This window comes from Levilinea saccharolytica (assembly GCF_001306035.1).
In the GTDB taxonomy this organism is placed as follows: domain Bacteria; phylum Chloroflexota; class Anaerolineae; order Anaerolineales; family Anaerolineaceae; genus Levilinea; species Levilinea saccharolytica.
In genome coordinates this window covers 1-112,793 of sequence record NZ_LGCM01000003.1, presented here as the reverse complement: position 1 = coordinate 112,793, position 112,793 = coordinate 1, and the positions used below count along the sequence as shown (strand labels likewise).

Genomic DNA, 112,793 nt, shown 5'->3' with positions numbered 1-112,793 from the left:
GAAACAGTTCCCAGACCCCCAGCAGCAGGGTCAGCGCAAAAATGACCAACAAAAAAAGCGCTATCCAGCGCGTACTGCCCCGATCTTCGGTCAGGGTGTCATCCAGCCCCACCCCATCCACACCTCCCGCGTCCGCTTCGAGCCGGGGGGCTTCGGTCTGCTGTGCCTGCCAGGGGTGTCCATCCTGCATGCTAACCTCCGCGGCTCACGCGCTTTACAGACAAGATTGTAACATATCTGCCTCGGCCCCTGCGAGCGGTTTCTCTCATCAAACCCTTACTTGACAAAATCAATCCAAATACAGATAATAGAATCAGTACCGTTCCAACCGTCTACTGGGAGAGGGAATCGAATGACGACTGTAAAGCACATCCTGATGGAAAAAGGGCATGTGGTCTGGTCTGTTTCCCCACATGCCGCCGTCAAAGATGCACTCCACCTGCTGGCCGAAAAGAAAATCGGCGCGGTGCTGGTGGTGGAAGAGAGCAAGATTCTCGGCATCTTTTCAGAACGGGATTATGTCCGTTTGGTCGCCGATGCTGGCGCGCTCGCGCAAGACACCCCGGTTCACGAAGTCATGACCCACCCCATCTACTTTGTCACCCCCGACCAAAAATTGGAAGACTGCATGTCCCTGATGACCGCCAAACACATCCGCCACCTGCCGGTGATGGAGAACGGCAAGCTGGTCGGTTTGATCTCGATTGGGGACGTGGTCAAGTGGTTGATCGAAGACAAGGTCACCACCATCAAAGGCCTGGAAAATTACATTCTGGGCCGCGGCTTTTCGCAGTAACCCACGGAAGGCAGGGAATCATGACAACTGTTCGCCATTTAATCCGCAACAAGGGCCGGGTGTGGACCTTTGCGCCCGAAGAACCCGCTCTGCGCGCGCTGAAACTGATGGCTGAGAAGAAAATCGGCGCGGTTTTGATCATGGAAGCCGAGAAAGTGGTGGGGATCTTCTCCGAACGAGACTTCGCCCGCGCCGCCGCCGTCAACCCTTCCCTTTCTCCCAATACCCCGCTGCAGGAACTGATGACCCATGAAGTGTATTACGTCAGCCCGGATCAGACCGTGGATGAATGTATGGCGCTCATGACCGCCCGCCACATCCGCCACCTGCCCGTGGTGGAAGAACACCAGTTGGTCAGCGTCATCTCCATCGGCGACGTGGTGAAATCCGTCCTGGCCGAAAAAGAATCCGACATCAAAGGCTTAGAAGATTACATCTGGGTCAATCTGATCTGACCTTTCCCCCGTGCCGCACCGCGCAGCGCCCGCCCCTCCGGCGGGCGTTGTGGTTTTCGGAACCTCATTCGCCCACCACAATCTCCAGCACCTTCCCCACCGCCAGCGTGTCCACGCGCGTCAGCCCATTGCGGCGGGCCACGGCCTCGGCCTGCGTGCCAAAGCGCGCCGCCACCGCGGGTAGGGTGTCGCCGGGTTCCACCGTGTAGGTCAGCGTCTGCCCCGGGGTTAAATCTGGCAAAGCGGTGGGCAAAGCCCGCGCCTCCGGCGGGCGCAGATCCTCATAGCCCTTGGCGCGCATCCAGGCGCACACCACCGGCCCGCCGAACCGGTCGGGGCGGGGCGCGCCAAACTGTGCCGGGAGGCCGTCATAGCCGCGAAAGTAGCCCGCCTCTCCCGTCAGTTGGGCTTCGGCCGCCGCGGAAAGCTCGGCGTCGCCCACCGCCACGGCATGAATATGGATGGGCGAATCAGGTGAAAGCTCGCCGTAATCGCGCAGCCAGGCGGCAAAACCCGCCGCGCGCAGCGCCCGCAGCGCCGGCCCAATCTCATCCCACAGCACCACCCATTCCGGCAGGCGGATGACCGAAAGGTCCACCGCCCCGCCGCCCAAATGGGTGCCAAAACTGGCCGCGCCGTTATCGTGGTAGCTGCCCTGGGTGACGGCCGCGCCCGCCAGATCAATTTCACCCCCATACAGGCGCGCCGCGTGTTCCAACATGGCCTGCGTGCGGCGGTTGATCACCCACGACCCCAACTCCACGCGGGTGTAGTCCTCCGGCGGCGGCTGGCAGCCCGCGGGTTCAAACACCGTTGGCCAGGTCAGCTCGGCCGTGGGCGTCAGTGAAGGGGTCAGCGTGGGCTGTGGGGAAGGCGGGATACTGGGCACAGGGCTGGGCAGGACAGTGGGAGCGGCGGCAGCCGTAGGACTGGGCGTGGGCACAGGGCTGCACCCGGCCAGTAAACCCGCCGTCAGCGCCACAGCCATCCAAAACCCACCGTGTCCGTTCTTCGCCGGTCTCATCCCGTCCGCCGTCAGCGGGTCAGCTGCCGGTACTTCATGCGGTGGGGCTGATCCGCGGCCGTGCCCAAACGCGCCCGCCGGTCGGCCTCGTACTGGGTGAAATTGCCGTCGTAAAACACCACGCTGCGGTCGTCTTCAAAGGCCAGGATATGGGTGGCCACGCGGTCCAGGAACCAGCGGTCGTGGCTGACCACCACCGCGCAGCCGCCAAAATTCTCCAGGGCCTCTTCCAAAGCGCGGATGGTGTTCACATCCAGGTCGTTGGTGGGCTCGTCCAGCAGCAGCACATTGGCCCCCGCCAGCAGCACCCGCGCCAGGTGCACGCGGTTGCGCTCGCCTCCCGAAAGCATGCCCACCCGCTTTTGCTGGTCGCTGCCGGTGAAGTTGAAGCGCGACACATAGGCACGCGAATTCACCTGCCGGCCGCCCATCTGGATGGTTTCCTGCTCGTCGGTGATCATCTGCCACACGGTTTTTTCGGGATCCAAAACATCCCGACTCTGATCCACGTAAGCCAGCTTAACCGTCTCGCCGATGCGGATACTGCCGCTGTCGGGCTGCTCCTGTCCGGTGATCATGCGCAGCAGGGTGGTTTTGCCCGCCCCGTTGGGGCCGATCACGCCGATGATGCCGCCCGGCGGCAGATTGAAGGTCACGTTTTCCAAAACCACGCGGTTCAGATACCCCTTACTCACCCCCTGGGCCTCCACCACCACATTCCCCAGGCGCGGCCCCGGCGGAATGTAAATCTCCAGATCGCGGGACATCTTTTCGGTTTCCTGCGACAGCAGATTTTCATAAGCGCTGATGCGCGCCTTTGACTTGGCATGCCGCGCCCGCGGGGCCATGCGGATCCATTCTAGCTCGCGCTGCAAGGTGCGCTGGCGTTCGCTTTCGCCTTTTTCTTCCTGTTCTAGCCGCGTGCGTTTTTGCTCCAGCCAGGAGGAATAGTTGCCCTCCCAGGGGATGCCGTGCCCGCGGTCCAGCTCCAAAATCCAACCAGCCACGTTGTCCAAAAAATAGCGGTCGTGGGTCACGGCGATCACCGTGCCGGGGTACTGCTGTAAATGCCTTTCCAGCCAGGCCACCGATTCGGCGTCCAGATGGTTGGTGGGTTCGTCCAGCAGCAAAATATCTGGCTGCAGCAGCAGCAAGCGGCACAAGGCCACCCGCCGCCGCTCTCCGCCCGAAAGCACCCCCACCTGCATGTCCGGCGGCGGGCAGCGCAGCGCATCCATGGCCATTTCCAGGCGGGAATCCAGGTCCCAAGCGTTGAGTGTGTCCAGCTTTTCCTGCACATCCCCCTGTTTTTGAATCAGCTCGTCCATCTCCTCTGGCGAAAGCGGGTCGCCGAAGCGGGCATTGATGGCGTCAAACTCGTTCAGCAGGTCGCGAATGGGCTTGACCCCTTCTTCCACCACCTCCCGCACCGTGCGCTGGTCGTCCAGCAGCGGTTCCTGCTCCAAAAAGCCGATGGTGTACCCCGGCGAAACGGCGATCTGGCCGTTGAATTCCTTGTCCACCCCCGCCAAAATACGCAGCAGGGAGCTTTTGCCTGAGCCGTTCAGGCCGATCACCCCAATTTTTGCACCGTAATAATAGCCCAAATAAATGTCGCGCAGCACCGGCTTCTTGTCGTAAAACTTGCTGACGCCGATCATCGAATAGATCACTTTGGTGGTTTCGCCTGCCATCCCAGCTCCTCTCAGCCGCCTGCCAATTTCGCGTTGTAACCTTTTTCCTTTAATAAGGTTTGCAGCAGGGCACGGTGATCGCCCTGAATTTCAATCACGCCGTCTTTCACCGCGCCCCCCGTGCCGCAGCGCCGCTTCATTTCAGCCGCCAGCTCACGCAGGGCCTCCTCTCCCAACGGCAGGCCCGTCACCAGCGAGACGGTTTTGCCGCCCCGCCCCTTGCGCTCCAGCCGCAGCCGCACCACCCCATCCCCGGCGGCGGGGGCGGCTTTTTTGCGCGCGCAGATGCAGTCCGTTTGCGCACGGCCGCATTGGGGGCACATGCGCCCGCTTTCGGTGGTGTATACCGTTCGGCTGTATTTGGAGCGGTCCATAACGGTTTCCTTTGCGGGTGATTATAACAAAGCCAGCCCCGCGGCGCAAAAAAAGGCTGCCCAAAACCAGCCTGGGCAGCCCCGGTCAAAACTGCGGGCAAGCCTACGGCTTGGGCCCCTTGGGCTTCTCCGCGCCCACCGCGTAGATGCGCACATTCACGCGCAGCGGCGGGCGGTCTTCATAGGTCATCATGCGCAGCACGTCCGTCCAGGTTTTGCCGTCAAACTCCGGCTGCACCAGGGCGATCTCAGCGGCGGCGTCCATATCGTCCAGCGGGCTGACCTCCACCACATACCCGGCCCGGACTTTGGCGGGCTGCACCGCATAGCCCTGCCACTCGCCGGGGTTAAGGGTGGTATCAAAGTCGCTGAGCACCGGCAGGTCGGTGGTGGCATACACGCGCACATGCACCGCCAGCGGCGACTGCCCCTCCGGGATCATCAGCCGCAGCACGTCAATCCATTCGCCCGGATATTCCGGCTGAATGTGGATGCGCGCCACAATGTCACCCTTCACGCCGGGTTCCAGCGGGGTGACCTCTGCCACATACCCGCGCTGCTCCGCGGACATTCCCAGTTGAAAACCGTGCCAGATGCCCGGTTCCAGCACCGTGTCAAATTCGCTGGCCACCGGCCAACTGGCAGTATCGTACACGCGGATATTGACCCGCAGCGCGGCGCTGCCCTCAGGCAGCTGCACATGCAGCACATCCTTCCAGCGTTTGCCGTCGAATTCGGGGCGCACCAGGGCGGTCTGCACATAGTTGCCTTCGCCTGGTTTGGGCTTTTGCAGGGGAGTCACCTCCACCACATAGCCCCCCACCGCTTTGGAGGGGCGCACCACCCAGCTGTGGAATTCCCCTGGCATCAGGCGAGTGTTAAAGTTCATCAACAATGGAGGTGCCGTTTTCGCGCCCGCCGCAGTCTGGCTGTAGGTCAGCAGACTGCCCATCGCCAGCAGGATGCCTGCCAGCATGAAAATCACTTTGCGGTACATTCTGGCCTCCTTACTGAACCTGATCGGACTCATATCCGACCTTTACCACATATAAAATAGCACGAAAAATGGGCTTGGGTGAATCAATTTTCATTTTAGATCCAGCGACAGGTTCTTTTGGGGCTGAGTCTCTGCTGTCCTTGTGGTCGGTCAGCTTTCATTTTTTAACGCAAAAGGGGCTGTCTAAGGATGGATTTCAGACAGCCCCTGGTATATGAACTTATCGTTCAACCGCGCGGTTTACTTCAGTTCCCACACCGCCACGTTGCTGAATTTGCATTGAATCCCTGTGGGTGAACCGGTGAGCGTGGCCAGACCCACCTTACCGCTGTCAATATAGGGGTCGCGGAAGCGCACCGCCTCCACTTCGTTCACAAAGAAGATCATGTTCTGGCGCTCCACCACCAGCATGATCTCAGCCGAATCGCTGATTCGGCTCAGGCCGCCGTTGTATTTGCCGCCCTTCATTTCGATATTCTCGCTGCCGCGCTCGCGCAGGGTGTGCACCACCCCGTCCACCCCCAGGAAGGTGGTGTGCAGGTGGTCGTCATCCGTGTATCCATAACTGAACCCGCAGCCAGTGCGCTCAATTTTTTCAATCACCCCGGGGATCTTCCAGGTGACGGTAGCCTTCATTACAAAATTGGTCAGGTCGTGGTCCACCGCGTTCAGCGCGTCAATCTCATAGTTTTTATGGTCATACCAGTTCTTTTCCAGGTCCGGAAAGGAGTAATACACGCCTTCCGCTGAACGCAAATAATAGCGTTCCACCATGCGCTTGAGTTCCTGATACATCTCGTCCGCCGCCGCGGTGGCCTGCACGCTGCTGGTGTCTTCGGTGGGAGCGGCCTCGGTGGGCGGGGGCGCTTCGGTGGGCGCTGGGGCCTCGGTCGGCGGCGGGGCCTCCGTGGGCGCCGCGGGCGGCGGGTTCACCGCCTGCGTGGGGCTGGCGGGGGCCTGGCCCGCCTGCATCACCGCCAACGTGGCCTGCAGCGCCATCGCCTGGCGGGTGGATTCCAGCGCCAGGGCCTGCACGGTTTGTTCCATCGCCGGGTCGCTGCTCTGGCTGCTCACGCCGCACGCCAGGCTGACCAGTAACAAGATGCTCACACCCAACCAAATGCGCCACCGTGTCGCTTTCATCTTACCCCTCCCGTGACTGGATCGGATCCTGATTCCATTATACAGAGCTTTGTGAAAAAACCCACCCATTGACCAGGGTCGTTTGGCAGCCTTCACCCGTATAATCGGTAACAAAGTTGTTTCATTACCCTGGTAGATTGCCAGAGCTCAAGCGAGGAAACCATGCAGCATCCCCCCCTGTACGAAATCAAATCTCAAGATTTGCTCATCAGCACCGACCCTGCCCTCCTGCCTTTTGAAACCATCCTCAACTTCCTCAGCCAGGAATCCTATTGGGCCCAGGGACGCACCCCCGAAACCATGCGCACCGCCGTTGAAAATTCGCTCAATTTTGGCCTCTACCGCCAGGGCCAGCTTTTGGCCTACGCGCGCGTGGTCAGCGATTACTGCACCTTCGCCTGGCTGTGCGACGTGTTCGTGCTGCCGCAGGCTCGCGGCCAGCAGCTGGGCAAGCACCTGATTCAGGCCGTCACAGCCCACCCGGCGCTGAAGGTGAAGAACTTCCTCCTGGCCACCAGCGACGCCCACGGCCTCTACGAGCGCTACGGCGGCTTTGCCCCCCTGGACAAGCCCGAAAAGTGGATGATCAAACACGCCGCGGGGTGAGCGCGGCGCGGGTGTTTTCAGACTGAGTTGAGACTAATGCCCGCTGGAATAGGTGCGGTTGCCTTCCAAAATAAAGCGCAGCCGCACCAAATACTGTCCAATCGCCAGATTCACAGGCCGCCCCTCGGCGTTGAACGAAATGCGCGTGCGCAGCAGCACCGGCGTGCCCGAAGCCACATTGAGCAGCTTGGCCTCGCGCGGCTCAATCGCCACGGGGATGATGATATCCTCGGCCCGCGTGATGGTCATGCCAAACTGCTTGACCATCACGTAATAGGTGGACTGCTCCAAACCGGTCTCCTGAAACATGCCCCGCTGCAGACCGGCGAAATATTTCATGGGCGCATACCATTTTTCCAGCACCATCGGCTGGCCATCCACGTAGCGGATGCGTTCCATCATCGCCACCATCTCCCCCGGTGACAATTCCAACCCCGTCTGCGCCGCTTCCGGCGCAGCAATTTGCTTAAATTCCAGAATCTTGGTGCGCAGGGTCAAATTGCTGGACATGATCTCGCCCGTGAAGCTGTTTAACCCGTGCAGGGTGGACTCAAACTGGCGCGTGGACACGGTGGTACCCTTCGAGCGCCGCCGTTCCAGCAGACCCGCATACACCATATCGGCAATCGCCTGCCGGATGGTGGCCCGGCTGACATTGAAACGCCGCTGCAATTCCAATTCTGTGGGGATATAATCGCCGGGCTGATATTTGCCCGTTTCAATCTCTTTGCGCAAAATTTGCGCCACCTGATAATACAGGGGGATGGGGGTGTCGCGGTTGATCTCGGCGGATCCGGTGAAGTTGACCATGATTACCACCTTGCGGAACGCAGGAGCTTTTGCTGTGGGCGTACGGCCGCTTTAAGGCTGCCGCGGCACAAATTCATCACTCAAAAAGACCGAATCCACAATACCAACAATCACCGACATCACACACGCATCCGGGTTTTTCAGCACCTGCCGTGCCCCGTTGCCTTCGCGGTTAATCAGCACCGTGTCCCCAATTCCGGCCTGTGAGGCGTCCAGCGCGATGAAATCGCCTTCCGGTTCTTCGTCCCCATACGCCAAAGGCTGCACCACCAGCAGCCGCCGGTTTTTATAATCCGCATGGCTGATGGTGGTTACCACCGTACCGACAACTTTGGCCAGGATCATCGCGCCCCTCTCATGTCAGCGGGTTCCAGCCCGCCCGCACCCGCAGGTCAATCTCACCGTCCGGGCGCACGTTCAGCTCATCCACAATGCCCACCAGAGCCAGGTCCACCGGCACAAACTTGATCTCCGGCATGGCCAGAGAAGCCTCGCGCGAACGCACCATCACGCACAAATCCTCCGGCCCGGCCTGCACCACATCCACCGCCACCTGCAGCGTGCCCAGCGGTTTCAGATGCTTATCCAGCGGCTGAACAATGAGCAGTTTCAGCCCCTCGGTGCCGGGGTATTTCATCGTGCAAATGGCCGTGCCCTTGACGCGTCCGAATAACATGGCGGCCTACGCAATGCCCGTGCTTTTCAACACGCGGTTGATGATCGCGTCCAACAGGGCCGCATCCACCTGCCCGCCCAGGCGCGCCGTCACCGCACTGCGAATGCGCTGGCGCAGCTCTTCCGGGTTCACCTTGGCACCCGCCGTCACCGAGGGCAGCCCCGCCGGGGTGCGGTACAAGTCGCTGAAATCGGGCGGTGCGGTCATGCGCGGCGCGGCCGTCCCGCTGGGGGCGCTGCCGCTGGCCGGGGTCTTCGCCTTGGAAAGGTAGTGGCGAATGGGGGCGCTGGGCGGGGTATCCACCTTCTGGATCAGCTGCACCCCCAGGCGACGCGCTTTTTCATACGCCAGCTCGGTGAGCACCACATCTTCCGTCACCTCCAGCGACATGACCCCGCGCTTGGCCAGGTTCTCAATATCCACTTCCGTGAAAAACTCTTTTGGCATTGTCTGCCCTCCTGCCCAGCCTTATGCGCCTTCGCGGCCTTCCAGACTTTCCAACGCGCGAATGGCCGCATCGCGAGCGGTCACAATTTCGGCTTCGCTGCCCGACAGCCACATGCGCCCAAAGCGGCCCACCGAAGAAACATGCACGATCTTGATGCTGGCTTTCTTCTCGGCTTCGTTGCAGGCGTAGTTAATGTACGCCGCGGGGGCGCATTCCAACACCAGCATGGTCTCACCCGGCACCAACATGCTCCCGCGCCGGAAGCGGTTCAGAAGCTGCGACTGGTACGGGTCAATGCGCGTGATCACCTGGGTGGAAACCACCTGAGGCCGGATGCGGTCTTCGGCGCGCAGGCCCAGGCGCGAAAGCACCACATCGCCCGCTTCCAAAACCGCCGCCTGGTTGTGCGAATGCACTTCGAACATGCCAAATTCGCGTTCCACAATCTGCGCGCCCGGTTTGGCTTCGGTGGCCTTCACAGCGATATCCACCACGCGGAAAACTTCGTTGCCCGGCGCCATCTCCACATACAAGGCAGCCATGCCCTCGGTGGGCAGGTCGCCCTGCGTCACCGTGCCCACAAAGGCGGCATACTGCGCCTGCATACGGTCTAAGAAACAATAACACCGCAGTTGAAAGGAATCACCCATATCGTTTTCTCCTTGCCGTTCTCTTCCGGTCAGGCTGCCGGATCGTGCCAGGCCATTCCCAGAGGGGTCACAAACACCGGATGGCTGGGGATGGTGGTGCGCACGCCGGTGTACTGCTCCACCACCCGCGCCATGCCCTGAAAGGCGCTGCTGCCGCCCACCAGGGTGATCTGCTCCACCGCCCGGCCCTGAATGTGGCGCGCGGTGATGCTGGCCACCTTCTCCATCACCGGCCGCACCAACGGGAACAAGCGCGCATGCTGGCTGGGCTGGACCTTCAACGCCTCGGCTTCCTCAAAGGGAATGTTCAGCGATCCAGCGATCACCAGCGAAAAATGCGTGCCGCCCGTGGCCTCGTCGGCGGTGTACACCACCTGGCCGTCTTCAATCACCGCCACACCCGTGGTGCCGCCGCCCACATCCACAATCGCTCCGCGGCGCAGCTTCAGCACGTTGTTAGCGGCGCTGGGTTCGTCCACCAGACCGGTGCATTCCAGCCCGGCGGATTCCAGCACATGCCCTGTGGCGCGCACCTCGGCCGCAGGCACCCCAGGCGGGTAGCCCGTGGCGGCGTGGGTCAATTCTCGCCCCAGGCGCCGCTCCACGCGGGCTTTCATCCCGCGCAGCAGATCGGTGGCGCCGATAAAGTCCACCACCAGGCCGTCGCGCACCACCTGGGCAAACTGCCACTCCCCGGCCAGGGGGGTGCCGTCTTCATCCAGCACCACCAAAACCAGGTAAGCCGTCCCCAGGTCCACGCCCACCTTCAAGCGCCGCCCGCCGTCCAAATCCAAAGGGGGGGCGTTTTCCGAAAGGCTGCGGTGCAGGATGACAGTCTCCGCCTGGGTCAGGTAGGCTTCCAGGCTCAGGCCGGTACCCACCGGCGTCGCGTTCATGGCGCTCACACGCGCTGCCGCTTATTTCTTCTCAGTGCCGCGTCCGCCGATGGCTCCCTTGGAGCTCTGCGGCAGGATCATTTCCACATCCTGGTGGGGCCGCGGGATGACATGCACCGAAACCAGCTCACCCACGCGCTTGGCCGCCGCAGCGCCCGCGTCCGTGGCCGCTTTCACCGCGCCCACATCCCCGCGCACCATCACGGTCACAAAGCCGCCGCCCACGTATTCCGAGCCGATCAGCACCACATTGGCCGCCTTCACCATCGCATCCGCAGCCTCGATCGCTCCCACCAAACCGCGGGTCTCGACCATTCCTAAAGCAATCAACGAAGTATCCTGAGCCATTTTGTTTTCCTTTCCTTTTCTAAAGTCCTGACTTCTGGTTGATGAGCGTTTTTATGCCTTACTGCCCAAAATTTCGTTCAACACCTGCCGCACGGCCTGTTCCAGCTCATCCGGGCTGGGGCCGCTGGGTTTTTCTCCGGGCAGCAGGGCTTCCATCGGGGGCGTCACCATTTCATAGGCCAGACGCTTGATGTTCATCAGATGATAGGCGGTCACGTTGTCGCCGGTGATCGATCCGCCAATTCCGCCCGACCCCAGGGTCAGCGCCGGCATCAAACCAGTGGTAAAGCCGATCGCACCCAGCGTGCCCATGGTGTTGACCAAAATGCGGAAAACGGGTTTTTCCAGCCCAAAGGCCAGTATCACCTGTTCGTCGGTGGCATGGATGATCTGCGTGTGCCCGCGCCCGCCGGTTTCAATCAGGGCGATGGAAGTTTCACAGCCCTGTTCCCACCCATTCACATCGTACCAACCCAGCACCGTGGTCAGCTTTTCATGCGAAAGCGGCTCGCTGCGGCCCACGTTCTTCAGGCGCGTCACCAAAACGCGGGTGCCTTCCGGCACACGGAAGCCCGCGTAAGCCGCCAGGTACGGGGCGGGCTTGCCCACCGTGGCGGTGTTCATGCTGCCGTCCGGGTGGAACAACGCCTTGCGCAGCAGGTCGGTCTGGGCCTCATCCGTAAAGTAAGCCCCCTCGGCCTGCATCAACTGCGCCAGTTTCTGCGCGATGGGCTGATCTGCCACCACCGCCTGCTCCGTGGCGCAAATGGTGGAGCAGTCAAAGGCCTTGCTGGCGGTGATGTAGCGCGCCGCCTTTTCCACATCCGCCGAGCGGTCCACATACACAGGCACGTTCCCCGGCCCCACCCCATAGGCAGGCTTACCGGTGGAATGCGCCGCCCGCACCATGGGCGTGCCGCCGGTCGCCAAAATCAGCGCCGTGCGCTTGTTGGTCATCAGTTCCTGCGTGCCCTGCAGCGAGATCTGCGTCATGCAGCCGATCAGCCCGCGGGGGGCGCCCGCGCGCTCAGCCGCCTGCGCCATCACCTGGACGGCTTCCAGCGTACAGCGCGCCGCCGAAGGGTGCGGAGCCAGAAGGATAGCGTTGCGCGCCTTGACAGCGATTAAGATCTTATACAGCGCAGTGGACGTGGGGTTGGTAGAAGGAACCAGGGCTGCGATCACACCCATCGGCCAGGCAATTTCTACCACCCGCCGCGCCGGATCGTTACGCACCACCCCCACCGTGCGCAGATCGCGGATGCTTTCCCACACCACGCGCGAACCGAATTCGTTCTTGATCTTTTTATGCGCTGCCACACCGTAGCCGGTTTCTTCGTGGGCCATGCGCCCCAGGCGTTCAGCGGCCTGAAAGCCCGCTTCGGCCATCGCCGCGCACACCCGGTCTACGTCTTCCTGCGAAGCCTTCGCCCACACCTTCCAGGCGTCGAAAGCGGCGTTGACCAAATCCCGCGCTTCTTGTATGGATGCCAGATCTTTATCCAGGGCCATGATTTACCCTTCAGGACTTGCGAAAAACGACTTTACCGTCAACTTCCAATGAATCAATCACCGACATAATCACCGCGTCCACGGGGGTGTCTTTGGTCTGGGTGGTTTGACGGGCGCTGGAGCCTGCACAGGTCAGCACCAAATCACCCACCCCGGCGTCCACCGTGTCTACCGCCACGTAGGGTTTCCCCACCGCTTCGCCAAATTCATCCGTCTGCCGCACAATCAAGAGCTTCTTGCCGTGCAGCTTTTCATCTTTGATTGTGGATACCGTTGTGCCAATCACGCGGGCAATCAGCATGGTTGCACCTCCAGAGTTCTAGTAACTTTTACCAGCCGCCGGGGCCGCCGCCGGTTTTTCGGCTTCGCCAGCTCCGCCCGCCTGCACAATTTTCACACTGGCGCTGGCCCCAATTCGGGTGGCGCCCGCCTTCACCATCGCTTCGGCGTCCTGCGTGGTGCGAATGCCGCCGGAGGCTTTCACCCCCACATTCGGCCCCACCGCCTTGCGCATCAATTCAATATCATGCACGGTGGCCCCGCCGGTGGAGAAGCCGGTGGAAGTCTTCACGAAATCGGCCCCCGCTTCTTTGGAAAGCAGCGAGGCCAGCACTTTCTCTTCGTCATTCAGCAAACAGGTTTCCAAAATGACCTTCACCAAAGCCCCGCGCGCATGGGCGGTCTGCACCACCCCGCGGATATCCTTGGCCACCAGCTCCAAATCGCGTGCTTTGACCGCGCCGATGTTGATCACCATATCAATTTCGGTCGCGCCGTGATCCAACGCATTTTGGGTTTCAAAGGCCTTCACTTCCGGCGGGGTAGCCCCCAGGGGAAAGCCGATCACCGTGCACACCTTGACGCTCGTCCCGCGCAGCAGCTCGGCGCACAGCTTAACCCAGGTGGGGTTCACACACACCGAGGCAAAGCCGTGCTTGCGCGCCTCAAAGCACAGCTGACCGATCTGGTCGGGGGTCGCATCGGGCTTAAGCAGGGTGTGGTCAATCATCTTCGCCAGGCTCTGATCCTGGGGGATGATGCCCACGGTGGAGCTGAGGCGCTCAGCCCCCGCGCTGACCACATGCCCGGCTTTGTCAAAGCAGGTGCGCACGCAGATGCCGGCCGAGCAGTCCATCGTGCAGCAGCTGGCCCCTTCGGGCAGTGCGCCCTTCTGCTGGTTTTCGGCAATGGCCACCAGCACCTCGCGGGTGATGATTTCAACCAGGGTCTCAATCGTTTTTGGATCCGGATTCATCCAGGCAGCCCTCTCACTTAAAGTATTGCTTTTCCACAGCGATGATCTTGTTCACGCGTCCGGCGTGCCGTCCGCCGCCAAAATCTGTCGCCAGCCAAATTTTCAAAATGCGCCGGGCCAAATTGACCCCGATCAAACCCACCCCCAGGGTGAGCACATTGGCGTCATTGTGTTCGCGGCTGTTCACGGCGCTGGCGTCGTCATAGCACATCGCGGCGCGCACCCCCGGGACCTTATTGGCCACCATGCAGCTGCCAATCCCAGCCCCGTCAATCATCACCCCGCGCCAGGCCTTGCCCGTGCTCACCAGGCGCGCCACTTCGGCGGCAAAATCGGGGTAATCCACCGCGTCTTTGCCCTGGGTGCCCACGTCAATGACTTCATACCCCAGTTCCGCCAGGTCTTTTTTCAGCACATCCTTCAGGTCAACCCCCCCGTGGTCGGCCCCAATGGCCACCACGCTGCGCCCCACCGCGGGTTTGGCGCTGGGTTGTGGGACAGCCGCGGGCACAGCCCCCATATTCTGGGCGACCACCCGGCGGACAATTTCCTGAATTTCAGCTTCCGAAATGGGACACACGGCGGCTTTCCTGCACAGCGAAGGATGGGGTTGGCAAGGTAAAACGCGAGTCAGGGAAAACGGCAAAGCGAACAGCTTCGTACTTATGATAATACCTGCGTTTGCAAATGTCAAGCAAAAATTATTGCTTTCGTATGTACGTACATACGGACATTTTCAGTTGGAGAAAAAGCTGGCGGGAAACCCCGCCAGCTTTCCTTTTTCTCAAGTTGCTCTAGCGCTTCAACGCGTCCCAACCCGCATAGCGCGCCGTGTCGCCCAATTCGGCTTCGATGCGCAGCAGCTGATTGTACTTGGCCACGCGGTCCGAGCGCGCCGGGGCGCCGGTCTTGATCTGACCCATGTTCAGGGCCACGGCCAGGTCGGCGATGGTCGAATCTTCGGTCTCGCCCGAGCGGTGCGAGGTGACCGCCCGCCAGCCAGCCCGGTGGCAGGTTTCCACAGCCTCGATGGTCTCGGTCAGCGAGCCGATCTGGTTCAATTTGACCAGCAGCGCGTTGCAGGCTTTTTCGCGGATACCGCGGCGGACGCGTTCCGGGTTGGTCACCAGCAGGTCGTCGCCCACGATTTGGATCTTGCTGCCCAGTTCGGCGGTCATCAGTTTCCAGCTGTCCCAGTCGTCCTGGGCCAGGCCGTCTTCAATGGACACGATCGGGAATTGGGTGACCCAATTCTGCCAGAACGCCACCATCTCCTCGCCGGTCAGCATCTTGCCTTCCTTGCGCAGGTTATAGCGTTTGCTTTCTTCGTCATACAGTTCCGAGGCGGCCGGGTCAAGGGCAATGCACACCTGTTCGCCGGGTTTGTAGCCAGCTTTGACGATGGCTTCCAAAATCACTTCCACCGCTTCCACATTGGCCTTCAGGGCCGGGGCGTAACCGCCCTCATCGCCCACCAGGGTGGCATAGCCGCGGGCTTTCAATACGCCCTTGAGCGCGTGGTAAATTTCCGCGCCCCAGCGCACGCCTTCGGCGAAGGAGGTCGCGCCCAGCGGCATGACCATGAATTCCTGCGCGTCGGTAGACTGCCAGGCAGTGTGCGCGCCGCCGTTGAGGATGTTCATCATCGGGACAGGCAGCACATGCGCGTACACGCCGCCGATATAGCGGTAGAGGGGCAGGCCCAGGCAGGCCGCCGCCGCCTTGGCCACCGCCAGGCTGGTGCCCAAAATGGCGTTGGCGCCCATCTTCTCTTTGTTCTGGGTGCCGTCCAGCTCCAGCATGGTCATGTCAATGGCCATCTGATCCACGGCATCCATGCCGATGATGCCTTCGGCCAGGGTGGAATTGACATTTTCCACGGCCTTCAGTACACCCTTGCCCAGGTAACGGCCTTTGTCACCGTCGCGCAGTTCCAGGGCCTCATAAATGCCCGTGGACGCCCCCGAAGGCACGGCCGCCCGCCCCCAGCTGCCGTCCGCCAGGATGACTTCCACTTCCACGGTCGGATTGCCGCGGGAATCCAGAATTTCTTGTGCAATTACTGATTCAATGATTGTATCCATCGTTACCCTCTCTACGTTTTGTTCGCTGTTGCCAGCGATTGAATGCCAGAATCGTTACCCTAGTAGTATAAACCATTTTCCCAGGTTCGCCGAGTCTCACGCCCGGTAGGGAATGCCGGCCCGGTCGCAGGCCGCGCGGATGAAGGCCAGAAACAGCGGGTGCGGGCGGTTGGGGCGCGACAGAAATTCGGGGTGGAACTGCGTGGCCAGCATGAAGGGATGGTCGGCCAGTTCCACAATTTCCACCAGGCGCCCATCCGGCGACAGCCCCGAAAAGCGCATGCCCTTAGCCGCAAACGCTTCGCGGTAGGCGTTATTAAACTCAAAGCGGTGGCGGTGGCGTTCTTCCACCTGAGTCTCCTGGTAAGCGGCCGCCGCAATCGTCCCCGGCTGCAGCTCGCAGGGGTACAGCCCCAGGCGCATGGTGCCGCCCATATCGCTGATGGTGCGCTGATCGGGCATCAGATCAATCACCGGATGGGGCGTGGCGCGGTCAAACTCTGTGGAGTTGGCCTGGTCGCTGCCCAAAATCTCGCGCGCAAATTCGGTCACCATCAGCTGCATACCCAGGCACAGCCCAAAATAGGGCACCTGATGGGTGCGGGCGTAATGGGCCGCCTGAATTTTGCCCTCAATGCCGCGGCTGCCAAAGCCCCCCGGAACCAGAACCCCCGAAACGCTTTCCAGCACATCCCAGGAGCGCCCCTTCTCCAGGTCGGCGGAATGTACCCACTGTAAATCCAGCTCCACCCCCAGGTGCAGGGCGGCGTGCTTGAGCGCCTCGCGCACGCTGATGTAGGCGTCGTGCAGTTCCACATACTTACCCACCAGCGCCACCCGCACGCTGGGCTTTTCGCGCCGCACCTCATTCACCAGCCAGCGCCATTCGCTCCAATCCGGCCGGGCGCGCGCCGTCAGCCCCATGCGCTCCAGGATGTAATCGGCCATACCCTCGGCTTCGATCAGCAGGGGAACTTCATACAGCACTTCCGCCGTCACCATGGGGATCACCGCCCGTTTGTCCACGTCGCAGAACAGGGCCATCTTTTCGCGCAGGCTGGCATCCACAGGATGATCCGAGCGGGCCACGATCATATCCGGCGAAATACCGATGGAGCGCAGTTCGCGCACCGAGTGCTGCGTGGGCTTGGTTTTCAGCTCAGCCGTGGCGGCGATGTAGGGCAGCCAGGTGACGTGCACATAAAAAGTGTTGTCGCGCCCCAAATCGGTGCGCAGTTGGCGCAGCGCCTCCAGGAAGGGCAGCGATTCGATGTCGCCCACCGTGCCGCCCACCTCCACCAACACGATTTCGGCGTTGGTGGCTTTGGCCACCAGCCCAATGCGCCGCTTGATTTCGTTGGTGATGTGCGGGATCACCTGAATGGTGCCGCCCAGATAATCGCCTTTGCGCTCCTTGCCAATCACCTCAGCGTACACCTGTCCGGTGGTGATATTGCACACCCGGCTCAGGCGGATGTCAATGAAGCGCTCATAGTGGCCCAAATCCAGGTCGGTCTCAGCGCCGTCATCCAACACGAAGACTTCACCGTGCTGGTAGGGGCTCATCGTGCCCGGGTCCACATTGATGTAGGGGTCCAGCTTTTGCACGGCCACCTTGAAGCCGCGCTCCTTCAGGGCGCGTCCCAAAGCCGCCGCCGTAACCCCCTTGCCCACCGAGCTGACCACACCGCCCGTGAAAAAGATGTATTTCGTTGTCATCCCTCACACTCCTTTGCCGGCTCATCGCCCGCAGCACCGCCGTTTATAGGGCTAAAAAAGAAGCAGGGAGGGCCGTTTTACGGCACCTCCCCGCTGAGTGGTTCGGCGTTATTGTTTAAACCACATTGGATGTTCCAACGGTTCAACCATACGCGTCAACATCACCTATCAAACCGGCCTGATACCAGCGTTCCCTTTGTACCAGGCCGGCTGCAATGTGTTCAATTCAAAAAGAACAACGTTTTCGCTGAAACCCAGTGATTTCTTCCTGAAAGGCGTTCAGGTCGAAATTTTACGCTTTGCCCAGGAGAGACTTGGTGGTGTAGAACAGATCCACAACATCCAAACGAGCCAGATTTAGTCCTGGCGCGCTTTGCCGTCCAACGTGCGCGAAAGGATATCCATCTGTTCCTGCGTCACGTTCTTGCCCTTGCGCCCTTTTTCCTGGCGTTTCTGCTTGGCGCGTTCCATGGCTTCGCGGAAAGCATATTCCAGAGCCGTCGGGTCGCTTTCGGTGGGCTGCGGTTCTTCGATATTCAGATTAAATTCGGCATTTTCCGAATCGCGCTGCTTGCGGGCCTTCTTGGGGCGGCGCGCAGTCTGAGCGCCAGCCGCGGCGGCCGAAGCGCTGGCAAACCGTTCGCGCGACTGCGAAGCCGGGCGTGCCGGTTCGGGTTCGGGTTCGGGTTCGGGCTGCAGAGCTTTCATGGAAAGCTTAATCTGCTTCTTGCGGCGGTTGACTTCCAAGACCTCGGCGTCAATTTCGTCGCCCTCTTTGACCACATCCGAAGGCTCGCGCACGTAGCCGTGGGCCATTTCGCTGATGTGCACCAGACCCGGGCGTTCCGCGCCGATTTCCACAAACGCGCCGAACTTCTCCAGGCGCACCACCGTGCCGTGCACCGACATGCCCTTCTTGATCTCGCGCCATTCGAGATCCAGGGGCTTGATCATGGTCAATTCGATGTGATCATCCTTGACCTTGCGCACCCACACGTCCACCTGCTGCCCAACCTGGAGGATATCCTCCACGCGGTGCAGGGTGACGCCTTCGGGGGCTTCAATCTGCGAAATGTGAATCACAGCCGGCTGGCCAACGCCAATATCAATCAGCGCCCCCGCCAGGCTGACTTTTGCCACCGTTCCGGTGAAGTGCGTTTTCAGTTTCACTTCAGCCGTCTCGTTGGTCTCGTTCATACTTACATCCATAGCACCACTCTCCCTAGGTAAATTTCAGCAAAACGAGATTATACCCCCCCAAAGGGAAACTGTCAATTAACCGACGCAGATCGGCCAAAACTCATCCTTTCTCGCGCCGCAGACTTCCTTAAGACTCACCCACCGGCCCATCATCCAGGCGGTGGCCCACCCGAAAGCTGATCATGCCCACCAGCAGCGGCAGCCAAAAGGTCACCCCGCGGTAGCTGAGGGTGATGATGGTGGCGGCGTCCAGCGGCACCAGCAGGGTTTTCAGCACCAGCACCAGCACGCCTTCCACAATCCCAATGCCCGCCGGGGTGGGCGAAACAATCACGAACAGATAGCCGATGCCGAAGCTGCCGAAGATGGTCCCCGCCGTGAAAGGCACATCAAAGGCCAGGAACATCAGCGTCAGAATGGACAGGTGCAGGGCCTTGTTGCTGAGGGCCAGCAGCAGCGGGCGGACCAGCAGGCGCGGCTCACCGCGCAGGGCCTGAATGCCCTCGGCGATCTCATGCGCAAAGGTGTAAGCGCGGCTTTCTTCCACAAAAGGGCGCTTGCGGCTGAAGGGCCGCGCCGCGTAGTTCACCCCGCGCGCCGCCCAGGCCAACACCCGCGCCAGCGTGTCGGCGGATTTCATCCCCAAATACAGCAGGCCGGTCAGCCCCAGCGCCACCACCAACAGCACCAGCGAAGCCCCCACCTCCGACCATTCCAGATGGTTGCGCCGCGCCAAAACCGCCAGTCCCAGCGTCACCACCACCAGCAGGCCGGTGTATTCAAACAGCAGATTCAGCGCGTAGGCCGCCATCACCCGCCCGCGCGAATGGCCGCGCTTACCCGCGTCTGCCAAAAAGAGGGCGATGGCCGGAACCCCGCCCGAAGCCGGGGTGACCACATTCACGAAAAAAGCCGCGCTGGAAAGGTAAATCAGGCGGCGGTAGCTTTCGTCCAGGCCCACAATGCGGTAGACCGACTGGTAACTGGCGCTCAGATTTAACATCCAGGCTGCTTCCACCAGCGCCGCCAGGGCGACGTACCACCAGTAACCGGTGCGCAGGATGCGCCAGACTTCCTGCATTTCAGCGAAGTAGGTCAAAATGAACACCAGTCCCAGCAGCAGGAGCACGGCCATCAAGAATTTGCGCATACCCGCATTATACCGGAAAAGCCGCGCGCTTTGCCCGGCCCCCGTGCGCAGGGCTCACCCCAATCCTTTTTGATGCTTTTCTAACAATCCTCTGACATTCTTCTAATGACAGCCGTGTATATTAAGCACAGTTCAATCCTATTATTTTTTGAAAGGAGGTTCACGATGTCCAATCTAACCCGTTGGGAGCCAATGCACGAAATGATGTCTCTGAGAGAAGCCATGGATCGGCTGTTTGACGATGCCTTCACTCGGCCTGTCAGCATGCGTGATCTCTCCGCTATGCCCCTGATTGACCTGTCTGAGGATGATGATGAAATCACTGTAAAGGCTGTGCTGCCTGGGCTCAAGCCGGAGGATGTGCAGATTTCAGTCACCGCCGACGTGCTCACCATCAAAGGTGAGTTTAAGAATGAAGATGAGAGCAAGAACCGCAATTACCTCATTCGCGAACGGCGCTTCGGCAGCTTTGAACGCATGATGCAACTGCCCACGGAAGTGCAAACGGAAAAGGCGCATGCCGATTTTGCCGACGGCATTCTCACCATTCGCTTGCCCAAAGCCGAGGCGGTCAAGCCCAAATCCATCAGCATCAAAGTGAAGTAAGCCGCAGCTCCCAAAAAAACGCAATTCCCCTCTCTGGGATCAAGCAGAGAGGGGAATTTCTTTAACGCCCCCAAGGGTCACCCCCTGTCAACAGGCGCTCCACAGGCCCGCGGTAGGGTGCGTTCAGCTTCATCGAACGCACCGGAATACCAGGGGTTCTTTGATTCGCTTTCTTGGCGTCCTTCGCGCCTTGGCGGTAAAAAACGTGTCTTTGAACCGCGGAGACGCCAAGGACGCAAAGAGGGGCCGGGGAAATGCCCTGTTTCTTCGAACGCACCGCATGGCCCTGCCCCCCATGTCATCGCGACCACCAAAAACCGGTGGCCTGCCGCCGAACTTTGACGGCGCGGCGATCTCTCCCTCAAGGTAGAGATTGCTTCGACCCGGAAACCCGTCTGGTCTCACAATGACACCTGGACCGCACCCCGCCGGAGAAGACATGCGGTACAATCAAGCTTAAGCCAACCCCATACGCACCCCCAGGGAGGAAAACCATGAACCGTGCCATTTCGCATACCCCCGCAAGCCCCATGAAATCACACAAAGCATCCATTTTTCGCCGGATCCTCCTGGCGCTGACCGCCTGCGCCGGGCTGCTGGCCGCCTGCGCCCCCAGCACGGGAACACCGAGCGTGAGCCTGCCCCAGCCGGAGACCCTGGCGGCCCAGGCTGCCGATGCGGCCGCCGTGGAAGCTTACCGCCAACTGCAGGCCGCCATCGCGGACGGACTGGAACAAGCCCTGGCCGAAGCGAATGTTTTCCAGCAGGTGTCCTTTGGGGATGCGCAGCGCATTGAGGCCGCCTCCGCCCTGTTTGCGCAAAGCCTGAACAACCCAGAAAATCCAGAACAGCGCGTGCTCGATCCGCGCGCCTTCAGAGTCGGCTTGACTCCAGATGGGGCGGCATATTTAATGCTGACAGTGGACAGTCCTTGGGGCAAGGCGAATGAAGTGGCCATTGTCGACACTGGCAAAGATCGCGGTATGTTTGTAACTGTGCCCGGCTCTGGGGTAATTAACGGTAAATTGGTTTTTGATCAAGCGGGTGTTTATGCGGCTGCGACCGATGAACTTGGCCAAGTCAAGAAGGTGGTCGATGCGACTTATCAATGGGTCACGCCAGATCAAGCTGAAAAGCTGAACAGCGCGGGCGTTTGGGGCAGAGTGGTGGACGCTTACCTAGCAGGCAAAATCAGCTATCCAAAAGATTTAAGTCCTGAACAAAAAAATGAATTTGAACGCGCTTTGGTTGAAGCCGAAGCCAAATTGCCTGTGGCCGAACAAAAAAAATTGATCGAGGGCCGTTTTGACCGCAGCAAAAGCGGAGTTTATGAGGCAGTGATCAAGGCCGATGGCAACTTGGAGTATTTTGACGGCAGTTGGAAAACACTCGAGGCCATGCGCAACCAAAATGGAGAAATCATTCCCTGGGGAAAGAGCTACGACGTCGTTTCCGAAGAAGGTCGCGAGGGCATGCTCAAAGATCTTTTTGGAGGAGAAGAGGCTTGGATGGCTGAGATGGATAGAGATATAGCAACCCAAAAAGTAAATGCAGAAAATACTGCAAAAAGAAACAATTTCAGCGTGGACACTAGCAAGTTTAATAAACGCTTCGTGACTTTTTATTTTGATCCAGAAAATTTAAAAATTCATGAAGGAAAAAAAATTTCTTATGAAACTCTAGATGGTTTGACCGTGCTCAAAAATCCGCTGACTAATCGACTCTTGGTTAGCAAAATCACCGCTTTTATGAATCAAGCAATCTACATTCATGAGGGCCCCTACACCACCGGTTTTAGTTCATATGATGTTATAACTCGTAATTTTTTTGACCAAAAAGCAGGGTTTTTCACCATTAACTCCGAAGAATACTTAACAAAGTTCCCACTTAACAAAGTTGCCTTTGAACAGAGATGGGGCCAAGAAGAAAACTTCCCTGCTTTTGAGACAATGTGGGCCAGTCACCTGGAAGATTTTGAAGAAAAATTGCTCAAAGACCCAGATAAAATTCAAGATGGTTTATATAATATTTCTGACCTGCTATTTCCATATAGGAAGCAATCCAAGTAGCATTTCTTTTGGCAACGTGCTTAAATAACAGTGATGACGAAAACAAGCTGGTTTTCTTTTTTTCTGGTCGGTACACTACTTTTGAGTTATGGCGCCCTGTCCTATTTAAAACTGAAAAAAAATCAAGCCGCACCCCCAAACCCTATTGTTTCAGAAGGTCAGCAACTCAGCTCAAGTCTAAGTAGTCCAGAGCTGTTGTTGCGGGGCAAGATTGATCACTATGATCAGACTCAACAACTACCGGGGAAGGTACCCTTTCAAGCATTGAGGGTATACTCGCGCTGCGAGGGCGCGGCGATCTCATCCCTCAGGGTAGAGATTGCTTCGACCCGGAAATCCGTCTGGTCTCGCAAGGACACCCGGACAGGTGAGTTCAGCTTCATCGAACGCACCGGAATACCAGGGGTTCTTTGATTCGCTTTCTTGGCGTCCTTCGCGCCTTGGCGGTAAAAAACGTGTCTTTGAACCGCGGAGACACCAAGGGCGCAAAGAGGGGCCGGGGAAATGCCCTGTTTCTTCGAACGCACCGCATGGCCCTGCCCCCCATGTCATCGCGACCACCAAAAACCGGTAACCTGCCGCCGAACTTTGACGGCGCGGCGATCTCTCCCTCAAGGTAGAGATTGCTTCGACCCGGAAACCCGTCTGGTCTCACAATGACACCTGGACGGGTGCGTTCACATTCATCGAACGCACCTCCTTTTTGATGTTATCGCGATCTTCCAGCCAGGGGTAGAGATCGCCGCGGGCAGAAAAACCGCCGCCCTCGCGATGACAAATGAGTGGGCAAGGCGCGTCGTTTCATCGACCGCCCCTTGTTTCCGCCCGCCTAATATTCCTTTTCCAACACCACCTGCACGCTCAGCGCCTCCTGCCCGCGCACCAGGCGCACCTCCACCGTCTGCTCCGGCGCAAACGAATACAGCACATTCACAAAGGGATGGCTGCCGTCAATCGCCGTGCCGCCGATATGGGTGAGGATGTCGCCGGACTGAATGCCGGCCGCTGCTGCCGCGCTCCCCGAGCGCACCTGCGACACGTACACCCCCCACTGCACCGGAAGGTTGTAGCGCCGCGCCAGGTCAGGCGTGATGGGCTGGTAGCGGATGGAAAGGGTGGGCCGCGCCACCGCGCCGGTCTGCACGATCTGGCTGGCCACCGCCTGGGCCATATTGGAAGGGATCGAAAAGCCCAGCCCCTCCACAATATTGCCGCCCCCGCCCGTGCGCAGGATCAGCGTGTTAATCCCGATCACCTCACCGGCCAGGTTCACCAGCGGGCCGCCCGAATTGCCGGTGTTGATGGCCGCGTCCGTCTGGATCAGCCCTTCCATCAAATAACCCTGGCCGGTATCCAGGCTGCGGCCCGTGGCGCTGATCACCCCGGAGGTGACCGTGTTCTTAAAGTCGCCCAACGGCGAGCCGATGGCGATCACAGTCTCGCCGGGGCGCAGTCCGTCCGAATTGCCCAAAACCGCCACCGCGGGCATCTCCCCTTCAGCCTTCAGCACGGCCAAATCCGAAAACACATCCGACCCCACCAGCCGCGCGGCGCGTTCTTCCCCGTCGGCCAGCACAATCGAAAGCTGCTCGGTGTTCTCCACCACGTGATGATTGGTGAGCACATAGCCGTCCGCCGAAAGGATCACCCCGCTGCCGCTCACCGTGCCGCCGGAGACCCAGCCGAAGATGGTGGCCTGATCGGGGGCCTTGCCCACCACCGTCACCACCGCCGGGCCGACGGTATCCACCGCGCGGGTGATGGCCGTCTCAATTTGGGTGCTTTCCACCTGCAAAACCCCCGCGGGCTGGCCCGCCAGCGGGTTTACCGCAACCGCGGGCTGTTCCGCCGCGGGCGTGCGCAGGGCTGCGTACACCGCCAGCCCGCCTCCCAGCGCGCCCAGCAAAGCCGCCCCCACCGCCACCAGCGCCACAAACACCCCGTACAGAATCCGCCGCGCGTTCATCATCATTTTCCTAAGAGAATTTCAACCGCCCGATCCAGCTGCGGGTCGCGTTCCGCTTTCACATCTTCTTCGGTCAGCTCCACCACCACATCCGGCTCCAGCCCCACCTTGTGGATCTGCCGTCCGTTGGGGGTCAGCCAGCGCGCAATCGTAACCCGCACCGCCCCCTGGTTATTCTCCAGGGGGATCCAGTTCTGCACCGAGCCTTTGCCAAAGGTGGTCTGGCCCACCAGCTTGCCGCGGCCCAGGTCCTGAACGGCCCCCGCCACGATCTCCGAAGCCGAGGCGCTGCCGCCGTCCACCAACACCACCAGCGGGATTTCGGTGGCCGTGCCGCCGCGCGAAGTCTTGAATTCTTTGCGGGTGCCGTCCCCAAACTCTTCGTACATCACCACCTGCCGCCCAGGGATAAACTCCGACAGCAGGTCAATGGCCGTGTTCAAATAGCCGCCGCCGTTGCCGCGCAGATCCAAAATCAGGCCCTTGGGGTTCTGCGGCAGCAGTTCTTTCAGCGCGCTGCGCAGTTCGGGCATGGTCTTCTCGCCGAAGGTGAACACCTGCACATAGGCGATGTTGTCCTCCAGCATCTCGCCCTTGGCGCTGGGCATGTTGATCTTCGAACGGGTGATGGTGACGTCAAACGGTTCCGGCGTGCCTTCGCGCTGCACCGTCAGAGTCACATCCGTGCCCGCCGGGCCCAACACGCGCTGCAGCACCAAATCGCCGCTCACGCCGGTCATGTCCTCACCGTCCACCTTGACGATCACATCCTCCGGCTTCAAACCGGCTTTTTCCGCCGGGCTGCCGGGCATGGGGCTGATGATCTTCAGATACTCGCCGGTGATGTCCACCCACGCGCCGATGCCCTCATACTCGCCCTGCAAAGACACGTTGGTCTGTTCGAACTCCTGCGGATCCATGTACGAAGTGTGCGGATCGCCCAGGGCTTCCAACATGCCGCGGATCGCGCCGCGCATCATCAAGGTGTCGTCCACCGGCTGGTCCACGTATTGATCGTGCACCAGGTTCCACGTCTCCCAAAACGGGGCAAAGAGGGTTTCCAGCTCTTTGGGGGTGGCCCCGCTGCTGGCTGCGCCGGATTGGAAAAGTTCAAACGGGTTCCCCGCGGCGGCGTCGCTCTGCGCCTGCCGGTCGGGCATAGCCCAGCCGACGATCAACCCGCCGGAGAAAGCTCCCACCAATAAAATGAAGGCCGCTGCGACCATGATCAAGGTGGTCAGCGTCCGGTTTTTGGTCTGCTGGCCCGCTGTCCCGGCGGGTACGGGTTCGATGATTGTGGATCCCTGTTCCATGAGATTGCCTCCTATGGCCTTCCCGCCGCACGGCGGGGGTACCGATTTCACCAAAGCACTACTCCATGCGCCGCGGGATGTTCCGCGGTCATGCAATAGCTTATCACGATCGGGTTAAAAGTGGATGAAAGTTTTAGGATTTGTATCAGGTTTGTGGAAGGTTATCCGGCGGGTCTGCCCCCTCGCCTTCGGCTTTCCCCGCCTGCCGCAGCTCAGCCACGCGCCGCGCCAGCTCGGCTGCTTCTTCGTTATTTTTACGGTACGGGTCGCGCAGGGTGTGCAGGGTCTTGCCCAAGAACTGAAAGGGCGCGCGCGGGGTGCGCTGACCGCGCACCAAAGCCACCAGGTTTAAATTCAGCAGGATGATGAAAAGCACCACCAGCCCAATCACCACCCAGCCCAACGGCGTGATGCGCTCAAACATGTTTGCCCTCCCCGCTGCCCAGCAGGCCGTCCAGCACCTGCGGCAAATCTTCCACGCGCCGCACCCAATGCGGCGCGCTGCCGTTGGCCGCCTCGCCCACCCCCACCGCGGTCATGCCCAGCTCGCGCGCCGCCTCCAAATTGGCCGGGGTGTCGTCAATGAGGATGCACGTCTCCGGCGCGGGGCTGCCCGCCGTGCGCAGGCCCAAAGCAAAGGCCTCCGGCTGCGGTTTGCAGTAGGGCGCGATGGTGTTCACATCAATGATGCTCTCGAAGCAGTCTTCCACCCCCAAGACCCCCAAAACCCGCCGGGCGTGAGCCTCATCCGCGTTGGTAAAAATGATGCGGCGCTGCGGGTAGCGCAGCAGCACCCCGCGCAGGGCCGGGTTAGGCTGAATCAAATCGCGCAGGGGCACATCGTGAACAAAATCCAGATATTCCTGCCGCTCAATGTTTTCCTCAATCTCCAGCCCGCGCATGGTGGTGCCGTAGGTGCTGAAGTAATAGCTGCGCCGTGCGGGGATCTCCGCTGCGGGCAGGCCGCGGCGTTCGCCCAGGTAGCGGTCAATTCGCTGGGCAATCGCTTCCCACACGCCGCTTTCGGGCGGGTAGAGGGTGTTATCCACATCGTAGAAAAGGGTGTGAATCGGCATACGTCAAAGTATACCAGAATCCCGCGCTCAGCCCGCGGGCAGCACCACCGGCGGCAGCCCGCCCCCCAGCGCCAGCACTTGCAGCGGCACACGGTAGGCGCGAGTCAGCACATCCGCCTGCAGCACCTCGCCGGGGCGGCCCAAAGCGCACAGTTTGCCCTCGGCCAGCAGCGCCACTTTATCCGCGTAGCGGCTGACCAGATTCAAATCGTGTAGGGCCACCAGCACGGCCAGCTTCTCCTGGTGGGCCAGCTCGCGCACCAATTCCAGCAGGCTGAGCTGATACTGCAAATCCAGGTGGGCGGTGGGCTCATCCAAAAGCATCACCGGCGCCGACTGCGCCAGCGCCCGCGCCAGCAAAACGCGCTGCTGTTCGCCGCCCGATAGCTGGTTCACCGGCCGCCCGGCCAGGGCCTGCGTATCCGTGCGTTCCAGCGCCCAACGGGCGATGTCTTCATCTTTCGCGGTCAGCTGCCCCAGCCAATTCAAGTGCGGCGTGCGCCCCAAAAGCACCGTCTCCCACACGGTGAAAGCCGCTGGCAAATTCACCGCCTGGGGCACCACGGCAATGCGCCGCGCCCGTTCCACCTCGGAATACTGGCGCAGATCGCGCCCGTCCAGGCGCACGGCCCCGCCCCTCACCGGCAGCACCCCGCTCAGGGCGCGGATCAGGGTGGATTTGCCCGCCCCGTTGGGGCCGATCACCGCCAACACCTGCCCCGCCGCCAGGTGGAAACCCACCTGCTGAAGCACAGTTTTTTCTCCGTAGGATACGCTCAACCCTTCAACTGTCAGCATGGCCGCCTCCACCCGCTCACCAGGAAAATTGCTGCCGCGAGCGGCGCAGCAGCCACAAAAAGAACGGCGCCCCAGCCATCGCCGTCAAGATCCCCACCGGAATCTCCTGCGGGGCGATCACCGTACGCGCCAGCATGTCCGCCATCAGCAGCAGGCTGGCCCCGTTAATCACCGCCAGCGGGATCACCCGCCGGTAGTCTCCGCCCCACACCAACCGCACCACATGCGGCACAATCAGCCCCACAAAGCCGATGATGCCCGCGAAGGCCACTGCCGCCGCCGTGGTCATGGAGGCCGCCGCGATCACCAGAGCGCGCACGCGTTCCACCCGCAGGCCCAACTGGCGCGCCTGTTCGTCGCCGAACTGCATCACGTTCAGGCTGTGCCCCAAAAGGACCAGAGCGGTCAACCCAACGCCGATATACGGCAGCACCGCCGCCACCGGCTGCCAGCCGCTTTGGGTGGCGCCCCCCATCAGCCATACCAGCGCGCGCCGCACCTCGCCAGTGGAGCGCAGCATCCAAAACGAAGTCAGGGCCGTGGCAAAAGAACTGACCGCCACCCCCGCCAGGATCAGGTTGGAGGCCGGCAGGCTGTTCTGCACCTTGGCCAGGAACAGCACCACCGCCACCGTCACCAAAGCCCCGGCAAAGGCCGCCAGAGGGATCACCATCAACCCCCAAAAGGTGTAGGGCCAGCGCACGCTCATGGCCGCCACCGCCCCCAGCCCGGCCCCCGAAGCCACGCCGATCAAATAGGGGTCGGCCAGCGGGTTGCGGAACAGGCCCTGATAGGCCGCCCCGCTGCCCGCCAGGGCCGCCCCGGTCAGCAAGGCCAGCACAGCCCGCGGCAGGCGCAAAGTGAACAGAATGGTGTCCATCGGCTGCAGGGCGGCCGTCAACGGCTGCCCCCCCAGGCGGGCCTGGAACAGCGCGCCCATCACCGTCGGAGAGATAAAAACGCTGCCCACCGCCACACTCGCCGCCAGCAGTACCGCCAGCAGCGCCAGGCTGAACCCGTAGGGGTGGGCAGCGATCCACTTCATCTTATTTCACCAACTCGGGGTGAAAAATTTTCAGCATGGCTTCCAAACCGTCCACCAGGCGCGGCCCGGGGCGGCTGACCAGGTTGTCGTCAAAGGGCAGCACCTTTTGGGTCTGCACAGCCTTCAACCCATCCCAACCCGGGCGGGCTGCCACCTGCTCCGCCGTCACCCCCCACATGGAGTCGCCCATCAGGATGAAATCGGGGTCGGCCACAATCAAAGCCTCCTGGCTGATCTGCGCCCATTCGGCGTCCAGTTCCGCGCCCACGTTGCGCCCGCCCGCCATGCGGATGATCAAATCCACAAAGGTGCCGGGGCCGCTCGTCCAGGGCTTAGCCGGATTGGTGGAATCCAGTTCGTAAAACACGCTGGGTGTTTCCTTGGCCTGGGCTGCCGCCTCGGTGACAGCCTGCACGCGTGCCTTCAGGCTTTCGTTCAAAGCTGCGGCCTCGATCTCATGTCCGCTCAGCTGCCCCACCAGGGTCAAATTGGCATACAGCCCTTCAAAATCCTTAGGGTTGGACAGGTAATACACGGTCAGCCCCGCGTCTTCCATGGCCTTCACCTGCTCTGGCGTGTTGATTTCAGCGGCCAGCACCAGATCGGGCTTCAGCGCCACCATTTGTTCTACGTTGTAACCGCTGAACCCGCCCACCGAGGGCAAAGCCTGGGCGGCTTCGGGCGTATCCGAGAGATCGTCGCGCGCGATCACTTGCGCGCCGGCCCCCACCGCGAACAGAATTTCGGTGTTCGAAGGGGCCATCGAGATGATGCGCTGGGGGGTGCTTTCCAATGACACACTGCGCCCCAGCCCGTCGGTGAACACCAGCGCGGGCACAGCCGTGGGCGCCAGGGTCGGCACAGCGGTGGGAACAGCCGTCGGCGCGGGGGCGGGAGTGGCGGCGGGAGCGCACGCCGTCAAAAGCAGGGCGAAGATCGTCAGCCCCAGGAACATTTTCCAAGTTGATTTCATGTTAACTGCCTCTCTTGTTGGTTTCGGTTGATAATTGTTTCCGGCGATGTCAAAACAGAGTCAAAGGTATTGTTGCCGCGCCCGGAAAGCCTCTGCCAACAAAAACCCCCTACCGCAAGCGATAGGGGGTGATTTTCGGGCCAATCCAGCATCCACGGTTCTCACCTCCTTTGTGCGAGGTTGTGAAGAACGCGCCACAAGCGGTCGACCTGGCTGACCAGCCCCAAGGCTGGATCACAGTTGCGCAACAGCACCGGATTCACACCGGTTTCGCCATCCATCTGCCCCGCGCGGGGCAGAATACCTGTGGGCGAATATTCAGTTATACAGCATTGTACGCCGGCCGCAGTCCCCCGTCAATGGGCCGAAACGCACCCTTCCCCGCGCGCAAGCTCACCCCGTCTTGCGGCGGGCGGCCGTCTTGCGCGCCGGGCTGCTGCCCCCGTTGGGGGCCGCCCGGTAGGATGGCACATTCAAGACATAAATCTCACAAATGCGCCGGTCCAACATGCGGCTGCGCACCCGCGGGTCAATTTCGTCCAGCGGGGACGAGGTGGTGATCACCGTGGGCAGCTCGGCGTTGTAGCGGTAGTTGATCAGTTGATAGAGTTTCTCGCGCGCCCAGGGCGTGGCGCTCTGCGTGCCCAAATCGTCCAGGATCAGCAGCGAGGCCGTGCGCACATGGTCAAACAAACGGTCGTACGAAACCGAGCTGGTGGGGCTGAAGGTGGCGCGCAGGTGATCCAGCAGGTCGGGCACCACCACGAACATAGGCTCTTCCCCCAGGCCGAAGCGGTAGTTGCCGATGGAGGCCGCCAGGTGGGTTTTGCCGGTGGCGTAGGTGCCCATCAGCACCAACCATCCGCGCGGCGCTTCGGCATACACCTGGGCGGCGCGGAAGGCCTTTTCCAGGCTCTTCTGCTCCTCGCCGGGCAGCCGTTCGCTCTCGCGCATGCTGAAGCTGCCGAAAGTGCGGCTGGAATGCAGATGCAGGGTCGAAAGCTGCGGTTGGCTGCTGGTTTCGCGCACCGGTGAACGGAAATCGGGGGCCTGAATCTCCACCTTGGTCACCAGATCGGGGTCTTCCAGCCGCGAGCGGATGCGCCCGTCCATCTCCTCCAGGCGTAGATTGCTGGTCATCACCAACGGCAGGCGGTTCACATAGCGGTGGTTGATGATCTGAAACAGTTTTTCCTGCGCCCAGGGCGTGGCGTTTTGGGTGCCCAAATCGTCCAGCACCAGCAGGCGGATATTGCGAATCTCGTCAAAGCGCTCCTCAAAGCCCGATTCACGGTCGCCGTAGGAGAAGCGCAGCCAATCCAACAGATCGGGCACGGTCAGGAACAGGGTGGGAACCCCCAGCCGCACCACAAAATTGGCCACCGCCGCCGCCAGGTGGGTCTTGCCGCAGCCGTAGCCCCCCAACAGCAGCAGCCAGCCCTTCAGCGTCTGCGCGTACTGCTGCGAGAGTGTCAGGGCCATGTTCAGCGAGCGCACCTGATGTTCCCCCAGCCCCAACCGTCCCTGGGGGTTAAAGGCCTCAAAGGTCTGTTCTTTGAATGCGTCCAGATTGCTCAGGCGGAACAGGCGGTTTTGGCTGGCCTCCGCCACGGCCTGCTGACGGCAAACGCACACCTGCAGCCGCCCAAAATCGGGATCGGTGATCGGCAGCTCGCGCCGCACAAACCCCACCCCACCGCAGATGGGGCAGTTGGGGTCCCCTGGGAAGGGCGAAGAGGCCGCCGCGGGCGGATTAATGTTCGATGAAGTCGGAGTATTCGCCTTCGATGAATCGGCGGCGATCTTTTTCAGGGTCTCGTCGATCTTTTTCATCGCGTCCTTTCTCCTGCCAGGAGCGTAAAATCGCTTCCACATAGCGCAGGCTGCGCTTGTTGGCCTGCACGGCGATGCGCATGCCTTCCTCAATCCAGCCCTGCGGATAAAGCTGCTCCATGTCGCGCAGCGTGTCGGCCACCAGGGGGGTCAGCGGGCCAAACTCATCTTCATACCGCTTAAAGATGTTGGGGCGTTCCACCACCACCCCGGCGGTCTCATGCTGGCCCAGGTCGGGCTGCCAGGCGCCGGTTTGCAGCGCGCGCAAGGCCCCCCGTCCGCGGGGCGTGTTCAAGAAGTACAGCACCTCACCCGCCGGTTCCGTCAGCGGCGCCGCCAGCAGCGTGCCGCGCGCCACCGCCAGGGGCAGGCCTTCGTCCAGGATCTGTTCGGCGGCCTGGGGCGTTTCGGCCAGGGGCGCGCCGCTGCCCGGCTGCAAAAAATCTTCGCGCAGCAGGTAGCGCATTTTCTCCTGCTGCTGGTTCAGCAGCCAGAGGGCCGCCAGGGTCACTTTCAGTTCCGCCAGCGAATCGATGCTGGCCAGCAGCTCGCGGAAGAAATCCGCGGGCATCGGTGTGAGCTGGGCCTTCGTGCCCGAAAAACCCAAAAAAGGCTTAACCGCCATGCTCAGCGCGTCCCAGCGGTGGAGGCGTTCTCAAAGCGGGCCACGTTGTTCAGGAAGACCATCTCAATGCCCGAATGGGTGGGGCCGTTGCGGTGCTTGGCCACAATCAGCTCGGCCAGGTTGGAGCGCGGGTTGTCTTTTTCCAGCGCGTCAGGCCGGTGGATGAACATCACAATATCGGCGTCCTGCTCCAATGAGCCGGATTCGCGCAGGTCCGAAAGCACCGGGCGCTTATCCTGGCGCTGTTCCACCGCGCGCGAAAGCTGCGCCGCCGCCAGCACGGGCACTTCCAATTCGCGCGCCAGCACCTTCAGGTTGCGGGAGATGAAAGAAACTTCCTGCACGCGGTTATCGGTGGGCTTGTCGCTGCTCATCAGCTGCAAATAGTCCACAATCACCAGATCCAGGTGATATTCCAGATGCAGGCGGCGGCACTTGGTGCGCAGCTGCAAAGGGGTGATGGCCGGGGTGTCGTCCAAAAAGAGATGCGTATCTGAAAGCACGTCAATGGCGTGGGTGAACAGCGGCCATTCGTCCGGGTTCAGCTTGCCGGTGCGCAGACGCTGGGTGTCAATGCCCGTCTCCTGGGCGATGAGACGCTGCACCAATTGTTCATTGGACATTTCCAGCGAGAACATGGCCACGTGTTTCTTGTGCTTCTGGGCGGCGTTCTTGGCCACCGACAGCATGAAGCCGGTCTTACCCATGCCAGGGCGTCCGGCGATGATCAGCAAATCGCTCTTTTGCAGCCCGCCCAACAGTTTATCCAGATCAATCAGGCCGGTGGGCACGCCGTATAGTTCATCCCCGCGCTTGGAGAGATCTTCCACGCGGTCAAAGACCTCACTCAGCACCTGCTGAATGGGCTGCACATCGCGCTTGATGCGCCGCTCGCTGATGCCGAAGATGGTCTTTTCGGCCTCGCCCAGGATGGTATCCACGCTGCTGGCCTGATCGTGAGCCAGGCGCGCCAAATCGTTGGCCGCCACCAGCATACGGCGGCGCACCGAATTGCCCTCCACAATGCGCCCGTAGGCCTCAGCGTGCAAAGAGGTGGGCGTCTGGTTGATGAGCGACATGATGTACGCCGCCCCGCCCACATCGGACAGGCGGCTCTGCTGTTCCAGGTCTTCGCAGACGGTCAAAAAGTCAATCGGCGCGCGGCTCTCATGCAGACGGTTAAACGCCTCCCAGATCCAGCGGTTGCGCACAATGTAAAAATCTTCGGGCTTCAGGAACTGGGCGACGTCATAGAAGGCCTCGGGGTTAATTAAAACAGCCCCCAAGACCGCTTCTTCCGCTTCGCGGCTGTGCGGCTCGGCCTGAATATTGGCCAGTTCCACAGACTCCATCGGAGGTAATTCGTCCATGCCCGTCCCTGGGGTAAAAACTCGGCGCGCTTGGGTTCAGATCACAGCGCGCCGGCAGTTGCAGACAGTCGGGGCTGGTCTAACCGCCCCGGCGAGGATTCACATTAAGGTTCTGGATCTACGTCTGGTTTGGGCGCGTCCGGCGTATCTTCATCCCCAGCGCTGAGGTCGTCCAATTCCAGATTGGAGAGGAAATCTTCAAAGACCGAAAGGCGCTGTTCGCTGGGCTCTTCGCTGGCGGTTTCGGGTTCCTGAGAATCCAGCACCGGCTCGGTGATGTCGCGCTCCGGCAAGATTCCGGCGCTTTCCATCACATCCCGCGAGACCAAAATGGGCACATGCGCGCGCACGGCCAGGGCCATCGCATCCGAGGGGCGGGTGTCAATGTTGACTACCTCACCGCCGGCTTCCACCACCAGATTGCCGTAATACACGTCATCACGCAGCGAAATCACTTCCACGCGCAGCAGGCGCGCGTTGAGGGCGTTGAAAACGTTCTTGATCAGATCATGCGTCTGCGGGCGGGCTACCTCAATCTCCTGCAAGGCGATCGTGATGGCCTCCGCCTCATACGGCCCAATCCAGATGGGCAAGTAGCGCTCAGCGTTCAATTCCCGCAGCACCACAATACGCTGCTGGTTGGTCAGGCTGACCCGCACGCTGTCTATCACAACCTCTACCATTCTGGACATAACCGCCACCTCTTTCTTGGCTTCAAAATTGATTGGCCTGGCCTTATTCTAACACGCCCAAGAGGGCAATGCAATTTAAAACCGTCCAAAAATCTCTGTATTTCTTTAAGATTTCGTGTATAATAAGCGAACCTTGACCTCTTGTTTGTTCTTAAACCCCTACCCACATCGTTGCGACCATGCAGGGGGAAATGTTGGGGGGCAAACAGAGTACCCAAGCGGTAGAAACAACGTCGCGTCAATCTTGTTGTATATGGGTAGTGGCAAGCAGGATCATCAGCATAAACCAGGCTATTCCACGTTGCCTGGGTCTTTTTTCGCCCATTTTATTTCGCGCGCCTGCGCGCGTCTGTAGGCTTTGAAAGGATTGCATCGGAACGTCATGGTGACCAGGGGCAGAATTTTACTGATCGAAGGCAAGCGCTCGGACCATCCCTCCTTCTACACAGGGTTGTCCCGTAAGGGATTCCATGTGGAGCGGGCGTCCACCGGCAGCGACGCGCTGATCGCCTTGTCTTCCAGTAACCCGCAGCTCATCCTGTTGGATGCCGCCTCCCTGCGCAGCAGCGGACGGCGCATTTGCCAATCCCTCATCAAACAGGCCCCCGGCATTCCGATTGTGATCATCTTTGGCCCCGATACCCCTCCGGACGAAAAAACCGGCGCAAACGTCACCCTGCAGCTGCCCTTCACCCTGCAAAAACTGCTCAACCGCATCCGCGGCCTGATGCCCGTGGAAGAAAAAGACGCCATACAGGTGGGCGAGATGCAGTTGGATGTGGAACACCGCTGGGTGCGCGTGGGCTCCCGTCAGGTGCGGCTGACCCCGCGCCTAGTGGTGCTGCTGAAAATTCTCATGGACCGCGCCGGTGAGGTCATCGAGCGCAAAGAGCTGTTCAGTCAGGTGTGGGACACCGATTACACCGACGACACCCGCACCCTGGATGTGCACATCAGCTGGCTGCGCCAGGCGTTGGAAGAAGACCCGCGCAACCCGGAATACATCAAGACCGTGCGCGGGGTGGGTTACCGGCTGGATCTGAAAACCCACGCCGTGCTCCTGCCCGCCTCGAACCGCAGCGCCGCGGGCAGCAACGACACCCGCCCCACCCCCACCCTGTAATCCCCACCCACCCTCTCAGGCTGTTTCCTGCCGCCCGCTTGCATCAAGCCAGTTTTTGAAGGGTTATTTTTAATAGAGGTTTGGGTGAGTTTGTGGGGCGAAGCCCCACAAACTCACCCAAAAACCATACTCATTGTGGCAAAGAATACTCAGGATGCGATTGCCCTGGCTGTTTCCTGCCGCCCGCTTGACATCCCCGCCGGGTTGGGTATAATTTTCCTCATCAACTGTAAGACTTGCCCGGGACTGTGCGGCGAGGCCCTTTCAGAGAGCTGGCGGACGGTGTGAGCCAGCAGGCCCCCTTCCTGCGTTCCCCCCCGGCGCCCCCCTACACAGGGGGCTGGTCTTCCTTGCAGGGGCCGGCATTTTTGACCGGCCGTAAAAGGAACGGCGGCTCCGTTATCGCCAAATGAGGCTGCAACCGGCTTTGGCTCCGGCTTGCGGCAAAAGCAGGTGGCACCACGAGCTGGCCCCCCTCGTCCTGCAAACGGATAGGGGGGTTGTTGTTTCAGCCATCGAAAGGAGTTGTGCCATGTTAGACCTTGCCCTGATCCGTGAACAGCCGGATCTCCTGCGCCAGGCGCTGAAAGACCGCCAGATGGACCCCTCCGTTGTGGATGAGATCCAGGCTCTGGACGAAAAACGCCGCGCCTTGCTCAACGAAGTGGAACAGCTGAAGGCCCAGCGCAACAACGTCTCCCGCGAAATCTCGCGTATGAAAGACCCCGCCGAGCGCCAGGCCAAGATTGACGAAATGCGCGTGGTGGGCGACCGCATCACCGCCCTGGATGAGCAGGTGCGCCTGGTGGATAACGACCTGCGCAACCTGGTGGCCAGCATCCCCAACTACCCCGACCCGGCCACCCCCTACGGCACTGGCGAGCACGAAAACGTGGTGATGCGCCAGGAAGGTGAAATTCCCACCTTTGATTTTCAGCCCCAGCCGCATTGGGATCTGGGCCCGCGCCTGGGCATCCTCAACTTTGACCAGGGTGTCAAAATCACCGGCTCGCGCTTCTATGTCCTTTCGGGGGCAGGAGCGCGGCTGCAGCGCGCCCTCATCGCCTGGATGCTCGACCTGCACGCCCGCCAGGGCTACACCGAAAAATATACCCCCTTCATGGTGCGCGGCGAAACCCTGTTTGCCTCGGGCCAGCTGCCCAAATTTGTGGATAACCTCTACAAAGACCATGAAGAGGATCTGTGGATGGTGCCCACCGCTGAAGTGGCCCTCAACGGGCTGCACATGGGCGACATTTTAGAAGAAGCCGTGCTGCCGCTGCGCTACACCGCCTACACCCCCTGCTTCCGCCGCGAAAAAATGAGCGCCGGGCGCGATGTGCGCGGCATTAAGCGCGGCCACCAGTTTGACAAGGTGGAGATGTTCATCTTCTGCAAGCCGGAAGATTCCTACCGCGAGCTGGAAAAAATGCTAGCGGATGCCGAAGACACCTGCCGCGGGCTGGGACTCACCTACCGCGTGGTGCAGCTGTGCACCGGCGATCTGGGCTTTGGCGCGCGCATCACCTACGATCTGGAAGTGTGGGCCCCCGGCTGCGGCGAATGGCTGGAGGTTTCCTCGGTGTCGCTGGTGGGTGACTTTCAACCGCGCCGCGCCAACATCAAATTCCGCCCCAGCGAAGGCGGCAAGACCCAACTGGTACACACCCTCAACGGCTCCGGTTTGGGCATGCCCCGCACGCTGATCGCCGTTCTGGAAAACTACCAACAGGCCGACGGCTCCATCCGCGTTCCAGACGTTTTGAAGCCCTGGATGGGCGGCCTGGATGTGATCCTTCCGGACTAAAACCCTATGGCTCCGCTGACCCAAACCGCCCTCACCGTTGTCACCCTGGCCGTCATGCTGCTGGGTCTGGCCGGGTTAATCCTGGTCATCTTCCCCGGCCTGAACATCATCTGGCTGGCCGCCCTGGTCTACGGCCTGATCACCGGTTTTGATTGGGTCAGCGGAGTCTTATTTGCCTTTATCACCCTCATCATGCTGGTGGGCAACCTGGCCGATAACGTGCTGATGAGCACCGAGGCGCGCCAGACCGGCGCCAGCTGGCTGTCCATCGGCGTGGCCCTGGTGGCGGGGCTGTTGGGCAGCCTCTTTTTCCCGCCCTTCGGCGGGCTGATCGCCGCGCTGGTAGGGCTGTTCATCATTGAATACATCCGCATCCGCAGCTGGCGCCAGGCCGCCAACTCGATGCGCGGCATGGCTTTGGGCTGCGGTTGGGTGGTGGGCGTGCGCATTTTCTTCGGCCTGGTGATGATCTTCATCTGGGGCATGTGGGCCTTTATCCTGTAGGCGCTGAGGCGGCCGTGCCCATGCTGACCGCCAGCCGCAGCTTTCTTTACGGCTGGCGGTGGTATTAACCCATGAATGTTGTTGACCGCAGCAGGTTTATTCCTTTGCCAGCCGTTCAGCAGTGAAGTGATCGGTTACCAGGATATTAATCCAATGACCGCGTAACGCCCCCAAGATTCCAGCATATTTCCTTAAACCGCCTGCAACGCCAACAGCCCGGTTCACTTTACTTAATTGATCCAGGTTCATAGAAATCACCCTTCTTTCCAAGCCTGTCTCAACGGGTTCGCCGTGAATATTAAAGAAACGCACCAGAATATCCCCCACCGCATTTTTTTCACGCAGGTGATTAAGCTCCTGAGGTGAGAAAATATTGCCGCTTTGCGCCAATAAGGGCGACGGATCCAGAGCCCCAATACCGACCAGTGCTGTGGTTACCTGGTCAAACAAGCGCACAGCCTGTTGGGTCACCTCATCAGCCATAAGGACATCTCGGGCAGCTTCCGTAGCCAGGATCCCCGCAACAGGCAGATATACAGCATCCCCGTTAACCAGCTGCGCCATGCGGGATGTTAGTCGGGAAGCGTGCGCTGCCACAGCAGGATTGCCAACCCCGCCCAAAATTTGGACTACCTTTACACCCGGTTTTTTGGGTAGCGGGTGCAGTGCGTCCACCAAGGCTAACAAGGTTGCGCTCCAGGATGATATTCCAATAATTTCATTGGGCCGAATCGCTGATTCAAGATAAAAGGCGGCAGCTGTTCCCAGGTCGCGTTGGATCAGCTTTTCATCGTCATCCAGGCTGTCCACAACGATTGCATCTCGCAGGCCATATTTTTTTACCAGGGTCTCTTCCAATTCGGTGTACACCCCATCCGGCAGGTTTACGGAAATTCGAATAATGCCTTCCTCTTTTGACCGGTTTAATAAACGGGATACGGTTGCCTGCGAAAGGTCTAGCTGGTTGGCAATTTCTGATTGCCGCATATCCCATTCATAATACATCCGTGCGACGCGGGCGATCAGGCGTAGTTCATCAATATGAGGCATGGAAATTTTCCTTATGAATACACAGAAAAGAATGAATAAATATTCATGACATGTTGAAATATTCAATCATTTTATGTATTATAACCCTGTTGATTATAATCGCAACTGTGAATTTTTATTCAGGCAAATGACATGATCACCACTACTCATTCCACCAGTTATTTCCGAGAACTTCAGGCAAAATCCCTTTTGTACCGCATGACGCTGTTAAAGTTGATTCATGCTGCGAAAGCGGGACATACCGGGGGAAGCCTTTCCTGTGTAGACCTCTTAAACGTCCTTTACAATCACGTTATGGATATTACCCCTGAGAATTTCTCACAGAGGAACCGCGACCACTACGTTCACAGTAAAGGGCATGCCGTAGAAGCTTTATACGCTGTGCTGGCAGATAAAGGCTTCTTTCCCTGGAGTGACCTGGAAACAGTTGGAAAATACGGTTCCCATTTTGCAGGACACCCCACGCGAGATATTCCAGGCATTGAACAAAACACAGGGGCTCTAGGTCATGGGTTGGCCTTAACAGTCGGCATGGCTTTGGCGGCCAAAAAAGACGGCCTCGATCACCGCATGTTCACGATCATGGGGGACGGAGAACTGGCTGAAGGTTCTGTTTGGGAGGCCTCGATCAGCGCTGCGCATTACAAGTTGGATAATCTTGTCGCCATCATTGACCGAAACACACTGCAAATTAGCGGCCGAACAGAAGATGTGATGGCCTTGGAACCGCTAGAAGATAAATTCAAAGCATTTGGATATGCCGTCCGTCATGTGGATGGCAACGACATTGCCGCGCTGGTAGATCTGTTTGATCAACTGCCCTTCGAACCAGGCAAACCAAACCTGGTGCTGGCCCATACAACCAAGGGCAAAGGGGTTAGTTTCATCGAAGATAAGGCTCCCTGGCACCATAAGGTGCCCTCTGAAACAGAATATGAGATTGCCTTACGAGAATTAGGGTTGGCCGAAAAAGATTTGGAGGCGGTAGATGGACTCGAATAGTACCCCCATGGGGTTGGCCAATCTGGATATTTTTGCCAGCACCTTGATGGAGCTGGCCGCCAACGACCGTGATATTTTGGTGACCACCAGCGACTCGCGCGGTTCGGGTAAATTGGTACCTTTTGCAGACAAGTTCCCCGATCAACTGGTCGAAATCGGCATTGCAGAGCAGAACCTGGTGGGCATCTCAGCGGGTCTGGCTTCGATGGGCAAAAAGGTCTTTGCGGTTTCACCCGCTTGTTTTCTCACAGCTCGCGCCCTGGAACAGATCAAAAATGATGTGGCTTACTCGGATCACCCTGTCAAGGTGATTGGCATCAGCGCAGGGGTCAGTTACGGCTCGTTGGGGACGACCCATCATTCACTGCACGATTTTGCCGTGCTGCAGGCGATCAACAACATTGATATTATTGCTCCCGCCGACAACGTCGAAACCGCGCTGGCAGTGCGCGCGGCCGTTCATCACCCGCGCCCGGTTTATATTCGCTTTGGCAAGAAGGCCATGCCCATTCTGCATGACCCCCAGGTCCATTTTGAAATCGGCAAAGCTATTCAAATGACCCCCGTGCAGGATGAGTATGACATTGCCTTGCTCGCCATCGGCGAAGCCGTTGCCCCGGCGTATTTTGCCAGCCAGGTTCTGGCGGAACAGGGGTTGACAAGTTGTGTTCTGAGTGTACACAGTTTACGTCCTTTTGATGAGGCAGCTGTGGAACATGCGGTGACCCATTCCAAAGCTACCATCACCGTGGAAGAGCACAGCGTGAACGGTGGTTTAGGAAGCCGGGTAGCCGCCTTTTTGATGCAGGCGGGCATTTTCCACCCGATCCATATCGTGGGTATCCCCGATGAACATACTGTCATTGGCAGTCAGGGTGAAATATTTAACCACTACGGCATTTCCGCGCAGGGCCTGGCGAAGACAGCCCTGCAGCTTCTTCATAAGGAAGCAGTATGAACCAGCACTCCGGCTTATTTCTGGCAATTGATCAGAGCACAGCCTCCACAAAGGCGCTGCTCTTCTCTGCGAACGGCTCCCTGTTGGATCAAGAAATGCTCCCGCACCACCAAATTTATCCACGCCCAGGGTGGGTGGAACACGACGCCGAAGAAATTTTCCAAAACACACTGCGGGCAGCCTCCACATTGATTGGCCGCCATGCCGATCAACAGAATCACTTATTAGCGCTCAGTCTCACCAACCAGCGCGAAACCTTTGTAGTATTCGATCGTCAAACCGGGAAACCCCTGTGCAACGCCATCGTCTGGCAATGTCGGCGCGGAGATGAGGTGTGCCAGCGATTAATCAAAGCCGGTCAAGAGCCGCTTGTGCATGAACGGACGGGGTTAAAAATCGATACATACTTCCCAGCCAGCAAGCTGCGTTGGCTCTTAGACGCCCGTCCCGACTTGCAGGCCCGTTTGAAGGACAGCTCAGCCCTGTTTGGAACCATTGATACCTACCTGCTTTACCGTCTGACCAACGGTCAGGTTTACGCAACCGATCATACCAACGCATCGCGTACCCTGTTCTACGATATTGGAACGCTGGCCTGGAGTGAGGAGCTTTGCGGGGCGTTTGGAATTGAATTTGGCAGTCTGCCTGAGATTCGAGAAAGCTCCGATTGGTTTGGCGATACGGATCTGTCCGGCAGCTTGGGCCGCCGCATTCCCATTTATGGTGTCATGGGAGACTCGCAAGCCGCGCTGTTCGCCCAACGCTGTTTCTCACCGGGCAGCGCGAAAGTGACCTTTGGCACCGGCTCGTCTATTCTATTGAATATTGGTCACGAGCAGCGCCTTTCGGCGCACAGCACCCTGACGGCCCTGGGATGGGTTTGGCAGGGAAAACCAACCTACGCCTTTGAGGGGATTATCAACTTCACTGGCGCCACCATCACCTGGCTGCGTGATCAATTGCAGCTGATTGCTGACCCTGCCGAAACAGAAGCGCTGGCACAATCGGTATCCGATAGTGGCGGCGTTTATTTTATCCCAGCTTTCGTTGGTCTCAGCGCCCCCTATTGGCGCTCAGACGCTCGCGCGGCCATCCTGGGGATGACCCCTTCTACCACACGCGCTCATGTCGTGCGCGCCGCACTTGAATCGATCGGCTATATCGTTACCGATGTATTGAAGGCAATGGGCGATGACGCTGACCTCCAGCTTGGAGTGATTCACGCCGACGGCGGAGCGGTGCGCAACGCTTTCTTAATGCAATTTGTCGCCGACATGAATCAATTGAAAGTTAGGGCTTCTCAGACCCCAGAGCTTTCCGCACTCGGCGCAGTATTTAGCGGTTGTCTGGGGTTAAAAATCTACACCGCCCTGGAAGATTTGCAGAAACTTCCAGTTGGCTTTGTGGAATATTCGGCCTCCATGGACCCGGCCCGTGCAAACAACTTGTTTTCAGGGTGGCAATCCGCCGTCCAACAAGTTCTAAATACACCCAAATAAAGGATGAAGGCATGACACAAAAAATTGTCAAAATCATAATTGCCTTGGCAGCACTCATCTGCCTGGTGTTGGTGGGGCGCTTTGGGTTCACGGTGGTCAAAATCGCGGATGAGGAAAAAGCGGTCCAAAGCGAAGCCTTTGACCCGGTATCCTATGTGGACGGCATTTGGGCTTCCCAGATCCTGCCCGCTTTTGATGAAAAGGCCGTGGAGCTTTCCAATATACTCTCCGAGATCGAGGTAAATGAACAAGGAACTGCACCCAAAGATGATTTAGTCAAGATCGCCGAACATTACGGCCTGATCACCGTCGGCGAGGCCCATGTTTATATGGTGAAAGGCAGCGGCACGATTGTAAATGTCAACACCGAAACCAGCCTGGGAACAGTGGAAGTGAAATTGGACGGCTACGACGGCCCCATCAAGGTTCTGCTCTATGTGGGCACACGCATCCCCAGCGATGAAACCTCCATTCGAGACTCTGTCGGCTTCATCAGCTTTGGCGACTTCAAAGAACAAACGGAGTACGGCAAAGTGGGATCAGAGATCAACAAACGCGTCCTCACGGATGTGCTCGGCGGCCTGGATAAGAACAGCATGATGGGCAAAACCATCTCCTTTAAGGGCGCATTCAACATCCGTACATTCAATCTGATTCAAATTGACCTGAAAAACATTCGCATCGTGCCGGTTCAAATCGAGTTAGGAGAATAAGAATGCTCGAGCACTCACCATCTCTGGAAGTTGAATCGGTCGACGCACCCGAAGAAATTGTGCTGAGCGCTGAGAATATCACCAAGATATTCCCGGGGACGGTGGCGCTGGACGACGTTTCCTTCAAAGTGCGCAAAGGGAAAGTCAATGTTTTGATTGGGGAAAACGGGGCTGGCAAATCCACCCTGATGAAGATTTTAGCCGGTGTGGAACGGCCCACCAGCGGGAAAATTTTGCTCGACGAGCAGGAAATTCATTTGCATTCCCCCTTGGATGCGACTCGATTAGGGATTGGCATCATCTACCAGGAATTGAACCTGTGCGCCAATTTGAGCGTAACAGATAACATTTATCTGGCCCGTGAACTGATTAACAAAGGGCTGATCAACCAAAAATCGGAAAAACAACACGCCCAGGAATTAATCCAACGGCTTGAGCAAAACATTGACCCCAGTGAACTCGTTGGTGATTTGCGCATTGGCCAGCAGCAAATTGTGGAAATTGCCAAAGCTTTGGCCCAGGAAGTGCGCATTCTGATTATGGATGAGCCTACCTCAGCCTTAAGCGCAGCCGAAGTGGAAGTCTTGTTTCGAGTTATTCGTGAATTGAAATCGCGGGGGGTGGCGATCATTTACATCTCGCACAAACTCGAAGAGCTGCTGCAAATTGGCGATTACATCACTGTCTTGCGGGATGGGCGCAAAGTGGCTGAAGCTGAAGCCAGCAAAATCAACGTTTCCTGGCTCATTGAAAAAATGGTGGGGCGCAATCCGGCGGCTTTGTTCACACGAGCCGAGCGCAAATTAGGCGAAGTGCTGCTCAAAGTTGAAGACCTGACTCTTCCGCGCGCTGGGGGAGGATATGTGCTGGATCATGTGTCTTTTGAACTGCGCGAAGGCGAAATTTTGGGCTTTTATGGGTTGATGGGCGCTGGACGCTCCGATTTGGTGGACTGCCTGGCAGGTGCACGCCCAATGGCAACGGGAAAATTATGGCTGAACGGTGAGCCGGTCAATTCAAAAACCGTTTCAGAGCGCATTCAGAACGGGTTTGTGCTCATCCCAGAAGACCGCCAGCGCTATGGTTTGGTACAAACGCTTTCGGTTATAGACAACATGCTCCTGGCCAGTTTGAAAAATTACATTAAAGGGATCTTCCTGGCCCGCAAACAAGAAAAAGAGGCCTCTCAACGCCAGGTAAAAGAATTGTCCATTCGTGTGGCCAGCGTACAGCAGCCGATCACATCCTTGAGCGGCGGCAATCAGCAGAAAGTGGTGGTGGCCAAAGGCCTGCTGACTCATCCCAAGGTACTGCTGCTGGACGAACCCACCCGCGGGATCGATGTGGGCGCGAAATCGGAAATCTTTGAAATTATGAGCCGTCTGGCAGCCCAAAAATACGGGGTCATTTTCGTGTCGTCTGAGTTAAAAGAAATCCTCGCGATGTCCGACCGCATCCTGGTAATGTCTAAGGGAGCGATTACAGGTGAATTCTCTCATCAAGAGGCCACAGAAGAAAAATTGGTCAACGCGTCAGCAATCGGCCACGGCCCATCTTACAAAGCCAGCCAGCAGGGAGCAGGATAACAAAATGGAAGCTACTCACAGTAAAAAATCACGCAGCATTACAAAAACGGATGTGCAGCAGTTCCTGCTGCGGGGCAGGGCATTCATTGCGCTGATTCTCGTCCTGGTGGTCTTCACGGTGCTTTCTCCGCAGTTTTTAAGCGGCGACAACATTGTGATCATGTCGAAGCATGTAGCGATTAACGCACTGTTGGCCATCGGAATGACGTTTATCATTCTGACGGGTGGAATTGATCTGTCAGTCGGCTCCATTGTCGGCATGACCGCCATGATCGCCGGTGGGTTGATTAACGAAGGTCTGCGAATTCCGCAATTGGGTATCATCATCTACCCACATACCTGGACCATCATTCTGATCTCGCTGATTGTGGGCACGCTGATGGGCGCAGCCACCGGTTTGATCATCACTCGCTTCAATGTGGCGCCCTTTATTGCCACCCTGGGGACGATGTATGTGGCGCGCGGGATCGCCGGGCTTCGAAATAATGGGTACACCTTCCCCAACCTGGTGGGCCGGCCGGAATACGGAAACACCGGTTTTGAACTTTTAGGCTCAGGTAATTTCTTGGGCATCAATTATTCCATCTGGATGATGATCATTTTCGCCGCGGTGGCCTATATTGTGACCACACGCTTGCCGTTTGGCCGGCATGTGTATTCCATTGGCGGAAACGAACGGGCTGCCGAATTATCCGGCGTGCGCATCAACCGCACCAAGGTCATCGTCTACAGCATCAGCGGTTTCTGCTCAGCAATGGTTGGGTTGATCATTGCGTCGCAATTGGTGGCAGCGCACCCGGCTACCGGAGAAGCGTTTGAAATGAATGCCATCGCTGCGGTCGTTTTAGGGGGCACCTCCCTGGCCGGGGGGCGCGGCAGCATTGGCGGCTCCTTGATCGGCGCTTTTGTGATCGGTGTTTTGGGGGACGGCCTGGTGATGATGGGAGTTTCATCTTTCTGGCAAAAGGTGATCAAAGGTGCGGTGATTGTTTTAGCGGTAATTATTGACCAGGTTCAAGCGCGGATGCAGGAACGAATTGCCCTTCAAAAACAGCAAGAACTGAAATGATGATCTGAATTTTGCCAGTCAGGGTCTCTTTGAAAGGAGTGTCTATCGAAAAGCATGCTTGTGGTTCAAAAATCGTACCGCTGTTGGTCCCATATTTCTAACTCTCACACCTATTTGAGGAGAAGTCCATGTCACACAAAAAGCTAGTTGTTATCCTGAGTCTGCTCGCGATTTTTGGGATGATGTTGAGCGCCTGCCAGCCAGCCGCCACCGCGACCCCCCAGGCCGCTGCGCCTGCTGAACCGGCCAGCTCCGCCAAGAAGCTGATCTGCATCATCGTGCCACCTGTGGAAAACCCGTTCTTTGGCACCCAGCAGGAAATTGCCGCCAAGAAAGCGGAAGAACTGGGTTACGAAGCCCTCAAGCTCGTCCATGATGACGATGCCAACAAGCAGATGGAACTGATCGAAACCTGCATCGGCAAGGGTGCGGCGGCCATCATCCTCGATAACGCTGGCGCAGATGCCACCGTGGCCGCTGTGCAGAAGGCCAAAGATGCGGGCATCCCCACCTTCTTGATTGACCGTGAGATCACCAAAGAAGGCGTTGCGGTGGCCCAGATCGTGTCCAACAACTACCAGGGCGCCACCATTCTGGCCGAGTACTTTGCTGAACTGATGGGCGAGAAGGGCGAGTACATCGAACTGACCGGCAAGGACACCGACACCAACGCGCATGTTCGCTCCCAGGGCTACCACGACGTGCTTGATCAGATTTCTGGGATGAAGATGGTTGCCCAGCAGACCGCCAACTGGAGCCAGACCGAAGGCTACAGCGTGATGGAAAGCCTGCTCCAGGCTCACCCTGAGGTCAAGGGCGTCATCTGCGGGAACGATACCATGGCGCTGGGCGCGCAGGCCGCTTTGCTGGCCGCGGGCCGCAAGGATGTGATCGTGGTGGGCTTCGACGGTTCTGACGACGTCAACGAGTCCATCCTGAAGGGTGAAATTGACGCTGGCGCGCTCCAACCGGTGGCTGAACTGGCTACCCAGGCCGTAGTCCAGGCGGATGCTTACATCAAGACCGGCAGCACCGGCAAACCCGAAAAGCAGTCCATTGACATGGTTCTGCTGACCCCGGAAAACGCCTGCCAGTACACGGGCTTTGCCCCCAATGGGAAAACGGAAGCCTGCAAGCCCGCTGCTCCTGCGGCTGAGGCTGGCAAGAAGTTGATGTGCATCATCGTGCCGCCCGTGGAAAACCCATTCTTTGGCACCCAACAGGAAATCGCCGCCAAGAAAGCGGAAGAACTGGGTTACGAAGCCCTCAAGCTCGTCCATGATGACGATGCCAACAAACAGATGGAACTGATCGAAACCTGCATCGGCAAGGGTGCGGCGGCCATCATCCTCGATAACGCTGGCGCAGATGCCACCGTGGCCGCTGTGCAGAAGGCCAAAGATGCGGGCATCCCCACCTTCTTGATTGACCGTGAGATCACCAAAGAAGGCGTTGCGGTGGCCCAGATCGTGTCCAACAACTACCAGGGCGCCACCATTCTGGCCGAGTACTTTGCTGAACTGATGGGCGAGAAGGGCGAGTACATCGAACTGACCGGCAAGGACACCGACACCAACGCGCATGTTCGCTCCCAGGGCTACCACGACGTGCTTGATCAGATTTCTGGGATGAAGATGGTTGCCCAGCAGACCGCCAACTGGAGCCAGACCGAAGGCTACAGCGTGATGGAAAGCCTGCTCCAGGCTCACCCTGAGGTCAAGGGCGTCATCTGCGGGAACGATACCATGGCGCTGGGCGCGCAGGCCGCTTTGCTGGCCGCGGGCCGCAAGGATGTGATCGTGGTGGGCTTCGACGGTTCTGACGACGTCAACGAGTCCATCCTGAAGGGTGAAATTGACGCTGGCGCGCTCCAACCGGTGGCTGAACTGGCTACCCAGGCTGTGATCCAGGCGGATCTGTTCATTCGCACCGGCAGCACTGGCAAACCCGAAAAGCAAACCATTGACATGGTTCTGCTGACCCCGGAAAACGCCTGCCAGTACACGGGCTTTGCCCCCAATGGGAAAACCAGCTGCCCCTAATACCGAAACTTCTATTCACCCTATGATCTTCTAGGGAAATACAGCAAGGGGGGTGGCGAGCGGCTTTCACGCCGCCCGTCACCCCCGAGAGGCACCTGCTTCATGGAACCAGATTCGCAGCCAGGCCCATGAAGTGTAAGGTGCTCCGCAATTATAAATCTTTCTATATGGAAAGCGAAATTATGAAAAAAATCGGGATCATTAATGCACCCATCTCGTCCGTGATTGCTCATCTGGAGCATTCGGACATGCTGACGGTTGCGGACGCGGGGCTGCCGGTGCCTTCCTCCACGCAGCGCATTGATCTGACGCTGAAACCGGGCGTTCCTGGCTTTTTAGAGACCCTGGAAGTGGTTTTGTCCGAGATGTTTGTGGAAAAAGCCTATGTTTCCGAAGATATTTTGACCAAAAGCCCGCATATCTATGCCGGGATTCAGAAATTACTGGGGGATGTGCCTATTGAAACGCTGCCCCATGCAGAGTTTAAGGCACGCACCGGTTTAACGAAAGCCATCATCCGCACCGCTGAATTTACACCCTTTGCGAATGTCATTCTTGTGGCTGGCGCCTGGGGTTTCAAATTATAGAATTTTAGAAACACATCAAGATCCGCTGTCCAGCACTTGAGGAGAAGAATATGAAAACCACTCTGGGCGTAATTTTTGGTAACCGCGACTTTTTTCCTGATCACCTCGTCAGCGAAGCGCGCAAGGATATCCAGGCCCTGTTTCAAGAAATGAGCATTGAAGGCGTTATGCTGGGCGAAGACGAAACCAAGCTGGGTTCCGTGGAAACCTACGCCCACTCGAAGGCTTGTGCAGATCTGTTTAGAGCAAACCGCGAACGGATCGAGGGCATCCTGGTTGTGCTGCCAAATTTCGGAGATGAAAAGGGCGTTGCCGATACCATCAAACTCTCCGGGTTAAACGTCCCCATCTTGGTGCAGGCTTACCCGGATGACCTGGGCGCCTTTAACGTGGAGCGCCGTCGAGATGCTTTCTGCGGAAAAATCTCCGTGTGCAATAACTTGCGCCAGTACGGTTATGCCTTTAGCCTTACCAGCCTGCACACCAGCCGGCCTAACTCAGAGTCCTTTAAACAGGATTTGAAAAAGTTTGTGAGTATTTGCAAGGTGGTGAATGGGCTGCGTTCGGTGCGTTTGGGCGCCATTGGTGCCCGGCCGGGGTCTTTCCAAACCGTGCGGTACAGCGAAAAAATCTTGCAGGCCAGCGGAATCACGGTCACCACCATTGATCTTTCCGAAATTCTGGGCGACGCTGCCCGCCTGAAAGACGACTCGCCGCGCGTCAAAGCAAAATTGGAAACCATCCAATCCTATGCCAAACACAGCACCGTTCCAAGCCCCGCCATGCTGCGCATGGCAAAATTGGGGTTGGTGATTGACGATTGGATGCAGGCCAATGATCTTCAGGCCACCGCCCTGCAGTGTTGGACTTCGATGCAAAAGAACTACGGCGTCAATGCCTGCACCTTGATGAGCATGATGAGCAACCAGCTGCTGCCGTCGGCCTGCGAAGTAGACATCACCGGCGTGGTCTCAATGTATGCGCTGCAGCTGGCCTCGGGCTCTCCGGCGGCGTTGGTGGATTGGAACAACAACTATGCCGATGATCCCGACCGCTGCGTTTTCTTCCACTGCGGGAACTGGGCCAAATCTTTTGTTCCAGATCTTGAGATCAAGACCGCCCCAATCCTGGGCACGACTCTGGGTGAAGAAAACACCTTTGGGGCCATGTCTGGGCGGGCTGCTGCCGGAAATATGACGTATGCACGGGTCAGCACCGACGACAGCTATGGGATGGTTCGGGCGTATACCGGCCAAGGGGAGATCACCGACGACCCATTGGATACTTTTGGGCATCGTGCCGTCATCCACACACCCGATTTACAAAAGCTCCTGGCCTATCTGTGCCAAAACGGTTTTGAGCATCATGTAGCCATGACCATGGGCCATGTTTCGGACGCGTTAGATGAGGCCTTTACCACCTATATGGGCTGGGAAAATTACAAACATTCCTAAAACAGCTGACGGGCAGGCAGCGTTTTGAGACGGCGGAGCTTCTGGATGTGCAGTTTCCAGGAGTTCTGCCTTTTAATGGATTCAAGCAGGTGTATCGATGCGATTCCTGTCCATCAAACGAGCATCCGGCTGCGCCAGGTGCACCTCCGCGCCGGGTGAAGCCCATCCGAGTGGTATAATCAACCCGTTCTGCCCCCTCCCGCGCACAACCTCGGGAATCCCATTTTATTGAGAAGATAGCATGTTTCAAGATCGCGAATACTTTAACAGTTTGCGCAAAATCGCCGTGCCCATCATCATCCAGCAGTTCGTCTGGTCTGCCCTCAACCTGCTGGATGTGGTCATGATCGGTCAACTGGGCGACGCCTCGGTGGCGGGTGTGGGGTTGGCCAACCAGGTTTTCTTCCTTTTAACCTTCCTGCTCTTTGGAACCAGCTCCGGCGCAGCCGTCTTCACCGCCCAATACTGGGGCAAAGGCGATGTCACCTCCATCCGCAAAGTCCTCGGCCTGAGCCTGGGGGTCAGCTTTGTGGGCAGCCTGCTCTTCACCGTGGTGGCCGTGGCCATCCCCAACACCGTGTTGAGCATCTACTCGCGCGACCCCGAAGTCATCGCCATCGGCGGACGCTATTTGCGCATCGTGGCCATCAGCTACATCCCCACCGCCGTGACCTTTGCCTACGGCTCCGTCCTGCGCAGCATCGGCAACACCCGCCTGCCCATGATCACCACCGTCATCGCTCTGGTGATCAAAACTGCCATCAGCTACGTGCTCATCTTTGGCCATTTCGGCGCCCCGGTGATGGGGGTCGAAGGCGCGGCCATCGGCACAGCCGTGGCCCGCGTGCTGCAAATCTTTATCCTCATCATCCCCATCTACACCCAAAAACTGCCCATCGCCGCCAAACTGAAAGAGATGGGCGGCTTCAGCCCCGAATTTGTCAAAGCCTATATCAAGGTCGGCCTGCCCGTGATGGTGCAGGAGGTGCTCTGGTCGCTGGGCATGAGCACCTATAACCTGGTGTATGCCCACATCGGCACCCAATCCATCGCCGCCGTCAACATCGCCGGGACCATCGAAAACCTGGCCTTCGTCATCTTCATCGGCATTTCCGATGCCTGCGCGGTGATCATCGGCAACCAGATTGGGGCCAACAACGAGGCCAACGCCAAACGCTACGCCCGCTACAGCCTGACCCTGGTCACCCTGGGCGGCTTCCTCGTCGGCGTGCTCATCTGGCTGTCCTCCGGCCTGATCCTGGAGCTGTACGAGATCTCCCCCGAAGCCCACGATTTCGCCATTAAAGTGCTCACGGTGATGGCCTTCACCCTGTGGGTCAAGGTTTCCAATATGACCATCATCGTCGGCATCCTGCGCAGCGGCGGCGACACCCGCTACGCCCTCATCTTAGAAATGCTCACTATCTGGCTGGTGGGCGTGCCGCTGGCCCTGCTCGGCGCCTTTGTCTTCCACCTGCCGGTGTATTGGGTGGTCTTGATGGTGGCGGCTGAGGAATTGTGCAAATACATCATCGGTCTGCAGCGTTTTGCCACCGGCCGCTGGGTGAACAACCTGGTGCAGCACGCCGCCTGAGACGCTTCTCACCCCCAAGGAGACAGCCCATGCGCATCCCGCCTTTTAAACTGGAACGCTTTTTTGCCCTGTACGAGTTCAAGGTGGAAATCCTGCTCAGCTCATCAGATTGCGAAAGCCTGTCCATGTCGGAACTGATCGGCATGGCTGCGCCCGAAACGCGCCAGATGTGGGATACGCTGCGCCTGGGCTACACCGAATCGCCCGGCCACCCGGGGCTGCGCGCCGAAATCGCCCGCCAATATGCCGGCATCCCCGCCGATAACCTGGTGGTGATGGCCCCCGAAGAAGCCATTTTTATCGCCATGCACACCCTGCTGGAGCCGGGCGATGCCGTGGTGGCGGTTGCGCCGGCCTACCAGTCTTTGCAGGAGGTGGCCCGCGCCCTGGGCTGCCCGGTGACGCTGTGGCCGCTCACGCCCACCGCCTCCGGCTGGCAGTTAGACCTGAACGCCCTGGAACGCAGCCTGAGCCCGCGCACGCGCCTGCTGGTGCTGAATTTCCCCCACAACCCCACCGGCTTCTTGCCCACCCGCGCAGAATTTGAAGCCGTTCTGGCGCTGGCCGGCCGATACGGAATCACCGTGTTTTGTGATGAGATGTACCGCCTGTTGGAACATGACCCCGCCGCCCGGCTTCCGGCAGTGTGCGAGGTGTATGAGAAAGGCGTCTCGCTGGCGGGCCTGTCCAAATCCTTCGCCCTGCCCGGCCTGCGCATCGGCTGGCTGGCCGCCCAAGACCCCGCCCTGGCCCAGCGCTGGCTGGCGTTTAAGGACTACACCACCATTTGCAGCTCGGCCCCCAGCGAAATCTTAGCCATCACCGCCCTGCAGAACAGCGGCCCCATCCTCAGCCGCAACCGCAGCATCGTGCTGCACAACACCGCCCTGGCGGAGGAATTTTGCCGCGCGTACCCCCAGCTTTTCGAATGGATCCCGCCTCAGGCCGGTTCGATCGCCTTCCCGCGCTGGTGCGGGGCCGAAGCGGTGGAAGATTTTTGCCGGACGGTGCTGGAAGACCAGGGCGTCATGATCGTGCCGGGCAGCCTGTTTGATTACCCTGGCAATCATTTTCGGGTGGGGTTGGGCCGCCAAAATTTCGCCGAAGGCTTGGCGCGCCTGCGGCAGCAGTTGACGACCCGCCCGGCCTAGGCATTTCCTCGATCCGCCCGCCGTAGGGTGCCGTCTCTTATGCACAGGTTGGGTCTGTGGTTGCGGTGCGTTCAGTTCATCTGTTTCATTACCTCTAAAACAGCTCATTTTCAACGGCCCATTTAGGAAAGTGCAATCCATCGATGCGGCATACACCCTGAATCTGAGGCGCTGGAATCATTGCATAGGGGCTGGAATTTACAAAAGGATCGTAGATCTGCTGCCATGACACAACCTATCAATTTTTCCACCGCCTTTGTCCGTTCCCTCCCAGACACCCATGCATTGCTCCAAGCCGCCCATCTGGTTATCCATCCGAATGTCGTACGTATCGTCTTGCACGGTTCGCGCGGATTAGCAGGCCGCGCTCGCCCTGATTCAGATATAGACCTGAGTCTGATTGTGGATTTGCCGGCTAACTTAGAAGTTACGCAGTTTGAGCCGTTCTTGCGCGAGGTCTTTGAAACCACCTTTAACGCCTGGCATTCTGAAGTTGAGCCTGACCTGGCTGTGATCTTTGAAACACGCCCCTGCGGCTTGCTCTGTTTTACCAGGGAGAACTGGCAAGATGGGCTTTGTTGCATCGGTGGGCTGGATTGTTTTGGCTTATATAAAGTCCAAAAAGGATTTAACGGGCTCGTCACAAATGCCGGAATTCAGGTCAAAAGGATGTATCCTTGTCTGGAAATCTGGCGGCGAGCCATCGGCTGACCTTTTCACAAATACAACAAAAGAGGTCTTATGAATCCCACAACAAACAAAATGGCTCCTTGGATCTTGTTGCTTTCCCGAACCGTGCTGTTTGCTTTGTTCCAGGTGATGATTGCCGCGGCCCTGGCGCTGTCTGGATCGGCCGCCCCCTGGCGAGCATCTGCCGGATGGTGGATGATCAGCGCCTTGCTCACCAACCTGGTTTCTATCGCCTTGCTGACCTGGTGCTTTCGGCAGGAAAAGCAGCGTTTTTTCAATTACATCCCTCCCGTGCGGAAGACTTTTTGGAAAGATCTCGGGCTTACCCTGCTCTTGATGGCAGCACTGATGCCCCTGACGGTTTTACCCAATCAATGGCTGGCGACCTGGCTGTTTGGTTCGCCTGAAACCGCCAATGCCATCCTGTTTCAACCTTTGCCGCTGTGGGCCGGGTTGGTCAGCCTGCTTTTTCCGCTCACGATTGCCTTCGCTGAATTGCCTACCTACTTTGGCTATGTCATGCCACGCCTCGAAAAGCAGCTTGGCAGCGGCTGGGCAGCCTGGGCGCTGGCTTCTTTCTTTTTAGCGCTGCAGCACACCACACTGCCGCTGGTGTTGGATTGGCGCTTCATCGTCTGGCGCTTGGGCATGTTCTTGCCGTTAGCTTTCCTGATGGGATTGAGTCTGAAGCTTCGCCCGCAAATGTTTCCTTACCTGATGGTCTGCCATGCCCTGCTGGACCTGACCACCGTCGTCATGCTCTTAGCATTGTAATATTCAAAAAAACATGAGCGTGATTATCATCACGTTTATGCTCAACCGTATGCACGACCGTCTGCCAATGGATTAATACCCCGACCAAAATGCGGCGAAGGCTGGTTTCGACCTGTTCGCGTGCGAGATGCCCAAGCATGCTTGCCTGTATGGACATTGCAGGATGGCACAGGGTAAACCGCAGCCGTTGGCATCCTCATTGGCGGCGTGAGGGCGCTGTGGAGATCGAAGGCATCATGGCTCTTTTCCCTAAACAAACCCATCCAGCCAGGCAAGTGCTCTCCAGGGCGGGCTGCGCGCTGCTGCTGGTTTTACTTGTGATGATGCCCATTCTGCTGTTCCCGCCGCACCACAAACCGGAACCGACGGGGGTTTACACAGTCACCAGTATCCGCTACACCTACACCGATGAAAGCCGCGTGGAGACTTATACCGACACGGGTGAGAAGCGCAAGATCAACGTGACCTGCTGGCATCCCGATAAGACCGCAGGTGAAATCTACCCGCTGATTATGTTTTCACACGGCGGGCTGGGACTGGAGACCAGCAACGAGTCGCTCTATCTCGAACTGGCAAGTCACGGCTATGTGGTATGTTCCATCGGACACCCATATCATGCCTTCTGGATAAAAGGCGACGATGGGCGCATCACATTTGTGAGCATGGACTACTTTCGCGAAATCCAGCAGGAAAACGCCCGGCGCGACCGTCAGCAAAGTTTTCGCTTATACCAAAAATGGATGAAAACCCGCACAGACGACATCAACTTCGCGCTGGATACCATTTTGGCCAACGCAGCCGGCGGTGCGGAAGGCGTGTATGGCTTGGTGGATGGGGAACGAATCGGCGTCATGGGACATTCACTCGGCGGCTCGGCGGCGCTGGCGATTCCGCGGCAGCGAAACGACATAGACGCCGTGATTGCGCTCGAATCACCCTTTATGGACGATATCATCGGCGTTAAAGATGGCGAATTCGTTTGGCTCGACCAGCCCTATCCCGCACCTGTCTTGAACATCTACTCAGACAGTTCCTGGGGTCATCTCGCCGAATGGCCTCAATATGCCAGAAATTTTGAATTCCTCTCGGATGCATCCGAGGATGTGATCAACCTGTATTTCCCCGGCAGGGGGCATTTCTCCCTGACTGACCTTTCGCTTACCAGCCCGATACTCACAAAAATTCTGGAAGGTGGGCAAACAACGCGCGACGCAGCGAAGTATTTGCAGGAGATAAACCAGGCTTGTCTCGAATTTTTTGACCGTTATTTAAAAATCGCTGATTGAGCGATCGAATCTCTTCAGCTCGATCGTATGGATCGGGCTTAACAGTTTCATCTGGAGTCATTTGAGAGGCCTGGGGTAACCCATCCTCGCAGTCGGAAAAATGTAGGTCATCCCTAAATAGCCCATGGCTGGTTGGATCCGTGGAATTTATGGGGTTGTAGTTTCCTTACCCAAACCAATCCAAGACAGCGGGTTGCCCACACCGGGCACCAGCGTATCCGCCTGGGTGAAACACGCCCCGGCCGGGTCAAACCACCTCGCCCCATAGTGATACAGCCCCACCTGCTCCATCTGGCTGAGCTGCCCGGTGTATTGGTACACCGTGGGCATCTCCCCGCTGCGGGAACGCACCTCCCCAAAGGCCGTGTAACGCTGCACCCCGCTGGCCGCGCCCACACGGCGAGGTGAGGCCGATGGTTGGGGAGAAAGTTCGAAATATCGATTATGCATGTGGAATACGATCGAGATCCCGCCAGCTTAATAACATGCCTGCGCTGGTTTGCATCGTTTGATCACCCCCATAGACAACATATCCTCGATATTCACTTAAAGCCGCCAATGATTCCCAATAATGAAGATGGTCAAAATAACTGGTTGACATCGTTTTCCCCGATTTAATCTCAACCGCCGTGACCCTTTCGCCGTTCACCATCAAGCAATCAATTTCTTTGCCGTGATTATCTTGCCAATAATACGGCAGGCTGTTCTCGCCGCGGTTGAAACTGCGCTTGATGAATTCATTAAGAATCAAGTTTTCAAACAGTGAACCTTTAAGATAGTGAAAGTTGATGTGTTCCGATTCTCGGATCCCAAGTAGTGCGCAAGCGACCCCGGTATCATAAAAATACAGCTTGGGTGATTTCACCAGTCTTTTATTGAAATTCCGATGATAGGGCTGCAAGCGATACAGAATGTAAGAACTTTCCAGAATCGAGATCCATGACTTGGCTGTATTTGGACTGACGCCGGCGTCAGCCGCTAAACTAGCATAGTTCAGCGGCTGCCCAATGCGTCCTGCACACAGCTGCGTGAATTGAATAAAGGCGTTCGAGTCGCCGACATTTTTGATCAAACGAACATCTCGATCCACATAGGTTTGGATGTAAGATGGATAGAACTCTGTAGGGGAAATATCGCGGTCGTAAATCCGCGGATATTGGCCTTTAAAAATCATGCTCTCATATGGATCATTCAGGGGTTCCAGCTCTTCAAATGAGAACGGAAGTAAATGCAAAACGGCGGTACGGCCTGCCAGGGTCTGGCTTATTTTTTCCATTAACAAAAAATTGGACGATCCCGTCAGAATAAATTGAATCTGGCGGTTTTCATCTACGATTCGCTGTAGGTAAGAAAACAGTTCCGGTGTATTTTGAATTTCATCCATAATAGCCCCAGAAGGGTAATTGGATAGAAATCCGCGCGGGTCCGACAGCGCAATTTGGCGGATATCAGGCTCCTCCAGAGAAACGTAGGGCAAGTTCGGAAAAACGGCACGGACCAGCGTGGTCTTTCCAGACTGGCGTGGGCCGGTGAGCGTGATGACCTGGAACTTCTGCGCCAGGGAAGTTATTTTGGACGCCATTTTCCTTTCAATCATTGAACAAGCTCCGATAAGCAATGGATCAGGCGGCGTGATAAACGACATGATGATTATATCATTTCTGTACAATTATGCAATTAAAATGCATATTTGTACAACATTCTAATGATCCAGCAAAGGATGGCATTAGGTCTATTCACACCTCGCCCCGTAGTGATACAGCCCCACCTGCTCCATCTGGCTGAGCTGCCCGGTGTACTGGTACGCCGTGGGCATCTCCCCGCCGCGGGAACGCACCTCCCCAAAGGTGCTGTAGCGCTGCACCCCGCTGGCCGCGCCCCCTCCGCCGCCGTCACCTGCGCGCTGCAATCTCCCATCGGACTCATGCCGCCCATGCCTCATTGTACATCATCACCCCTGTACGGGCGCGCCCTGTGATCGCCTGGTTGATATTCCGAACAACGGTATAATTTCGCTTTTATAAGATAAATTTTCAACCTAGTGGCTAATGAAATTCCCCACCATTTTTTCTCCATTCCATCGCTCTTCTAGACACGTAGGCATTCAACTCCCTATCATGTTGTAGGTTCTGTCTAAACCAGCGAGCGACCTCTCCATACCAGGAGATGAACTCGGGTTCTTTACGAACCAATTTATCACCTTCAGAACGGTACATTTCAGCCCAGATTCGTCCTTCTGTTAATTTTCCATCATCACGAATAAAAGAGCGTGAATACTCAATAAAAGGTGCGGATGAAGAACGGTTAATTGTGAAAAAAGCTCTTTCTGTGTCAACATATTGCCCAAGATTTTCGTCGTAGTTCGTGTAGAATAGCTTTTCAATACTATTTTGGGGAATACTAAAAGCTGAATCCCAAACATACACCTGTCGCATATTTTGAGACTCTAATAAAACTTTTTTCCCAATGACAAGTTCCGGTATATCGGAAACAACCCGCAGAAGTTTTACCCCAGGTTTTTGGCAAACAAAATCCAGAAACTCCTGTTCATCATCAAGGAGCATATAAAACCTGACCTGTCTACCCATGCTCACCTTCTTTCTACTTATATGGTATGAATATTATAGGTCCATCAAAAGGATCATTTTTTAAGGATCCATATTCAAAAATATCTGTAATAGCCTGCCTCTCTCTGGCGATAGGAAGTCCACTCAGGGTGCCAACCCCAACCTGGTAAACGGCAACTAGGTCGCCATTTTGATCAAAAATGCCCACATCGCCGAACCGGACAGGTTTACTACCGCCAGATATCACGAAGTAAATTTCTTTTTTTGCACGTTTGGGTGCGGTCCCCGACGCATCTGCTGCGAATGAGGGGTGGTGCATTCTGTCAGGCTTAGCGCGCCCCACCCGGTAAACTCGTTTTAAGCCGCATCTCCGGCAACCCACTTACGCGAGATCCCTCTCATGGTGCTGAGGCGGTAAACGTCTTGGCTTGTGATCCAGGTTAGGAGATCCTAACAATTGCGTCAAGACAAAGGCGAGCAGAGGCGATCTTCCACCGCATTTACCCGCCTTTCACTTCATTCCTTTGGTGTTTTTTTCGCGTTCTTGAGAATGAGAACGAGATCATCAAGTTTTTGTTTATACGTCCGGTATTCATTAAGTTTTATTATCAATTTCTCGATAATATTGTCGATCTCTTTATCGACATCGATCCCCTCATTCTCCCACTCCCCCTTAAGATATGATGAGGCCAAACCCATAACATATCCGTCGTAATCATTCAATCCTACGATTAGATCATCAATCAATGATTGGATCCCTTTAGGAATAGGGGTGTTATACATATCTTCATAAGATTCCTTTATTTGCTCCATATCATTGCTCCTCTTTACTTAGGTCCAAATGAGATAATTCTGCCATCTGCTGTATAGATTCCAAAAAATTGATCCGTTGTAATCTTCACTCCTATCTCTCCGGAGTTGAGCTTATGAGACTTTGCCATATCTATGTTAAGAGTATAAAAGTTCTGGGCGGCCTCGGTATATTCCTCAGCAGTCTTCCAGGGTTCTCCATGTTTCTGATAATGATAAGTGATTGAATCTTCAACGGTATTAAATGTACTTTTTGACCAAGCGGCTTTAACTGAGGGGGCCAAAAAAGAAGCACTTACAATATTGCCACCACCATTCAGTAATAAATCTTTCGCCGCCCCAACCAAAAACTGCGAAAACCGGTATATCGCTTCTGGCGAAATAAACATTATAGGATTGATTTCTTTTTGCGGGAAAAAGTTTAGTGCAACCTCTTTTGCGGTTGCTGCATCTGCCCAGTATATATCTGCATTAGGATCCCCTCTCGATGTTACTACCCTGGCTTGATGTAGTTTCGCATAATATTCGGAAAATAACCCATCATAAACACCCTTGTGTCTTCCATCATCAGGGTCAGCAAAAGTCAGCCAAATTTGTTCCGTCGTTGATCCGGTTCCGCAACCTCCCCCCTCATCTCCATCTGCGCACACTTGCATATGGCCGGTTGGATCTGTGTAATTAATGGGGTTATCGTTGACATACGCATACCGATCCCAGGACAGCGGGTTGCCCACACCAGGGATTAGCGTATCCGCCTGGGTGAAATGCGCCCCGGCCGGGTCAAACCAGCGCGCCCCGTAGTGATACAACCCCACCTGCTCCATCTGGCTGAGCTGCCCGGTGTATTGGTACGCCGTGGGCATCTCCCCGCCGCGGGAACGCACCTCCCCAAAGGCCGTATAACGCTGCACCCCGCTGGCCGCGCCCCCCTCCGCCGCCGTCACCTGCGCGCTGCCCAGGTGATCCGTCAGCAGCCAGTTCAGCGTGTCGGTCCCGTTGGCTTGCGTTCGCACGGCGATAGGCTGCCCGCCAAAGGGGTAATACTTCTGGATGCGAGTCTCCTCACCGCTCACCCGCAGGTGGAATTGGCGGCTGACATAATAGGTCACTTCGCCGTTCACGATGCTTTTCACCAGGGTTCCATCCCCGTCATAGAAGTACTGCGCCGATTCCAGCGGCGGCGGTTGTGGGGTGGGGGTGGGCGTTTCGGTCGGCGGCAGGTCGGGCGTTTGCGTCGGCTCCTGCGTGGGCGCAGCCGTCCCGGTGGGCGACGGCTCTGGCGTGGCTGTGGCCGTAGGTGTGGGCGTCTTCGTTGGAGGTAATTCTAGTATTTCTGTGGTGACAGCAACAGTACGTGTGGGCGTCCTCGTCGAAGTTGGCATTGGGGTATACGGGATAAGCGTCTCAACATCCCATCCCTGCGTCGGTGCAAATTGCAGGGCCATCACCTTTCGCCGCGCCGGGGCGCTGTTGGCTGCCATGCCCCCCACCGGTTCCACCCGGATCATCCGGTTTTCTCCGTCGTAGGTCAGCGTGTAAGCTGTGCTGCCAATGACCCGCCCCACCTGGCTGCCGTTGAGATCATAGGTGTAGCTGTTTTCGCCCAGGCTGGCAGCGGCATGCGGGTGGTTGGCATCATAGGTAAACGCCTTCGAAACCCCATTCAGGCTCTTGCTCACCATCCGCCCGTGCGGGTCGGCGTAGGAGAAGGTTTCGCTGTGGCTTGTCTGGCCGTTGACCGTCACCGTCATACTCAACAGGCGCTCCAGGGCATCATAGGTGAATTCCGAGATCTCACCGCTGAGGCTGTCGGTAATCCCCAGGATGTTTCCGCGGTTATCGTAATCGTATCCTAATCCTTGCAGCGCCGCGCCGTCCAGATTGGTGCTGGTCAGGCTCGCCAGCCGTCCGCCGTCCTGTGCCGCGTTCCAACACCGGACCACCCGTTTTCATGAATACGCGGTACGTTCTGATTCACGAGTTTGTATAAAATTACCAATATCCACCCAATCGTATATTACTATATTGCAATATTCAGGGGGTGTCAAGCATCTAAATATTCGATTTTCACTTCAGAAAACCGTTCCCAGCTGCCCCAAGCGGCCGTCTCACTCCTGGGGCATAAACAGGCGCGTCCACTCCGGCAGAGGGGGCGTCTTCCCCGCCGCCACCAGCCCCCGCCAGGTCTCGTCCGTCATGCGCTCCTCGCTGGGCAGGGCAAATTCATAATAGCTGTACACCGCCCCTGCCCCCAGGCGGTAAGGCTCATCCGGCAAAATCACATAGATCAAAGCCGGGTCGCCCACCGCCTCTTCCAACACCCGCCCAATGCCCGTGGCCACATCCGCCACCAAAGCCGCCGGCTGATCCTCCAATGCCGACGCGTGAATGTCCGCGCTGTCGGCCGCCGCCAGGGTCAGCGCCTCCAGCTCACCGCCGAAGTAATAAATGCGCAGCCGCTCCTCCGGGCTCAGCGCCTGCCCGGCCAGCTCTTTTTCCGCACAGGTTTGCAGGAAACCCAGCAGGTCCATCAGGTTTTCCAGCGCGCCCAGCGAATCCACAGCCAGCCCGCGCTGCTGCAAACCGGCGCGGGTCATGTGCGCCAGGGCGTACAGGCGCGCGTACACCTCCGGCACCGGCTCCACATACCCCTGGGCGCCCTCCTCCGGCTCGGCCCCGCCCATCTCGGCCATCACCTGCTTGGCGTACAGCAGGGTATCGTGCTTCAGTTCCGTATACGACCCCAGGGCCGTGTTCAGCTCCTTGCGCTGCCAGGCCGCCGTGCGCATATAGGCCGGGTAGCGCCCATCCTTGGGGGTCAGCAGCGGCTGAAAGTTGTACAGCCAGCCCCAATACACGTTTTGGGTCCAATCCTCCTGGCTCAAAGCCGCCACCTCCCCGCGCACCTTGTCCATCTGGCTCAAATAATGATCGTACTGGGTCTCGCCCATCTCCTCCAAAATGGTCAGCGCTTCCTGTGAGCCCATGGCCGCCAGCACATCCATCCCCCGCGGCAGATCGCGGCGGTTCTCAAAGCTGCCCACCTTCTGCCAGATGAGTTGGCCGAAGATATACGCATCCAGGGTGAAGCGCTGCCCCATAAAGCGAAAGCCCTGGGTGGCCTCGTCCTGCTCCTCGCCCAGCCAGACCCACATGGAATTCACCCGCGGCGGGGGCAGCGCCCGGGCCGAGGCGCGGAACTGCGCCAGCCGCGCCGGGTCGGCCAGCGCGTCCAACCCCAGCGCATCGCCATACACCGCCCGCGCCGCCGCCCCGTATTCGTAAATGGACGGGTCTTCGGCCTTGCCCACCAAAAAGCCGATGGGCTCGTAAATGGTTTTCCACAGATCCAGGTTGGCCTGCTCGCCGCTCTGCCCCTGCTGGGCGGCCAGGGTGATCAGCAGGGCGCGCTGGGTCTCCAGCTCGGAGCGCAGCCGGAAGGTCATGCGCCCGTACCACATCATCGCCCGAAAATAGCGTTCCATCTCCGCGCTGCGGGTGTAATGTCCGCGGGGGATGTACTGGCTGTAATCTTCGAGATATTCGCCGCCCGGCTCCCAAATGGGCGAAACCGCCGGCCCCTGGGCGGATTCAATCAGGGCCAGTTCGGCCTGCACGCGTTCCTCAGCTTCCGGCGGGACGGCGTCCTCCAGCCCCAAAAGCCGCGCGGCCACGCCAAAATAGGCCGCGTTCCCCAAAGCCGCCTCACCCAAAGGCCCCCCGCGCAGGATCTGGTATTGCTCCGCGCTGGCCGCCAGCATGCCCTGGGTCAGCCTTTGCAGGTCGGGCAGGAACACATCCTGTTCCAAATCGCGCAGCAGCTTGCTGAACAGCAGGTGATAGACGTGCAGCACGGCGTCCGCAGTGACGTAGATATGCCCGCCGGACTCATAGCGCAGACGCTCGTACACCTGGTAAAACTCCTTGTGCGCCCCCGGCACCGGCGGCACCACCACAAAGCCGTGGGCTTGCAGCGCCTGGCGCTGGGCGGGGGTCAGCTCAACCCCCGCGGCGGGCAGAATACCGTCCAGCGAGACCGGCAGCGAGTAGCTGGGAGGGGAAGCCTGCGGCAGAGTCACCGTCCGCAGGGGGTATTCGGCAAAGGGCGGCGGGTACAACTCCGCCGGGTCCAGGGGCACGGCCGCTGCCGCGGTGCTGGGCGCCGCCTCAGGAGCCGCCGTCACCGTCAGCGCCGGCTTGGGCTGCCCCCCAAAGGGCAAATTGCAGGCCAACAGCGCGGTCAGCAGCCCCGCGCACACCCCCACCGTCCACATCCGCTTCGCCTTTGCGCTCATGGAATCCTCCTCCCCGCCTCATGTTCCGGCCAAACCGCCAGCCCCAGCGTCCCATCCACGGCCCGCACCGCGCCCAGCCCCCCAAAGCGCCCCTTCTGCGCCGCGCGCAGCTGAAACCCAAAGCCTTCCCAGCCCCACACCGAAAGCCGCCAGGCGGGCTGCCCGTCCGCTTCGGCGTAGCGCCCTTCCAGCGCCGCCAGTTCCGCCCGCCCGTCCCCGTCCAGATCAGCCAGCGCCAGCGCCTGCAGCGGGTCGGCCAGAGGGGAACCAGCCCACACCTCGCGGCAGCCGCGCGCCCCGCAGCCGATGAGGATCACATGACAAGACAGGCCCGCAGCGTTGTGAAAGCCCGCCGTACGGCCGGCGTTGGGCAAAAAAGCGTCCACTGGCCAGGGGCGGTAGGGCCGCCGCACCAGCAAAACCGCCTCCAGCCCGGGGCGGCCGTCCACGGGGGCCAGGGCCGCCTGCCGCACCTGCCAATCGGGCGGGGAGACCCACAGCGCCCGCCCCGCCGCGCTGCGCAGGCCCGCGCGCCCCGCGCGCAGCCACAGCACCCCTTCGCGCCCGCCGCCGTCCAAATCGCCGTACCGTTCCGCCGTCAGAAATTCCGCGCCGGCCAGTCCCCCGTGCGCGCGCAGGCTGTGCCCCGCCAGCCGCCACAGCACCGCCTCCGGCAGCCGCACAGCCCCCGTCAGCAGCAAAGCCGCCCCCAGCCACATCCCCACGCGCACCCCAAGCCGCATATCCCCACCCCTCCGCTATGGTTAATTGTACAACCCTGCGCAACGCGGCGCACGCTTAAGCGAGGGTATAATCACGCTATGGAACGCCGCCGCTACCGCCGGATTCTGTGGTTTTTTGCCCGCGTGCTCATCGCCGCCGCCTGGTGGGATATTTTCCTTCCGGCGGTGGGGCTGCGCCGCCTGTCGGCCCGCGGACGGTCACAGCGCTACCGCCGCGCCGCGGCCGCCTTTCGCCAGCTGGCCGTGCAGATGGGCGGGGTGCTGATCAAGGTCGGCCAATTCCTCTCCGCCCGCCTGGACGTGCTCCCCCCGGAGATCATTCAGGAGCTGGCCGATTTGCAGGATGAGGTGCAGCCCGAAGATTTCACCGAAATCCGCCGCGTGGCCGAAAGCGAGCTGCAGGCCCCGCTGGAAGAGCGCTACGCCTGGTTCGACCCCCAGCCCATCGCCGCCGCCTCCATCGGCCAGGTGCACGCCGCCCGCCTGCGCGTGATGGATGAACACGGCCAGCGCGAGCTGCCCGTGGTGGTGAAGGTGCAGCGCCCGCGCATTGAGGCCGTGGTGAAGGTGGATTTGTCCGCCCTGCGCGTGGTGGCCGGCTGGGTACACCGCTACCGCCCGCTGCGCAAGCACGTCAACCTGCCCGCCCTGCTGGAGGAGTTCAGCCAATCGCTGTTCGAAGAGATCCAATATCTGCACGAGGGCAAGAACGCCGAGACCTTCGCCGCCCATTTCGCGGATCGCGCGGATGTGCGCGTGCCGCAGGTGTATTGGAGCCACACCACCCAGCGGGTGCTGACCCTGGAGGACGTGCGCGGCATCAAAATCACCGACTACGCCGCCATCGAAGCCGCCGGCATCCCCCGCAGCGAGGTGGCGGTGCGCCTGTTCAACACCTATTTGCAGCAAATTTTCGAAGACCGCTTCTTCCACGCCGACCCCCACCCCGGCAATCTCTTCATCCAGCCCGGCCCCCTGCCCGCCGACGGCAGCCCGCGCCCCTGGACCCTGGTCTTCGTGGATTTCGGCATGGTCGGCACGATCAGCCCCAACGTCTTGGACGGGCTGCGCGAGGGCCTCTTCGCCGTGGTCACCCGTGACGGCGCGCGCGTGGTGAAGGCTTATCAAATCCTGGGGGTGCTGCTGCCCAACGCCGACCTGGAGCTGCTGGAGCAGGCCAACAACCGCGTGTTTGAGCGTTTCTGGGGCAAAACCAGCCCCGAAATTCTGGAGATGAAGTCCGAAGAGGCCCTGCAGTTCATGCAGGAGTTCAGCGGGCTGCTCTACGAAATGCCTTTCCAGCTGCCCGAAAATTTCATCCTGCTGGGGCGCTGCCTGGCCATCCTCTCCGGCATCTGCACCGGCCTGGACGCCGAGTTTAACATCTGGACTTCGGTAGCCCCTTACGGCGAAAAGCTCATGCGCTCTGAGGGCGGTCAAAATTGGAAAACCTGGATCAGCGAAGCCGGAAAAATCCTGCAAACCGCGGTGGGGCTGCCCATGCGCGCGGATGCGCTCATCAGCCGCCTGGAGCAGGGCAAGCTGGAGGTGCGCACCCCCGATCTGCGCGCCCAATTGGCCCGCCTGGAGCGCAGTCAGCGCCGCACGGCCGCCGCGGTGGTCTTTGCCGCCTTTTTGCTCACGGCTGCCCAGCTTTATCTGGCCGGCAGCCTGCTGCTGGCCGGGCTGGCCGCCGGGGGCGCTCTGACGGCCCTGATTGCCCTGCTGCTCTTCCCCTAAGCCGCGAATCATGTACAATAGCGGTATGCGCTGTATGTAGAAAAGGAGGCCCCCTGTGGTGGATATCTTAGCTGTGGTGGAATTGATCATCGGTCTGGTGATTGGCTTTTCGGGCAAGAACATTTACAAGACCTCGCCCCAGTTGGGCGGGTTTATGATCGGCGGCCTGCTCAGCACCATCCTGGTGATCACCTTTGTGGCGGCCTCCCCCGTGTGGATCCCCGTCGCCGCCTTCATCGGCGGGGGTCTGGTGGGCGCGCTCATCGCCGGGCCGCTGTATATGATCATCGTGGTCCTCACCAGCAGCCTCTTCGGCGGCCTGGTAGGCGTGATCGCCGGTTTCTTCCTCACCCAACAGGGCATCACCCGCATGGTGGTGGAGGGCATTTTCAACTTCTCTACCGACATCACCCCCGTGCAGCTGATGATGATGCTGGTCTTTGGGGTGGCCTTTGGCGCGGCCTCACTGCGCTTTGACGAATTCATGACCATGGCCTCCACCGGTTTCCTGGGGGCCTTCATCCTCACCACCGGCGCCGCGCGCCTGTTCACCCCCATGACCGCGCTGTTCACCGACAGCATCTTCCTGGTCTTCTTTTGGGCCGGGGTGGGCACAGCCGGCACCATCTTCCAAAACCAGACCGAGCGCGACTGATCCGCTCGCTCGCCTGAATCCAACCGCGGCCTCTGGGTATGCTCAGAGGCCGCGGTCATTTTTTGGTTTAAGGCGGCTCAGCGCCGAATGGTCAGCCCGCGCCGTTCCAGGCGCGGAATCCACCCGCGTTTGATTTTGATCGTCCCCTGCAAATCCAAATAAGTCAAATGGCTCAGCGCCTTAATCGGCGCCAGCGCGCTTTCCGTCAGGCGGTTGCAGTAGCTCAAATTCAGGTCGTTCAGGTGCGGCAGGGCCTTCAAATGCGCCAGCCCCTCGCCAGTGATGTCGCACGAGCTCAGGTTGAGCATGCGCAGTTGGGTCAGCTCCGTCAGATAAGCCACGCCGTCGTCAGTGACGTTGCGGTTTTCAGACAGCACCAGCGCGCGCAGGCTGCTCAGCGGCTTCAAGTCCGCCGCCAGCTGCCGCAGGGTGCGGTTGTCGATGCGCTGGGCGCGCACCATCACCTCGACCCCCGGGTCAAAGTGAAAAATGCCCGGCCCCTGCCCGGCTTCCTGCCATTCATTGCCGGTAACGCCGACCGGCCGGGTGTACACGCGCACCTCCAGCTCGGTTGAAAACGAAGATCCTTGATCGTCCATAAAGCCTTTCTCCTCCCATAATGATACCCCAGGTTTTCACTCCTGGGGTATCACTTAGAATGGCCACCGCGACCATTCGTCCGGAGGGCAAAGGTTAGAAAATCAGATCCAGCAGGCCGCCCAGGATGGCGAACACCACCCCCAGGATGCCCAGCACAATGCCCAATACCGCGCCGACCAGCCCGAAAACCAGGCCCAGGGTCAAAATCACAAACCCAAAGATCAAACCCAGCAAACCCAAGAGCAGTTTCATGTTTCCATCCTTTCTTATTCTCAAATTGCTGCGGCCGGCCGCCGTGAAAGCAGCCGCCCGTGAACGCGCATCCATTGTTTCTTTGCTACTAGATATACGCGCGCTCCGGGCAGAAGTTGCAGCTCCCTTTCCTGAATCAAAAAAACCCCTGGCGGTCGGCCAGGGGCTGTGAGGTTAAGGGAGAGTTCAGAGGGTTTCGGCCCAGCGGCGGCGGGTGGCCGTGAAGGTGCGCTCCACCTCCTGCGGCTCGCTCATCTCCGCGCGCATGTATATGAACTTGCCCTCGCTCTCATTGGTAAAGCCCGCGGGCGTTCCCTGCGCATCCAGGGCGATGATGTTCATGTCGCTCAGGTAGTTGCCGCCCAGCTCATCCAGGTCGCGCATGGTCTGCTGACCGGCCTCTTGCACGCTCATGCCCATCTTCATATACAGCACCAGGCTGCGCGCGGTTCCGGCGCGAATGGCCATCTCGCCCAGCCCTGTGCAGGCCGCCGCCCCGTAGCGGTTGTCGGCGTAACCGCCCGCGCCAATCAGGGGGCTGTCGCCCAGGCGCCCCGGGTACTTGTTGAACCACCCGCTGGTGCTGACCCCGCAGCAGATCTCGCCGCGGGCGTCCTGCGCCAAAAAGTTCACCGTGCCGCGCGAACGCACCGGGTCGGTGAGGTACGCCACCCACGGGGCCAGATCCGCGCCGTCCTGCAGGTTGGCGGCCGCCTCCGGCGGCAGCAGCGCCTGTTTCTCGGCCCACATGCGCCGCGCTTCCTCGGTCAGCAGCTCGCCGCGATCCGCGCCGATTTCAGCGGCAAAGCGTTCGGCCCCTGCCCCCACCAGCAGCACATGCGGCAGGCGTTCCATCACCTGGCGCGCCACGCTGATAGGGTGGCGGTAACCGCGCAGGCAGCCCACCGCCCCGGCCATGCGGTCGCTGCCGCGCATGATGCTGGCGTCCAGTTCCACATCCCCCAGGATGTTGGGCAGGCCGCCCAGGCCCACGGAATGTTCTTCGGGGTTATCTTCTACCAGACGGATGCCCGCTTCCACCGCGTCCACGGCGCTCCCGCCCGCGCGCAGCACCTCCACCGCGGCTAAAATGCCCACGCGGCCGTTGCGGCTCGCCACCACAATCATGCAGCACCTCCTTTTGATCCTTGCAGATGAGATCTCTCTCAGTATACCCCCAGGCCGCCTCGCCCAAAGGTGACAATTAGCCCACTTTCGGGTACAATCCCCCTGCGTATGAACCAAAATAACAACCGCCGTTACGATCCTGAGGCTCAGACCCAGGCTTTCCCCCCCGCGACCCCGCCCACCCCGCCCCCCGCTTCGCTGGAAGACACCCGCCCCAACCGCGTGCCTTCCAACCTGCCTGCCACCCAGCCTGTGCTGGTGGAGTACAGCTCCCCCGCCTTTGATCCTCCGGATGAAATGGCGGCCTACCAGCCCATCCGCATCCCGCGCCAAACCCGCAAGCCGCGCAAGGCGCGTTCGCTGGGGTGCGCCCTGCTGCCCATTTTCATGCTGGTGTGCCTGTTGGCCTATCTGCTGGCCCCCCTGCCCACTCAGGTGCTGCTCCTGGGGCTGGACCGCGCCCCCGAAGGCACGGATGCCTCACGCACCGACACGATGATCCTCATGGCGGTCAACCCCTTGCAGCCGCGGGTGACCATGCTCTCGATCCCCCGCGATCTGTGGGTTTCCATCCCCAATGTGGGCGAAAACCGCATCAATACCGCCCATTTCTTTGCGGAGGCCGCGGATCCCGGTTCTGGCCCGCGCGCCGCCCTGGAGACAGTGCGGCAGAATTTCGGCGTGCCCACCCGCTATTACGTGCGCGTGCGCTTTGACGGCTTTGTGGAGATCATCAATGCCATGGACGGGGTGACCATCACCCTGGAGCAGCCCACCGGTTTGTTGGAGGCGGGAACCCACCACCTGGACGGCACCCAGGCCCTGGCCTTCGTGCGCGACCGCAGCGGCGCCGATGATTTCTTCCGCATGGCCCATGCCCAGATTCTGCTCAGAGCCGCCGTGCAGAAATGGTTCAACCCGCTCACCTGGGTACATCTGCCCGCGGTGGCCGCGGCCCTCTCGCGTTCGCTGGACACCAATCTCCCCTTCTGGCAGTGGCCGCGAATTGCGTTGGCCCTGGCCCGTTCCGTGCTCGGCGGTCTGGATGCACGTACCCTGCCGCGCGAGGCGGTGACGCCCTTTATCACGAATGAGGGCGCCGCCGTGCTGCTGCCCAATTGGGATGTCATCCGACCGTTGGTGGAAGAACTGTTCTAGTCGGGCACCTCTCCCTTCACCTTACAGTTTCTTAATCACCTCAGAATTATTTGACTTATGTTCTAATTCGGTGTATGATTAGAACATAATTTCTGTCATCGTGCCGAAATCTGATTCCGCGAAGGCGGTCAGATCGGCATCGTCTGCATGATCACTTTGGAATGACGGCCATTTGCATGAACGGTCAGAACCATTATTCGCCATCGCACTTGCCGCCCGCGGGCATTCTCAACCTGGCCCACGTGGTTCGACGCACCTCCGCCCTGGGACCGGGAGATGTGCGCTCTGTGGTGTGGTTTCAGGGCTGTCCCCTGGCCTGCCCTGGCTGCATCGCGCCGGAATGGCAGGCCTTCAAACCGGCCTTGCAGACCACCCCCCAGGATCTGGCCGAGTGGTTCCTGCGTGATCCCGACGTCCACGCCCTGACCCTCTCTGGCGGTGAGCCAACCCTGCAAAGCAAGGCGGCAGCCGAATTTCTGCGCCTTGTCCGGCGAGAACGTGAAATCAGCGTCATTTGCTTCAGCGGCTACACCTACGAGCAACTGCGCAGCAGCCCTCCCGCTCTGGGCGTAGCTGACCTGTTGACGCAGGTGGATGTCTTGGTGGACGGCCCTTTTCAGCGCGAGCTGGCCCAGACAACTCAGGGATTGCGCGGCTCCAGGAATCAGAATTTCATCTACCTGACGGAGCGCATCCCGGCTGGTTCGCTGGAACGGGCTGAACGCAAGGTGGAAATTCACATCCACGAGGATTCCGCCGTGATGGTCGGCATCCCCCGCCCAGCCGTGCTCAGCGCCTTTCACCGTGCTTTGGCCGCGCGGCAGCTTGATGTTCAAAGGAGTACCTCATGAGTGGGCATAAGAAAGCCCTGGTCAGCATCAGCCAGGAAGAATATGACCGCTTGCGCACCGCCAGTGTGCGCGTGTACGATCTGGCGGCCCAGCTCGACGACCTGCATGAGGCCATGCGCCGCCAGACAGTTCAGTCCTCACAAGATCAGCTCCGGGAAGCCCTCTCTCGCCAGCATGCCTATGAAGAGACCGTGGCGGTTCTTTCCGAGAATTTGCAGGATCTGGAAAATGCCTCTGCCCAGGCCTATGAAAGCCTCTATCAAGCCTGGTCTCAGAACTTATCTTCCTTTGAACAAAACTGGTCACAACAAACTGCAGAGCAAATCGAAAGCTGGGCTCATCAGATCTTCAGCGATATTCAGGAAGAACACCGCGCCCGCCAGGTAGAGCTGCTTCACCTGCACCGCAACATGGAAGAACACCAGCACAGCGCCCGGCAGCACCAGGCGCTGGCTGAGCAGTGGTCTGAATCGGCTTTGATCCTTTTAGATTTTATCCAGAATCACTACCCCCCACCGCTCTTGGGGCGCGTCAAGGTGCAGCGCATTCTGGAAGAATTGGCTGCCGCGGAGGGCAATTACAACGCCGCCGCCTTCCAGGCCGCCCTCTCCGCTTTTCAGAGGGTCTTCTTCCAGCTTTCGGATTTCCGCATCGAATTGGAACGGCGGTTGGCGCGGTGGAATCACCTATATCAGCAGGCGGTCTTCCAGGTCAACACCCACCTTGCCGTGCTGCAGCGTTCGGCCCGCGTGCCGGCCGTGGATCTGGAGGGTCAGGAAATCGAAGATCAAGTCGATATCAATGTGTGGACCCAGGGTGGATATGCTGAACTGGTACAACGTTCGCAGGCCCTGGTTAGCCAACTGGAAAGCGGGATGGAACACAACCCCACGCGCACACTTCAGCAAATTCTCACGCACGATTTGCCCGCTATGCGAGAAGAGTTCACCGACCTGGTGCATCAGGCCCGCATCGCGGTGCTTTCATCTCAACTGCGCATCAACATCGCCGATCTGGTGGTTCGGTCGCTGGAGGCTGAGCGTTTCGTGTTCTACGAAGGCCATTACGATGCTGAGGACATGCGCCGCGCCTATTCGGCCTCGCTCAAGAATTTTGCTGGTGAGGAAGTGGTCATCCAGGTGCACCCGCGCGCGGCCAACAGCCTGGAAAATGACCTGCACATTATCTCCCTCGACCGCAGCCAGAGCACCGAACACGATTTCCGTCAGCGTTTCCTGGGTATTCAAAGCAGCCTGACCGACAGTGGATTGATCGTGGAACAGCCGCGCGAGGTGCGACTGGCCTCCAATGGGCTGGGACGCACGCGCCTATCCAAACCGCTCCCCGCTAACCGACCCCTGGCACACCCGTGATCCCCCGCTTTGCCCCCCTCTTTTCTCACCCCCTGCCCTGCCCGATTGAAATCATCATCGGTGAGGGCCTGAGTGATTCCTTCTTCTCAGTCGACGGCCGCGAGAGCAATTTCCTCACCGCTTTTCACACCGCGCTACGGGAAGCCGGTTATCAGCGCATCGCCTTTGTTGCCCCCCACCGGCCGGTGTTTTATCTGGATGCTGAGTCGGAGCAGTTAGCCAGTCCCGAAGAAATGAGTCCAACCGCATCCACCCCTCAGCCCCGCGCCGGCCCCTTGCGAGACCGGCAGCTGCTCACCGGTGGGTTGATGAATGTGCGCGCCAATTACCAACCCATGAGTGATGTCCATGCAGTGCACCTGCTGCACGCCTTGATGACCGACCCCCGTCCCATCCGCACCGCAGTGGTGATCCAACAGGCCGAATCCTGGATGGCCTTTAATGACAGCCAGCGCACACTGGCCGGGATGGTAGGCTCCTGGCTCAACCTGCCGTCCAGCAGCAGCAACCAATGTTTCTGCCTGTTTTCGGCGCGGAATCAGGAAGCCCTGCGAGAGATCGGCCCCAACCTGCCCGTGCCCGAACTGCGCGAGTTAATCCAATCGGCGGGCATGGCGGCCGCTGCCAACGCGGTGTACTGCCTGCCAGAGCCTGCCCCCGAAGAGTGGGACGCCATGCTGTACCATTTGGAGACCACCCGCGGACAGGCGCTGCCGAATGAGGAGCGCAGCCGTCTGCTCCGTTGGATTTCCGCCGAAGGGGGCAGTCTGCGCACCTGGCATGAGCGGCTGGCTTCATTACCCGAATGGTCCTTCGCCGCGGCAAGAGCCCAGGGTTGGTTTTCCTCGGTGCGTCGGCCGGATCTTTCCCTCGATGACAAGCTGAAAGCTGTCGTCGGCCGAGCGGAACTCAAGCAGCGCCTGCTGGACTTTCGCGCCTGGGTGCGCCTTCAATGGGCGCCCGGTCGCCCTCCGCAGGAGGAAGCCCCGCTGCTGCACATGGTCTTCTCCGGCAGCCCCGGCACCGGCAAAACCACGTTTGCCCGTCTGGTGGGTGAAATTCTGCACGACGCAGGCGTGCTGCGCCGCGGTCATCTGGTAGAAACCACTCCCGGCCAGATGGTGGCGCAATACATGGGCGGCACGGCTGCCAAGACCCATCAGATCATCGATTCCGCTCTCGACGGGGTGCTGTTCATCGACGAAGCCTACGGCCTGACGGAAGCTGACCGCGGCGGGTATGGCGCCGAAGCCCTGGAGACCTTGCTCACCCGCATGGAAAACGACCGCGAACGGTTGGTGGTGATCGCCGCGGGTTACACCCAGAAAATGCAAAGATTTCTGGATGCCAACCCTGGGCTGAGCCGCCGTTTTCCCGCAGAAAATCGTTTGGTTTTCACCGATTTAGACCGTGATGAACTGGCCGAGATTCTGCGCCAGCTGCTCCACAACCGCGGGCTGGCCCTGCACCCCACCCTCGAATCCGCACTGGAAGAGTGCATCACCGGCCTGCTGCGCGACAAAGATGAACATTTCGGCAATGCCGGTGAGATGCGCAACCTGGCCGACGCCCTGGAAAAAGCTTATGCCGTGCGCGCGGCCGCCGAGCCGCACACCCCAGCCGTATTGCTGCCCCAGGACCTGCCGAAACATTACCAGCGCTTTTTACAGCCGCAGGTAGACTGCGTGGAAGATGTCTTTCGGGAGCTTGATTCCCTTACGGGTCTGGAGGCGGTTAAACGCAGCCTGCGCGCCCTGGCGTACCGCATTCAGATGGAAAACCAACGCAAGGCGCTGGATGCCGCCTACATCCCCAATTATCCGAAAAGCCATTTTGTTTTCACCGGCAACCCCGGCACGGGCAAAACCACTGTCGCCCGCTTAGTGGGCCGCCTCTTTCGCGCCCTGGGCTTGCTGAGCCAGGGGCATCTGGTGGAAGTCTCCCGCGCCGATCTGGTGGCTGGTTATGTGGGCCAGACCGCGCTGAAAGCCGCGCAGAAGATCAAAGAGGCGCGCGGTGGTGTGCTCTTTATTGATGAAGCCTACACCTTGTCCCGCGGCGGCAGCCAGGATTTTGGTCGGGAAGCGATGGACACCTTGGTGAAGGCCCTGGAGGATGAGGGGCACCGCCTGGTGGTCATCGCCGCCGGGTATCCAGAAGAAATGCAGGGTTTCTTGCAATTGAATCCCGGGCTGGCTTCACGTTTTGGGGATCCGATCCTGTTTCCAGATTACACCCCCGCCGAGCTGCGCGAAATCCTATCTCAGTTGGCCCATCGCGACCAATATCAAATCACTGAGGAAGCCCTGACACACATGACGGCCCTCCTTAACCAACGTGCCGCCGCGCAGAAGCGCAGTTTTGGCAACGCCCGCGCTGCCCGAAACCTGTGGGAAGAGGTCAAAAACCGTCATGCTGAAGCCATATATACCGGTCACGCCCGGTCTGCGCGGCATGACCTGGGGAAAATCACTCTGGAGGACGTGCCGGGTTGGTCAGCGCCAGCCCATACCTCATACGCCGAACGGGAATCAAGCAGCGTGTATGGAAACTCGCCAGCGCACGTGGCGAAACATGCTGAGTGTGTCAGAGAATCCACTCAGCAGTACAAGGCCGAGGATAGGGTCGGCAAGCCTGCGCCCGATTGGAAAGCTGCGCCTATAAAGCTGTCTGAAGCTTTAGGGTTAAAGCCGAGCGCATCAGCGCCAGTTTTTCAGAATACCATTCGAAGCGGTTGTGACGATTCTGGTTCTTTTCCACCACCGCCAAATCCTCAAACGTGGTGATGGCCCGTTCCCAGCTTTGTGCCGCCCGGCCAAATTCCCCCGCGATGCGCCACTGCACCATCCCCAACATCCACAACGCCACCGCCTGCGGGTGAGTCCCCGGAAGATAAGTGGCCACGGCGCGCGTGAAATAGGCTTCGGCCAGGGGATAATTTTCCAGCACGAAGCAGGTGTACCCGCTGACCACACAGGCCTCGGCTTCGGCTTGATATTCCTTGGTTCGGAACACGCTGTCCAACAAACGGTCAATCGTGTCGTAGGCGGTCACGTCCCGGCGGCGGCGTTTCCGCTCCAGGATTTCCACCAACTGAGCGGATTGTTCCCGCAGGTATTTTTCGCCCCACTTGTGCAGCCAGTCGTTATACACCTCGCTCATGTCGTCCACGCCAGCCGTGCCGATATCGGCCTGCATTCCATCCAGCCGCTGCTGAAGGAAGGCGCGTTTCGTGTCAAAAATGCCCCGCGCCTGCTGCCAATACGATTGGGCGTTTTCGCGCTCCTCCATATCCCACAGCACCCAACCCAGCATGTAAGCCGTTACTCCAAATTTGTAGGAGTTTTGCGGGAAAATGGTCAGTGCTTCCTGCAAATTCTGGCTGGCGGTCAACCGATAATTATGTTGATAGCGCTTCACCGCGGTGTATACCAGCGCTTCGGCGTATTCCAGGCGGTCTGCGCTGGCGCGTGCGGTGTTCAGAGCGTCGTTCATCAGGACCGCCATGCGGCTCTTGGTCACTTCCGGCGCGTTCATCGCTTCCACCTTCGTACGCACCGCCTGCGAAAGGCGCATCGGCTCAAATTCATTCATCCACTGCAGGACGGCCTCCAGGTCAATCATGGGGCTCACCCTCCTGATTTCTCAAGTTTTGGTCGCGCAGCGCATCCAGCGTACTGGCCACCCGCTGTAAGAAGATCGTGCGCAGGTTTTCACGGGGATCGTTGTTCATCTGCACATTCTCCAACGCGTGGGCAATGCTGATGATCACCTCGGCCTGGGCCTCAGCCCGTCCCAATTCGGTGTAAGCCTGGCGGCGCGCATCGCTGAAGGCTCGTTTCGCGTTGGCGTCCCCCAACCATTCCGCCGCCCAATAACCCACACGGCGCTCATCCACGGCTTCTTGAACGATCTCGATATGGCCGATATCAATCCACAGCAGTTCCGCCCCCAGGTTCTTCAGGCGCGCCTTGCGGTCAGGCAGGTCGAAATCCGCGCGGATCACATCTCGCGGGGAGCGGTCCTCGTTCATCGGTGCGGTTAATTCGTCCAGATAATGACTGTTAATGTAATCGCTGATCACTCCCGTCACCGATTTGCGCACGGCCGCATGCCAGCTCTCTAAGCCGTCTTTGGTCACCGAGAGGTTATAGGCCATATTGCGCATGGCGTCTTCGGAATAGGGGTAAGGTCGGTCTAAGGAGCGCCGGATGACGCGCCCGCCGGATTCTTCCGGCAGAATGCGGTAGCGGAACTGCACATCGTGCAGAATCACCAGGATCCCGTCGCGCGTCATGGTCTTGACGTCGTTGTTCGAGTCGTGCTGGTCATCCAAGTTGGCAATCTGCCCCACGGTTTCGAAGGGGGCCACAAAGTAAGAGCGGGTGATGCTAACGTTGGACGGGCGGCGCAGCTCGCGGAACAAGACCGCGTTTCCCGGCTGAATCAGCACGTAGCCCGGCCCGCCCACCGCGTCAATCAGGTTCACCTCTTTCTTACCGCGAATCATCTGACCGCCGTCAATGGTCAGTTCCGGGTAATCCAGGCCGAACATCGAGGACAGGATATATTTCAGCCCGTGGGAGAATTTCGGCAGATTGTAAATATCCTGCACAAAGCGCGCCCCCGCCACCATCACCGCCACCAAAGCCGCCAGCGGTGCGATGGCATAACGCACGTGCAGCGGATGAAAAATCCACACCCCCAGGCGGAACATCCACAGAGGGAAGAAACGCAGCAGGATGTTGGCGCCGTGCAGACTTTCAGCAATGCCGTTGACATCCACATCTTCAAACAGCGCCCCGCCCAAAAACGCGAAACCGCTCAGCATGAGCACCACCAGGCCCATACGCACCAGCGCCAAAAGCTGCTGCCAGGCCTCGGTGTCCACCTGGGGCCGTTCGCGTCTGCGGTTAAATCGCGGCATACGGTTTTGCATCGCTCGTCCTTAAGCCTTGGGCAGCTGAGGGGGCAGCAGCCAGCTTTGCAGCTTGTTGATCATATCCAGCGTCTCGGCCGGCAGGAAGCGGCGCGTTTTCGGGTCCGCGGCCATGCCGTCAATGGCCTGGAACACCCGCAAGGCCATAATCTCCTGGGTGTGTTCGCGGGTTTCCAGGATGCGCGCCAACACCACGTTCAGCTCTTCCTGGGCTTGCCGCCGCGCCCGTCCGCGAATGCGCAGCGCATCCAGCTCGTTGCGTGCGTGAATCAATTCTGTGTCGCGGTCCCAGCGCGCCAACAGATGATCCAGGCGCTGCTGGTACACCCCTTCCGAAACCGGCATCAAATCGCCAAAACCGCTGGCGATGACCTTGATCCCGCGGTCGCGCAGCACCTTGGGCGCGGTCAGGCTGCGCACGGCGGAGGTTTGCAGGTCGAACACCGAGAACACCTCGCCCCGCACCCATTCGCCCTTTTCGTCGGCCTTCAATAGCGGTTGGCCGCCCGCGCGCAGCACCAGGCGGTAGGCCAAAATGCCGTTGTTGCGCATCTGCATGCGCAGTTTGCGCTTGATATCGTCCAGCGGGAAATGATCCGGCGTGCGGATATCATAGAATTCGTCGTAGTTGGTTTCCATCACCACCCGCCGGTACAGATCTGTGGCCACCAGGGTGGGCAGTTCATCCCAGGGGATGACTTCTTCCTGGGCGTTGCGCGCCTCTGAAAACACCGCCGCGAACACGCGCTGAGCGTTAAACACCGGCAGCAGTGAGGTGCTGGGCAGGGGCGCATACGCGCTCATCTGCCCGCGGCGCAGGTCCACCCAGGTCTGATGGTGAATTTCAGCCCGATCGGCGTCATCCAATTCGTCCGCGCGCCCCACCGAAGCCACGCGCACATGGGTCTCGTCCACGGCCTGCAACCCCACCACACGCAAATTTTCGGCGCGCATATCCCCCAGATAGGTCACTTGCAGCACCTCCGGCTCCTGGCCGATGGTGAATTTGGTCCACACGTTGGCGCGCAGCTCAATGCCGTCGCGCGAATAGGAAAGGTTCTGGGGTCGCAAACGGAACTGGCTGCGCAAATCCACCGCCGCCCGAATACGCTCGCGCGGGCGGGTGAAGACAATCCCGGTGCCCATCGTGCGCGGATTTTGGTAGGGGTCCGCCAATCCCAAAGCCACCAGGACGGAGTCCGCCAGGTTTTCAAACACGCGCATCACGCTGGGGGTAGGGACAGTCTCCTCCAGCACCACCGCGCTGTTAAAATCCACCACCACCACCCCGCGTCCTGAGCGGCGCAGTTCCTCTGAGGTGGCTTTGATCTCGCCGTCTTTAATGAAAACGGCCGCCCCATGCCGGCGGAAGATATACAACACCAGGTGAAAGGCAGTGCGGGCCACATCCCGAAACCCCGCTACCGGCAGCAGCGCCTGGGCTGAGGTCAGCAGCAGCCAGGCCTGGAACATCAGGAAAAAGCCGCCGATCAGGTTGAAAAACACCACCACATTGATCGCCCGGCGCATATCCAGGGTGATTTCCGGCAGCTCCTGGGCCAACAGCGCCAAAAGCACCGTGATCACGCGCGCCAACACCAGCATAATCTCATGCCAAAAGGCAATCAAAAACAGCAGCGCCAGCGATCCTAGCGTGATGCCGATCCATGTATTTCGGGATAGTCCTTTGGATTTTCGGAACGGCATGCCCCCTCACTTGGGGAATCAATAGAAGATGAGTCCGGGAATTATCGTCAGTATATCCTTTCCACGTTGCCTTTGTCAAGCAAAGCGCCTTGCGCCTCGCCCAACACGGCCGCCCCTTAGGGTACAATCAGAGCGGAAAGGAACCCCCGTCCGCATGTCCCCCTTTGCCCGTTACTACTTCGCCGCCCCCTTTGAAGCCTTTGGGCCTGCCCACCTGGGTGCGCTGATCCTCATCACGCTGGCGGCCTGGGCCGTGTACCGCTGGGTGCGCCCCAGCCCGGGCTTTCACCGCGCCCTGGCCTTTGCCTTGCTCGCCCTGCAAGCCGTCTGGGTTACATGGTTGGCGGCGGTGGGGGCGGCCTCGCTGCAAACCGTGCTGCCGCTGCATCCGTGCAGCGCCAGCATGTTCCTGGGGGCTACGGCTCTGCTCACCCAGCGCCGTGGTTGGGTATCTGCGGCGTATTTCTGGTGCATTTCCGGCGCGGCTGCGGCCTTGCTCTTCCCCGATCTGGGCCTGTACGGCTTTCCCCACTTTGCTTTCTTTCATTACATGCTCTCGCACGGCCTGCTGGTATGCGTCACGGTCGCTCTGGCAGCGGACGGTTTTCGCCCCACCGCCCGCGATTTCTTCCTGGCCTGGGGCGCAGCCCAGGGGTTTGCCCTGCTGGTGGTGATCGTAAACTTGCTCACCCACAGCAATTACATGTATCTCTTCGCCCCCCCGGCCGGTGCCAGTCCGCTCAGCGCCGTCTCCAACCGCTGGGCATACGCCCTGACTGTCGAAGCCGGCGTCACCCTGTCATTCCTGGCCTGCTGGCTGATTGGCCGCCTCATCCCCCCACAAAAATCACCGCAACCCCCACAATCGAAACCAGCGTTCCCAACACCGCCCGGCGGCTGACCTGCTCTTTGAGCCCCCAACGCACCACCGGCAGAATCAGCACCGGCGTCATGGCCATCAGGGTGGAGGCCACGCCCACATGGCTGGCCTGCACCGCCACTAACGAAAGCCAAACACCCACAAAGGGCCCCATCAGGCTCCCCAGGGCTATCCGCCCGATCACCGGCCGGTTCTGGTTTAAGGTCGTCAACGTAGAGCGCACCCGCCCCCCCACAAGCGTCGCCAGCCACAGGATCGCCCCCGCCACCAGCATGCGCATCAGCACCCCCGAAAGGGGCGAAAATCCCCCCACCAGCCCGGCCTTCGCCAGAATCAACCCGGATGACTGTCCCGCCGCCGCCCCCAAGCCGGCCAGCACCCCCAAAAAGTATCGCCGCGGCGCAACTTTGCGCCCCAGGCCGTCGGTGCGTTCAAAGACCACCAACCCCACCCCCGCCAGCGCCAGGGCCACCCCCAGATACTCCCAGCTCTGCAGGCGCTCGCCCAAAAAAGCCCAGGCCAGGAAGGTACTGATCACCGGCGAGACCGCCATCATCAGCGTGGCGATACGCGGGCCGACCAATCCGTAAGCGCTGAGCAGCGCCCAATCACCCAGGACCAAACCGGCGAATCCCGACAGCCCCAGCCACAGCCAGCGCACCCCTTCGGCCGCGGGGAACCACGTGCCCATCAGCAGGCGGTGCGTTACCATTAAGAAAGCTATCGCCATCACCAGGCGTGCGCGGTTCACCACCGGCGCCCCCACCACCTGCACCGAGGCCGAATACGCCAGACTGGACACCACCCAACAACAAGCTGTCAATAACGCCGCAGCTTCACCCATACACCCTCTGCCCTGCCGTTAGAATAAATCCCTGCTCGATCCTTCGATGATATCATCGCCCGCTCAGCGCTCACAGGGGGAAAATCGCAGTCGTTCCTGCAACCTTTCGGGTACAATTTGCGTATATGTAGATAAGGAGCGCCATTATGAGCGATTGGAATAAACACGCAGACAGCAGTCAAAACATTCAGGCCGCCATCTGGCTGATCGGCCTGGGCATCCTGTGGCTCACCGGTCAGTGGTGGCCCGGCATCTTGATCTTGATCGGCCTGAGCATGGTCGCCAAGTCCTTCGTTCGCAGCGCCGAACCCGAAGCCCCCGCCGCGCCGGAGCCGACCCTCGACCCCGCCCCTGCGCCAGCAGCCGAAACGCCCAGCCAGCCGGAGAGCCGCTTTGAAGCCGAGCCCATCCCGCCGGAAGCTGCTCCTGCCCCCGCTCCCGTATCCTCCGTGCAGGGGGATATCCGCCGCCTGCCCAACCGCTGTCCCATGTGCGGCGCTCCGGTGCAGCCCGCGGATGTGGTCTGGCGTTCGGTCAATGATCCCGCCTGCGCGTTCTGCAGCGCCAACTTGATCACCGGTCAGCCCGCGCCCCTTTAACCCGCGGGCTTCAGACCAGCAGGTGGCTCAATAGGATGCGCACGCCGATGCCGGTCAAAATCAGGCCGCCCACGATCTCCATCTTTTTCCCAAAGTGCGCCCCCAGGCTCTGACCAATCAGCAGCCCCACCAGCGACAACCCCAGCGTCACCACACCGATCAACAGGCTGGCCGCCCACACGTTCATCGATAACATCGCCATCCCCAGCCCAACCGCCATCGCGTCCAGGCTGGTGGCCACGCACAGCATCACCAGGGTGCCCCCGCGGGAAGGGTCTGCGCACCCACAGCGGTCTTCATCGGGGGAGAGGCCGCTTTTGATCATGCGGATGCCCACAAAGGCCAGCAGCGCCAGCGCGATCCAGTGATCCACCGCGGAGATCAAATGCGCCACGGTGCTGCCCAGCAGCCAGCCCAAAAGGGTCATGCCCCCCTGAAACAGCCCAAAATGAAACGATAAGCGAAAAATCGGGCGCGGCGTGCGGGCCGCGTCCGTGGTGCCAATCCCCAAAGACACCGCAAAGGCGTCCATCGCCAACCCCACTGCAATGACTAAAGATGTCCAAAAGTCCATGTTCTGTCTCGTTTGTGTGATATGCCGCGCCGCGGTGACCTGCATTATACCGTCATCAGCCGGGGAAGTCAGGTTTCAAACGTCACCTACGCGGGCTGATTCAATCCTGTTTTTGGCAGACTGCGGGGGGTTTCCCGCTTGAATTTTCGCGTGAAAAGATGTAAGTTATGCTAGGGCATAAAAAATGTCATGAACGCGATAAACTTAAGCGAAAACGAAGAAATGCACCTCCTGGCGGCAGCCCGGCTCATCGAAAACGGCCATCCCCAACCGGTCTCGCTGAATCGGGTGGCCGATCAACTATCCATCCAGCCCATCTCAGCCAACCAGATGGCGCGCCGCCTGGAAGAGCACGGCCTGATCACCTACCAGCCCTACAAAGGTGTTTCACTCACCCCCGCGGGCTGGCAAATCACCCGCCGCATCCTGCGCTGCCGCCGCCTGTGGGAGACCTTCCTGGTGCAGCACCTGCATACTGCCCAGGCAGAAGCAGAAGCTTTGGCCTGCCGGCTGGAACACTTCACCAGTGAGCAAATTGCCGCCCAGTTGGATACGTATTTGGGCAGCCCCACCGCCAGCCCCTCGGGCCACCCCATCCCCGCCGGCAGCACCTCTCCGCCCGACCCCGGGGTGCCTCTGGCGCTGCTGCAGGCCGGTGAGCGCGCCCAGGTGCTGCAATTGAGCGCCCCACCCGCCGACAGCGCTTTCCTGCAAAGCGCCGGCCTGGCTGCTGGTCAAATCTTGACCCTGCAGGCGGTGGACGGCCGCGGACGGCGGCTGATCACCTTAGAAGCCAGCGGGCAAAGCCTTCAGCTAAGCACAGCCTTGTGCCAGGCTGTGCGCGTTCAGTCATTGATTTCCTGATCCCAGCCCATCAGTATTCAGTCCAATCCACAGCGGCCGGCGTACGCCTGTCACTTTTTTCCTGTGCGCGCATCCAATCATTATCGATTGGTTATTAATGAATGGAGGATAGTGAGATGCAAAAGTGGATTAATGAAGCAAGTTGGGATCGTGTCGTCCGCGTGGTTTTAGGTCTGGTTTTATTGGTTTTAGGTTGGGGTGGTTTTGTGAGCGGCGGGTGGGGCCTGGCCCTCAAGATCATCGGCTTTGTGCCCCTGCTTACCGGCCTTTTCGGCTTCTGCCCCATCTACGCCCTGCTGAAGTTCCGCACCAACCGCGCCTAGGCTCAATTCAAAATTCATGACCGATCACGGGGCGGGCCAATGCTCGCCCCGTCGATGAGGACAGCTATGCAGCCTGATGAGTTTACCCAGCACATCCAATCTACCCAAACCCCCACCCTGGTCGAATTTTGGGCCCCCTGGTGCGCCCCCTGCCGTGCCATGACCCCCGACCTGGAGCGCGCCGCCGAAGAGCACCGTGACGGCGTGACCCTGCTGCGGATCAACGCCGATTCCTCCCACGAGCTGCTCCGCCAACTGGGCGTCATGGGCATCCCCACCCTGATCGGTTACCAGCAAGGCCAGGAAGTCTTTCGCCGCACCGGAGCGCAAAATATAGACGGCATCCGTGAGATGTTCACCGCTCTGTCCGCCAACCGCCCCCTGCGCCGCGGCCCCTCCCCCGCAGATCGTGTGCTGCGCCTGGGCGCCGGACTGGCCCTGGTGATCCTCGGCCTCAGCCAGGGCGGGCTGCTGCTGCCCATGGCCGCAGGTTTGCTCCTGGCGTTCACCGGCATATACGACCGCTGCCCCATTTACCAAACCCTGGCGCCGCGCCTGAAATCCCTGCTGCGCAAATGGTTCCTCCCCTAAAATACTGCGCCAACGCCGGTCTCAAGCTCGTTTCACCCCCGGCTCCACGCTGATTCCCCGTCAAGATTCTGTCAAAACATTGAAAAATTGATCTTTTACCATATAGATTCCTATATGGATTTATGCTAATATTATCTCACTGTCACAGCAGATGGCGCTCCAGAAAACGCCATCCTAAAAAACCAAGGGAGAAGGAAGATGAAAATCGCTAAATGGAGTCGCATGTTGTTTATTCTCAGCCTGCTGATCATGATCGCGTTGATGGTAGCGGCCTGCCAGCCCGCTGCCAGCCCCACCGCCGAAGGCAGCACCAGCACTGGTGGGAACGGCGCCCAGGCTCCCGCCCCCATCGTCACCGTCACTGAAGTCGCCGGGCCATACATTAAAATCAGCGACCAGGCCATCCCCAACAAGCGCGTCATCCTGGACGAGAGCTGGAGTGAAGTGGCTGGTTGGTTGGTCATCTACAACGACAAAGACGGCGCGGCCAATGAAGTCATCGGTTACGGCACCCTCGCCCAGGGCCGCAACATGAATTCCCAGATCAAAGTGGACATCACCAAAGCCACCGAGACCCTGCACGCCATCATTCATGTGGATGTCGGTAAGGTATCAATCTTCGAGTTCCCCGGGGTAGATGAACCTTATTTGTTCAACGGCAACCCCGTCGAGACCACCTTCAAAGTCACCGGCGGTCTGCCCTAATCCATTTTTCAATTCATCCTTCCAAGCGGCCTACCCAGGCCGCTTTTTGATTCCCCGGCTAATCCATCAGGCTCAAAATAAAATTCGCGCCCGTCTCACGTTCGCTCCAGCCGGCCTTGCGGTAAAACCCGCGCTCATAGGATTCGCGCTGGCGGAAATTGATGAGGCTCAGCCGCGAACATCCCCGCCGCAGGCCTTCTTCACGCACCACCGCCAAAAGCCGCTGGCCCACCCCCTGGCCGCGGGCGGCCTCTTCCACAAACAGCTCCGAGATATATCCCTCCGGCCCTCTCAGGATTAAATACGGCAGCCAATGCACTGCCACATATCCCAAAAGGTGTCTTTGCTCGTCCTCCGCCAGCCACACATCGTGCGAATCATCCCCCAGGCACAGACCCAGGTGGGTCTCAATGCGGGCTGCGGTCGTTTCCAAATCTTCTGTGTCAAAACGGTGAAACCAGCCGATCCCGCGGATCAATTCCGCCAGGGCACGGCTGTCTGCCAGGACGGCTTTGCGAAGGGACATTTCCATCAGAATCCGATCCTTCTCATAGGTTTTGAATTTTGAGCATGAACTCCGGGTAAATCCCTGCGGATGAAGCCGTGACTCACTGCGCGGGGCTCTCGGTAAGCGTCTCATGGGATGGCTGAAGGTTCAGCACCATGCGCTTATATTCAAGGGACGGCGCGCCAAAATTGATCAGCAGCGAACGCTGTAAACCAGCGGCTTTGAGATAGTTGATCATCTGGGCTTCTTCAATGCCGCTCAGCGCGCTCAGGGCCTTCAGCTCAACGATGATTTCATCATAACAAACAAAATCGGCACGATACCGACAGGTTAAGGGCTCATTTTTATAGGTGATGACCAGGCCCACTTCTCGCGCAAAAGGGATCCCGCGCAGCGCAAATTCTCTAGCCAGGGCTTCCTGATAGACTGCTTCCAAAAAGCCTGCTCCCAGCACACGGTGAACTTCCATTGCAGCGCCAATGATGGCATAGGTTTGTGGGTCGCGGTGGATTGCCATTGTATTCTTTACCCCTTTGGTTCATTCCAATTCACAGATTGCCATCTGCACCGTCTTCGCCATCCGCGGATGACTTCTCTGTGATCTTATAGCTTTTCATCTGCGAAATCTGCGTAATCTGCGGATGACTTCTCTGTGATCTTATAGCTTTTCATCTGCGAAATCTGCGTAATCTGCGGATGACTTTTTCTTTGATCTTAAGGCTTTCATCTGCGAAATCTGCGTAATCTGCGGATCAATTTCTTTTCTTCTTGCCCATCTGCGGATGAATTCTTTCGATCTTTTATGATTTTATCATCTGCGCAACCTGCGGATGACTTCTCTATAATCTTATAGCTTTTCATCTGCGAAATCTGCGTAATCTGCGGATGACTTTTCTTTGATCTTAAGGCTTTCATCTGCGAAATCTGCGTAATCTGCGGATGACTTTTCTTTGATCTTAAGGCTTTCATCTGCGTAATCTGCGCAATCTGCGGATCAATTTCTTTTCTTCTTGCCCATCTGCGGATGAATTCTTTCGATCTTTTATGATTTTATCATCTGCGTAATCTGCGCAATCTGCGGATCATTTTCTTTTCTTCTTTCCCATCTGCGTTATCTGCGGATCCTTCTTCCCCCCTGATGATAAAACAAAAACCAGCCGACTTTCATCGGCTGGCCTTGTGGGCGCGGAGGGGCTCGAACCCACGAACCTCACGGATGTGAACCGTGCGCTCTAACCAACTGAGCTACGCGCCCGTTTGTGTAGCAAATTTTACCACGCTTTTACCTCACTCGCAAGACAAATTTCAAAAACCACGAAAGCAAATCACCCCCCGATCCCATCATTCCATTCAAGAAATTAAGAAGCACGATTAACACACCTTCTAAACAAAATCTGAACATCTGAAAATTAAGATGGTATCGAAGCCATTCGTGTACCAAATTATGGTTTATGGGAGGGATTATGAAACGTAGCAAGCCGGCTGCGTCCAACCAACGCCTTTGGCAAAAGAAAGGCATTTGGGCAGCGGTGATCCTCTTTCTTGCGGCCTGCGGGGGAGCCGCCTGGTATTTTTTGTATGGGCCCCAAGCCGTCCTGGCACAATCGGCGTCCAAGGCCGCAGCTGCGGTGAACACCACCCTGGTGAAAAAAGGGGATTTAAGCGTAACCGTCTCCGGCTCTGGGGTGCTGGAAGCCAATCGCACCGTGGATCTCAGTTTCTCTACCGGCGGAACGGTATCTGATGTTCATGTCCAACTCGGAGACATGGTGAAAGAAGGCCAGGTATTGGCGCGGCTGGACAATGCTTCCTCCCTGGAGGCCAATGTCGTATCCCTCCAGCTCAAATTGCTGCAAGCGCAAAAAGACCTGACCGATTTGCAGCAGAACGCCGATGTATCCCTGGCCGAGGCGTATCAGGATTGGGTCACAGCCAAAGCAGCCTATCAAGAAGCCGTCGCTGCCCAGCAGCGCACGGCTTATGCACGCTGCAGCGAAGAGGTCAACACCCGATATAAAACCCAATTGGACCAGGCCTCCTCCAGAATGAATGAACTGGCCGTGCATTCTTTGGGCACAGATGCATGGGTGGATGCGAAAAACACTTACGATACCGCCCTGGCAAATTACACCTACTGCACCACCTATACCGAAAGTGAAAAAATCGAAGCCCAGGCTGCCGTGGATGTGTCAAAAACAAAAATGGATCAAGCCGAACGCAAATACAACACCCTAAAATCGGCTGCCGGCATTGATCCCAGTCAATTGGCCCTGGATGAAGCCGCGGTCGAAACGTATCGTCTTCAGCTCATTCAAGCCAAAGAAGACCTGCAAGGGATGACGCTCACCGCCCCGATGGACGGCAAAGTGGTCTATCTGGCGTCTGGGGTTGGCACCATCGTAGATACCTCAAAATTCATCTCCATCGCCGATGTCAGCCGCCCGCAATTGATCGTGAGCGTGGACGAATCCGATATCGATCACTTTGTCCTCAGCAGCCCGGCTTCGGTCATTTTTGATGCGCTCCCAGACCAGACCTTTCATGGGGTGATCACACAGGTCGACCCCTCGCTGACCAGCTCCGGTCAATACCGTATTTTGAAAGGCGTGCTGACCCTGAACACGGATGCCGTTCGAACGGTGCAGAATCTCCCCTTAGGACTCAATGCTTCCGTCACCATTGTGTACAAAGAAATCAAAGATGCTTTGATCATTCCAGTCACGGCGTTAAAGAAATTGAATGGGGAAGGCTACGAGGTTCAACTGGTTGATAACGATGGAACCACCCGTTCGCAAGAAGTTCAAATTGGTCTGCAGGACGGCACGTATGCTGAAGTCCTCAGTGGACTGAATGAAGGCGACAAAATTATTGCCATCACGGGAAACAGTTCCTCCAGCCCATCCTCCAATCCATTTACCGATGGCGGAATGATGATGCCGGGCGGCGGCATGCCGCCACCTCCTTAGAAAAGAGCCCCCCCATGACTCAAAGTGATCCTAAGGAGTAAAAAATGAAAAGAAAAACTGTGATCATCATCCTCATCACCGCTGTTGCAGTGCTGGGTCTGGGATTTGGCGTCTGGCAAAGCGGTAAAGCCGTCCCATCAAACGCCGCGCAAACCGCCGGGGACTACCAAACCGCCACCGTACGCAGAGGAAATATTACCGTAACGGTGTCTGGCACGGGGAATGTTGTTCCCTCCAAAACCGCAAACCTGGGTTTTGCGGTGAGCGGCGAGATCGCCGAGCTGAATGTGCAGGTTGGAGACACCGTCAAGGCGGGCCAAACCCTGGCGCGGCTAAAGAACACCGCAGCCTTAGCCCTGGAAGTGCAGTCTCAGCAGGTCGCCGTTCAAAGCGCTGAAAAAAACCTGCTTGAGCTTACAGCAAACGCAAATGCCAACCTGGCACAGGCGGTCATAGACCTGGCCTCAGCGGAAGCCGCTTATGAAGACGCCAAAATTCATTTGCGCACCAAAGGTCAAGGCCGCTGCGAACAAGCTGTGACCGAAACGTATTACTACGAATGGCTGGATTGGCAGGTTCAAATCATCCCCTGGCAAAAGGAACTGGAAGACGGGAACTCCAAGTACGGCAAAGACTATATTCTGGAGCAGCTCAAACCCCTCTGGTCGAAAAGCGATCAGGCGTATATCAACTATACCTATTGCCAGACGTTCACGGATGCAGAGATTGAAGCCTCTCAGGCCGCCTTACAGGTTGCCAAAGCCAACTTGCAGCAGAAAACGCGCGATTATGAATCATTAAAAGCGAATAACGGCATCGACAGCACCGCGCTGGAAATCGCGCAGGCCAGCCTGAAAAACGCCCAGCTCCAGCTCCTCCAGGCCCAAAACAATCTGGACGGTGCCGCCATCACCGCCCCAATGGATGGATCCGTCACAGCCGTCAACGGAGATATCGGCGAAATCGTAAACCCCGGCACCTTAATCACGCTCATCGACCTGGAATCGCCGCAGGTGCAGGTCAACATCGACGAAACCGATCTGGCCAATTTTGCCGTGGGCTGCCTGGCGCAAATCACCTTCGAGAGCATCCCCGGCCAAACCTTCTCCGGGGTGGTCACCCAGGTTTCCCCTACATTGATCGAATCCAACAGCGGCAGCAGCCTTCAAGGATACGTCAGCCTGAACCAGAGCAAGACCCTTTCCGGCAAAAACCTTCCCATTGGATTGACGGCATCCGTCGAAGTGACCTATGGTGAGGCGCAAAACGCGTTGGTCGTCGCGGCGCAGGCCGTCTACCCGCCCAAAGACGGCGGAAAACCCTATGTATACATCCTCAATACCCAGGTGCAGCCAGAAAAACGTGAAATTGAACTGGGCTTAAAAACAGTCGCTTTGGCCGAAATCAAAAGCGGCTTGAGCGAAGGCGAAAAAGTCATTATTTCTGAAGTGGAAAACCAATAAGGCCCGTCATCACCCGCAATTTTTAATTCGTCAGGAGAGCAGCCGTGAGATCAAAGACGATCATGAACAGGAACATCAAAAGAATTTGGGCAGTTGCAGCGCTGGCTGTGGTGATCATCGGCGCAGCCGCTGGATATTTCATTTGGAACCAGCAGCAAACGGCGCAGGCGCAGTCATCCGAAACCACCCTGTACACCTCAAAAGTAAAACAAGGCAGTATCACCCTTTCCGTTAGCGGCTCCGGCACGCTGACCGCCGGAAAAGAGCGCTCACTCGCTTTTTCCACCTCCGGCACGGTCGCGGAGGTGAACGTGCAGGTGGGCGATGTGGTGAAACAAGGTCAGGAACTGGCAAAATTGGTTCCATCCGAAGAGCTGCAAGTCAATCTCACCAGCGCGCAGCAAGAACTGGCCAGCGCCCAGGAGGATTTGCAAACCTTGAAGGGAAATGCGGCCGCGAATATCGCGAATGCCCAGTTGGCCCTGGCCTCCGCGCAAAAAGCGGTGATTGACGCAAAATCGGACCTGATTCAACCCGGCATGGTGCGCTGCGATCAAGACACCATTGATGTGTATTACTACGCGTATAAAACGGCCAAAGAAAAGCTGGATGCGCTCGGCGCTGGGGTTGGAGATATGGATTACTACAACCGGGTCATCTTGCCCGCCAAGAATGCCGCCGCATCTGCGTATGCCACCTATGAGTATTGCTTTGGATATACCGACTACGAAATTTCATCTTCCCAGGCGACCCTATCCCTCGAAGAAGCCAACCTGACCCTTGCACAGGAAAAGCTGGACACATTGATGAAAAATAACGGCCTCGATCCCGTTGAGCTGGCTGCCGCCGAAAACAAAGTGGCCGTTGCTCAGTTCGCCTTTGATCAGGCAAAAGAAAAATTAGCTGGCATGACCCTTACTGCCCCCTTTGATGGAACCATCTTAAGTGTAGCCGGTAATCCAGGAGACAGCGCAGATACCAACGCCTTTATCACGATTGCAGATCTTGCCCACCCTCTGGTCGAATTCAGCATTGATGAGACCGATATGGACAAAATCAGCGTGGGCGAAACCGCCGAAGTGACCTTTGATGCCCTTCCGGATCTGACCTTCACCGGGAAAGTTCTGCGCATCAACCCCGAATTGCAGACTTCCGGCGGTTATAACGTGGTCACGGGCGTGATTCAACTCGATCTCAGCGGCATGCAGAACCCGCCCACCCTGCGGAAAGGCCTGAGCGCATCCGTCACATTGATCCAGGCCAGCGCAGAAGATGTCCTTCTGGTGCCCGTTCAGGCGGTTCGCGATCTTGGAAACGGCAAGTACGGCGTTTTTGTGGTGGGGAATGACGGCGCAACCAGCTTGAAATTTGTCCAGATCGGTCTGATGGATGCCGCCAGCGCCGAAGTGAAAAGTGGGCTGAGCCTAGGCGAAACTGTCTCAACCGGCGATGTTCAGACGAAATAAAGGCATGGATATGGACAACACAACCTCAGAAAATGAAATCATCATCGAAACCATTGACCTGAAAAAAGCATACGGTGCAGGTGACGCGCTGGTGATGGCGGTCAACGGCATCAGCATCAAAATCAAAAAAGGCGAGTTTGTCGCCATCATGGGGCCCAGCGGCTCTGGAAAGAGTACATTGATGAACATCCTCGCCTGCCTGGATCAACCCACAGAGGGCAGGTACATTCTGGACGGCGAAGATGTCAGTGAATATTCCCGCCCAGAGCTTGCTATGATCCGCAGCCAAAAATTGGGATTCGTATTTCAGTCTTTCAACCTGCTGCCGCGCGTGTCTGCGCTGGAAAACGTCATGCTGCCCATGATCTACCGGCGTGAGAACCGGATCAGCCTTGCCGAGAGAAAACACATCGCCGAAAACGCGCTGGAGCATGTGGGGCTGGCAGAACGAATGCACCACATGCCCAATGAGCTTTCCGGCGGTCAGCAGCAGCGGGTGGCCATTGCCCGCGCGCTGGTGAATGATCCCGTGTTGGTGCTGGCGGATGAACCCACCGGCAATCTGGATTCCAAATCCAGCGAGGAAATCATGGAACTGCTCCATAGCCTGCATGACCGCGGCCGCACCATCGTCATGGTCACCCATGAACCCGATGTCGCCCATCACACGGAGCGCATCATCACCGTGCGCGACGGCAAATTGTTCGACGACCATCCCAACGGGAAACGGGTGACCTGGCAAAATGCGACCGGAATTGATTTCAGCCCTGCTCAGGAGGCAGTTCAACCATGAACATTTCCGAAATCTTAAAAATCGCACTCAAAAGCCTGACCTCAAACAAGTTAAGGTCCATTCTGACCATGCTGGGCGTGATCATCGGCGTGGCAGCGGTCATTGTCATGATCTCCATCAGCGCAGGGACCGAAGCCACGATTGCCGAAAAGATCAATGGGCTGGGATCCAATCTGCTTTTTATCAATCAGGCCTTCACGCGCGGAGGCCCAGGGCAGGGAAATCAACAGGGCGGGCTGGTGTATTCCGATGTGGCCGCCATTCGCGACCAGGTGCCGGGGGTAGCTGGCGTCTCGGTGGAACAGCAAAGCAGCGTCACCATCAAATATAACGACAACACCCTCACGGATATCACCCTGGTGGGCACCACGCCCGATTATCCCACGGTGCGCAACGTGCAAATCAAAACCGGGCGTTTCATCACCGAAACCGATAATGAGCGTGCAGAAAAAATCGTGATCTTGGGATCCGAAATTGCGGCAGAATTATTCGGCGAAACCGATCCCATTGGCGAGACGATTTATGCGAATAATGTTCAGCTGGTGGTCATTGGCGTGCTCGCCCCCAAAGGGATCTCCGGCGGAACCGATTTTGACTCATTAATCTACACCCCCATCAATGTGGTATTCAAGAAATTTGAAAACAATCCGTTCGCGCGTTTCATGGGCGACCGTGTGCGCACCATTTTTGTGTCGGTTGACCAGAACGCCTCCATGGACACGGTCAAAGAACAGATCACCCTGCTGCTGACCGGCCGCCACAAAGTGACCAGCGACACCCTCGACTTTAATATCACCAGCCAATCTGACATCATCTCCACGCAGGAATCGACCACCGAATCCTTCCGCACGCTGCTGGCCTGGGTGGCCGGGGTATCCCTGATCGTGGGAGGGATTGGCATCATGAATATCATGCTGGTCAGCGTCACCGAACGCACCCGTGAAATCGGCTTACGTCAGGCGGTGGGCGCCACCCCCGCGGACATCGAAGTCCAATTCCTGACCGAAGCGCTGATGTTAAGCCTATTCGGCGGGCTCATCGGCGTGTTGATGGGCGTTGGTGGTTCAGAGCTATTTGGCAAACTGAGCGGTATGCGCACGGTGATTGTCCCCTATTCCATCGTTTTATCCTTCACCTCGGCAGCCCTCATCGGCGTCTTCTTCGGCTTCATCCCCGCCCGCAAAGCTGCCCAACTGGACCCCATTGTTGCATTGAGACATGAATAACGATGCTCAAATAAAAAATATAAGAAACTTGGAAAAGGCGAAGAAAATGCGCACAAAAATAAACACTTCCATCATGACCATCTTCCTGGTTTTGATCCTGGCGGCCTGCTCTGGAACACCTGCGGTTCAAGCTCCGGCTCAGAATCAGTCGGGAGATCCAATGGCCGATTTTGCCAATCAGCCGGTTGAAAACAAACTGGCCGTCGGCATCTTGAGCCTGGAAGGGACCGACAAAGCCGTCACCGCCGATCAGGCGAAAGCCATGCTCCCCCTCTGGGAAGCAGTCAAAAGCCTGCGAACCGACCCCAATACCACCGCTCAGGAAATCAGCGGGCTGTATCAGCAAATCCAGCAAACCTTAACGCCCGATCAGGTGCAAGCCATTCAAGATTTGGATCTGGATCCGCAGGAAGTTCAGGCCTTGATGGAAAAATACGGTCTGCAATTCCAGCCAAACGCGGCGGTCACACGAGATCCAAGCGCAATGGCCACGCGAATTGCCGGCCGCAGCACCAATGGAGCCGCGGGCGGCCCGGGCGGAGGTGGTTTTGAGGGCGGGCTGGGGGGCGGCTTTGGCGGAGGCCCTGGCGGCGGTATGGGTGGAGGTTTTGCCAACGGTGCAAATCCGCCGGCCAACAACGGCTTCCAGGGCACACCGCAGCCCAATCCAGCCAGAGCAGGCGGCGGATTTCGCAATGGTTTCAACGCGCTCTTTGTGGACCCTGTGATTCACATGCTGACAGAACGTTCAGCGTCATAAACCAAACCGTTAAACGGTTGCGGGAGATGCCGCTCAGTTCTCACCCTGCAATTCGGCATCTCCCGCAAGATCTTCTTTTCCATCAGCTCACGAAACGACAATCCGCCGATAAAACGCCGGCCTCCTTCCGGCGTCTGTCACAGCGATCATACCTTGCGCGCGATCTTCCCAAACTGTTCCACCATGACCGTTTTGATCCGAAATGGATGATGGAATATCTCCGGCAATTCCCCCCCTACTCCCAAAACGTCGGCAAATACGGCCGGTACTCCGTCAAATACGCGTCTAAAATCTGCTCCGCCTGATGCAGATCGGTGATCCCCGGGCTGAAGAGCAGGCTTTGCAGCGCCTTTTGCCGGTCGCCCTGCACCACCGCGTCTACCCCCAACTGCACCACCACAATCTCGCGGCGGCACAATTCCGCCACAGCCACCGGCAGTGCCCCCACCCCCATGCCGCGCGCCCCCAATCCGCTGAACACCGCGGGAACTTCCACAATGGCTTTTTGCGGAAGGTTCAGAATATAGCCTTCATTGGGGATGTTGACCGCCAGGTGATAATGGTTGCCGGCCCGCGAAAGGTTCTCAATCACTTCCAAAGCACCTTCGCTGTCGGCCTCCAACAGAGGCGCCACCGGCGCAATCCCGCGCCCCATGCGCTCAATCTCCGCGTGTCCCTCGCCCCGCCGCACCTCCGCCGCTTCCCAATCATACAGGCTCAAATCAAACTTCTCCCACGGGCGGGCAGCCGCATCGCTCATCCACGGCAAATATTCACACAGATGCTCATCCCCCGGAATGGGAAACACCCCGAAATCAGCAAAGACCTTGCGCGTCAGCGGCTCAAAGCTGGGGTCCATTAAATCCCAGCGCTCGCGAAACAGCGGGTAAAGGTCGGCCCCGCTGGCCTTATCGCGCACATCCAACATCCAGGTAAAGTGGTTCAGCCCGGCGGCTTTGATGTCAATTTTCTCCATCGCCTGCTTGGCCACCTTCTTTAAATTCGGCCAAAAGCGCGGGTCAGCGTGGGTGGCAATCTCCCCCGGCGGAACGCGAATATCCAGTTCCTCTGCCAGGCAGTATCCCACCATGCCGTAACCCGCCTGAATCTGGTGGCACAGGCCCACCACCTTGATGGTGGAATAGCGCGCCACCGCGTCGCAAATGCGCATCATCGGGTTGGTGAAATTGATGAACCAGGCGTCCGGGCAGGCCGTTTCCATATCATGCGCAATTTGCAGCACCGGCCCCAGGTTGCGCGCCGCGTGTGCCCAGCCCCCCGGCCCGCCGTTTTCGGCATAGGGTTGGCGCAACCCAAATTTCAAAGGGATCTGAAAATCCTGCCGCCAAAGCTGCTCTCGCGGCGGAACCTCAATGGCCGAGACCACAAAGTCGGCTCCCGGCAAAGCATCTTGATGATGGGCGTGGGTGGTGATGCGCATCTGCGCGTCCCATTCCTGGTTCAGCCGCAGCGCCAGCCGCTCAATCACCCCCAGGGTCTGCGTGTTTTGATCCACCAATGCCAGATGGCTGCCCCGCAAGCGGGCGCTGCGCATCAATGCCCCCAGGGTGTTCAACCCAAAACTGGCGCTGCCTGCGCCAACCACCACAATTTTCGTCGTGAGCATTGCGCACCTCTTCCGCAGTGTGAGGATGAGTCCGGTTTCGGCCCTTTGATTAGGGGTCGACTGCGAGATCTTTAAAATTATAATACCGCTTTTTTCTGCGGGCAGCCCGCACAAGCGCTTGATTTTGGCTTGCGTTTCTCGCTCAATCGGTTATAATAAGAACATATATTCTATTATTCAGGAGGCCAATCATGCAGCGCGGATCGTGCAGCCTTACCTTGTTTGCGGCCCTGTGGATCGCGGTGGTGGCAGTGGTTCTGTTCTCCGGCCGCGCCCTCACCACCAACGCAGCCGCCCCGGCTGCTCAACCCGCCTCCTCCGCCGCGCAGCCCAAACCGGTTCCCGAGGATCCCACCCGCGTCATCGCCCCGTATAAAGAATACACCCTCACCCAGGGCCTGCACGGGGCCGAGTACGGCCACGCCGCCATTGATCTTTCCGCCGGAAAAGGCGCCCCCATCCGCTCACCCATCGAAGGCGACATCAAAGCCCACTTCGTGGATGCCATCGGCAACACCAACCTGCTCATCGAAAACGATGTCTATATGGTCACCCTGCTCCACGGTCTGTATAAGGTGCAAGAAGGGGACCACGTCACCCTGGGCCAGATCATTGGGTTAGAATCCAACCAGGGTTACACCGTGGATGCCTGGGGCCGCCTGTGCACCGGCCGAGATTGCGGCTACCACACCCATCTCAATATTCTCGACAAGCGCAGCGGCGAGAACGTCAACCCGCTGGAGCTGTTTGCGGAATAACCGCCCATCCTGGCAAGCGCACATCCCCCCATTTCAGGGTATAATTAAGGTGTTAAGCCCAGCGCGGCGTAAACGCAATTCTGATCATGCACGCTCTCGGGCAGCCGGGGGCGGCTGTAGAAAGCCAAAAAATGAGCGATGCCCCTGAATCCCTGTACGGAAAAATGACCACCGTTGATATTGACAGCCAGATGCGCTCGGCCTATCTGGACTATGCCATGAGCGTCATCGTCTCGCGCGCCCTGCCGGATGCGCGCGACGGCCTCAAGCCCGTTCACCGCCGCATTCTCTTTGCCATGCACGAGCTGGGCATTCGCGCCAACAGCGCCTTCAAAAAGTCCGCCCGCATCGTCGGCGAAGTGCTCGGCAAATACCACCCGCATGGGGATATGGCCGTCTACGACGCGATGGCCCGCATGGCCCAAGACTTCTCCATGCGCTATTTACTGGTGAACGGCCAGGGTAATTTCGGCTCCATCGACGGCGACTCCCCCGCCGCCATGCGCTACACCGAAGCCCGCCTCAGCGCCATGGCCGAGGAACTCCTCGCCGATATTGATAAAAACACCATTGACTTCACCGAAAATTTTGACGGAACCCTGCAGGAACCCACCGTCTTACCTGCTCGCCTGCCCAACCTGCTGCTCAACGGCTCCTCCGGCATCGCCGTGGGCATGGCCACCAATATCCCTCCGCACAACCTCACCGAGCTGGTCAGCGCTCTGACCTACGTGATTGACAATTACGACGATTTGGACGACATCACCGTCGAAGACCTGGCCCGCTACCTGCCCGGCCCCGATTTTCCCACCGGCGGCACCATCGTGGGGCGCGAAGGCATCAACGCCGCCTATTCCACCGGCCGCGGCCGTTTGGTCATGCGCGGGCAAGCTGAAATCGAAGAGAATAAAGGTCACTTCGTCATCCGCATCACCGAAATCCCCTATCAGGTCAACAAAACCACCCTGATTGAACGCATCGCCGACCTGGTGCGCGAGGGCCGCATTGACGCCATCAGCGATCTGCGGGATGAATCCGACCGCAAAGGCATGCGCATTGTCATCGAGCTGCGGCGCGGGGCCGAACCCCATAAAGTGCTCAACCAGCTCTATAAATACACCCCCCTGCAGTCCACCTTTGGGGTCAACATGCTGGCTCTGGTCAACGGAGAGCCGCGCCATCTGTCGCTCAAGCGCGCCATTCAAATCTTCCTCGACCACCGTCAGACCGTCATCACCCGCCGCACCGAATTTGAGCTGGCCAAGGCCCGCCACCGCGCGCACATCTTAGACGGCCTGCTGATTGCCCTGGCCAATCTGGATGAAGTCATCGAAATCATCCGCCGCTCGCCCGATGCCGATCAGGCCCGCGACCGGCTGATGGTGCGTTTCTCCCTCACCGAAATCCAGGCCCAGGCCATCCTCGACCTGCAGCTGCGCCGTCTGGCCGCCCTGGAGCGGCAAAAGATCGAGGACGAACAGCGCGAAATCAAAGCCCGCATCGCCTATCTGGAAGAGCTGCTGGCAGACCCCAAGAAAATCCTGGCAGTCATCCGCGAAGATCTGGAAGAACTGGGCAAAAAATACGGCGACGCCCGCCGTACGCGCATCGCTGCCGAAGCCAATGAGTACTTCGATGAAGAAGACCTGGTGGCCGACCAGCCCATTCTCATCAGCATCACTCAGCTCGGCTACATCAAGCGCGTGCCGCCTTCCGCCTACCGCACCCGCGGACGCGGCGGTCGCGGCATCACCGGGCAAAACGTGAAGGGCGAGGATGAAATCATCATCATGCTCCACGCCCGCACCCTGCACACCATCCTGTTCTTCTCGGATCGCGGCAAAGTCTATTCCCAGCGCGCCTATCAGATCCCCGAGGCTGGCCGCACCGACCGCGGCACGCCCATGATCAACCTGCTGCCCCTCAGCGGCAGCGAGCGCATCACCGCGGCTGTGGCTGTGCCCGGCTTTGACGCCGCCGCCTACTGCACCATGGCCACCGAGCGCGGGCGCGTGAAACGCGTTTCGCTGGCCGAATTTGCCAATGTGCGCCCCTCCGGCCTGATCGCCATCAACTTAGAGGAAGGCGACTCCCTGGGCTGGGTGCGGCTGACCAGCGGCGAAGACGATGTCCTGATGGTCACCGCCTTTGGCCAGGCCCTGCGCATCACCGAAAACCAGATCCGCCCCATGGGCCGCCAGGCCGCGGGCGTCACCGGCCTGCGCCTGCGCGCTCAAGACCATGTGGCCGCGGTGGAAGTGGTGGAGCCGGGCGGTTACCTGTTGGTGGTCACCGAAAACGGATTCGGCAAGCGCACCCCCCTGGAAGATTACCCCACCAAAGGCCGCGCCACGGGCGGGGTCACCACCATTGACCAGAAATCCCTCAAGACCATCGGCAAAATCGCCACCGCGCGCGTGGTGCAGGAGGTGGATGAAATCACCGCCATCACCAGCGCCGGCATGGTCCTGCGCCTGAAAGTTTCCTCCATCCGTCCCAGCGGACGCTCCACCCGCGGCGTGCACCTCATCAACGTCGCCGAGGGCGATGCCGTAGCTTCCCTGGCGCGCATGGCCCCCGAAGAAACCCCTGAAGCTTAAACCAAAGCCGCCCTGGAGGTTAGACCTCCAGGGCGGCATGGTCAAGCGCGAACCCATCCTATCCCAAGAAGAATTGCAGCACCAATCCCAATAAGAAGAACATGCCAAAGCCGCGGTTGTGATAAAAAGCCCCGGCCACATACCACAGCGGCCAAATCTCCGCGCTGTAATCCGCGGGGCGCTCGGCGGGCTTAGCCCGCAGCAGCATGCCCACCGGCCGTGGGGCATAGGCCAGCCCTGCCAGGGTCACCAGCATCCACGGAGAGAAATCACCGCGCACCACCGCAAACACCACCAGGGCGTACATGAGAACGATCATCCCCACCGCGGTAAGGCGCGCCGCCTTCTCCCCCAATAGAACCGGCAGGGTGTAAATGCGGCGGGCGCGGTCTTCCTTGAGCTTGTCAATGTGCTTGCCAAAAATCACCGTGGTGGCCCCCAGGGCGTAGGGCAGGCTCAGCAGCGCCACCTGCCAATCCCATTGGCCGGTGATCACAAAATAGCCGCCGCCAATCATCAACGGCCCCCACACCAAAATGACCGCCACCTCACCCAACCCAATGTACTTGAGCGGCCAGGTGTAAAACAGCACGAAGAAAGCCCCCGCTGCCAGCAGCCCCCAGGCCAAAGGCCCGCGTTCCAACACCAGCGGCAGCCCCGCCGCCAGGGCGATGGCGCCGGTCACCGCCGCATACACCAGCAGTTCCTTGCGCGTCATCAGGCCCGCCTCCAGCGGCTGCGGGCCGTACTGTGTGCGGAAATAATTGTCCTTGTCCACCCCGCGCTCAAAATCGGTCAGATCGTTGAGCAGATTGTTGGTGGCGTGCGCAAAGATCAGCCCCACCGCCAGCAGCGCCCAATGCCACAGGCTGAACATCCCCGCCCGGGCCGCCAGCAGACCGGCCACCGCCGCCGAGATGAAGGTCATGATCAGCACCGCCGCGCGTGTGGAAACCAGCCAGCGCGAAATCACATCCAGCTTACGCCATTCTTCTGGGCTGATGCGCGGAATGACCCGCAGCGCCCGCACCCACATATTCACATTCATCGATGAACCCCTTTCATTCGCCAGCCGTCCGCCTCAGGCAGGCGCTGCCGACAAATCGGATAATTTTTGTCTATTATAATCCGTTTCAGGGATTAATCCAGCGATTTTTGGAAAGGGTGTACAACTTCTTCGGCGCGGCGCGTCACCACCGGCAAGACTATTTCCCCCTCACGCGCGTCGCCCAGGCGCATCACCGCGTCAGGCTCATGATCCGCCAGCCAGGCCATCTGAGCCGCCGCCAAAGCGCTGCACTCCCCCGCCGCGTAAATCTGTTTCAGCGGCAGCGCGCCCTTGAGCAGGCGGTAGCGGGTCACCTCTTCAAAGAAATCCATCGGGTCGGGGATGGGCAGCCCCTGTTCAAAAAGGGCCAGTTGGCGCTGCAAGCGGCTTTCCAGCGTGCCCGCCGGGTAGGGCTTGCCCCCCAGCCAGGCCCAAAAAACCGCCTCCACCGGCGTTTCCAGCCACTGCCGCGCCTGCTCCTCCGCCGGATAGGGCACATACCCCAGCTCTTCCAACTGCCGCACCAGCCCAAAGCCGCGTTTCACCCGCGGCAAAGACGCCTGATCCACCCCCGGGGTGCGCGGCGCCGCGAAGCCCAAATTGGCCAACTGGTATTCGGCTACGCGCATGTTCGTCCACCGCCCTGGGGTTGGCGGGGGGTTGAGCTGGGTGCGCACATCTGCCCGATCCATCAGCCCCAAATTGGGCCGCGCCGCGCAGTCCACCGCCGCCAGCGCCCGGCTTTGTCCGGCAGCAAAGGCTAACACCGCCTCCAAAGGGCCCTGGCCCAATGCCAAGACGGCACGGTCGTCGTCCAGCGCCGCGTAGGTCAGCCACTGGCGGCCGGTGCCGATGGTAATTCCCAGGTAAGTGGTCAAATTGCTGGACATTTGCCATCAGTGTAGCAAATCTTTGTCGGGCGCGCAACCCGTGCGCCCTTCCAGTTCGCGCCGGGCTTCTGACAAGTGACATATCGCTTTCATCCATTTGTGACTTTGACTCGCGCCACCGCCTGGGCTATACTAAACGTACGAAAAAACAGGCTCCGCCTGAACAGTCCAACCTCAGGAGGTTTGTGTATGGCTGCTGATACTGGATTCAAACTCACATACGGGACTATGTTTAACCCGCCCGAAGAGCTGCACACCCAATTTGATGAGACCCTGGCGCGCATGAAGACTCATCTGGGTCAAGAACACGCCATGATCATTGCCGGTGAAGAACGCAAATCCGCTGAAAAATTTGAGAACCGCTCGCCCGCCAACACCGACCTGGTGCTGGGCATTTTCCAAAAAGGCACCATCCAGGATGCTCAGGACGCTGTCACGGCGGCCAAAAAGGCCTTCCCTCAATGGAGCCGCACCCCCTGGCAGGAGCGCGTGGCCCTGGTGCGCAAAGCCGCCAGCCTGATAGACCAGCGTATTTTTGAATTCGGTGTTGTTCTGGCTCTGGAAGTCGGCAAAAACCGCATGGAAGCCCTCGGCGACGCCGCCGAAACCGCCGACCTGTTCCGCTACGCCTGCGACCAGATGGAAGCCAACCAGGGCTTCGTCAAAGAAATGGGCCGCGACCCGCTCACCGGCTATCTATCCACCAACTTTTCCGTCCTGCGTCCCTACGGCGTCTGGCTGGTCATCAGCCCCTTCAACTTCCCCTGCGCCCTCACCGGCGGCCCCACCGGCGCAGCCCTGGTGGCTGGCAACACGGTGGTGATGAAGCCCGCCACCGACACCCCCTGGACGGCGCGTCTGATTGCCGAATGTCTGCGCGACGCCGGCGTCCCCGACGGCGTATTCAATTACGTCACCGGCCCCGGCAGCACCCTGGGCCAGGCGCTCATCGAGCACCCCGACGTAGCCGGCGTCACCTTCACCGGCTCGTTTGACGTTGGCATGCGCATCTACCGCGATTTCGGCAGCGGTCGCTGGGTGCGCCCTGCCATTTTGGAACTGGGCGGAAAAAACCCCACCATCGTCACCCAACATGCTGACCTGGAAGCCGCTGCCATCGGCATCGTGCGTTCAGCCTTCGGCCTTCAGGGTCAAAAATGCTCGGCCAATTCGCGCGTGTACATTCACGAATCGGTCTACGACAGCCTGGTTCCCCGCCTGGTGGAGCTGACCAACAAGCTGGTCGTCGGCGACCCCACCTCGCGCAGCGTATACCTGGGCCCGGTGGTGAACAAATCCTCCTACCGCGATTTCCAGAACTTCACCGGCCAAATTGCCGCAGCCGGGCACTTCCTGACCGGCGGCAAAGTCCTCACCGGCGGCGAATATGACAAGGGCTACTTCTGCGCCCCCACCCTGGCCGAACTGCCCCTGGATCACCCCCTGTGGAAACAGGAAATGTTCGTTCCCATCACCACCGTGGCCAAGTTCAAAGACCGCGAAGAAGCCATGCGCATGGCCAACGACGTGGATTACGGCCTGACGGCGGGCTTCTACGGCGCGCCGGATGAGGTCGAGTGGTTTTTCGACCATATTGAAGCTGGCGTAACCTACGCCAACCGTCCGCAAGGGGCCACCACCGGCGCATGGCCGGGCTTCCAACCCTTCGGCGGCTGGAAAGGCTCTGGCTCCTCCGGCAAAAATGCAGGCGGTCTGCACTACGTGCAGCTCTACATGCACGAACAAATCCGCACCCTGGTGCGCAAAATCTAACCGGATCCTCCACCGGCGGCAGCCCTCCGCGGCGTTTGGGCGGGCTGCCGCCGCCCCCTCCAGGTCTCCTCATGACCCTTGGCAACCGCATTGGCGTATTTCTCATTCTGCTGGGCATCGCACTCATTGGTCTGTTTATTCTGTCCGACATCGCCGCCGCGCCTGAAATTGGTCTGCTGGCGGCTGGTACGTTGATTTTGCTGGTTGGCATCTATTTATTCTGGAAAAATCCGAATCCCGCGCCTCCGGCCAGCGGTCGATTCGGTATCTTTAAACGGAAGCCCAAACCTAAAAAGGAGAAGAAGGGCAAAGACAAAAAAGACAAAAGAGAACAGAAATCGGAACCGCCCTCTGAGTCGCGCCCAAAATAAAAAGCCTATGTCCAAAGTCTGCTCATTAAAAGAAGCCGTTGCCAGCTACGTGAAAGACGGCGACACGCTCTATGCCGCCGGGTTTACGCATCTGATCCCCTTTGCCGCCGGGCATGAAATAATCCGCCAGGGCCGCAAAAACCTCACTCTGGCCCGCGCCACCCCCGATCTGATCTACGACCAAATGGTCGCGGCGGGCTGCGCGCGCAAGGTGATCTTCTCCTATATGGGCAACCCGGGTGTCGGCTCGCTGCGCATTGTGCGCTCCGAGCTGGAAGCCGGCCGCCTGGAATGGGAAGAGTATTCCCATTTCGGCATGATCACCCGCCTTTCCGCCGGGGCCAGCGGGCTGCCCTTCCTGCCCATGAAGCAGACCGGCGCCGCCGATTTGGAAAAGGCCAACCCCAATATCCGCCGCGTCACCGACCCCTACAGCGGTGAAGAAGTGGTGGTGGTTCCGGCCCTCAACCCCGACGTGGCTATCGTCCACGTCCAGCGCGCCGACCGCAGCGGCAATGCCCACATCTGGGGCATCCTGGGCGAGCAGAAAGAAGCCGCCTTCGCCGCCCGCCATGTCATCCTCACCGCCGAAGAACTGGTGGATGAAGAGGTCATCCGCTCCGACCCCAACCGCTCCATGATCCCCGGTTTCATCGTGGACGCCGTTTGCGAAGTGCCGTTCGCCTCGCACCCCTCCTACACCCAGGGTTACTACGACCGCGACAATGCTTTTTATCTGTCCTGGGATCAAATCAGCGAATCCCCCGAGGCCGTGCGCGCCTGGCTGGATGAATGGGTGTACGGCGTTCAGGACCGCGCCGAATACTGGCAGAAACTGGGCGCGGAAACGCACGAACGTCTGCGCGTGACCCCCAACCTGAGCAGCCCTGTCAACTACGGAGCGTACTGAAATGGAATACAACGCCTCAGAACTGATGATTATCAATGCCGCCCGCCTGCTGCGCGATGGGGACGTGGTGTTCGTGGGCGTGGGCCAGCCCAATCTGGCCTGCAACCTGGCGCGCCGCACCCATGCGCCCAACCTGCTGATGATTTACGAAGCCGGCGTCATCGGCGCCCGCCCGGCCCGCCTACCCCTGTCCATTGGCGACCCCACCCTGGTCTCCGGCGCGTCGCTGGTGTGCAGCATGTACGACGTCTTCACCCTCTACCTGCAGCGCGGCAACGTGGATGTTGGCTTCCTGGGCGGCGCGCAGATTGACCGCTACGGCAACATCAACGCTACCGTCATCGGCCCCTATGACCATCCCAAAGTGCGCCTGCCCGGGTCGGGTGGCTCGCAGGAAATTGCCGCCTGGGCTAACCGCTGCTACATCATGACCCCCCACCAGAAACGCCGCTTCCCCGAAAAAGTGGATTTTGTCACCTCGGCCGGCTTCCTGAACGGGAACGGCGAGCGACAGGCCGCCGGGCTGCGCGGAGGCGGGCCTCAGGCTGTGGTCACCAACCTGGGCATCCTGGAACCCGACGACAGCGGCGAGATGATCCTCACCGCCCTGCACCCCGGCTGCACGCTGGAACAGGCTCAGGAGAATACGGGCTGGCCGTTAAAGGCCGCTTCCCAACTGCGTCTGACCGAACCCCCCACCACCGAAGAACTGCGCATCCTGCGGGATGAATTGGACCCTGACCGGATCTATCTCAAATGAGTGATTCGTCGCCCATTGAAGTTCTGATCACCAACCGTTTTTCGGACGCGCTGATGGATGAGCTGCGCGAACTTTCGCCGCGCCTGCACATCACCCACCACCACGCCCGCCGCGCCGAAGAGATTCCCAATGATCTTTGGGAGCGCTGCGAGGTGCTCTACACTGATTCCGTGCTGCCTGACCCCCAAAGCGCCCCCAACTTGCGCTGGGTGCAGTTTCACTACGCCGGCATTGATTTTGCCATCGACTCGCCCCTGCTGCAAAAACCCGACCTGCTGGTCACCACCCTCAGCGGCGCGAACGCCCTGCAGACCTCCGAATATGTGATCATGATGCTGCTGGCCCTCGGCCACCGCATGCCCAGCCTGATCCAGAATCAGATCAAGGCCGAATGGCCGCGCGACCGCGACCGCTGGGACCGCTTCAGCCCCGTGGAACTGCACCACGCCACCGTGGGTCTGGTGGGCTACGGCAGTATCGCCCGCGAGACCGCCCGGCTGCTCAAGTCTTTCCAGGCCACGGTGCTGGCCGCCAAGCGCGATGTGCGCCACCCCGAAGACAGCGGCTACCACCTGCCTGGCCTGGGCGACCCCAACGGTGAATACTTCGACCGGCTCTATCCCATCGAAGCCATCACGCACATGATCAAGCTGTGCGATTTCGTCGTCATCACCCTGCCCCTGAATCAGAACACCCGCGGGCTGATCGGCGAAAAAGAGCTGCGCGCCATGAAACCCAGCGCCTACCTGGTGGATATCGGGCGGGGCGGCGTGGTGCAGCACGACGTGCTGATCGAGGCCCTGCAGGAAAACCGCCTGGCCGGGGCCGCGCTGGATGTCTTCCCCGAAGAGCCGCTGCCCTCCACCAGCCCGCTGTGGCGCATGCCCAATGTGCTCATGTCGCCGCACATCGCCGGCATCAGCCCGCATTACCCCGAACGCGCTGTGGAGCTTTTCTCCGATAATCTCATCCGCTATCTCAACAACCAGCCTCTGCTCAACCGTTACGACCTGAGTCTGCGCTACTGAGCCCGGTTCGAACCCTTAAGACGCCCCACCCTCTCCGGGGGGTGGGGCGCTTTTTTTATGCTGCGGCGCGGTCAGGGGCGGTAATCTATGATATCATTGGCAAATTATGCCGATGAAACCCACCCGCATACCCTACCTGCTGTTTGACCTGGGCGGAACCCTGCTGTACTTTGACGGCGATTGGTCCCAAACCATCCGCCGGTTCTCCCAGCGCCTGGAAGACCGCCTGACAGCCTGGGGCTATACCTTCCCTGCCGGTCAAATTGCCGCGGAACTTTTCGACCGCAACCAGGATCACCACCTGGAACCCGACCCCGAATACCGCGAACTGGCCACCGCCGATCTGGTCACAGAGGTGCTGGCCCAACACCACATTCAGCTCAGCTCCAGCCGCCTGCGGCTGGCCCTGGCGGCCATGTATGCCGTCTCTGAGGCTCAATGGTGGCCCGAAGCAGACGCCGCCCTCACCCTGCGCCAACTGCGCTCGGAAGGATACCGCCTGGGCGTGGTTTCCAACGCGGGCGACACGCTGGATGTGCACGCCCTCGTTCAAAAAGCCGGCCTGCGCTCCTATTTTGATTTCATCCTGGTCTCCGCCTCGCTGGGCCTCACCAAACCCCACCCCGCCATCTACCAGCGCGCCCTGGCGCATTGGGGCGCTCTGCCCCACCAGACCGCCATGATCGGCGACACCCCCCTGGCCGATATCGACGGCGCGCGCGGGTTTGGGATTCATCCCATCTGGATCACACGCCGCGCCCCCCAGGGGCAGCAGCCCAGCCAGCCCCCCGCGGCGGTCATTCAAACCTTAGCCGAACTGCCTCCCCTCCTGCGCACATGGAATCCTCAGCCCTAAAACCTGCCCCCAAAGCCCTGCCCTACATCGCCCTCGCCTCCGGCATCCTGGCCCTCAGCCTGTCGGCCCTGTTTGTACGCTGGGCCGAAGCCCCCGGAACCATCACCACCTTTTACCGCATGGCCTTTGCGGCCTTGTTCATGCTGCCCTTTTACCTGCGCCACCAGCAGCGCGCCGCCCAACGAACCCCCTGGCGGCTGCTGGCCTGGACCCTGGTAGGCGGGCTGTTCACCGCTTTAGATCACATCTTCTGGGCGGTCGGCATCCAATACACCACCGTGGCCAACGCCACCCTGCTCAATTACATCGCCCCGCTGTGGGTTTCGGTGTTCGCCTTCCTGGTGTGGAAAGAAAAAATGCCCAGGGTCTTCTGGGCCGGTCTGGTGCTCACCCTCACCGGTGCAGCCGTCGTCTTTGGCAATGACATCCTGCGCAACCCCCACCTGTCGCGGGGCGACCTGCTGGCCACCATCTCCAGCCTGTTTTACGCCGCTTACTTCCTCACCACCCAGCGCGCCCGCCGCAGCCTGGACACCATGTCTTACATCTGGCCAGTGGTGGTGGTGTGCGCCGTCATTCTGCTGGGCGTCAACCTGGCGGCCGGCATCCCCCTGACGGGCTATTCTGCCCAGGCGTATCTCACCTTCTTAGGGGCGGCGCTGATTTCACAAGTGATCGGGTATTTTTCGGTGGGTTACGCCCTGGGCCATCTGCCCGCTTCGGTCGTCTCCCCCACCATGATCCTGCAGCCGGTCTTCACCGCCCTGTTGGCCATCCCCCTGGCGGGTGAACTGCTCAGCCTGCCGCAGCTTCTGGGTGGGCTGGCCGTACTCCTGGGCATTTTCCTGGTCAACCGCCGCTAGGCAATTCCCCCTGCTCGCGCAGGTACGCCAAAAATTCTATCACCACCTGCGGGTCAAACAAGCGTCCTGATTCCTCGTGCAGATACGCCGCGATCCTTTCCGGCTCCCACGGCTGTGGGCGGTAGGGGCGGCTGCTGTGCAGCGCATCCCACACATCCACCACCGCGAAAATGCGCGCCGCCAGGGGGATTTCTTCCCCGCGCAGTCCGCGCGGATAGCCGCTGCCGTCCCAGCGCTCATGATGCCCATAGGGGATATCTAAGGCCGGGCGCAGGAAGTCAATATCCGCCAGCATGTAATAGGCATGCATCGGATGTTGGCGCATGATGACCCACTCTTCGTCCGTCAGTGGGCCGGGTTTCAGCAGCACCTGATCGGGAATACCCATCTTGCCGATGTCGTGCAGCAGCGCCCCGCGCCGCACATGCGCCAGGTTTTCGCCGTTCATTCCCATGCGCTGCGCCAATTCCACCACCCATTCGGTCACCCGCTCGGAATGTCCCTCCGTCTCATAATCGCGCAGTTCCAGCGCCCGCGCCCAACCGGCGATGGTGGCATCATAGGCCTGGGTCAGCTTGCGGAACAGGGCGGCGTTATCAATGGCGATGGCCGCCTGGTTGACCATCGACTCGATAAAACTCACATGTTCCAGCTCCAAATCCGGTGTGGAACGCTGATACACCTCCAGCACGCCCTGCACCTGCCCTTCCACCAACAGCGGGAAGGCCAGGTAACCGGTAAAGCGCTCGGCGGCAAGGTCTATGCCTCCAAAGAAGGACGGCGGCACCTCGGACAGGCGCGAAATCACCACAGTGTGCTGGTTTTGGGCCGCCAGGCCCGCGTAGCCCTCGCCCAGCGCGTAGCGCACGTGCTGTACGGAGTTGGTAAAGAATCCTCGGCCGGCCGCGTACGTTAATTGCTGCGTCTCTGGGTTCATCAGGAGGATGTCGGCAGCCTCGGCGTGAGTCTGCAAGGTGATGTGCTCCAATACGGTGCGCAGCACCTCCTGTAAATCAATGCGCGCTGTGATGGTTAAATCCACGTCCCGCAAGGCGGCAATTTGCTGGTACTGCTGCTGAAGGCGCGCCTGAGTGCGCTTCTGCTCGGTCACATCCCGCAAAATGGTCAGAACACACCGTTCCCCGTTCAGCTCCACCGTGCGCGATGACACCTGCCCAATGCGCAGCGCGCCGCCCTTCACCCGCATGGAAGCTTCAAAATCCAGCACCTCGCCGCTTTCCCGCAAGCGTGAAGTCAGCAGCTTTTCATCCTCCGCTGAGACCCACAGACCCAGGTCCATCACCGATTTTCCCAGCGCTTCCTGCGGTTCATAGCCGGTGACGCGCGTAAAGCCGTCGTTTACCTCTAAGAAGACGCCGTCTGACATGCGGTTAATGCTGATGGAATCGGGCGTGGTGCGGAATGCCTTTGAAAACTTCTCTTCCGAATCGCGCAGAGCCTGTTCAATTTTTACGCGAACACTGATGTCTTCCACCATGCCAATGCCGCCCACGGCCTCGCCCTGGTCGTTCAAAAAGGGCGCAGTGCGCATCCATACAAATATTTGCACACCGGATTGGGTGGTCTGATATTCGCCTTCGTAAAAACCCTCGCGGCCTTCCAGGGCGGCCCGCAGCGCGGGGATCACCCGCTGATCTTTCAGCTCGCCCATATTCATGCGAATCAGCCGCTTGGGGGGAGCCTGCAGGATATCGGCGAAGCGCTGGTTCAGGCGGGTGATGCGCAGATCGCGGTCGTACTGAAAAATGCCCACCGGCGTCTTTTGGAAAATGGTGCGGTAGCGCCGTTCGCTGTCGCGCAGCCTTTCTTCCACCTGCACGCGTTCGGTCACATCCGTCACCAGGCTCAGCACAGCCTGTTCCCCCTGCCAGTCAATGGGCGCGGCCTGAATATGCACAAAGCGGATATTTCCCTCACGGGTGAGGATCCGCACCGCTTCCAGAGTCTTCTTCTCGCGCAGCAGCACCTGTGAGACCGCTGTGCGGATCATTTCATAGTCTTCGAGGTGTACCACTTGATCCAGACGCAGCTGCAGCAAATCAGCCAGGCTGTAACCGCTGATCAGCTCGCTGGCCGCGTTGGCAAACAGGATGCGGCCATCACGAGTTGAAACCAAAACCGCCTCGCTGGCCGTTTCCACCAATAGACGATACTTCTCTTCGCTTTGCTTGAGGGCCTGCGTGCGCGCGCGCACCTCGCGGCGCAGGGTTGCCCCCCACACCAGGCTCAGCACTGTGAACAACAGCAGCCCCCCCAGTCCGAATAAGGCAACGCGCAGGTAAGGCCATGTGCGCAGCGCCTGGCCAAATGTGCGCGGCTGGTACAGCTGGGTCCAGTTTTCCAGAATACGGTCGTAAACCCCTTCGCGCTTTACCAGGTTAAGCCCCTGATTGAGGAGATTTAAAACATCCTGATTGCCCTCGCGCACCGCAAAGCCGTAACGCACGGTCTGCGGGCTGTCCACCCCCAGGGCCTTCAGCCGCCAATTTGGGTTCTTCTGCAGGAAATAATGTCCCTGCGCCTCGTTGAGCAAAGCTGCGTCGTAGCGTCCCGCGGCCAGCAGCGTCAGCGCATCGGGGGCGTTTTCCACCAGAATCACCTGTTCCGCCAGACCGCTGCGCACCAAATATTCCTCCATCACCCCCCCGCGCTGCACCACCACCGCCTTGTCGCGCAAATCCTCCATACCCTTCAATTCAGAGGCTTGGGGCACAAACAGATCAAAGCTTAAATAGGCATAGGGTGTGGAAAAATCGTAAATTTTCTCGCGTTCGTCGGAATAGGCCATGCCCGCGACGGCGTCAATGCTGCCTTCCTCCAGCCAACGGCGCACATCCCCCCAGGATCCCTGCCAGATTTCGACATTGACATTCAGCGCCTCCCCCACCGCCCGCGCCATTTCCATATCCAGCCCCTGAGGTTGGTCGCCGGTCGTGTAGGAGTAGGGCGGGTAGTTCCAGTCGCCGCCGATGCGCAGGGTGCGGCGTCCGCTGGTGGGGGTCGGGGTGATTTGCCAGCCGGCCTGCGCCTCGCGCACGGGCAGGCTGCTGAGCGCCAACGCACCCACCAGCATCCCCAGAAGCACCGCAAGCGGCCAAGCCCTACGCTTCATAATGCGCCCACCTTGCTTTAGCACCAGCTTGCCCAGGTGTGTTCAACCACAACCACGCCAGCACTGTATACCGCCATTTTTAACCACGCAGGGCGCAAGGTCTCCAGCCCAATGCCGTTCCCCCTGCGCCCCACACTGAAAACGAGAGATTAGAAATCGTCCAACTCAGGCCGGTTTTGCAGCACGTCCTCAATCCGCTGCACCACATCGGGAGTCAGTTTCGGCAAGACTTTTAACGCCTTCAAATTCTCATGCACCTGCTCCACCCGGCTTGCGCCGGTGATCACTGTACTCACATTGGGGTTCAGCAAGCACCACGCCAGGGCCATCTGCGCCATGGTGCAGCCCAAATCATCCGCAATGGGCTGCAGTTGGCGGGCTTTTTCAATCGCTTCCGGCCGCAGCATGGTCTTGGCCAGCCACTCATACCCCGGCAAACTCGCCCGGCTGCCCTGGGGCACCCCCTGGTTGTATTTGCCGGTCAGCAGACCCGAGGCCAGCGGACTCCAGATGGTGGTGCCGTAGCCCAGGTTGCGGAACAGCGGTTCGTATTCCATTTCAAAGCGGTCGCGGTGCAGCATATTGTACTGGGGCTGCTCCATGCTCGGCGGGCGCAGGCCGTTGAGGCGCGCCAGCTTATCGGCTTCGATGATATCCGCGGCGCTCCATTCGGAGGTGCCCCAATACAGGGCTTTGCCCTGGCGGATCACCTGATCCATGGCCCACACCGTCTCTTCAATGGGCGTGTTGCGGTCAGGGCGGTGGCAAAACACCAGGTCCACATAGTCCAGCTGTAAGCGGCGCAGGGCGTTGTTCACACCTTCATACACATGCTTATACGACAGGCCGCGGTCGTTGGGGCCTTTGCCGCCCCAGAAAATTTTGGTTGAAACCACGTAGCTTTCGCGCCGCCAACCGACCCGTTGGAGGACATTGCCCATCACGATCTCGGCATTGCCGTTGGCGTAGGTTTCCGCGTTATCAAAAAAATTCACGCCAGCTTCATAGGCCGCCACCATACATTGTTCAGCGATCTCCTCGCCCACCTGGCCGCCGTACGTCACCCAGGCACCCAAAGACAATTCGCTCAGCTTCAGCCCCCATTTACCCATTTTACGGTATTCCATCAAACATCCTCCTTAACTGAATTAAAAACATTATACTGATTCCAATCGCTAATTTCATCCTCTCCAAAGCGTTTGTATTAAGCCTAACAAATCTCTTAACTTACCGGTCGGCTGCGCGCGCTGAAATGGTCCCCACGCTCACAAAATAATCATACGCCTCGCGGATGGCCTCATCCGCCGGGCGCGGCGGGCCCAGGCGCAGCTCCACGCTGGCTTTGCGCCCGTCCACATAAAACAGCCGCCCCGCCATGCGCAGGGCCAAGACGGCCGACTGCAGAGTCAAATACTGTGAAAACCAACTGGCCGGCAGCGCCAAACGCCGCGCCACCCCGGCTGGCAGCACCACCGTGGGCGGCTCCACCCCAGCCAGGGCGGCAATCTTCTTCACCAGTTCCACCAGGGTCAAATTGTCACCCGCCAGCAAATAGCGCTCTCCGCGGCGGCCGCGTTCCAGCGCCGCCAAATGCCCCGCCACCACATCGGCCACATGCACCACGTTCAGCCCGCCTTCCACCAGAGCGGGCAGCTTGCGTTGGGCCACCTGCACCACCAGGGAGGTATTGTGGCGGTAAATATCCCCCGCGCCCATCACCAGGGTGGGGTTAACCGTCACCACATCCAGTCCCGCGGCCACCGCGCGCTGGGCCTCCAGCTCCGACAGGTATTTGGCGTAGGCGTAGGGCCAGGACTGCGGTGGGTAATTCCAGGTGTGGTTTTCATCCATGCCGCTGCGTACCGTGCCGGCCAGCGGCCCCCCCTGGGGCACGCCCAAAGCCGCCGCCGAGCTGGTCAACACCACACGCTGCACCCCGGCCTGGTGGGCCGCCAAAAACACCGACCGGCTGCCCTCCACCGTCACCGCATACAGCCGCCCGGCGTCATGATCATCCCCCAGCATGGCTGCCGCGTGGAACACCACCTGCACATCCTGCATGGCTGCGTCCAGCGACTCAGGCTGGGTCAAATCCCCTTCCACCCGTTCCACGGGCAGGTCTTCCAACAGGCGCATATTACTGGTGGGACGGCGCAAAGCCCGCACCGTGTAGCCAGCCGCAAGCAGCCCGCGGCACAGCGCGGCCCCAATAAACCCCGTGGCTCCCGTCACCAGCGCCCGCATGCGTTACCGGTCCAGCCACTCAATTATGGTGGCCTCGCCCTGCCCCACCCCCACGCACAGCGTGGCCAGGCCGTAGAAAGGCTGCCTGGCGTCCGCCGCACGGCGGCTCATCTCGTGGAACAGGGTGGTCAAAATCCGCGCGCCGGAGCAGCCCAAAGGATGCCCCAGGGCGATCGCGCCGCCGTTGACGTTGGTGATCTCCGGCGCAAAGCCGGCCTCATCCATCACCGCCAGCGACTGCGCGGCAAAGGCTTCATTTAATTCAATCAGCCCAAGAGCTTCGGCTTTCACCTGGGTGCGCTGAAGCAGCTTGGCCGTCGCCGGGATCGGCCCCAGGCCCATCACCCGCGGGGGCACGCCCGCCGCCGCCGACCCCACCCAACGTGCCCTGGCCTTCAGCCCCAGGGCTTTGGCGCGCTCCGCGCTCATCAGCAGAAGCACCGCCGCGCCGTCGTTCATGCCCGACGAGTTGCCCGCGGTCACAGTGCCGCCGGCGCGAAAAGCCGGTTTCAGTTTAGCCAGCGATTCCAGCGAGGTATCCCGCCGCGGGCGCTCATCCTGCGCCACCACCAGCGGCTCCCCCTTGCGCTGCGGGATGCTCACCGGCACAATTTCAGCCGCAAAGCGCCCTGAGTCCATGGCAGCCACGGCGCGCTGGTGGCTGGAGAGGGCAAAAGCATCCTGGCGCTCACGTGAAATGCCGTACTGCTCGGCCACGTTCTCGGCCGTCTCCCCCATGGGGTCCGTGCCGTACATCTCCTGCATTTTGGGGTTGGGGTAGCGCCATCCCAAAGCCGTGTCAAAGGCCGTCAAATTGCCAAAAGGAAAGCCGTTTTCAGCTTTGGGCAGCGAATAGGGCGCGCGCGACATGCTCTCCACCCCGCCCGCCAAAAAGACATCGCCTTCGCCAGCCGCGATGGCCCGCGCCGCCATGTTCACCGCCGTCAGACCCGAAGCGCACAGGCGGTTAAAGGTCACCCCGGCCGTCTCCACCGGCAGCCCCGCCAGCAAGGCAGCCATGCGCGCCACGTTGCGGTTATCTTCGCCCGCCTGGTTGGCGCAGCCCAAATACACCTCTTCCACCACCGCGGGGTCCAGCCCGCTGCGCTCCAAAACGGCCCGCAGCACCAGCGCCGCCAAATCGTCCGGTCTCACTTTCGATAAAGCCCCGCCCAAAGCGCCAATGGGTGTGCGCACTGCATCTAGGATGACCACTTCTTTCATGACGAACCTCCCTGCAAATGGAATTTCAATGGATGATTCATTCTACCATCAACGCCTCAGGCCCATCGTCAAAAAATCAGCGGGGATTTTGTCATAGATTAGTGACATCGTGTCTGTCCCAAGAGTGGTAGGTTTTGAAAAAAGAGCAAGCTCCGAGTAAACTGGTAGGTGCTTAAGGCCACCAAGTTACCGGAGCTTGCCATGTCTATTGTCACCTTACAGATACCAGAAGTCAA

At 59.1% G+C, this 112,793-nt stretch carries 108 protein-coding genes, 1 tRNA gene, 1 pseudogene and 1 riboswitch (1 of these 111 running past the window's edge); of the genes and pseudogenes, 52 read left to right on the top strand and 58 right to left on the bottom strand.

The window, feature by feature from the left end; all coding sequences use genetic code 11:
* Positions 1-190 carry the 5' portion of a hypothetical protein gene (locus tag ADN01_RS01310; RefSeq protein WP_062419387.1) on the bottom strand. Its footprint begins 71 nt before the window's first position, so the window shows 190 of its 261 coding nt (coding positions 1-190); the start codon lies at positions 188-190; the stop codon falls past the left edge of the window.
* Between the two features lie 162 nt (positions 191-352).
* Here ADN01_RS01310 and ADN01_RS01305 point away from each other — a divergent pair, with 162 nt between their 5' ends.
* On the top strand, positions 353-796 hold the full coding sequence (locus ADN01_RS01305) for a CBS domain-containing protein (protein WP_062419388.1): 444 nt from the start codon (positions 353-355) through the stop codon (positions 794-796).
* A 20-nt stretch (positions 797-816) separates the two neighbouring features.
* Complete coding sequence (locus tag ADN01_RS01300) at positions 817-1,251, top strand: CBS domain-containing protein (RefSeq protein WP_062419389.1); 435 nt, start codon at positions 817-819, stop codon at positions 1,249-1,251.
* A gap of 64 nt (positions 1,252-1,315) precedes the next feature.
* On the opposite strand, the gene ADN01_RS01295 is transcribed toward ADN01_RS01300, so the two are convergent.
* The 5 genes from ADN01_RS01295 to ADN01_RS01275 form a co-directional block, all read right to left on the bottom strand.
* Positions 1,316-2,275, bottom strand: a complete 960-nt coding sequence (locus ADN01_RS01295) for a LysM peptidoglycan-binding domain-containing protein (protein WP_113918788.1) — start codon at positions 2,273-2,275, stop codon at positions 1,316-1,318.
* An 11-nt stretch (positions 2,276-2,286) separates the two neighbouring features.
* The gene (ettA, locus tag ADN01_RS01290) at positions 2,287-3,969 is read right to left on the bottom strand and encodes an energy-dependent translational throttle protein EttA (RefSeq protein WP_062419391.1); all 1,683 of its coding nucleotides are present in this window, start codon (positions 3,967-3,969) and stop codon (positions 2,287-2,289) included.
* A gap of 11 nt (positions 3,970-3,980) precedes the next feature.
* Positions 3,981-4,343 (bottom strand): translation initiation factor Sui1, encoded by a 363-nt coding sequence (locus ADN01_RS01285; RefSeq protein WP_062419392.1) that lies wholly within the window; start codon positions 4,341-4,343, stop codon positions 3,981-3,983.
* Positions 4,344-4,446: 103 nt separating this feature from the next.
* Positions 4,447-5,340 (bottom strand): hypothetical protein, encoded by an 894-nt coding sequence (locus ADN01_RS01280; RefSeq protein ID WP_062419393.1) that lies wholly within the window; start codon positions 5,338-5,340, stop codon positions 4,447-4,449.
* Positions 5,341-5,580: 240 nt separating this feature from the next.
* Complete coding sequence (locus ADN01_RS01275; protein WP_062419394.1) at positions 5,581-6,483, bottom strand: hypothetical protein; 903 nt, start codon at positions 6,481-6,483, stop codon at positions 5,581-5,583.
* A gap of 162 nt (positions 6,484-6,645) precedes the next feature.
* Here ADN01_RS01275 and ADN01_RS01270 point away from each other — a divergent pair, with 162 nt between their 5' ends.
* Positions 6,646-7,089 (top strand): GNAT family N-acetyltransferase, encoded by a 444-nt coding sequence (locus tag ADN01_RS01270; RefSeq protein WP_062419395.1) that lies wholly within the window; start codon positions 6,646-6,648, stop codon positions 7,087-7,089.
* A gap of 33 nt (positions 7,090-7,122) precedes the next feature.
* On the opposite strand, the gene ADN01_RS01265 is transcribed toward ADN01_RS01270, so the two are convergent.
* The 15 genes from ADN01_RS01265 to ADN01_RS01195 form a co-directional block, all read right to left on the bottom strand.
* The gene (locus ADN01_RS01265) at positions 7,123-7,899 is read right to left on the bottom strand and encodes a GntR family transcriptional regulator (RefSeq protein ID WP_062419396.1); all 777 of its coding nucleotides are present in this window, start codon (positions 7,897-7,899) and stop codon (positions 7,123-7,125) included.
* Positions 7,900-7,950: 51 nt separating this feature from the next.
* Positions 7,951-8,244 carry a EutN/CcmL family microcompartment protein gene (locus tag ADN01_RS01260; protein ID WP_062419397.1) on the bottom strand — a complete coding sequence of 98 codons (294 nt, stop codon included), beginning with the start codon at positions 8,242-8,244 and terminating at the stop codon, positions 7,951-7,953.
* A gap of 10 nt (positions 8,245-8,254) precedes the next feature.
* Positions 8,255-8,575, bottom strand: a complete 321-nt coding sequence (locus ADN01_RS01255) for a EutN/CcmL family microcompartment protein (RefSeq protein WP_062419398.1) — start codon at positions 8,573-8,575, stop codon at positions 8,255-8,257.
* Between the two features lie 6 nt (positions 8,576-8,581).
* Entirely contained in the window at positions 8,582-9,022 is a 441-nt protein-coding gene (locus tag ADN01_RS01250; RefSeq protein WP_062419399.1) for a hypothetical protein, read from the bottom strand.
* Positions 9,023-9,043: 21 nt separating this feature from the next.
* Positions 9,044-9,673, bottom strand: coding sequence for a hypothetical protein (locus tag ADN01_RS01245; RefSeq protein WP_062419400.1), 630 nt, complete (start codon positions 9,671-9,673; stop codon positions 9,044-9,046).
* Between the two features lie 29 nt (positions 9,674-9,702).
* Complete coding sequence (eutJ, locus tag ADN01_RS01240; protein WP_082142925.1) at positions 9,703-10,569, bottom strand: ethanolamine utilization protein EutJ; 867 nt, start codon at positions 10,567-10,569, stop codon at positions 9,703-9,705.
* Positions 10,570-10,590: 21 nt separating this feature from the next.
* Entirely contained in the window at positions 10,591-10,917 is a 327-nt protein-coding gene (gene eutM / locus ADN01_RS01235) for an ethanolamine utilization microcompartment protein EutM (protein ID WP_062419401.1), read from the bottom strand.
* Positions 10,918-10,968: 51 nt separating this feature from the next.
* The gene (locus tag ADN01_RS01230) at positions 10,969-12,429 is read right to left on the bottom strand and encodes an aldehyde dehydrogenase family protein (RefSeq protein WP_062419402.1); all 1,461 of its coding nucleotides are present in this window, start codon (positions 12,427-12,429) and stop codon (positions 10,969-10,971) included.
* 10 nt (positions 12,430-12,439) lie between these two features.
* The gene (locus ADN01_RS01225; RefSeq protein WP_062419403.1) at positions 12,440-12,730 is read right to left on the bottom strand and encodes a EutN/CcmL family microcompartment protein; all 291 of its coding nucleotides are present in this window, start codon (positions 12,728-12,730) and stop codon (positions 12,440-12,442) included.
* An 18-nt stretch (positions 12,731-12,748) separates the two neighbouring features.
* Positions 12,749-13,438 (bottom strand): deoxyribose-phosphate aldolase, encoded by a 690-nt coding sequence (gene deoC, locus ADN01_RS01220; RefSeq protein WP_062419424.1) that lies wholly within the window; start codon positions 13,436-13,438, stop codon positions 12,749-12,751.
* Between the two features lie 259 nt (positions 13,439-13,697).
* Positions 13,698-14,264: a ribose 5-phosphate isomerase B gene (rpiB, locus tag ADN01_RS01215; protein ID WP_201778607.1), complete on the bottom strand. Its 567-nt coding sequence runs from the start codon at positions 14,262-14,264 to the stop codon at positions 13,698-13,700.
* Positions 14,265-14,478: 214 nt separating this feature from the next.
* Entirely contained in the window at positions 14,479-15,768 is a 1,290-nt protein-coding gene (gene eno / locus ADN01_RS01210) for a phosphopyruvate hydratase (RefSeq protein ID WP_062419404.1), read from the bottom strand.
* A gap of 96 nt (positions 15,769-15,864) precedes the next feature.
* Positions 15,865-17,487, bottom strand: coding sequence for a CTP synthase (locus ADN01_RS01205; RefSeq protein WP_062419405.1), 1,623 nt, complete (start codon positions 17,485-17,487; stop codon positions 15,865-15,867).
* Between the two features lie 357 nt (positions 17,488-17,844).
* Positions 17,845-18,684 carry a S1 RNA-binding domain-containing protein gene (locus ADN01_RS01200; RefSeq protein ID WP_062419406.1) on the bottom strand — a complete coding sequence of 280 codons (840 nt, stop codon included), beginning with the start codon at positions 18,682-18,684 and terminating at the stop codon, positions 17,845-17,847.
* Between the two features lie 130 nt (positions 18,685-18,814).
* The gene (locus tag ADN01_RS01195) at positions 18,815-19,837 is read right to left on the bottom strand and encodes a lysylphosphatidylglycerol synthase transmembrane domain-containing protein (RefSeq protein ID WP_062419407.1); all 1,023 of its coding nucleotides are present in this window, start codon (positions 19,835-19,837) and stop codon (positions 18,815-18,817) included.
* A gap of 165 nt (positions 19,838-20,002) precedes the next feature.
* Here ADN01_RS01195 and ADN01_RS01190 point away from each other — a divergent pair, with 165 nt between their 5' ends.
* From ADN01_RS01190 to ADN01_RS18990, 3 genes are all read left to right on the top strand, one after another.
* Positions 20,003-20,443, top strand: coding sequence for an Hsp20/alpha crystallin family protein (locus tag ADN01_RS01190; RefSeq protein ID WP_075070851.1), 441 nt, complete (start codon positions 20,003-20,005; stop codon positions 20,441-20,443).
* Positions 20,444-20,937: 494 nt separating this feature from the next.
* On the top strand, positions 20,938-22,512 hold the full coding sequence (locus tag ADN01_RS01185; protein WP_062419409.1) for a hypothetical protein: 1,575 nt from the start codon (positions 20,938-20,940) through the stop codon (positions 22,510-22,512).
* A 33-nt stretch (positions 22,513-22,545) separates the two neighbouring features.
* The gene (locus ADN01_RS18990) at positions 22,546-22,926 is read left to right on the top strand and encodes a hypothetical protein (RefSeq protein WP_147238915.1); all 381 of its coding nucleotides are present in this window, start codon (positions 22,546-22,548) and stop codon (positions 22,924-22,926) included.
* Between the two features lie 415 nt (positions 22,927-23,341).
* On the opposite strand, the gene ADN01_RS01180 is transcribed toward ADN01_RS18990, so the two are convergent.
* The 11 genes from ADN01_RS01180 to ADN01_RS01130 form a co-directional block, all read right to left on the bottom strand.
* Positions 23,342-24,484, bottom strand: a complete 1,143-nt coding sequence (locus tag ADN01_RS01180) for a S1C family serine protease (RefSeq protein WP_113918789.1) — start codon at positions 24,482-24,484, stop codon at positions 23,342-23,344.
* Positions 24,481-25,791 (bottom strand): S41 family peptidase, encoded by a 1,311-nt coding sequence (locus ADN01_RS01175; RefSeq protein WP_062419411.1) that lies wholly within the window; start codon positions 25,789-25,791, stop codon positions 24,481-24,483. Before ADN01_RS01175 ends, ADN01_RS01180 begins: the two co-directional genes overlap by 4 nt.
* 145 nt (positions 25,792-25,936) lie before the next feature.
* A complete protein-coding gene (locus tag ADN01_RS01170) occupies positions 25,937-26,215 on the bottom strand; it encodes a hypothetical protein (protein WP_062419412.1) in 279 nt (92 codons plus the stop codon).
* On the bottom strand, positions 26,208-26,867 hold the full coding sequence (locus tag ADN01_RS01165) for a pyrimidine 5'-nucleotidase (RefSeq protein WP_062419413.1): 660 nt from the start codon (positions 26,865-26,867) through the stop codon (positions 26,208-26,210). The genes ADN01_RS01170 and ADN01_RS01165 overlap by 8 nt, the downstream gene beginning before the upstream one ends.
* Before the next feature lie 27 nt (positions 26,868-26,894).
* Positions 26,895-27,665, bottom strand: coding sequence for a heme ABC transporter ATP-binding protein (locus tag ADN01_RS01160; protein WP_062419414.1), 771 nt, complete (start codon positions 27,663-27,665; stop codon positions 26,895-26,897).
* 16 nt (positions 27,666-27,681) lie between these two features.
* Complete coding sequence (locus ADN01_RS01155) at positions 27,682-28,710, bottom strand: FecCD family ABC transporter permease (protein WP_062419415.1); 1,029 nt, start codon at positions 28,708-28,710, stop codon at positions 27,682-27,684.
* Between the two features lies 1 nt (position 28,711).
* Complete coding sequence (locus ADN01_RS01150; RefSeq protein ID WP_075070850.1) at positions 28,712-29,683, bottom strand: ABC transporter substrate-binding protein; 972 nt, start codon at positions 29,681-29,683, stop codon at positions 28,712-28,714.
* 182 nt (positions 29,684-29,865) lie between these two features.
* Positions 29,866-30,006, bottom strand: a riboswitch (cobalamin riboswitch).
* Between the two features lie 70 nt (positions 30,007-30,076).
* A complete protein-coding gene (locus ADN01_RS19520; protein ID WP_082142927.1) occupies positions 30,077-31,516 on the bottom strand; it encodes an ATP-binding protein in 1,440 nt (479 codons plus the stop codon).
* Entirely contained in the window at positions 31,437-32,141 is a 705-nt protein-coding gene (locus ADN01_RS01140; RefSeq protein WP_062419418.1) for a DnaD domain-containing protein, read from the bottom strand. Before ADN01_RS01140 ends, ADN01_RS19520 begins: the two co-directional genes overlap by 80 nt.
* Before the next feature lie 2 nt (positions 32,142-32,143).
* Positions 32,144-33,511 carry a replicative DNA helicase gene (gene dnaB / locus ADN01_RS01135; protein WP_062419419.1) on the bottom strand — a complete coding sequence of 456 codons (1,368 nt, stop codon included), beginning with the start codon at positions 33,509-33,511 and terminating at the stop codon, positions 32,144-32,146.
* A 104-nt stretch (positions 33,512-33,615) separates the two neighbouring features.
* Positions 33,616-34,203, bottom strand: a complete 588-nt coding sequence (locus tag ADN01_RS01130) for a bifunctional nuclease family protein (protein WP_062419420.1) — start codon at positions 34,201-34,203, stop codon at positions 33,616-33,618.
* Between the two features lie 451 nt (positions 34,204-34,654).
* Between ADN01_RS01130 and ADN01_RS01125 the strand changes: the two genes are divergently transcribed.
* The 3 genes from ADN01_RS01125 to ADN01_RS01115 all read left to right on the top strand — a co-directional run bounded on the left by ADN01_RS01125 (position 34,655) and on the right by ADN01_RS01115 (position 37,637).
* Positions 34,655-35,326, top strand: coding sequence for a response regulator transcription factor (locus ADN01_RS01125; RefSeq protein ID WP_160318348.1), 672 nt, complete (start codon positions 34,655-34,657; stop codon positions 35,324-35,326).
* A gap of 532 nt (positions 35,327-35,858) precedes the next feature.
* The gene (serS, locus tag ADN01_RS01120) at positions 35,859-37,133 is read left to right on the top strand and encodes a serine--tRNA ligase (RefSeq protein ID WP_062419426.1); all 1,275 of its coding nucleotides are present in this window, start codon (positions 35,859-35,861) and stop codon (positions 37,131-37,133) included.
* Between the two features lie 6 nt (positions 37,134-37,139).
* Positions 37,140-37,637 carry a DUF456 domain-containing protein gene (locus ADN01_RS01115; RefSeq protein WP_062419427.1) on the top strand — a complete coding sequence of 166 codons (498 nt, stop codon included), beginning with the start codon at positions 37,140-37,142 and terminating at the stop codon, positions 37,635-37,637.
* A gap of 96 nt (positions 37,638-37,733) precedes the next feature.
* On the opposite strand, the gene ADN01_RS01110 is transcribed toward ADN01_RS01115, so the two are convergent.
* Positions 37,734-38,753 carry a sugar-binding transcriptional regulator gene (locus tag ADN01_RS01110; RefSeq protein ID WP_152973991.1) on the bottom strand — a complete coding sequence of 340 codons (1,020 nt, stop codon included), beginning with the start codon at positions 38,751-38,753 and terminating at the stop codon, positions 37,734-37,736.
* A gap of 66 nt (positions 38,754-38,819) precedes the next feature.
* On the opposite strand from ADN01_RS01110, the gene ADN01_RS01105 reads away from it, so the two are divergent.
* The 15 genes and pseudogenes from ADN01_RS01105 to ADN01_RS01040 all read left to right on the top strand — a co-directional run bounded on the left by ADN01_RS01105 (position 38,820) and on the right by ADN01_RS01040 (position 55,092).
* Positions 38,820-39,689, top strand: a complete 870-nt coding sequence (locus ADN01_RS01105) for a transketolase (protein ID WP_062419429.1) — start codon at positions 38,820-38,822, stop codon at positions 39,687-39,689.
* The gene (locus ADN01_RS01100) at positions 39,676-40,647 is read left to right on the top strand and encodes a transketolase family protein (protein ID WP_062419430.1); all 972 of its coding nucleotides are present in this window, start codon (positions 39,676-39,678) and stop codon (positions 40,645-40,647) included. The genes ADN01_RS01105 and ADN01_RS01100 overlap by 14 nt, the downstream gene beginning before the upstream one ends.
* Entirely contained in the window at positions 40,644-42,146 is a 1,503-nt protein-coding gene (locus ADN01_RS01095; RefSeq protein WP_062419431.1) for an FGGY family carbohydrate kinase, read from the top strand. The genes ADN01_RS01100 and ADN01_RS01095 overlap by 4 nt, the downstream gene beginning before the upstream one ends.
* An 11-nt stretch (positions 42,147-42,157) precedes the next feature.
* On the top strand, positions 42,158-42,859 hold the full coding sequence (locus ADN01_RS01090) for a DUF2291 family protein (protein ID WP_062419432.1): 702 nt from the start codon (positions 42,158-42,160) through the stop codon (positions 42,857-42,859).
* Between the two features lie 2 nt (positions 42,860-42,861).
* Positions 42,862-44,445: a sugar ABC transporter ATP-binding protein gene (locus ADN01_RS01085; RefSeq protein WP_062419433.1), complete on the top strand. Its 1,584-nt coding sequence runs from the start codon at positions 42,862-42,864 to the stop codon at positions 44,443-44,445.
* 4 nt (positions 44,446-44,449) lie between these two features.
* A complete protein-coding gene (locus tag ADN01_RS01080; protein WP_062419434.1) occupies positions 44,450-45,514 on the top strand; it encodes an ABC transporter permease in 1,065 nt (354 codons plus the stop codon).
* Positions 45,515-45,642: 128 nt separating this feature from the next.
* Positions 45,643-46,524, top strand: a pseudogene (locus ADN01_RS20280) (substrate-binding domain-containing protein); the annotation flags it as partial.
* Positions 46,525-46,575: 51 nt separating this feature from the next.
* Positions 46,576-47,556 carry a D-ribose ABC transporter substrate-binding protein gene (locus tag ADN01_RS20275; RefSeq protein ID WP_082142933.1) on the top strand — a complete coding sequence of 327 codons (981 nt, stop codon included), beginning with the start codon at positions 46,576-46,578 and terminating at the stop codon, positions 47,554-47,556.
* 167 nt (positions 47,557-47,723) lie between these two features.
* A complete protein-coding gene (gene rbsD, locus ADN01_RS01070; protein WP_201778605.1) occupies positions 47,724-48,143 on the top strand; it encodes a D-ribose pyranase in 420 nt (139 codons plus the stop codon).
* A 50-nt stretch (positions 48,144-48,193) separates the two neighbouring features.
* Positions 48,194-49,597, top strand: a complete 1,404-nt coding sequence (locus tag ADN01_RS01065) for an L-fucose/L-arabinose isomerase family protein (RefSeq protein ID WP_062419435.1) — start codon at positions 48,194-48,196, stop codon at positions 49,595-49,597.
* A 241-nt stretch (positions 49,598-49,838) separates the two neighbouring features.
* Positions 49,839-51,191: an MATE family efflux transporter gene (locus ADN01_RS01060; RefSeq protein ID WP_062419436.1), complete on the top strand. Its 1,353-nt coding sequence runs from the start codon at positions 49,839-49,841 to the stop codon at positions 51,189-51,191.
* 29 nt (positions 51,192-51,220) lie between these two features.
* A complete protein-coding gene (locus ADN01_RS01055) occupies positions 51,221-52,342 on the top strand; it encodes an aminotransferase class I/II-fold pyridoxal phosphate-dependent enzyme (RefSeq protein WP_062419437.1) in 1,122 nt (373 codons plus the stop codon).
* A gap of 225 nt (positions 52,343-52,567) precedes the next feature.
* The gene (locus ADN01_RS01050) at positions 52,568-53,053 is read left to right on the top strand and encodes a nucleotidyltransferase domain-containing protein (protein ID WP_062419438.1); all 486 of its coding nucleotides are present in this window, start codon (positions 52,568-52,570) and stop codon (positions 53,051-53,053) included.
* Positions 53,054-53,083: 30 nt separating this feature from the next.
* A complete protein-coding gene (locus tag ADN01_RS01045; protein WP_062419439.1) occupies positions 53,084-53,806 on the top strand; it encodes a hypothetical protein in 723 nt (240 codons plus the stop codon).
* Between the two features lie 149 nt (positions 53,807-53,955).
* A complete protein-coding gene (locus ADN01_RS01040) occupies positions 53,956-55,092 on the top strand; it encodes an alpha/beta hydrolase family protein (RefSeq protein ID WP_161542436.1) in 1,137 nt (378 codons plus the stop codon).
* A 147-nt stretch (positions 55,093-55,239) separates the two neighbouring features.
* On the opposite strand, the gene ADN01_RS01035 is transcribed toward ADN01_RS01040, so the two are convergent.
* The 8 genes from ADN01_RS01035 to ADN01_RS01010 form a co-directional block, all read right to left on the bottom strand.
* A complete protein-coding gene (locus tag ADN01_RS01035) occupies positions 55,240-55,542 on the bottom strand; it encodes an RHS repeat-associated core domain-containing protein (protein ID WP_082142932.1) in 303 nt (100 codons plus the stop codon).
* Entirely contained in the window at positions 55,535-56,689 is a 1,155-nt protein-coding gene (locus ADN01_RS01030; protein ID WP_062419442.1) for an ATP-binding protein, read from the bottom strand. Before ADN01_RS01030 ends, ADN01_RS01035 begins: the two co-directional genes overlap by 8 nt.
* A gap of 135 nt (positions 56,690-56,824) precedes the next feature.
* Positions 56,825-57,001: an RHS repeat-associated core domain-containing protein gene (locus tag ADN01_RS19515; RefSeq protein WP_160318347.1), complete on the bottom strand. Its 177-nt coding sequence runs from the start codon at positions 56,999-57,001 to the stop codon at positions 56,825-56,827.
* A gap of 136 nt (positions 57,002-57,137) precedes the next feature.
* Positions 57,138-57,680, bottom strand: coding sequence for a hypothetical protein (locus ADN01_RS18980; RefSeq protein WP_062419443.1), 543 nt, complete (start codon positions 57,678-57,680; stop codon positions 57,138-57,140).
* A 495-nt stretch (positions 57,681-58,175) separates the two neighbouring features.
* Positions 58,176-58,472 (bottom strand): hypothetical protein, encoded by a 297-nt coding sequence (locus ADN01_RS01025; protein ID WP_062419444.1) that lies wholly within the window; start codon positions 58,470-58,472, stop codon positions 58,176-58,178.
* Between the two features lie 14 nt (positions 58,473-58,486).
* On the bottom strand, positions 58,487-60,412 hold the full coding sequence (locus ADN01_RS01020) for an RHS repeat-associated core domain-containing protein (RefSeq protein ID WP_062419445.1): 1,926 nt from the start codon (positions 60,410-60,412) through the stop codon (positions 58,487-58,489).
* A gap of 165 nt (positions 60,413-60,577) precedes the next feature.
* Positions 60,578-62,764, bottom strand: a complete 2,187-nt coding sequence (locus ADN01_RS01015) for a DUF3160 domain-containing protein (RefSeq protein ID WP_062419446.1) — start codon at positions 62,762-62,764, stop codon at positions 60,578-60,580.
* Positions 62,761-63,507, bottom strand: a complete 747-nt coding sequence (locus ADN01_RS01010; protein ID WP_062419447.1) for a hypothetical protein — start codon at positions 63,505-63,507, stop codon at positions 62,761-62,763. Before ADN01_RS01010 ends, ADN01_RS01015 begins: the two co-directional genes overlap by 4 nt.
* A 78-nt stretch (positions 63,508-63,585) precedes the next feature.
* Here ADN01_RS01010 and ADN01_RS01005 point away from each other — a divergent pair, with 78 nt between their 5' ends.
* Entirely contained in the window at positions 63,586-65,247 is a 1,662-nt protein-coding gene (locus ADN01_RS01005) for an ABC1 kinase family protein (protein WP_062419448.1), read from the top strand.
* Positions 65,248-65,305: 58 nt separating this feature from the next.
* Positions 65,306-65,902, top strand: a complete 597-nt coding sequence (locus ADN01_RS01000; RefSeq protein ID WP_160318346.1) for a TM7S3/TM198-like domain-containing protein — start codon at positions 65,306-65,308, stop codon at positions 65,900-65,902.
* A gap of 77 nt (positions 65,903-65,979) precedes the next feature.
* On the opposite strand, the gene ADN01_RS18680 is transcribed toward ADN01_RS01000, so the two are convergent.
* Positions 65,980-66,501 (bottom strand): leucine-rich repeat domain-containing protein, encoded by a 522-nt coding sequence (locus ADN01_RS18680; RefSeq protein ID WP_062419450.1) that lies wholly within the window; start codon positions 66,499-66,501, stop codon positions 65,980-65,982.
* Between the two features lie 94 nt (positions 66,502-66,595).
* Positions 66,596-66,754 (bottom strand): hypothetical protein, encoded by a 159-nt coding sequence (locus tag ADN01_RS19510; RefSeq protein ID WP_160318345.1) that lies wholly within the window; start codon positions 66,752-66,754, stop codon positions 66,596-66,598.
* Between ADN01_RS19510 and ADN01_RS19505 the strand changes: the two genes are divergently transcribed.
* Positions 66,753-66,926 carry a hypothetical protein gene (locus ADN01_RS19505; protein ID WP_160318344.1) on the top strand — a complete coding sequence of 58 codons (174 nt, stop codon included), beginning with the start codon at positions 66,753-66,755 and terminating at the stop codon, positions 66,924-66,926. The two genes, ADN01_RS19510 and ADN01_RS19505, sit on opposite strands and share 2 nt — an antisense overlap.
* A 14-nt stretch (positions 66,927-66,940) precedes the next feature.
* On the opposite strand, the gene ADN01_RS00990 is transcribed toward ADN01_RS19505, so the two are convergent.
* Positions 66,941-67,882 (bottom strand): N(4)-(beta-N-acetylglucosaminyl)-L-asparaginase, encoded by a 942-nt coding sequence (locus ADN01_RS00990; RefSeq protein WP_062419451.1) that lies wholly within the window; start codon positions 67,880-67,882, stop codon positions 66,941-66,943.
* A gap of 108 nt (positions 67,883-67,990) precedes the next feature.
* Between ADN01_RS00990 and ADN01_RS00985 the strand changes: the two genes are divergently transcribed.
* The 4 genes from ADN01_RS00985 to ADN01_RS00970 all read left to right on the top strand — a co-directional run bounded on the left by ADN01_RS00985 (position 67,991) and on the right by ADN01_RS00970 (position 74,050).
* Positions 67,991-69,040 carry an LCP family protein gene (locus ADN01_RS00985; RefSeq protein ID WP_075070846.1) on the top strand — a complete coding sequence of 350 codons (1,050 nt, stop codon included), beginning with the start codon at positions 67,991-67,993 and terminating at the stop codon, positions 69,038-69,040.
* A 161-nt stretch (positions 69,041-69,201) separates the two neighbouring features.
* Positions 69,202-69,891, top strand: coding sequence for a 4Fe-4S single cluster domain-containing protein (locus ADN01_RS00980; protein WP_082142934.1), 690 nt, complete (start codon positions 69,202-69,204; stop codon positions 69,889-69,891).
* Positions 69,888-71,264: a hypothetical protein gene (locus tag ADN01_RS00975; protein ID WP_062419453.1), complete on the top strand. Its 1,377-nt coding sequence runs from the start codon at positions 69,888-69,890 to the stop codon at positions 71,262-71,264. Before ADN01_RS00980 ends, ADN01_RS00975 begins: the two co-directional genes overlap by 4 nt.
* Complete coding sequence (locus ADN01_RS00970; protein ID WP_062419454.1) at positions 71,261-74,050, top strand: AAA family ATPase; 2,790 nt, start codon at positions 71,261-71,263, stop codon at positions 74,048-74,050. The genes ADN01_RS00975 and ADN01_RS00970 overlap by 4 nt, the downstream gene beginning before the upstream one ends.
* 830 nt (positions 74,051-74,880) lie before the next feature.
* Here the strand turns inward: ADN01_RS00970 and ADN01_RS00965 are convergent.
* The gene (locus ADN01_RS00965) at positions 74,881-76,203 is read right to left on the bottom strand and encodes an SPFH domain-containing protein (protein ID WP_062419455.1); all 1,323 of its coding nucleotides are present in this window, start codon (positions 76,201-76,203) and stop codon (positions 74,881-74,883) included.
* Between the two features lie 9 nt (positions 76,204-76,212).
* Positions 76,213-77,910, bottom strand: coding sequence for a hypothetical protein (locus ADN01_RS00960; RefSeq protein ID WP_062419456.1), 1,698 nt, complete (start codon positions 77,908-77,910; stop codon positions 76,213-76,215).
* 154 nt (positions 77,911-78,064) lie between these two features.
* Here ADN01_RS00960 and ADN01_RS00955 point away from each other — a divergent pair, with 154 nt between their 5' ends.
* Positions 78,065-78,811, top strand: a complete 747-nt coding sequence (locus tag ADN01_RS00955; RefSeq protein ID WP_062419457.1) for a YwaF family protein — start codon at positions 78,065-78,067, stop codon at positions 78,809-78,811.
* Here the strand turns inward: ADN01_RS00955 and ADN01_RS00950 are convergent.
* Entirely contained in the window at positions 78,741-79,634 is an 894-nt protein-coding gene (locus tag ADN01_RS00950; protein WP_075070845.1) for a DMT family transporter, read from the bottom strand. The genes ADN01_RS00955 and ADN01_RS00950 overlap by 71 nt on opposite strands.
* A 146-nt stretch (positions 79,635-79,780) precedes the next feature.
* On the opposite strand from ADN01_RS00950, the gene ADN01_RS00945 reads away from it, so the two are divergent.
* The gene (locus tag ADN01_RS00945) at positions 79,781-80,233 is read left to right on the top strand and encodes a hypothetical protein (RefSeq protein WP_062419459.1); all 453 of its coding nucleotides are present in this window, start codon (positions 79,781-79,783) and stop codon (positions 80,231-80,233) included.
* A gap of 10 nt (positions 80,234-80,243) precedes the next feature.
* Here the strand turns inward: ADN01_RS00945 and ADN01_RS00940 are convergent, their stop codons facing one another.
* Positions 80,244-80,807, bottom strand: a complete 564-nt coding sequence (locus ADN01_RS00940; RefSeq protein ID WP_062419460.1) for a manganese efflux pump MntP — start codon at positions 80,805-80,807, stop codon at positions 80,244-80,246.
* Between the two features lie 189 nt (positions 80,808-80,996).
* On the opposite strand from ADN01_RS00940, the gene ADN01_RS00935 reads away from it, so the two are divergent.
* From ADN01_RS00935 to ADN01_RS00920, 4 genes are all read left to right on the top strand, one after another.
* Positions 80,997-81,671: a metal-dependent transcriptional regulator gene (locus ADN01_RS00935; protein WP_062419461.1), complete on the top strand. Its 675-nt coding sequence runs from the start codon at positions 80,997-80,999 to the stop codon at positions 81,669-81,671.
* A 116-nt stretch (positions 81,672-81,787) separates the two neighbouring features.
* The gene (locus tag ADN01_RS00930) at positions 81,788-81,994 is read left to right on the top strand and encodes a YgaP family membrane protein (RefSeq protein WP_062419462.1); all 207 of its coding nucleotides are present in this window, start codon (positions 81,788-81,790) and stop codon (positions 81,992-81,994) included.
* Between the two features lie 39 nt (positions 81,995-82,033).
* The gene (locus tag ADN01_RS00925) at positions 82,034-82,585 is read left to right on the top strand and encodes a thioredoxin family protein (RefSeq protein ID WP_082142937.1); all 552 of its coding nucleotides are present in this window, start codon (positions 82,034-82,036) and stop codon (positions 82,583-82,585) included.
* A 198-nt stretch (positions 82,586-82,783) separates the two neighbouring features.
* Positions 82,784-83,290 (top strand): DUF7282 domain-containing protein, encoded by a 507-nt coding sequence (locus ADN01_RS00920; RefSeq protein WP_147238918.1) that lies wholly within the window; start codon positions 82,784-82,786, stop codon positions 83,288-83,290.
* A 58-nt stretch (positions 83,291-83,348) separates the two neighbouring features.
* On the opposite strand, the gene ADN01_RS00915 is transcribed toward ADN01_RS00920, so the two are convergent.
* The 3 genes from ADN01_RS00915 to ADN01_RS00905 all read right to left on the bottom strand — a co-directional run bounded on the left by ADN01_RS00915 (position 83,349) and on the right by ADN01_RS00905 (position 85,053).
* On the bottom strand, positions 83,349-83,822 hold the full coding sequence (locus tag ADN01_RS00915; protein ID WP_062419465.1) for a GNAT family N-acetyltransferase: 474 nt from the start codon (positions 83,820-83,822) through the stop codon (positions 83,349-83,351).
* A gap of 76 nt (positions 83,823-83,898) precedes the next feature.
* The gene (locus tag ADN01_RS00910; RefSeq protein ID WP_062419466.1) at positions 83,899-84,315 is read right to left on the bottom strand and encodes a GxxExxY protein; all 417 of its coding nucleotides are present in this window, start codon (positions 84,313-84,315) and stop codon (positions 83,899-83,901) included.
* Between the two features lie 663 nt (positions 84,316-84,978).
* Positions 84,979-85,053, bottom strand: a tRNA-Val gene (locus ADN01_RS00905).
* A gap of 208 nt (positions 85,054-85,261) precedes the next feature.
* Here ADN01_RS00905 and ADN01_RS00900 point away from each other — a divergent pair.
* From ADN01_RS00900 to ADN01_RS18975, 6 genes are all read left to right on the top strand, one after another.
* Positions 85,262-86,764, top strand: coding sequence for an efflux RND transporter periplasmic adaptor subunit (locus ADN01_RS00900; protein WP_062419467.1), 1,503 nt, complete (start codon positions 85,262-85,264; stop codon positions 86,762-86,764).
* Between the two features lie 44 nt (positions 86,765-86,808).
* Positions 86,809-88,227 carry an efflux RND transporter periplasmic adaptor subunit gene (locus ADN01_RS00895; protein WP_062419468.1) on the top strand — a complete coding sequence of 473 codons (1,419 nt, stop codon included), beginning with the start codon at positions 86,809-86,811 and terminating at the stop codon, positions 88,225-88,227.
* Positions 88,228-88,289: 62 nt separating this feature from the next.
* Complete coding sequence (locus tag ADN01_RS00890; protein ID WP_062419469.1) at positions 88,290-89,693, top strand: efflux RND transporter periplasmic adaptor subunit; 1,404 nt, start codon at positions 88,290-88,292, stop codon at positions 89,691-89,693.
* Between the two features lie 4 nt (positions 89,694-89,697).
* Positions 89,698-90,486: an ABC transporter ATP-binding protein gene (locus tag ADN01_RS00885; RefSeq protein ID WP_330218286.1), complete on the top strand. Its 789-nt coding sequence runs from the start codon at positions 89,698-89,700 to the stop codon at positions 90,484-90,486.
* Positions 90,483-91,712: an ABC transporter permease gene (locus tag ADN01_RS00880; RefSeq protein ID WP_062419470.1), complete on the top strand. Its 1,230-nt coding sequence runs from the start codon at positions 90,483-90,485 to the stop codon at positions 91,710-91,712. Before ADN01_RS00885 ends, ADN01_RS00880 begins: the two co-directional genes overlap by 4 nt.
* A 46-nt stretch (positions 91,713-91,758) precedes the next feature.
* Positions 91,759-92,472, top strand: a complete 714-nt coding sequence (locus ADN01_RS18975) for a hypothetical protein (protein ID WP_075070843.1) — start codon at positions 91,759-91,761, stop codon at positions 92,470-92,472.
* A 235-nt stretch (positions 92,473-92,707) separates the two neighbouring features.
* Here ADN01_RS18975 and ADN01_RS00870 read toward each other — a convergent pair whose 3' ends face one another.
* Positions 92,708-94,099, bottom strand: a complete 1,392-nt coding sequence (locus ADN01_RS00870; RefSeq protein ID WP_062419472.1) for a family 4 glycosyl hydrolase — start codon at positions 94,097-94,099, stop codon at positions 92,708-92,710.
* 191 nt (positions 94,100-94,290) lie between these two features.
* Between ADN01_RS00870 and ADN01_RS00865 the strand changes: the two genes are divergently transcribed.
* The gene (locus tag ADN01_RS00865; protein WP_062419473.1) at positions 94,291-94,857 is read left to right on the top strand and encodes a M23 family metallopeptidase; all 567 of its coding nucleotides are present in this window, start codon (positions 94,291-94,293) and stop codon (positions 94,855-94,857) included.
* A gap of 86 nt (positions 94,858-94,943) precedes the next feature.
* Positions 94,944-97,457 (top strand): DNA gyrase subunit A, encoded by a 2,514-nt coding sequence (gene gyrA / locus ADN01_RS00860; protein ID WP_236690950.1) that lies wholly within the window; start codon positions 94,944-94,946, stop codon positions 97,455-97,457.
* Between the two features lie 58 nt (positions 97,458-97,515).
* Here the strand turns inward: gyrA and ADN01_RS00855 are convergent, their stop codons facing one another.
* Positions 97,516-98,505 carry a prenyltransferase gene (locus ADN01_RS00855; protein ID WP_062419474.1) on the bottom strand — a complete coding sequence of 330 codons (990 nt, stop codon included), beginning with the start codon at positions 98,503-98,505 and terminating at the stop codon, positions 97,516-97,518.
* Positions 98,506-98,597: 92 nt separating this feature from the next.
* Positions 98,598-99,395 carry a hypothetical protein gene (locus tag ADN01_RS00850; RefSeq protein WP_062419475.1) on the bottom strand — a complete coding sequence of 266 codons (798 nt, stop codon included), beginning with the start codon at positions 99,393-99,395 and terminating at the stop codon, positions 98,598-98,600.
* Between the two features lie 189 nt (positions 99,396-99,584).
* Between ADN01_RS00850 and ADN01_RS00845 the strand changes: the two genes are divergently transcribed.
* The 7 genes from ADN01_RS00845 (at position 99,585) to ADN01_RS00815 (ending at position 105,956) form a co-directional block, all read left to right on the top strand.
* A complete protein-coding gene (locus ADN01_RS00845; RefSeq protein WP_062419476.1) occupies positions 99,585-101,168 on the top strand; it encodes an aldehyde dehydrogenase family protein in 1,584 nt (527 codons plus the stop codon).
* A gap of 71 nt (positions 101,169-101,239) precedes the next feature.
* Positions 101,240-101,539: a hypothetical protein gene (locus ADN01_RS00840; protein ID WP_062419477.1), complete on the top strand. Its 300-nt coding sequence runs from the start codon at positions 101,240-101,242 to the stop codon at positions 101,537-101,539.
* A 7-nt stretch (positions 101,540-101,546) separates the two neighbouring features.
* A complete protein-coding gene (locus ADN01_RS00835; protein WP_062419478.1) occupies positions 101,547-102,449 on the top strand; it encodes a CoA transferase subunit A in 903 nt (300 codons plus the stop codon).
* Position 102,450: 1 nt separating this feature from the next.
* Entirely contained in the window at positions 102,451-103,209 is a 759-nt protein-coding gene (locus tag ADN01_RS00830) for a CoA-transferase subunit beta (protein WP_062419479.1), read from the top strand.
* Positions 103,206-104,237: a D-2-hydroxyacid dehydrogenase gene (locus tag ADN01_RS00825; protein WP_062419480.1), complete on the top strand. Its 1,032-nt coding sequence runs from the start codon at positions 103,206-103,208 to the stop codon at positions 104,235-104,237. The genes ADN01_RS00830 and ADN01_RS00825 overlap by 4 nt, the downstream gene beginning before the upstream one ends.
* A gap of 106 nt (positions 104,238-104,343) precedes the next feature.
* The gene (locus tag ADN01_RS00820; protein WP_082142940.1) at positions 104,344-105,093 is read left to right on the top strand and encodes an HAD family hydrolase; all 750 of its coding nucleotides are present in this window, start codon (positions 104,344-104,346) and stop codon (positions 105,091-105,093) included.
* The gene (locus tag ADN01_RS00815; RefSeq protein WP_062419482.1) at positions 105,075-105,956 is read left to right on the top strand and encodes a DMT family transporter; all 882 of its coding nucleotides are present in this window, start codon (positions 105,075-105,077) and stop codon (positions 105,954-105,956) included. Before ADN01_RS00820 ends, ADN01_RS00815 begins: the two co-directional genes overlap by 19 nt.
* On the opposite strand, the gene ADN01_RS00810 is transcribed toward ADN01_RS00815, so the two are convergent.
* From ADN01_RS00810 to ADN01_RS00795, 4 genes are all read right to left on the bottom strand, one after another.
* The gene (locus ADN01_RS00810) at positions 105,943-109,089 is read right to left on the bottom strand and encodes a PAS domain S-box protein (protein ID WP_082142941.1); all 3,147 of its coding nucleotides are present in this window, start codon (positions 109,087-109,089) and stop codon (positions 105,943-105,945) included. The genes ADN01_RS00815 and ADN01_RS00810 overlap by 14 nt on opposite strands.
* Before the next feature lie 149 nt (positions 109,090-109,238).
* Positions 109,239-110,216, bottom strand: a complete 978-nt coding sequence (locus tag ADN01_RS00805) for a potassium channel beta subunit family protein (protein ID WP_062419484.1) — start codon at positions 110,214-110,216, stop codon at positions 109,239-109,241.
* Positions 110,217-110,316: 100 nt separating this feature from the next.
* Positions 110,317-111,333, bottom strand: coding sequence for an NAD-dependent epimerase/dehydratase family protein (locus ADN01_RS00800; RefSeq protein WP_062419485.1), 1,017 nt, complete (start codon positions 111,331-111,333; stop codon positions 110,317-110,319).
* Positions 111,334-111,336: 3 nt separating this feature from the next.
* Entirely contained in the window at positions 111,337-112,557 is a 1,221-nt protein-coding gene (locus tag ADN01_RS00795) for a thiolase family protein (protein ID WP_062419486.1), read from the bottom strand.
* Positions 112,558-112,793 lie beyond the last annotated feature (236 nt).

What these genes read in the sequence shown, in the direction of transcription:
- ADN01_RS01305 (WP_062419388.1), top strand. Translation starts at nt 353, where the DNA reads ATGACGACTGTAAAGCACATCCTGATGGAAAAAGGGCATGTGGTCTGG.
- ADN01_RS01300 (WP_062419389.1), top strand. Translation starts at nt 817, where the DNA reads ATGACAACTGTTCGCCATTTAATCCGCAACAAGGGCCGGGTGTGGACC.
- ADN01_RS01295 (WP_113918788.1), bottom strand. Translation starts at nt 2,275, where the DNA reads ATGAGACCGGCGAAGAACGGACACGGTGGGTTTTGGATGGCTGTGGCG.
- ettA (WP_062419391.1), bottom strand. Translation starts at nt 3,969, where the DNA reads ATGGCAGGCGAAACCACCAAAGTGATCTATTCGATGATCGGCGTCAGC.
- ADN01_RS01285 (WP_062419392.1), bottom strand. Translation starts at nt 4,343, where the DNA reads ATGGACCGCTCCAAATACAGCCGAACGGTATACACCACCGAAAGCGGG.
- ADN01_RS01280 (WP_062419393.1), bottom strand. Translation starts at nt 5,340, where the DNA reads ATGTACCGCAAAGTGATTTTCATGCTGGCAGGCATCCTGCTGGCGATG.
- ADN01_RS01275 (WP_062419394.1), bottom strand. Translation starts at nt 6,483, where the DNA reads ATGAAAGCGACACGGTGGCGCATTTGGTTGGGTGTGAGCATCTTGTTA.
- ADN01_RS01270 (WP_062419395.1), top strand. Translation starts at nt 6,646, where the DNA reads ATGCAGCATCCCCCCCTGTACGAAATCAAATCTCAAGATTTGCTCATC.
- ADN01_RS01265 (WP_062419396.1), bottom strand. Translation starts at nt 7,899, where the DNA reads ATGGTCAACTTCACCGGATCCGCCGAGATCAACCGCGACACCCCCATC.
- ADN01_RS01260 (WP_062419397.1), bottom strand. Translation starts at nt 8,244, where the DNA reads ATGATCCTGGCCAAAGTTGTCGGTACGGTGGTAACCACCATCAGCCAT.
- ADN01_RS01255 (WP_062419398.1), bottom strand. Translation starts at nt 8,575, where the DNA reads ATGTTATTCGGACGCGTCAAGGGCACGGCCATTTGCACGATGAAATAC.
- ADN01_RS01250 (WP_062419399.1), bottom strand. Translation starts at nt 9,022, where the DNA reads ATGCCAAAAGAGTTTTTCACGGAAGTGGATATTGAGAACCTGGCCAAG.
- ADN01_RS01245 (WP_062419400.1), bottom strand. Translation starts at nt 9,673, where the DNA reads ATGGGTGATTCCTTTCAACTGCGGTGTTATTGTTTCTTAGACCGTATG.
- eutJ (WP_082142925.1), bottom strand. Translation starts at nt 10,569, where the DNA reads ATGAACGCGACGCCGGTGGGTACCGGCCTGAGCCTGGAAGCCTACCTG.
- eutM (WP_062419401.1), bottom strand. Translation starts at nt 10,917, where the DNA reads ATGGCTCAGGATACTTCGTTGATTGCTTTAGGAATGGTCGAGACCCGC.
- ADN01_RS01230 (WP_062419402.1), bottom strand. Translation starts at nt 12,429, where the DNA reads ATGGCCCTGGATAAAGATCTGGCATCCATACAAGAAGCGCGGGATTTG.
- ADN01_RS01225 (WP_062419403.1), bottom strand. Translation starts at nt 12,730, where the DNA reads ATGCTGATTGCCCGCGTGATTGGCACAACGGTATCCACAATCAAAGAT.
- deoC (WP_062419424.1), bottom strand. Translation starts at nt 13,438, where the DNA reads ATGATTGACCACACCCTGCTTAAGCCCGATGCGACCCCCGACCAGATC.
- eno (WP_062419404.1), bottom strand. Translation starts at nt 15,768, where the DNA reads ATGGATACAATCATTGAATCAGTAATTGCACAAGAAATTCTGGATTCC.
- ADN01_RS01205 (WP_062419405.1), bottom strand. Translation starts at nt 17,487, where the DNA reads ATGACAACGAAATACATCTTTTTCACGGGCGGTGTGGTCAGCTCGGTG.
- ADN01_RS01200 (WP_062419406.1), bottom strand. Translation starts at nt 18,684, where the DNA reads ATGAACGAGACCAACGAGACGGCTGAAGTGAAACTGAAAACGCACTTC.
- ADN01_RS01195 (WP_062419407.1), bottom strand. Translation starts at nt 19,837, where the DNA reads ATGCGCAAATTCTTGATGGCCGTGCTCCTGCTGCTGGGACTGGTGTTC.
- ADN01_RS01190 (WP_075070851.1), top strand. Translation starts at nt 20,003, where the DNA reads ATGTCCAATCTAACCCGTTGGGAGCCAATGCACGAAATGATGTCTCTG.
- ADN01_RS01185 (WP_062419409.1), top strand. Translation starts at nt 20,938, where the DNA reads ATGAACCGTGCCATTTCGCATACCCCCGCAAGCCCCATGAAATCACAC.
- ADN01_RS18990 (WP_147238915.1), top strand. Translation starts at nt 22,546, where the DNA reads ATGACGAAAACAAGCTGGTTTTCTTTTTTTCTGGTCGGTACACTACTT.
- ADN01_RS01180 (WP_113918789.1), bottom strand. Translation starts at nt 24,484, where the DNA reads ATGATGATGAACGCGCGGCGGATTCTGTACGGGGTGTTTGTGGCGCTG.
- ADN01_RS01175 (WP_062419411.1), bottom strand. Translation starts at nt 25,791, where the DNA reads ATGGAACAGGGATCCACAATCATCGAACCCGTACCCGCCGGGACAGCG.
- ADN01_RS01170 (WP_062419412.1), bottom strand. Translation starts at nt 26,215, where the DNA reads ATGTTTGAGCGCATCACGCCGTTGGGCTGGGTGGTGATTGGGCTGGTG.
- ADN01_RS01165 (WP_062419413.1), bottom strand. Translation starts at nt 26,867, where the DNA reads ATGCCGATTCACACCCTTTTCTACGATGTGGATAACACCCTCTACCCG.
- ADN01_RS01160 (WP_062419414.1), bottom strand. Translation starts at nt 27,665, where the DNA reads ATGCTGACAGTTGAAGGGTTGAGCGTATCCTACGGAGAAAAAACTGTG.
- ADN01_RS01155 (WP_062419415.1), bottom strand. Translation starts at nt 28,710, where the DNA reads ATGAAGTGGATCGCTGCCCACCCCTACGGGTTCAGCCTGGCGCTGCTG.
- ADN01_RS01150 (WP_075070850.1), bottom strand. Translation starts at nt 29,683, where the DNA reads ATGAAATCAACTTGGAAAATGTTCCTGGGGCTGACGATCTTCGCCCTG.
- ADN01_RS19520 (WP_082142927.1), bottom strand. Translation starts at nt 31,516, where the DNA reads ATGAAAAAGATCGACGAGACCCTGAAAAAGATCGCCGCCGATTCATCG.
- ADN01_RS01140 (WP_062419418.1), bottom strand. Translation starts at nt 32,141, where the DNA reads ATGGCGGTTAAGCCTTTTTTGGGTTTTTCGGGCACGAAGGCCCAGCTC.
- dnaB (WP_062419419.1), bottom strand. Translation starts at nt 33,511, where the DNA reads ATGGACGAATTACCTCCGATGGAGTCTGTGGAACTGGCCAATATTCAG.
- ADN01_RS01130 (WP_062419420.1), bottom strand. Translation starts at nt 34,203, where the DNA reads ATGTCCAGAATGGTAGAGGTTGTGATAGACAGCGTGCGGGTCAGCCTG.
- serS (WP_062419426.1), top strand. Translation starts at nt 35,859, where the DNA reads ATGTTAGACCTTGCCCTGATCCGTGAACAGCCGGATCTCCTGCGCCAG.
- ADN01_RS01115 (WP_062419427.1), top strand. Translation starts at nt 37,140, where the DNA reads ATGGCTCCGCTGACCCAAACCGCCCTCACCGTTGTCACCCTGGCCGTC.
- ADN01_RS01105 (WP_062419429.1), top strand. Translation starts at nt 38,820, where the DNA reads ATGATCACCACTACTCATTCCACCAGTTATTTCCGAGAACTTCAGGCA.
- ADN01_RS01100 (WP_062419430.1), top strand. Translation starts at nt 39,676, where the DNA reads ATGGACTCGAATAGTACCCCCATGGGGTTGGCCAATCTGGATATTTTT.
- ADN01_RS01095 (WP_062419431.1), top strand. Translation starts at nt 40,644, where the DNA reads ATGAACCAGCACTCCGGCTTATTTCTGGCAATTGATCAGAGCACAGCC.
- ADN01_RS01090 (WP_062419432.1), top strand. Translation starts at nt 42,158, where the DNA reads ATGACACAAAAAATTGTCAAAATCATAATTGCCTTGGCAGCACTCATC.
- ADN01_RS01085 (WP_062419433.1), top strand. Translation starts at nt 42,862, where the DNA reads ATGCTCGAGCACTCACCATCTCTGGAAGTTGAATCGGTCGACGCACCC.
- ADN01_RS01080 (WP_062419434.1), top strand. Translation starts at nt 44,450, where the DNA reads ATGGAAGCTACTCACAGTAAAAAATCACGCAGCATTACAAAAACGGAT.
- ADN01_RS20275 (WP_082142933.1), top strand. Translation starts at nt 46,576, where the DNA reads ATGGTTCTGCTGACCCCGGAAAACGCCTGCCAGTACACGGGCTTTGCC.
- rbsD (WP_201778605.1), top strand. Translation starts at nt 47,724, where the DNA reads ATGGAAAGCGAAATTATGAAAAAAATCGGGATCATTAATGCACCCATC.
- ADN01_RS01065 (WP_062419435.1), top strand. Translation starts at nt 48,194, where the DNA reads ATGAAAACCACTCTGGGCGTAATTTTTGGTAACCGCGACTTTTTTCCT.
- ADN01_RS01060 (WP_062419436.1), top strand. Translation starts at nt 49,839, where the DNA reads ATGTTTCAAGATCGCGAATACTTTAACAGTTTGCGCAAAATCGCCGTG.
- ADN01_RS01055 (WP_062419437.1), top strand. Translation starts at nt 51,221, where the DNA reads ATGCGCATCCCGCCTTTTAAACTGGAACGCTTTTTTGCCCTGTACGAG.
- ADN01_RS01050 (WP_062419438.1), top strand. Translation starts at nt 52,568, where the DNA reads ATGACACAACCTATCAATTTTTCCACCGCCTTTGTCCGTTCCCTCCCA.
- ADN01_RS01045 (WP_062419439.1), top strand. Translation starts at nt 53,084, where the DNA reads ATGAATCCCACAACAAACAAAATGGCTCCTTGGATCTTGTTGCTTTCC.
- ADN01_RS01040 (WP_161542436.1), top strand. Translation starts at nt 53,956, where the DNA reads ATGGACATTGCAGGATGGCACAGGGTAAACCGCAGCCGTTGGCATCCT.
- ADN01_RS01035 (WP_082142932.1), bottom strand. Translation starts at nt 55,542, where the DNA reads ATGCATAATCGATATTTCGAACTTTCTCCCCAACCATCGGCCTCACCT.
- ADN01_RS01030 (WP_062419442.1), bottom strand. Translation starts at nt 56,689, where the DNA reads ATGATTGAAAGGAAAATGGCGTCCAAAATAACTTCCCTGGCGCAGAAG.
- ADN01_RS18980 (WP_062419443.1), bottom strand. Translation starts at nt 57,680, where the DNA reads ATGGGTAGACAGGTCAGGTTTTATATGCTCCTTGATGATGAACAGGAG.
- ADN01_RS01025 (WP_062419444.1), bottom strand. Translation starts at nt 58,472, where the DNA reads ATGGAGCAAATAAAGGAATCTTATGAAGATATGTATAACACCCCTATT.
- ADN01_RS01015 (WP_062419446.1), bottom strand. Translation starts at nt 62,764, where the DNA reads ATGAGCGCAAAGGCGAAGCGGATGTGGACGGTGGGGGTGTGCGCGGGG.
- ADN01_RS01010 (WP_062419447.1), bottom strand. Translation starts at nt 63,507, where the DNA reads ATGCGGCTTGGGGTGCGCGTGGGGATGTGGCTGGGGGCGGCTTTGCTG.
- ADN01_RS01005 (WP_062419448.1), top strand. Translation starts at nt 63,586, where the DNA reads ATGGAACGCCGCCGCTACCGCCGGATTCTGTGGTTTTTTGCCCGCGTG.
- ADN01_RS18680 (WP_062419450.1), bottom strand. Translation starts at nt 66,501, where the DNA reads ATGGACGATCAAGGATCTTCGTTTTCAACCGAGCTGGAGGTGCGCGTG.
- ADN01_RS19505 (WP_160318344.1), top strand. Translation starts at nt 66,753, where the DNA reads ATGTTTCCATCCTTTCTTATTCTCAAATTGCTGCGGCCGGCCGCCGTG.
- ADN01_RS19510 (WP_160318345.1), bottom strand. Translation starts at nt 66,754, where the DNA reads ATGAAACTGCTCTTGGGTTTGCTGGGTTTGATCTTTGGGTTTGTGATT.
- ADN01_RS00990 (WP_062419451.1), bottom strand. Translation starts at nt 67,882, where the DNA reads ATGATTGTGGTGGCGAGCCGCAACGGCCGCGTGGGCATTTTAGCCGCG.
- ADN01_RS00985 (WP_075070846.1), top strand. Translation starts at nt 67,991, where the DNA reads ATGAACCAAAATAACAACCGCCGTTACGATCCTGAGGCTCAGACCCAG.
- ADN01_RS00980 (WP_082142934.1), top strand. Translation starts at nt 69,202, where the DNA reads ATGACGGCCATTTGCATGAACGGTCAGAACCATTATTCGCCATCGCAC.
- ADN01_RS00975 (WP_062419453.1), top strand. Translation starts at nt 69,888, where the DNA reads ATGAGTGGGCATAAGAAAGCCCTGGTCAGCATCAGCCAGGAAGAATAT.
- ADN01_RS00965 (WP_062419455.1), bottom strand. Translation starts at nt 76,203, where the DNA reads ATGCAAAACCGTATGCCGCGATTTAACCGCAGACGCGAACGGCCCCAG.
- ADN01_RS00960 (WP_062419456.1), bottom strand. Translation starts at nt 77,910, where the DNA reads ATGCCGTTCCGAAAATCCAAAGGACTATCCCGAAATACATGGATCGGC.
- ADN01_RS00955 (WP_062419457.1), top strand. Translation starts at nt 78,065, where the DNA reads ATGTCCCCCTTTGCCCGTTACTACTTCGCCGCCCCCTTTGAAGCCTTT.
- ADN01_RS00950 (WP_075070845.1), bottom strand. Translation starts at nt 79,634, where the DNA reads ATGGGTGAAGCTGCGGCGTTATTGACAGCTTGTTGTTGGGTGGTGTCC.
- ADN01_RS00945 (WP_062419459.1), top strand. Translation starts at nt 79,781, where the DNA reads ATGAGCGATTGGAATAAACACGCAGACAGCAGTCAAAACATTCAGGCC.
- ADN01_RS00940 (WP_062419460.1), bottom strand. Translation starts at nt 80,807, where the DNA reads ATGGACTTTTGGACATCTTTAGTCATTGCAGTGGGGTTGGCGATGGAC.
- ADN01_RS00935 (WP_062419461.1), top strand. Translation starts at nt 80,997, where the DNA reads ATGAACGCGATAAACTTAAGCGAAAACGAAGAAATGCACCTCCTGGCG.
- ADN01_RS00930 (WP_062419462.1), top strand. Translation starts at nt 81,788, where the DNA reads ATGCAAAAGTGGATTAATGAAGCAAGTTGGGATCGTGTCGTCCGCGTG.
- ADN01_RS00925 (WP_082142937.1), top strand. Translation starts at nt 82,034, where the DNA reads ATGCTCGCCCCGTCGATGAGGACAGCTATGCAGCCTGATGAGTTTACC.
- ADN01_RS00920 (WP_147238918.1), top strand. Translation starts at nt 82,784, where the DNA reads ATGAAAATCGCTAAATGGAGTCGCATGTTGTTTATTCTCAGCCTGCTG.
- ADN01_RS00915 (WP_062419465.1), bottom strand. Translation starts at nt 83,822, where the DNA reads ATGGAAATGTCCCTTCGCAAAGCCGTCCTGGCAGACAGCCGTGCCCTG.
- ADN01_RS00910 (WP_062419466.1), bottom strand. Translation starts at nt 84,315, where the DNA reads ATGGCAATCCACCGCGACCCACAAACCTATGCCATCATTGGCGCTGCA.
- ADN01_RS00900 (WP_062419467.1), top strand. Translation starts at nt 85,262, where the DNA reads ATGAAACGTAGCAAGCCGGCTGCGTCCAACCAACGCCTTTGGCAAAAG.
- ADN01_RS00895 (WP_062419468.1), top strand. Translation starts at nt 86,809, where the DNA reads ATGAAAAGAAAAACTGTGATCATCATCCTCATCACCGCTGTTGCAGTG.
- ADN01_RS00890 (WP_062419469.1), top strand. Translation starts at nt 88,290, where the DNA reads ATGAACAGGAACATCAAAAGAATTTGGGCAGTTGCAGCGCTGGCTGTG.
- ADN01_RS00885 (WP_330218286.1), top strand. Translation starts at nt 89,698, where the DNA reads ATGGATATGGACAACACAACCTCAGAAAATGAAATCATCATCGAAACC.
- ADN01_RS00880 (WP_062419470.1), top strand. Translation starts at nt 90,483, where the DNA reads ATGAACATTTCCGAAATCTTAAAAATCGCACTCAAAAGCCTGACCTCA.
- ADN01_RS18975 (WP_075070843.1), top strand. Translation starts at nt 91,759, where the DNA reads ATGCGCACAAAAATAAACACTTCCATCATGACCATCTTCCTGGTTTTG.
- ADN01_RS00870 (WP_062419472.1), bottom strand. Translation starts at nt 94,099, where the DNA reads ATGCTCACGACGAAAATTGTGGTGGTTGGCGCAGGCAGCGCCAGTTTT.
- ADN01_RS00865 (WP_062419473.1), top strand. Translation starts at nt 94,291, where the DNA reads ATGCAGCGCGGATCGTGCAGCCTTACCTTGTTTGCGGCCCTGTGGATC.
- gyrA (WP_236690950.1), top strand. Translation starts at nt 94,944, where the DNA reads ATGCACGCTCTCGGGCAGCCGGGGGCGGCTGTAGAAAGCCAAAAAATG.
- ADN01_RS00855 (WP_062419474.1), bottom strand. Translation starts at nt 98,505, where the DNA reads ATGAATGTGAATATGTGGGTGCGGGCGCTGCGGGTCATTCCGCGCATC.
- ADN01_RS00850 (WP_062419475.1), bottom strand. Translation starts at nt 99,395, where the DNA reads ATGTCCAGCAATTTGACCACTTACCTGGGAATTACCATCGGCACCGGC.
- ADN01_RS00845 (WP_062419476.1), top strand. Translation starts at nt 99,585, where the DNA reads ATGGCTGCTGATACTGGATTCAAACTCACATACGGGACTATGTTTAAC.
- ADN01_RS00840 (WP_062419477.1), top strand. Translation starts at nt 101,240, where the DNA reads ATGACCCTTGGCAACCGCATTGGCGTATTTCTCATTCTGCTGGGCATC.
- ADN01_RS00835 (WP_062419478.1), top strand. Translation starts at nt 101,547, where the DNA reads ATGTCCAAAGTCTGCTCATTAAAAGAAGCCGTTGCCAGCTACGTGAAA.
- ADN01_RS00830 (WP_062419479.1), top strand. Translation starts at nt 102,451, where the DNA reads ATGGAATACAACGCCTCAGAACTGATGATTATCAATGCCGCCCGCCTG.
- ADN01_RS00825 (WP_062419480.1), top strand. Translation starts at nt 103,206, where the DNA reads ATGAGTGATTCGTCGCCCATTGAAGTTCTGATCACCAACCGTTTTTCG.
- ADN01_RS00820 (WP_082142940.1), top strand. Translation starts at nt 104,344, where the DNA reads ATGCCGATGAAACCCACCCGCATACCCTACCTGCTGTTTGACCTGGGC.
- ADN01_RS00815 (WP_062419482.1), top strand. Translation starts at nt 105,075, where the DNA reads ATGGAATCCTCAGCCCTAAAACCTGCCCCCAAAGCCCTGCCCTACATC.
- ADN01_RS00810 (WP_082142941.1), bottom strand. Translation starts at nt 109,089, where the DNA reads ATGAAGCGTAGGGCTTGGCCGCTTGCGGTGCTTCTGGGGATGCTGGTG.
- ADN01_RS00805 (WP_062419484.1), bottom strand. Translation starts at nt 110,216, where the DNA reads ATGGAATACCGTAAAATGGGTAAATGGGGGCTGAAGCTGAGCGAATTG.
- ADN01_RS00800 (WP_062419485.1), bottom strand. Translation starts at nt 111,333, where the DNA reads ATGCGGGCGCTGGTGACGGGAGCCACGGGGTTTATTGGGGCCGCGCTG.
- ADN01_RS00795 (WP_062419486.1), bottom strand. Translation starts at nt 112,557, where the DNA reads ATGAAAGAAGTGGTCATCCTAGATGCAGTGCGCACACCCATTGGCGCT.